The sequence below is a fragment of the Viridibacterium curvum genome, from assembly GCF_039544165.1.
GTDB lineage: Bacteria > Pseudomonadota > Gammaproteobacteria > Burkholderiales > Rhodocyclaceae > Viridibacterium > Viridibacterium curvum.
The window spans coordinates 901,691-1,015,283 of sequence record NZ_BAABLD010000008.1 but is presented as its reverse complement, the minus strand read 5'-3'; the positions used below and the strand labels follow the sequence as shown (position 1 = coordinate 1,015,283).

General features: G+C 63.6%; 107 protein-coding genes and 1 tRNA gene (2 of these 108 cut by a window edge). 57 read left to right on the top strand and 51 right to left on the bottom strand.

Annotation, left to right across the window (positions count from 1 at the left end):
• Positions 1-121: the start of a 5-formyltetrahydrofolate cyclo-ligase gene (locus tag ABEA02_RS12490; protein ID WP_345533308.1), read on the bottom strand. 458 nt of this gene lie to the left of the window's left edge; 121 of the gene's 579 nt are visible here — the first part of the coding sequence; it begins with the start codon at positions 119-121; its stop codon lies off the left edge, out of view.
• A gap of 98 nt (positions 122-219) precedes the next feature.
• Here ABEA02_RS12490 and ABEA02_RS12485 point away from each other — a divergent pair, with 98 nt between their 5' ends.
• The 3 genes from ABEA02_RS12485 (at position 220) to murB (ending at position 4,288) form a co-directional block, all read left to right on the top strand.
• Entirely contained in the window at positions 220-2,190 is a 1,971-nt protein-coding gene (locus ABEA02_RS12485; RefSeq protein ID WP_345533638.1) for a lytic transglycosylase domain-containing protein, read from the top strand.
• A 115-nt stretch (positions 2,191-2,305) separates the two neighbouring features.
• Positions 2,306-3,253: a complex I NDUFA9 subunit family protein gene (locus ABEA02_RS12480; protein WP_345533307.1), complete on the top strand. Its 948-nt coding sequence runs from the start codon at positions 2,306-2,308 to the stop codon at positions 3,251-3,253.
• 9 nt (positions 3,254-3,262) lie between these two features.
• Positions 3,263-4,288: a UDP-N-acetylmuramate dehydrogenase gene (gene murB / locus ABEA02_RS12475; protein WP_345533306.1), complete on the top strand. Its 1,026-nt coding sequence runs from the start codon at positions 3,263-3,265 to the stop codon at positions 4,286-4,288.
• Between the two features lie 66 nt (positions 4,289-4,354).
• Here murB and ABEA02_RS12470 read toward each other — a convergent pair whose 3' ends face one another.
• Complete coding sequence (locus ABEA02_RS12470) at positions 4,355-6,289, bottom strand: pectate lyase family protein (protein ID WP_345533305.1); 1,935 nt, start codon at positions 6,287-6,289, stop codon at positions 4,355-4,357.
• A gap of 556 nt (positions 6,290-6,845) precedes the next feature.
• On the opposite strand from ABEA02_RS12470, the gene ABEA02_RS12465 reads away from it, so the two are divergent.
• On the top strand, positions 6,846-9,614 hold the full coding sequence (locus ABEA02_RS12465; protein ID WP_345533304.1) for a DUF3857 domain-containing protein: 2,769 nt from the start codon (positions 6,846-6,848) through the stop codon (positions 9,612-9,614).
• Between the two features lie 182 nt (positions 9,615-9,796).
• Entirely contained in the window at positions 9,797-10,849 is a 1,053-nt protein-coding gene (locus ABEA02_RS12460) for a hypothetical protein (protein ID WP_345533302.1), read from the top strand.
• Positions 10,850-10,918: 69 nt separating this feature from the next.
• On the opposite strand, the gene ABEA02_RS12455 is transcribed toward ABEA02_RS12460, so the two are convergent.
• The 4 genes from ABEA02_RS12455 to ABEA02_RS12440 all read right to left on the bottom strand — a co-directional run bounded on the left by ABEA02_RS12455 (position 10,919) and on the right by ABEA02_RS12440 (position 17,426).
• Positions 10,919-13,312 carry a pectate lyase family protein gene (locus ABEA02_RS12455; RefSeq protein WP_345533301.1) on the bottom strand — a complete coding sequence of 798 codons (2,394 nt, stop codon included), beginning with the start codon at positions 13,310-13,312 and terminating at the stop codon, positions 10,919-10,921.
• 226 nt (positions 13,313-13,538) lie between these two features.
• On the bottom strand, positions 13,539-14,780 hold the full coding sequence (locus ABEA02_RS12450) for a hypothetical protein (RefSeq protein ID WP_345533300.1): 1,242 nt from the start codon (positions 14,778-14,780) through the stop codon (positions 13,539-13,541).
• Positions 14,777-15,340, bottom strand: coding sequence for a sigma-70 family RNA polymerase sigma factor (locus ABEA02_RS12445; RefSeq protein ID WP_345533299.1), 564 nt, complete (start codon positions 15,338-15,340; stop codon positions 14,777-14,779). Before ABEA02_RS12445 ends, ABEA02_RS12450 begins: the two co-directional genes overlap by 4 nt.
• Positions 15,341-15,623: 283 nt before the next feature.
• On the bottom strand, positions 15,624-17,426 hold the full coding sequence (locus ABEA02_RS12440) for a vWA domain-containing protein (protein WP_345533298.1): 1,803 nt from the start codon (positions 17,424-17,426) through the stop codon (positions 15,624-15,626).
• Between the two features lie 122 nt (positions 17,427-17,548).
• On the opposite strand from ABEA02_RS12440, the gene ABEA02_RS12435 reads away from it, so the two are divergent.
• Positions 17,549-18,724 (top strand): PAS domain-containing sensor histidine kinase, encoded by a 1,176-nt coding sequence (locus ABEA02_RS12435; protein ID WP_345533297.1) that lies wholly within the window; start codon positions 17,549-17,551, stop codon positions 18,722-18,724.
• Positions 18,725-18,881: 157 nt separating this feature from the next.
• Positions 18,882-19,523 carry a response regulator gene (locus ABEA02_RS12430; RefSeq protein WP_345533296.1) on the top strand — a complete coding sequence of 214 codons (642 nt, stop codon included), beginning with the start codon at positions 18,882-18,884 and terminating at the stop codon, positions 19,521-19,523.
• A 650-nt stretch (positions 19,524-20,173) separates the two neighbouring features.
• On the opposite strand, the gene ABEA02_RS12425 is transcribed toward ABEA02_RS12430, so the two are convergent.
• The 4 genes from ABEA02_RS12425 to ABEA02_RS12410 all read right to left on the bottom strand — a co-directional run bounded on the left by ABEA02_RS12425 (position 20,174) and on the right by ABEA02_RS12410 (position 23,969).
• On the bottom strand, positions 20,174-21,562 hold the full coding sequence (locus ABEA02_RS12425; protein ID WP_345533295.1) for an NADPH cytochrome P450 oxidoreductase family protein: 1,389 nt from the start codon (positions 21,560-21,562) through the stop codon (positions 20,174-20,176).
• Positions 21,555-22,583: an FAD:protein FMN transferase gene (locus ABEA02_RS12420; RefSeq protein WP_345533294.1), complete on the bottom strand. Its 1,029-nt coding sequence runs from the start codon at positions 22,581-22,583 to the stop codon at positions 21,555-21,557. Before ABEA02_RS12420 ends, ABEA02_RS12425 begins: the two co-directional genes overlap by 8 nt.
• A gap of 169 nt (positions 22,584-22,752) precedes the next feature.
• Positions 22,753-23,280, bottom strand: a complete 528-nt coding sequence (locus ABEA02_RS12415) for a DUF2271 domain-containing protein (protein ID WP_345533293.1) — start codon at positions 23,278-23,280, stop codon at positions 22,753-22,755.
• 23 nt (positions 23,281-23,303) lie between these two features.
• Entirely contained in the window at positions 23,304-23,969 is a 666-nt protein-coding gene (locus ABEA02_RS12410) for a PepSY-associated TM helix domain-containing protein (RefSeq protein ID WP_345533292.1), read from the bottom strand.
• Between the two features lie 244 nt (positions 23,970-24,213).
• On the opposite strand from ABEA02_RS12410, the gene ABEA02_RS12405 reads away from it, so the two are divergent.
• Positions 24,214-25,731: a sensor domain-containing diguanylate cyclase gene (locus ABEA02_RS12405; protein ID WP_345533291.1), complete on the top strand. Its 1,518-nt coding sequence runs from the start codon at positions 24,214-24,216 to the stop codon at positions 25,729-25,731.
• A gap of 52 nt (positions 25,732-25,783) precedes the next feature.
• Here the strand turns inward: ABEA02_RS12405 and ABEA02_RS12400 are convergent, their stop codons facing one another.
• Positions 25,784-27,772, bottom strand: coding sequence for an acid phosphatase (locus ABEA02_RS12400; RefSeq protein ID WP_345533290.1), 1,989 nt, complete (start codon positions 27,770-27,772; stop codon positions 25,784-25,786).
• Between the two features lie 283 nt (positions 27,773-28,055).
• Here ABEA02_RS12400 and ABEA02_RS12395 point away from each other — a divergent pair, with 283 nt between their 5' ends.
• From ABEA02_RS12395 to ABEA02_RS12355, 9 genes are all read left to right on the top strand, one after another.
• Entirely contained in the window at positions 28,056-29,564 is a 1,509-nt protein-coding gene (locus ABEA02_RS12395; RefSeq protein WP_345533289.1) for a sensor domain-containing diguanylate cyclase, read from the top strand.
• Positions 29,565-29,660: 96 nt separating this feature from the next.
• Entirely contained in the window at positions 29,661-30,125 is a 465-nt protein-coding gene (locus tag ABEA02_RS12390; protein WP_345533287.1) for a hypothetical protein, read from the top strand.
• A 32-nt stretch (positions 30,126-30,157) separates the two neighbouring features.
• Complete coding sequence (locus ABEA02_RS12385; RefSeq protein WP_345533286.1) at positions 30,158-30,805, top strand: hypothetical protein; 648 nt, start codon at positions 30,158-30,160, stop codon at positions 30,803-30,805.
• 112 nt (positions 30,806-30,917) lie between these two features.
• Positions 30,918-31,625, top strand: a complete 708-nt coding sequence (locus tag ABEA02_RS12380; RefSeq protein ID WP_345533285.1) for a DJ-1/PfpI family protein — start codon at positions 30,918-30,920, stop codon at positions 31,623-31,625.
• A 15-nt stretch (positions 31,626-31,640) separates the two neighbouring features.
• The gene (locus ABEA02_RS12375; protein WP_345533283.1) at positions 31,641-32,990 is read left to right on the top strand and encodes a CmpA/NrtA family ABC transporter substrate-binding protein; all 1,350 of its coding nucleotides are present in this window, start codon (positions 31,641-31,643) and stop codon (positions 32,988-32,990) included.
• 201 nt (positions 32,991-33,191) lie between these two features.
• A complete protein-coding gene (gene ntrB, locus ABEA02_RS12370; protein WP_345533282.1) occupies positions 33,192-34,034 on the top strand; it encodes a nitrate ABC transporter permease in 843 nt (280 codons plus the stop codon).
• A gap of 166 nt (positions 34,035-34,200) precedes the next feature.
• Positions 34,201-35,079, top strand: a complete 879-nt coding sequence (locus tag ABEA02_RS12365) for an ABC transporter ATP-binding protein (RefSeq protein WP_345533280.1) — start codon at positions 34,201-34,203, stop codon at positions 35,077-35,079.
• An 11-nt stretch (positions 35,080-35,090) separates the two neighbouring features.
• Positions 35,091-35,534, top strand: coding sequence for a cyanase (gene cynS, locus ABEA02_RS12360; protein ID WP_345533279.1), 444 nt, complete (start codon positions 35,091-35,093; stop codon positions 35,532-35,534).
• Positions 35,535-35,636: 102 nt separating this feature from the next.
• A complete protein-coding gene (locus ABEA02_RS12355; protein WP_345533278.1) occupies positions 35,637-36,113 on the top strand; it encodes a nuclear transport factor 2 family protein in 477 nt (158 codons plus the stop codon).
• 51 nt (positions 36,114-36,164) lie between these two features.
• On the opposite strand, the gene ABEA02_RS12350 is transcribed toward ABEA02_RS12355, so the two are convergent.
• Positions 36,165-36,467: a hypothetical protein gene (locus tag ABEA02_RS12350; RefSeq protein WP_345533277.1), complete on the bottom strand. Its 303-nt coding sequence runs from the start codon at positions 36,465-36,467 to the stop codon at positions 36,165-36,167.
• A 95-nt stretch (positions 36,468-36,562) separates the two neighbouring features.
• Positions 36,563-37,969, bottom strand: a complete 1,407-nt coding sequence (locus ABEA02_RS12345; RefSeq protein WP_345533276.1) for an esterase-like activity of phytase family protein — start codon at positions 37,967-37,969, stop codon at positions 36,563-36,565.
• Between the two features lie 503 nt (positions 37,970-38,472).
• On the opposite strand from ABEA02_RS12345, the gene ABEA02_RS12340 reads away from it, so the two are divergent.
• The 6 genes from ABEA02_RS12340 to pstS are packed head-to-tail and all read left to right on the top strand — an operon-like array spanning position 38,473 to position 44,581.
• Positions 38,473-40,608 (top strand): ATP-binding protein, encoded by a 2,136-nt coding sequence (locus ABEA02_RS12340; protein ID WP_345533275.1) that lies wholly within the window; start codon positions 38,473-38,475, stop codon positions 40,606-40,608.
• Complete coding sequence (locus ABEA02_RS12335) at positions 40,605-40,979, top strand: response regulator (RefSeq protein ID WP_345533274.1); 375 nt, start codon at positions 40,605-40,607, stop codon at positions 40,977-40,979. The genes ABEA02_RS12340 and ABEA02_RS12335 overlap by 4 nt, the downstream gene beginning before the upstream one ends.
• The gene (locus tag ABEA02_RS12330; RefSeq protein ID WP_345533273.1) at positions 40,979-41,425 is read left to right on the top strand and encodes a chemotaxis protein CheX; all 447 of its coding nucleotides are present in this window, start codon (positions 40,979-40,981) and stop codon (positions 41,423-41,425) included. Before ABEA02_RS12335 ends, ABEA02_RS12330 begins: the two co-directional genes overlap by 1 nt.
• An 11-nt stretch (positions 41,426-41,436) precedes the next feature.
• Positions 41,437-42,450: a sulfate ABC transporter substrate-binding protein gene (locus tag ABEA02_RS12325; protein ID WP_345533272.1), complete on the top strand. Its 1,014-nt coding sequence runs from the start codon at positions 41,437-41,439 to the stop codon at positions 42,448-42,450.
• A 47-nt stretch (positions 42,451-42,497) separates the two neighbouring features.
• Positions 42,498-43,535: a hypothetical protein gene (locus ABEA02_RS12320; protein WP_345533271.1), complete on the top strand. Its 1,038-nt coding sequence runs from the start codon at positions 42,498-42,500 to the stop codon at positions 43,533-43,535.
• 11 nt (positions 43,536-43,546) lie between these two features.
• Positions 43,547-44,581: a phosphate ABC transporter substrate-binding protein PstS gene (gene pstS / locus ABEA02_RS12315; protein WP_345533270.1), complete on the top strand. Its 1,035-nt coding sequence runs from the start codon at positions 43,547-43,549 to the stop codon at positions 44,579-44,581.
• A gap of 38 nt (positions 44,582-44,619) precedes the next feature.
• Here pstS and ABEA02_RS12310 read toward each other — a convergent pair whose 3' ends face one another.
• Positions 44,620-45,891: an O-acetylhomoserine aminocarboxypropyltransferase/cysteine synthase family protein gene (locus tag ABEA02_RS12310; RefSeq protein ID WP_345533269.1), complete on the bottom strand. Its 1,272-nt coding sequence runs from the start codon at positions 45,889-45,891 to the stop codon at positions 44,620-44,622.
• A 165-nt stretch (positions 45,892-46,056) separates the two neighbouring features.
• Between ABEA02_RS12310 and ABEA02_RS12305 the strand changes: the two genes are divergently transcribed.
• Positions 46,057-47,043 (top strand): LLM class flavin-dependent oxidoreductase, encoded by a 987-nt coding sequence (locus tag ABEA02_RS12305; protein ID WP_345533268.1) that lies wholly within the window; start codon positions 46,057-46,059, stop codon positions 47,041-47,043.
• Here the strand turns inward: ABEA02_RS12305 and ypfH are convergent, their stop codons facing one another.
• The 4 genes from ypfH to ABEA02_RS12285 are packed head-to-tail and all read right to left on the bottom strand — an operon-like array spanning position 47,044 to position 50,463.
• Entirely contained in the window at positions 47,044-47,664 is a 621-nt protein-coding gene (gene ypfH / locus ABEA02_RS12300) for an esterase (protein ID WP_345533267.1), read from the bottom strand.
• A complete protein-coding gene (locus ABEA02_RS12295; RefSeq protein ID WP_345533266.1) occupies positions 47,661-48,206 on the bottom strand; it encodes an NUDIX domain-containing protein in 546 nt (181 codons plus the stop codon). Before ABEA02_RS12295 ends, ypfH begins: the two co-directional genes overlap by 4 nt.
• Before the next feature lie 14 nt (positions 48,207-48,220).
• Entirely contained in the window at positions 48,221-48,940 is a 720-nt protein-coding gene (locus tag ABEA02_RS12290; protein WP_345533265.1) for a uracil-DNA glycosylase family protein, read from the bottom strand.
• Positions 48,940-50,463: an AmpG family muropeptide MFS transporter gene (locus ABEA02_RS12285; RefSeq protein ID WP_345533264.1), complete on the bottom strand. Its 1,524-nt coding sequence runs from the start codon at positions 50,461-50,463 to the stop codon at positions 48,940-48,942. The genes ABEA02_RS12290 and ABEA02_RS12285 overlap by 1 nt, the downstream gene beginning before the upstream one ends.
• Before the next feature lie 453 nt (positions 50,464-50,916).
• On the opposite strand from ABEA02_RS12285, the gene ABEA02_RS12280 reads away from it, so the two are divergent.
• Genes ABEA02_RS12280 through ABEA02_RS12260 form a run of 5 tightly spaced genes read left to right on the top strand, consistent with a single transcriptional unit; the run spans position 50,917 to position 56,625 of the window.
• Positions 50,917-51,477, top strand: a complete 561-nt coding sequence (locus ABEA02_RS12280; protein ID WP_345533263.1) for a hypothetical protein — start codon at positions 50,917-50,919, stop codon at positions 51,475-51,477.
• Complete coding sequence (locus ABEA02_RS12275) at positions 51,474-52,589, top strand: YHYH protein (RefSeq protein WP_345533262.1); 1,116 nt, start codon at positions 51,474-51,476, stop codon at positions 52,587-52,589. Before ABEA02_RS12280 ends, ABEA02_RS12275 begins: the two co-directional genes overlap by 4 nt.
• Before the next feature lie 11 nt (positions 52,590-52,600).
• Positions 52,601-53,635 (top strand): Lcl C-terminal domain-containing protein, encoded by a 1,035-nt coding sequence (locus tag ABEA02_RS12270; RefSeq protein ID WP_345533261.1) that lies wholly within the window; start codon positions 52,601-52,603, stop codon positions 53,633-53,635.
• Between the two features lie 3 nt (positions 53,636-53,638).
• A complete protein-coding gene (locus ABEA02_RS12265) occupies positions 53,639-55,141 on the top strand; it encodes a purple acid phosphatase family protein (RefSeq protein ID WP_345533260.1) in 1,503 nt (500 codons plus the stop codon).
• Complete coding sequence (locus tag ABEA02_RS12260; protein WP_345533259.1) at positions 55,138-56,625, top strand: metallophosphoesterase family protein; 1,488 nt, start codon at positions 55,138-55,140, stop codon at positions 56,623-56,625. Before ABEA02_RS12265 ends, ABEA02_RS12260 begins: the two co-directional genes overlap by 4 nt.
• Before the next feature lie 60 nt (positions 56,626-56,685).
• On the opposite strand, the gene ABEA02_RS12255 is transcribed toward ABEA02_RS12260, so the two are convergent.
• Genes ABEA02_RS12255 through metX form a run of 3 tightly spaced genes read right to left on the bottom strand, consistent with a single transcriptional unit; the run spans position 56,686 to position 59,237 of the window.
• Complete coding sequence (locus ABEA02_RS12255; protein WP_345533258.1) at positions 56,686-57,492, bottom strand: DUF3025 domain-containing protein; 807 nt, start codon at positions 57,490-57,492, stop codon at positions 56,686-56,688.
• 13 nt (positions 57,493-57,505) lie between these two features.
• The gene (metW, locus tag ABEA02_RS12250; RefSeq protein ID WP_345533257.1) at positions 57,506-58,105 is read right to left on the bottom strand and encodes a methionine biosynthesis protein MetW; all 600 of its coding nucleotides are present in this window, start codon (positions 58,103-58,105) and stop codon (positions 57,506-57,508) included.
• A gap of 1 nt (position 58,106) precedes the next feature.
• Positions 58,107-59,237, bottom strand: coding sequence for a homoserine O-succinyltransferase MetX (gene metX, locus ABEA02_RS12245; protein ID WP_345533256.1), 1,131 nt, complete (start codon positions 59,235-59,237; stop codon positions 58,107-58,109).
• A gap of 316 nt (positions 59,238-59,553) precedes the next feature.
• Between metX and ABEA02_RS12240 the strand changes: the two genes are divergently transcribed.
• The 5 genes from ABEA02_RS12240 to ABEA02_RS12220 all read left to right on the top strand — a co-directional run bounded on the left by ABEA02_RS12240 (position 59,554) and on the right by ABEA02_RS12220 (position 62,019).
• Positions 59,554-59,736 carry a hypothetical protein gene (locus tag ABEA02_RS12240; RefSeq protein WP_345533255.1) on the top strand — a complete coding sequence of 61 codons (183 nt, stop codon included), beginning with the start codon at positions 59,554-59,556 and terminating at the stop codon, positions 59,734-59,736.
• 55 nt (positions 59,737-59,791) lie between these two features.
• Positions 59,792-60,298 (top strand): GNAT family N-acetyltransferase, encoded by a 507-nt coding sequence (locus ABEA02_RS12235; RefSeq protein WP_345533254.1) that lies wholly within the window; start codon positions 59,792-59,794, stop codon positions 60,296-60,298.
• Positions 60,299-60,382: 84 nt separating this feature from the next.
• Complete coding sequence (locus tag ABEA02_RS12230; protein WP_345533253.1) at positions 60,383-60,781, top strand: MbcA/ParS/Xre antitoxin family protein; 399 nt, start codon at positions 60,383-60,385, stop codon at positions 60,779-60,781.
• A gap of 5 nt (positions 60,782-60,786) precedes the next feature.
• On the top strand, positions 60,787-61,497 hold the full coding sequence (locus tag ABEA02_RS12225) for an RES family NAD+ phosphorylase (RefSeq protein WP_345533252.1): 711 nt from the start codon (positions 60,787-60,789) through the stop codon (positions 61,495-61,497).
• A gap of 18 nt (positions 61,498-61,515) precedes the next feature.
• Complete coding sequence (locus ABEA02_RS12220) at positions 61,516-62,019, top strand: hypothetical protein (protein WP_345533251.1); 504 nt, start codon at positions 61,516-61,518, stop codon at positions 62,017-62,019.
• Here ABEA02_RS12220 and ABEA02_RS12215 read toward each other — a convergent pair.
• Positions 62,009-63,262 (bottom strand): TIGR03862 family flavoprotein, encoded by a 1,254-nt coding sequence (locus ABEA02_RS12215; protein ID WP_345533250.1) that lies wholly within the window; start codon positions 63,260-63,262, stop codon positions 62,009-62,011. The genes ABEA02_RS12220 and ABEA02_RS12215 overlap by 11 nt on opposite strands.
• 92 nt (positions 63,263-63,354) lie before the next feature.
• On the opposite strand from ABEA02_RS12215, the gene ABEA02_RS12210 reads away from it, so the two are divergent.
• Positions 63,355-64,035 (top strand): hypothetical protein, encoded by a 681-nt coding sequence (locus ABEA02_RS12210; RefSeq protein WP_345533249.1) that lies wholly within the window; start codon positions 63,355-63,357, stop codon positions 64,033-64,035.
• Between the two features lie 64 nt (positions 64,036-64,099).
• Here ABEA02_RS12210 and ABEA02_RS12205 read toward each other — a convergent pair whose 3' ends face one another.
• Together ABEA02_RS12205 and ABEA02_RS12200 are read right to left on the bottom strand one after the other, a co-directional pair.
• Positions 64,100-64,492 carry an HU family DNA-binding protein gene (locus ABEA02_RS12205; RefSeq protein WP_345533248.1) on the bottom strand — a complete coding sequence of 131 codons (393 nt, stop codon included), beginning with the start codon at positions 64,490-64,492 and terminating at the stop codon, positions 64,100-64,102.
• 150 nt (positions 64,493-64,642) lie between these two features.
• Entirely contained in the window at positions 64,643-65,353 is a 711-nt protein-coding gene (locus tag ABEA02_RS12200; protein WP_345533247.1) for a class I SAM-dependent methyltransferase, read from the bottom strand.
• 169 nt (positions 65,354-65,522) lie between these two features.
• Here ABEA02_RS12200 and ABEA02_RS12195 point away from each other — a divergent pair, with 169 nt between their 5' ends.
• A complete protein-coding gene (locus ABEA02_RS12195) occupies positions 65,523-67,400 on the top strand; it encodes a glycosyl hydrolase family 28 protein (RefSeq protein WP_345533246.1) in 1,878 nt (625 codons plus the stop codon).
• A gap of 3 nt (positions 67,401-67,403) precedes the next feature.
• Positions 67,404-67,874, top strand: coding sequence for a GNAT family N-acetyltransferase (locus ABEA02_RS12190; protein WP_345533245.1), 471 nt, complete (start codon positions 67,404-67,406; stop codon positions 67,872-67,874).
• Positions 67,875-67,878: 4 nt separating this feature from the next.
• Here the strand turns inward: ABEA02_RS12190 and ABEA02_RS12185 are convergent, their stop codons facing one another.
• From ABEA02_RS12185 to ABEA02_RS12150, 8 genes are all read right to left on the bottom strand, one after another.
• Positions 67,879-68,163 carry a DUF971 domain-containing protein gene (locus tag ABEA02_RS12185; RefSeq protein WP_345533244.1) on the bottom strand — a complete coding sequence of 95 codons (285 nt, stop codon included), beginning with the start codon at positions 68,161-68,163 and terminating at the stop codon, positions 67,879-67,881.
• A 23-nt stretch (positions 68,164-68,186) separates the two neighbouring features.
• Positions 68,187-69,068: an ABC transporter ATP-binding protein gene (locus tag ABEA02_RS12180; RefSeq protein ID WP_345533243.1), complete on the bottom strand. Its 882-nt coding sequence runs from the start codon at positions 69,066-69,068 to the stop codon at positions 68,187-68,189.
• 1 nt (position 69,069) lies between these two features.
• Positions 69,070-69,981 carry an ABC transporter permease gene (locus ABEA02_RS12175; protein ID WP_345533242.1) on the bottom strand — a complete coding sequence of 304 codons (912 nt, stop codon included), beginning with the start codon at positions 69,979-69,981 and terminating at the stop codon, positions 69,070-69,072.
• Between the two features lie 162 nt (positions 69,982-70,143).
• A complete protein-coding gene (locus ABEA02_RS12170) occupies positions 70,144-71,568 on the bottom strand; it encodes an ABC transporter substrate-binding protein (RefSeq protein ID WP_345533241.1) in 1,425 nt (474 codons plus the stop codon).
• A gap of 283 nt (positions 71,569-71,851) precedes the next feature.
• A complete protein-coding gene (locus ABEA02_RS12165; protein ID WP_345533240.1) occupies positions 71,852-72,811 on the bottom strand; it encodes a HEAT repeat domain-containing protein in 960 nt (319 codons plus the stop codon).
• 224 nt (positions 72,812-73,035) lie between these two features.
• A complete protein-coding gene (locus ABEA02_RS12160; protein ID WP_345533239.1) occupies positions 73,036-73,269 on the bottom strand; it encodes a 4Fe-4S dicluster domain-containing protein in 234 nt (77 codons plus the stop codon).
• Positions 73,270-73,392: 123 nt separating this feature from the next.
• Positions 73,393-75,123, bottom strand: coding sequence for a fumarate reductase/succinate dehydrogenase flavoprotein subunit (locus tag ABEA02_RS12155; protein ID WP_345533238.1), 1,731 nt, complete (start codon positions 75,121-75,123; stop codon positions 73,393-73,395).
• Positions 75,120-75,878 carry a GntR family transcriptional regulator gene (locus tag ABEA02_RS12150; protein ID WP_345533237.1) on the bottom strand — a complete coding sequence of 253 codons (759 nt, stop codon included), beginning with the start codon at positions 75,876-75,878 and terminating at the stop codon, positions 75,120-75,122. Before ABEA02_RS12150 ends, ABEA02_RS12155 begins: the two co-directional genes overlap by 4 nt.
• 399 nt (positions 75,879-76,277) lie before the next feature.
• On the opposite strand from ABEA02_RS12150, the gene ABEA02_RS12145 reads away from it, so the two are divergent.
• The 7 genes from ABEA02_RS12145 (at position 76,278) to ABEA02_RS12115 (ending at position 82,401) form a co-directional block, all read left to right on the top strand.
• Positions 76,278-77,078 (top strand): sulfite exporter TauE/SafE family protein, encoded by an 801-nt coding sequence (locus ABEA02_RS12145; protein ID WP_345533235.1) that lies wholly within the window; start codon positions 76,278-76,280, stop codon positions 77,076-77,078.
• A 37-nt stretch (positions 77,079-77,115) separates the two neighbouring features.
• Positions 77,116-78,291, top strand: a complete 1,176-nt coding sequence (locus tag ABEA02_RS12140; protein WP_345533234.1) for a DUF2252 family protein — start codon at positions 77,116-77,118, stop codon at positions 78,289-78,291.
• A gap of 44 nt (positions 78,292-78,335) precedes the next feature.
• The gene (locus ABEA02_RS12135) at positions 78,336-78,815 is read left to right on the top strand and encodes a hypothetical protein (protein WP_345533233.1); all 480 of its coding nucleotides are present in this window, start codon (positions 78,336-78,338) and stop codon (positions 78,813-78,815) included.
• A gap of 102 nt (positions 78,816-78,917) precedes the next feature.
• On the top strand, positions 78,918-79,448 hold the full coding sequence (locus ABEA02_RS12130) for a hypothetical protein (RefSeq protein WP_345533232.1): 531 nt from the start codon (positions 78,918-78,920) through the stop codon (positions 79,446-79,448).
• A 127-nt stretch (positions 79,449-79,575) separates the two neighbouring features.
• Positions 79,576-80,853, top strand: coding sequence for an Nramp family divalent metal transporter (locus ABEA02_RS12125; RefSeq protein WP_345533231.1), 1,278 nt, complete (start codon positions 79,576-79,578; stop codon positions 80,851-80,853).
• Positions 80,854-80,897: 44 nt separating this feature from the next.
• Complete coding sequence (locus ABEA02_RS12120; RefSeq protein ID WP_345533229.1) at positions 80,898-81,770, top strand: hypothetical protein; 873 nt, start codon at positions 80,898-80,900, stop codon at positions 81,768-81,770.
• 46 nt (positions 81,771-81,816) lie between these two features.
• Positions 81,817-82,401 carry a DUF3617 domain-containing protein gene (locus ABEA02_RS12115; protein ID WP_345533228.1) on the top strand — a complete coding sequence of 195 codons (585 nt, stop codon included), beginning with the start codon at positions 81,817-81,819 and terminating at the stop codon, positions 82,399-82,401.
• Positions 82,402-82,791: 390 nt separating this feature from the next.
• Here the strand turns inward: ABEA02_RS12115 and ABEA02_RS12110 are convergent, their stop codons facing one another.
• Both ABEA02_RS12110 and ABEA02_RS12105 read right to left on the bottom strand, forming a co-directional pair.
• On the bottom strand, positions 82,792-83,649 hold the full coding sequence (locus tag ABEA02_RS12110; protein ID WP_345533227.1) for an AraC family transcriptional regulator: 858 nt from the start codon (positions 83,647-83,649) through the stop codon (positions 82,792-82,794).
• A gap of 84 nt (positions 83,650-83,733) precedes the next feature.
• Positions 83,734-84,567 (bottom strand): aldo/keto reductase, encoded by an 834-nt coding sequence (locus ABEA02_RS12105; RefSeq protein ID WP_345533226.1) that lies wholly within the window; start codon positions 84,565-84,567, stop codon positions 83,734-83,736.
• Positions 84,568-84,705: 138 nt separating this feature from the next.
• Between ABEA02_RS12105 and ABEA02_RS12100 the strand changes: the two genes are divergently transcribed.
• On the top strand, positions 84,706-85,023 hold the full coding sequence (locus ABEA02_RS12100; protein WP_345533225.1) for a TfoX/Sxy family DNA transformation protein: 318 nt from the start codon (positions 84,706-84,708) through the stop codon (positions 85,021-85,023).
• Positions 85,020-85,475 (top strand): MEKHLA domain-containing protein, encoded by a 456-nt coding sequence (locus ABEA02_RS12095; protein ID WP_345533224.1) that lies wholly within the window; start codon positions 85,020-85,022, stop codon positions 85,473-85,475. Before ABEA02_RS12100 ends, ABEA02_RS12095 begins: the two co-directional genes overlap by 4 nt.
• 53 nt (positions 85,476-85,528) lie before the next feature.
• Here ABEA02_RS12095 and rtcA read toward each other — a convergent pair whose 3' ends face one another.
• The 8 genes from rtcA to ABEA02_RS12055 all read right to left on the bottom strand — a co-directional run bounded on the left by rtcA (position 85,529) and on the right by ABEA02_RS12055 (position 92,008).
• On the bottom strand, positions 85,529-86,554 hold the full coding sequence (gene rtcA, locus ABEA02_RS12090) for an RNA 3'-terminal phosphate cyclase (protein ID WP_345533223.1): 1,026 nt from the start codon (positions 86,552-86,554) through the stop codon (positions 85,529-85,531).
• 130 nt (positions 86,555-86,684) lie between these two features.
• Complete coding sequence (locus tag ABEA02_RS12085) at positions 86,685-87,008, bottom strand: low molecular weight protein tyrosine phosphatase family protein (protein ID WP_345533222.1); 324 nt, start codon at positions 87,006-87,008, stop codon at positions 86,685-86,687.
• Positions 87,008-87,823 carry a nucleotidyltransferase domain-containing protein gene (locus tag ABEA02_RS12080; protein WP_345533221.1) on the bottom strand — a complete coding sequence of 272 codons (816 nt, stop codon included), beginning with the start codon at positions 87,821-87,823 and terminating at the stop codon, positions 87,008-87,010. The genes ABEA02_RS12085 and ABEA02_RS12080 overlap by 1 nt, the downstream gene beginning before the upstream one ends.
• Before the next feature lie 81 nt (positions 87,824-87,904).
• A complete protein-coding gene (locus ABEA02_RS12075) occupies positions 87,905-88,630 on the bottom strand; it encodes a hypothetical protein (RefSeq protein WP_345533220.1) in 726 nt (241 codons plus the stop codon).
• Between the two features lie 52 nt (positions 88,631-88,682).
• Positions 88,683-89,903, bottom strand: coding sequence for an RtcB family protein (locus ABEA02_RS12070; RefSeq protein ID WP_345533219.1), 1,221 nt, complete (start codon positions 89,901-89,903; stop codon positions 88,683-88,685).
• A gap of 64 nt (positions 89,904-89,967) precedes the next feature.
• Positions 89,968-90,336 carry a zinc-ribbon domain containing protein gene (locus ABEA02_RS12065; protein ID WP_345533218.1) on the bottom strand — a complete coding sequence of 123 codons (369 nt, stop codon included), beginning with the start codon at positions 90,334-90,336 and terminating at the stop codon, positions 89,968-89,970.
• 203 nt (positions 90,337-90,539) lie between these two features.
• The gene (locus ABEA02_RS12060) at positions 90,540-91,679 is read right to left on the bottom strand and encodes a slipin family protein (protein WP_345533217.1); all 1,140 of its coding nucleotides are present in this window, start codon (positions 91,677-91,679) and stop codon (positions 90,540-90,542) included.
• 258 nt (positions 91,680-91,937) lie between these two features.
• A tRNA-Ile gene (locus ABEA02_RS12055) sits at positions 91,938-92,008 on the bottom strand.
• A gap of 326 nt (positions 92,009-92,334) precedes the next feature.
• Here ABEA02_RS12055 and rtcR point away from each other — a divergent pair.
• On the top strand, positions 92,335-93,936 hold the full coding sequence (rtcR, locus tag ABEA02_RS12050; protein WP_345533216.1) for an RNA repair transcriptional activator RtcR: 1,602 nt from the start codon (positions 92,335-92,337) through the stop codon (positions 93,934-93,936).
• 6 nt (positions 93,937-93,942) lie between these two features.
• Here rtcR and ABEA02_RS12045 read toward each other — a convergent pair whose 3' ends face one another.
• Entirely contained in the window at positions 93,943-95,214 is a 1,272-nt protein-coding gene (locus ABEA02_RS12045) for an amidohydrolase family protein (protein ID WP_345533215.1), read from the bottom strand.
• Between the two features lie 267 nt (positions 95,215-95,481).
• Here ABEA02_RS12045 and ABEA02_RS12040 point away from each other — a divergent pair, with 267 nt between their 5' ends.
• Positions 95,482-97,452, top strand: coding sequence for a PhoX family protein (locus ABEA02_RS12040; protein WP_345533214.1), 1,971 nt, complete (start codon positions 95,482-95,484; stop codon positions 97,450-97,452).
• 54 nt (positions 97,453-97,506) lie between these two features.
• Here the strand turns inward: ABEA02_RS12040 and ABEA02_RS12035 are convergent, their stop codons facing one another.
• The 4 genes from ABEA02_RS12035 to ABEA02_RS12020 all read right to left on the bottom strand — a co-directional run bounded on the left by ABEA02_RS12035 (position 97,507) and on the right by ABEA02_RS12020 (position 101,594).
• On the bottom strand, positions 97,507-98,346 hold the full coding sequence (locus ABEA02_RS12035; RefSeq protein WP_345533213.1) for a TetR/AcrR family transcriptional regulator: 840 nt from the start codon (positions 98,344-98,346) through the stop codon (positions 97,507-97,509).
• Between the two features lie 11 nt (positions 98,347-98,357).
• Entirely contained in the window at positions 98,358-99,002 is a 645-nt protein-coding gene (gene upp / locus ABEA02_RS12030; RefSeq protein ID WP_345533212.1) for a uracil phosphoribosyltransferase, read from the bottom strand.
• Positions 99,003-99,108: 106 nt separating this feature from the next.
• Entirely contained in the window at positions 99,109-100,356 is a 1,248-nt protein-coding gene (locus ABEA02_RS12025) for a URC4/urg3 family protein (protein WP_345533211.1), read from the bottom strand.
• Complete coding sequence (locus ABEA02_RS12020; protein WP_345533210.1) at positions 100,353-101,594, bottom strand: GTP cyclohydrolase II; 1,242 nt, start codon at positions 101,592-101,594, stop codon at positions 100,353-100,355. Before ABEA02_RS12020 ends, ABEA02_RS12025 begins: the two co-directional genes overlap by 4 nt.
• Positions 101,595-101,830: 236 nt before the next feature.
• Here ABEA02_RS12020 and ABEA02_RS12015 point away from each other — a divergent pair, with 236 nt between their 5' ends.
• Genes ABEA02_RS12015 through ABEA02_RS12005 form a run of 3 tightly spaced genes read left to right on the top strand, consistent with a single transcriptional unit; the run spans position 101,831 to position 103,534 of the window.
• Positions 101,831-102,250 (top strand): hypothetical protein, encoded by a 420-nt coding sequence (locus tag ABEA02_RS12015; protein WP_345533209.1) that lies wholly within the window; start codon positions 101,831-101,833, stop codon positions 102,248-102,250.
• Between the two features lie 28 nt (positions 102,251-102,278).
• On the top strand, positions 102,279-103,064 hold the full coding sequence (locus ABEA02_RS12010) for a DUF3592 domain-containing protein (RefSeq protein WP_345533208.1): 786 nt from the start codon (positions 102,279-102,281) through the stop codon (positions 103,062-103,064).
• Between the two features lie 47 nt (positions 103,065-103,111).
• Complete coding sequence (locus tag ABEA02_RS12005; RefSeq protein ID WP_345533207.1) at positions 103,112-103,534, top strand: PACE efflux transporter; 423 nt, start codon at positions 103,112-103,114, stop codon at positions 103,532-103,534.
• Positions 103,535-103,563: 29 nt separating this feature from the next.
• Here the strand turns inward: ABEA02_RS12005 and ABEA02_RS12000 are convergent, their stop codons facing one another.
• Complete coding sequence (locus ABEA02_RS12000; protein WP_345533206.1) at positions 103,564-104,157, bottom strand: NADPH-dependent FMN reductase; 594 nt, start codon at positions 104,155-104,157, stop codon at positions 103,564-103,566.
• Positions 104,158-104,389: 232 nt separating this feature from the next.
• On the opposite strand from ABEA02_RS12000, the gene ABEA02_RS11995 reads away from it, so the two are divergent.
• Complete coding sequence (locus ABEA02_RS11995; protein WP_345533205.1) at positions 104,390-105,871, top strand: sensor domain-containing diguanylate cyclase; 1,482 nt, start codon at positions 104,390-104,392, stop codon at positions 105,869-105,871.
• Between the two features lie 130 nt (positions 105,872-106,001).
• On the opposite strand, the gene ABEA02_RS11990 is transcribed toward ABEA02_RS11995, so the two are convergent.
• On the bottom strand, positions 106,002-107,315 hold the full coding sequence (locus ABEA02_RS11990) for a TldD/PmbA family protein (RefSeq protein WP_345533204.1): 1,314 nt from the start codon (positions 107,313-107,315) through the stop codon (positions 106,002-106,004).
• Entirely contained in the window at positions 107,315-108,745 is a 1,431-nt protein-coding gene (locus ABEA02_RS11985; protein WP_345533202.1) for a TldD/PmbA family protein, read from the bottom strand. Before ABEA02_RS11985 ends, ABEA02_RS11990 begins: the two co-directional genes overlap by 1 nt.
• A gap of 133 nt (positions 108,746-108,878) precedes the next feature.
• Between ABEA02_RS11985 and ABEA02_RS11980 the strand changes: the two genes are divergently transcribed.
• From ABEA02_RS11980 to ABEA02_RS11965, 4 genes are read left to right on the top strand one after another with little or no spacing between them, the layout of a single operon-like run.
• Positions 108,879-109,136, top strand: coding sequence for a type II toxin-antitoxin system Phd/YefM family antitoxin (locus ABEA02_RS11980; RefSeq protein ID WP_345533200.1), 258 nt, complete (start codon positions 108,879-108,881; stop codon positions 109,134-109,136).
• The gene (locus ABEA02_RS11975) at positions 109,133-109,549 is read left to right on the top strand and encodes a type II toxin-antitoxin system VapC family toxin (RefSeq protein WP_345533198.1); all 417 of its coding nucleotides are present in this window, start codon (positions 109,133-109,135) and stop codon (positions 109,547-109,549) included. The genes ABEA02_RS11980 and ABEA02_RS11975 overlap by 4 nt, the downstream gene beginning before the upstream one ends.
• A 21-nt stretch (positions 109,550-109,570) precedes the next feature.
• Positions 109,571-110,251, top strand: coding sequence for a MarC family protein (locus tag ABEA02_RS11970; protein ID WP_345533196.1), 681 nt, complete (start codon positions 109,571-109,573; stop codon positions 110,249-110,251).
• Positions 110,252-110,294: 43 nt separating this feature from the next.
• Positions 110,295-111,017 carry a lysozyme inhibitor LprI family protein gene (locus ABEA02_RS11965; protein WP_345533195.1) on the top strand — a complete coding sequence of 241 codons (723 nt, stop codon included), beginning with the start codon at positions 110,295-110,297 and terminating at the stop codon, positions 111,015-111,017.
• Here the strand turns inward: ABEA02_RS11965 and ABEA02_RS11960 are convergent.
• The gene (locus tag ABEA02_RS11960) at positions 111,014-111,571 is read right to left on the bottom strand and encodes an MOSC domain-containing protein (RefSeq protein ID WP_345533194.1); all 558 of its coding nucleotides are present in this window, start codon (positions 111,569-111,571) and stop codon (positions 111,014-111,016) included. The genes ABEA02_RS11965 and ABEA02_RS11960 overlap by 4 nt on opposite strands.
• Positions 111,572-113,244: 1,673 nt before the next feature.
• On the opposite strand from ABEA02_RS11960, the gene ABEA02_RS11955 reads away from it, so the two are divergent.
• Positions 113,245-113,593, top strand: partial view of a tetratricopeptide repeat protein gene (locus ABEA02_RS11955; protein ID WP_345533193.1) — the 5' end (the start) only. It continues 4,622 nt past the right edge of the window; the window shows 349 of its 4,971 coding nt (coding positions 1-349); its start codon is at positions 113,245-113,247; the stop codon falls past the right edge of the window.

The following is a 113,593-nucleotide window of genomic DNA, read 5'->3' as shown; positions in this document are numbered from 1 at the left end:
AGCGTGCGAGATGCGCGCAGAGACCTTCGTTGAGCCGCGCGAACTCCGCGTCGCTCAATGCTTCGCGCGTCGCCAGCAATTGCTTGCGCAAGGTATTACGATCCAGGTGCCCTGAAGGCAAGTGTTATCCTCCACTGCTCGCTCGGTTACACAATCGCTGCGGCGAGACCGCGAATATCAGCGCCGATGCGCTGGCATGTTGAAGGGAAATCGTACTTGATGGTCAGGCGCTTGTGGTGCGCGCTGCTGCTGGGCTTGGGACTCCACGCCAGTGTGTTTGCGCAGACAGTGACAGAAGGCGGTGAACGGCGCATCTACGTGGCGCGTGAGGCGGCGCAGCGTGGCGACACCGCGCGGCTCGAACAGATGCTGGCGGACCCCGGTCCCCATGCACTCGAACCCTATATCGGCTATTGGCTGTGGTCGGCACGCATTGCACGCAGCAGCGAGAGCTTTTCGACGACAGCGCTGCAAACCTTCCTCACCCGTTACGACGGTAGCTTTATTGCCGAACGCCTGCGGGCCGACTGGCTCAAGCGTCTCGGCCGCGAAGGCCAGTACCCCCTCTTCAACGAAGAATACGCGCGCCTGCAGCAGCCCGATCAGGAGCTGCAGTGCTTCGCCATTCGCGCGGGCAATCCCGCCAGCGAAGCCCTTTTGCTGGCACTGGAAGCGCAGTGGCTGACGCTCACCGACACACCCGAAAGCTGCTTCACGCCTTTGCAACTGCTGGTCGACAGCAGTCGTAAAAGCAACGACGACATCTGGTGGCGTGTGCGCCGGACGATCGAGGCCAATCGCCTCAGCGCAGCGCGGCATGCCGTATCGATGCTGGGCGAGGAGGGGCGCGACAGCGGCGCACTGGCGCAGGTTTTCGACAATCCCGAGCGTTATCTCAAGTCCGTCGCGGCACGCAATGCCAGCAGCCGCGCCGCGCGTGAATGGGTACTGGCCAGCGTTGCACGCCTGGCCCGGCGCAATCCGCGCAATGCCTTGGCGGGCTGGCGAGCCATCCACGATGCGTCCTACACCGCTGGCGAACGGGCCTACGTCATGGGCCAGCTGGCCTGGGGTGGTGCGCTGACGCACATGCCGGAATCACATCGCTGGTTCGAAGAAGCGCGCAAGCTGGATGCCACGCAGCCCATGAGCGACGAGCAGGCTGCCTGGCAAGTACGCATGGCCCTGCGCGCACTGGACTGGCCGAGGGTGCAGGCAGCCATCGAGCAGATGAGCCCGCTGCAACGCAACCAGCCAGAATGGATCTACTGGCTGGCGCGCTCGCACTCCATGCAGGGGCGTCCGGAACTGGCCCGCCCGCTGCACGAGAAGCGCGCGGGTGAGCCTGACTTCTACGGCATCCTCTCCGCCGAAGCACTCGGCCGCCCATTGCACTGGCCCGCCCCGCCTGCCCCACCCAGCACACAGGAGCTGCAGCAAGTTGCCGAACTGGACGGCGTACGGCGCGCCATCGCACTGCTGCGCATGGACATGCGCCTGGAAGGCTTGCGCGAATGGAACTGGACCATGCGCGGTCTTGATGATCGCCGCCTGATCGCCGCCGCCGAACACGCGCGCCGTCTCGGCATCTACGACCGCGCCATCTTTGCCGCCGAGCGCACGAAGACGCAGCACGACTACAGCCTGCGCTACCTCGCGCCGTTCTACGACGCTTTCTCGCGCGAGGCCCGCACCCAGCAGCTGTCGCTGGCCTGGATCTACGGCCTGACGCGGCAGGAGAGCCGCTTCATCACTTCGGCGCGCTCACCGGTCGGCGCGCAGGGCCTGATGCAGATCATGCCCGCCACGGGTCGCCTGGTTGCGCGCCAGATCGGCGTCGCAGGTTTCTCGGTCGGCGACCTCGGCGACACCGATACCAATGTGCGCCTGGGCGCGGCCTACCTGCGCAGCGTGCTCGACGGCCTCTCCAGCTCGCCGGTCATGGCCACGGCGGCCTACAACGCCGGCCCCGGTCGTGCCCGCCGGTGGCAGGCAGAGCAAGCGCTGGAGGGTGCGATCTATGCGGAATCGATTCCCTTCACCGAGACGCGCGATTACGTGAAGAAGGTGATGGCCAATGCCGTCGCCTACTCAGTGCTCTTCGACGGCAAGCCCATGTCGATGACCCGCTTCATGGGTCGCGTGCCGGCCTATGCAGGCGGCTCACGTGGCGACGAGGCGGAGCCCTGAGCCCGCACACGACGCACCTTGAATCGGCGACACATGGCGCCGGCTTGACCGGCCCGCATGCCCCGGGTTCTGATGCGGGCTGCCCGGGGCCCGACCCTGCACACAAGACACCAGGATGATCCGCACCGTACTCCTCATCGGCGGCACAGGTTTCATCGGCCAGGCACTCGCCGAGGCACTCACCACGGCAGGCCTGCGGCTGATTGTGCCGACGCGTACCCTGCGCCACGCCGGAGCCCTGCGCTTGCTGCCGGGCACCGAAATCGTCGAGATCGACGTGCACGACACCGGCCGCCTGAGTCAGCTGATGGCGTGCGCCGACGCGGTGGTCAACCTGGTCGGCGTGCTGCATTCCGAGTCCGATACCCCCTACGGCCCCGAGTTCGCCCGCGCCCACGTCGAACTGCCGCGCATCATTGCAGCCGCCGCACGACTCACCGGCGTGCGCCGCATCATTCACGTCAGCGCCCTCGGTGCCGACCCGCACGGTCCCTCCGAGTACCTGCGCTCCAAGGCCGACGGCGAAGCCGCCATCCGCGAGGCCGGTCCCGGTATCCGCTGGACCATCTTCCGCCCTTCCGTCGTGTTCGGCGCGCAGGACAGCTTCCTCAACCTGTTCGCCCGCTTGCTGCGCTGGACGCCGGTGCTACCACTCGGCGGGGCGCATGCGCGCTTCCAGCCCGTGCATGTCGGGGACGTGGTCGCCGCCATCCGCCACGCCCTGCTCACGGGCGAGGGCGCAGACAGCACTCTGGAACTGGCCGGGCCGCAGATCTACGAATTGGCCGACCTCGTGCGCCTCGTCGCGCGTCTCACCCATCGGCACGTCATCGTCATCCCCCTGCCGAACGCCCTCGCCATGCTGCAGGCCGCCGTCATGGAATGCTTGCCCGGCCCCCTCATGAGCCGCGACAATGTGCGTTCCATGCAGCGTGACAACATCGCCAGCGCCGAACCTTTGCCATTCGGCCTGACTCCCACCGCCATTGAATCCATCGCGCCACGCTGGTTGAGCCCCGCGCCACGCTCATTCGACCAGTATCGCCGACAGGCCCGACGCTAATCCGATCGCATGCTCCTGCCCATCTTCGAAGACATCCCGCTGGCCGACCTCAACACCCTGCGCCTGCCAGCCCGCGCGGAACGCTATGCCGAGATCCACTCGCCCGAACAGCTCATCAAACTGATCGAGCGTGGCGACCTCGCCACGCAGCGCGTCTTCATCCTTGGCGGTGGCAGCAACATCGTTCTCAAGGGCGACCTCAACGCCTTCGTCCTGCACATGCGCATCCCCGGCCACATGCTCGCCACCGAACTGGACGACGCCTGGATCGTGCGCGCCGGCGCGGGCGAGAACTGGCACGAGTTCGTGCGCTGGACGCTGGACCAGGGCTGGGGCGGCCTGGAAAACCTCTCGCTGATTCCGGGCACCGTCGGCGCAGCGCCCATCCAGAACATCGGCGCCTACGGTGTCGAGCTCGCCGACCGCTTCTTCGCCCTCGAAGCCGTGGATCTGCGCAGCGGTCGCATCATCAGCTTCGACAAGGACGCCTGCCAGTTCGCCTATCGCGACAGCCTGTTCAAGCAGCAGGGTGCAGCCGGCCGCTTCGTCATTACCGCAGTCAGCTTCCGCCTGCCCAAGGACTGGCAGCCCGTCACCAGCTACGCCGATGTGGCGAGCTACCTTGAGCAGAACGGCATCGACGCCCCGACACCCCGCGACATCTCGGACGCCGTCATTGCCATCCGCTCACGCAAACTGCCCGACCCCGCCAAGCTGCCCAACGCTGGGAGCTTCTTCAAAAACCCCGTCGTCACGCAGGCGCAATTCGATGCCCTCGTGCGCGACTGGCCACAGCTTGCCAACAACCCGCAGCCTGACGGTACGGTCAAGCTTTCGGCAGGCTGGCTCATCGAACGCGCTGGCTGGAAGGGACGCAACCTCGGCCCGGTCGGCATGTACGAAAAGCAGGCCCTGGTGCTGGTCAATCATGGTGACGGCAAGGGTGAGGACGTTTTGCGTCTCGCCGCCGAGGTCACCGCGGCCGTGGAAGGCATGTTCGGTGTGCGGCTGGAGCAGGAGCCGGTACTGGTCTGATACCTCGCGGGCAACGAAAAACGGCAGCCCGTGGGCTGCCGTTTTTCGTTCTGCCAGACCTCCGGGTCAAGGCAACCCGCCACCCACAATGGTGAGATTGTCGAATGTCGCTGTGACGGTCGCTGTATTGCTGTTCGACGAAACAGCGAATCCCACATAGAGCGTGGATTCCGTTGTCGTCATCGTTGCCGAGCCACGGTTAAAGAAGGTCGTGCCATCGGTCGAGGCCTCTACCGTGACATTCGAACCGACGCGCTTGATACGAACCCAGGCAGGCAAAGTAGTGTTGCCAACGCCACTGATCGCTGACCCATTGTTCCCGTTGATAGCGGCCCGGATTTCACCTGTACTTGAATAGCGGGCGGCCCACGCGAACTTGTGCGTACCCGTAAGCGTTTCGGCCGCCAGCAGCCCGGCGCGCGCGTTGGCGTGGTTGCCACCTTGGGCAGTGATACGCGCAGTGATCGTGAAGTCGCCCGTCAAAGGCATGTACTTGAAGTAGTGGTTGTAGCTGGTACCGCTACCCATGACACCCGCGCCATTGACTGTGTAAACCCCGGAGCTGAAAGAGTCCGAACCAGTAGCCGTCACAGCTGCGTTCATGTTCCCGGCGCCGACACCGGTGTCGCAGCTGAATGCAGCACTGCAGACGGGTGCAGCGGCACTGCTCGATGAGACGCTGCTGGATGAAACAGAGGAAGAACTTGAGCTGGACGAAACGGACGAGACCGAGCTGCTGCTCGAACTCACAGTGGAGGTACTGGAAGAGCTGCTTGAGGACGAGCCGTTCGGCATCTTGCCTGCCCCTGCCCCCGCCACGACGATGGCAGGAATGTCCGCCGCTGCGTCCAGCGTATAGACGTAAGGGATGGTGATGGAGGTCGTTGATACGGGGTCCGGGCCCGCAGGATGTTCCTTGTTGGCCACATTGGGCACCCAGGTCACATTCGCACCGAAGATGTTGCCACTGACGTCCCAATAGCCCATGTCATCGGTGTAAAAGGTACCGATCGGATTCTTGGCGTTGGTGAAGTAGTTGTTCTCGGCCTTGATCTTGCCCCCGATTCGCGGGTTCATGCCCGACTCGACGATGCCATCGAAGTAGTTGTTGAACGAGTGCGCCGTCGCGTGACGCAGCAGCGGTATGCGCGAGTTGAGATTGCTGTAATAGTTGTGGTGGTAGGTCACCGGGCCATTGGTGTTGTCACTGTCGCTGGAGCCCACCAGCCCGCCACGCTCGGAGTTCTTCAGGATGCTCCAGGACAATGTGATGTACGTGGTGCCGTCCTTAATGTCGAATAGCCCATCGTAGCCCTGCGCTTCGCCACCCGAGGCTTCCAGCGTGCAGTGATCCACCCACACATTTGAGACGCTGCTTTCCATGCCGATCGCGTCGCCGCCATTCGAAGTTGGCGAGCCGGATTTCTTCACATTGCGCACATGCAGGTTGCGAATGATGATGTTCTTCGCATCGCGAATATGAATGCCGATCTGGTCCAGGAGCGCATTGCTGCCCACGCCGATGATGGAAACGTTCTGCACCCCCTTGAGCTGGATGGCGTCGTCCAGGGTGTCGCACTGACCGGATTGCTTGGTCGTGTTGCCGTGATTGATGGTGCCGTTGACCATGATGATGATCGGCGTGGTCTTCGTGGCACGATTACACAGCGCAGCGTTGAGCTCCGTTCCGGTCGTGACGGTCACCGTCGCGCCGCCCGCACCGCCCGTGGTGCCGCCATTCAGGGTCGAATACCCGACCTGCTGATCGACGAAGGCGTAGCTGGCGGCTGAAGAACTACCCGCACTGCTGGTTACGCTGCTGGAACTGACCGAAACGCTGGCACTCGAGGACGATGCGCTGGACGTGGCCGTCGACGAACTCGACACTCCGGCTGACGACGACGTGCCGCCCGCGCTACCACTTCCACCTCCACCACCACAAGCCGCAAGGGCGAGGATCATCAAAGCCGCAGCACTGCTGCGAAAGGGCAGTTGCATCATGTCTGTCTCCAGCAATCGTTATGCGCCAATCTTCCTCAAAGTCTGGAGTCGGCGTCAGGTTTTGTCCTACAGAAGGAAATCTACGGGATCGGCATTTCTCTCGCCAGCCCAAAAGTGCCCTTTGCGGGATTTTGTTTGCGCTTACGCGTTTTTGATAACTCGGGGTATGGCGTGCTTCATGGCGCGCAATCGGCAAGAACCAATGCCGCCGTGCGCTGCAGCGCCACGAAGCAGGCGCAGGACAGCATTGACCATGTGGTGCTGGCGCAACAGTCCGATGGCGTAGAAGCCCCGGATCGGTCGCCGCAACGGTAAATCCTCGCCGAACACCAGCGGTTCTGACAGGCAGACCAGAAGGTGTCGAGCAGCCCGGGAGCAACTTACCTCAGCAACACGCCCAACCACAGCGAACCGTATTGCCAGATCAGCGCCGCAGCGCTGGTCATGCCTGCTGCATGGTCGATACAGAAAAGCGTCCTGATCTGACGGGCAAGATCAATTGGCGATCGAGTTGCTGCCCTAGAATCGATGCCTGGTCCGACATGCACAAACATCCATGAAGCCCTCGCTCGTCGTTGCATTCCGGTGCTGCTTCGTCAGCATCCTGTTCACGCTGTTGCCACTGGCATCCTCTGCCCAGCAAAACGAACCTCAAGTCCGTGAAATCCGTCTGCCGGACTCCGCATTGGTGCGCGACACCAGATTGCCGGACTGGGCTCCGACAGCGCTGCCATTGCCAGACAACAAGTCAGACGAGCCATTCTTTGTCCGGCTGTCCGACACCTACGTACGTCTTGGTGACCAGACCACATACCTCGTCAAACGCGTCAGCACTGCCAACACGGCTGCATCCCTGAGGGACCTGGGACAGCTTGACGTCGTCTTCCAGCCCGACTACCAGCAGGTCAAGCTGCATGCCATACGCATTCTGCGTGGGAGCGATCAGATCGACATGCTGGACCGCGCAAAAGTGCGTTTTGTACAACGCGAGAGAGACGTGGAGAACGCCATCTTCACCGGCTGGGTGACTGCCACCATCGTGGTCGAAGATCTGCGCGTGGGTGATGCGCTGGAGCTCCAATACTCCCTCATAGGTCAGAACCCGGTTTTCGGCAACCGGCTGTTTGACGGTGCTGGACTGGAGTTTTCAGTCGCATCGGGGGTGCGTCGCTACACCATCGACGCACCCGCCAGCCGCAAAGTTAACGTCAGGGTCATAGGGGGCAGCGCGCAGCGCGCAGACCTGAAGCCCGAGATCATCACTAGCAACGGGCGAACGCTGACGCGCTTCACATCGCGCAATTCCGGAAGTCAGGAGATAGATCAATACGCCCCCTCCGATTACAGCCCTCTACGCTGGGTTCAAGCCAGCGAGTTCGCCAGCTGGAAAGAAGTGGTGGGCTGGGCTCAGGGGCTGTTCCGGACCGAGCCACTGCCTGCGGAAGCCCAATCGCTGCTGCGGGAGCTCCGAGCGATCCGCGACCCTGAGAAACAGATCCTGCGCGCATTGAAGTTCGTGCAAGCCGACATCAGGTATGTGTCGATGTCGCTGGGCGAGAACTCGCACCGCCCCTTCTCGCCCTCCCAGGTTCTGTCGCGACGCTACGGTGACTGCAAGGACAAATCGCTGCTGCTTGTCTCGCTGCTGCGTGAGGTTGGCATACAAGCCTGGCCCGTGCTCGTCTCGACAGACTATCGACGCAACCTGGATACCTTGCTGCCCAGCCCCACGAACTTTGATCACGCCATCGTGAAAGTGGCCCTCAAGGATCGCCGCTGGTTTCTTGATGCCACGCTGCCCGAGCAGAGCGGCACGCTGGACACCATCGGTGACGCACACACAGACACCCTCCTGCTGGTCGTGCAGGACGGCAATGACCGACTGGAACGCACTCCAGCCGCGCGCGACGCGCTGATCACCATAGAGCGCGCCGAGCACTTCCGCCTGAAGAGCATGGATGAACCAGCCGAGCTGGATATCGAGATCCAGTTCGCCGGTCTCAACGCCGAAAGCGTGCGCCATGGTTTCCGCAATGCCGCGAAAGAACAGATCCGCAAGTTCTACAGCGGCTATCTCGATCGACGCTATAACCAGGCCGAATTGCTGCAGGACCCGGTTATTGAAGACGATCAGGAGCGCAACACCCTGCGCCTTCGCCTTCGGTACCGGGTGACCGGCTTTGCCGAGAAAGATCAGAACGACTGGAACATGCGTTACCTCGCCAGCAATTTGACCGAGCAGTTCTATGTTCCCACCAACGGGCGCCGTACGTCCCCCCTGGCGCTCCCTTCCTACCCCTTCGTCGGACGCTATGGCCTGCGTATCACCCTGCCTGAGAACTTCGACGCGAAGCGCACGCCGTATGACAAAGTCATCGAAGAACCAGGCTATCGCTTCGAACAGCATCTCACGCTCAACGGCCGCGAGGCACAGGCTCATGTTGAACTGCGTATCACCTCGGACCGTATCGATGCGTCGCGCGTCCCGACCTTCCTCAATAACCTGCGGCTGTCGAATGCGATGCTGTCAAGCAGCTTCTCCGTCGACACCCGGGACATCAGGGTCGAGCGCCCCAATATCCCGTTCAAGCAGACCGTCCGACAACACTACGAGGAAGTCGTTGCTTCCACTACGCAACGCTTGCCGCAAGCCAGCAAGCTGGGCGTCAGTCCGGTCGATCTCTTGTGCGAACGTGCCTTGGCTGAAGCCTACCTCGGCCAGCTTGAAGCGGCGCGCAAGGATGCCGAGAGCGCCCTGCATGACAATGCCGACTCCCGTGCAGCCGTTTATTGCCGCAGCGTCGTCCAGCTCATGGAACGCAACGTCATCGCCAGCCACGCCGGCTTCAGCCGGCTCGTGGCCTTGGGCGACAACAGTCATGACTTGTGGATGCGGCGTGCACTGAGTGCTTACCACCTTGGCCGATACGAAGATGCGCGAGGCGATTTCGCACGTGCCATGTCCGCCGGTAACACCGACTCCCAGCGTGAACGGGCGAACTACTGGCAGGCGCTATGCGAGCTCCGGCTGGGCCGGCCTGTCACCACTACGAGCACGACTGCCGCCTGGCCGGCGCCCGGACTGGCCTTGCTGAAGGGGGCCATAAGCCCGGAGAAGCTGCTTGCTGACATTCAGGCGTCGGCCAGCGGTGACGCTCTTGAAGTACAGCTGGCCGAGGGCTACCTCTTTATTGCCCAGTACCTGCAACAACGCGGCCAGGAGATCAAACGTCAAGCCTACCTGAGGCTGTCGCTCGAGAAAGGCATGATCTTCACCTTCGCTCACCAAGCAAGCCTGCTCGAAATCGCGGTACTTAAACCATGACCCCTTTCAAGAAACTGACTCACCTCTGCGTCCTCGCTACCCTGGTTGGCGCACTGCCTGCCGGCAGTCAGGCACAAACCGTCAATCCCGGCCCAGCCATCAACAAGTTTGCAACGCAGCCCAAACCTCCCGTCAATCAGGATGCCATCCAGATCATCGAGGCCACTCACCTGGTCGACGTCTTGCTCAGCGTCTGGAAGAGCCGCCTGCTCAAGCAGTACAGCGAAAATCAGCAGATTCTCGCCATGATACAAACGCGTATGCATGCGCCAGATCTCCGGGATCGCCTTGTCATGGCGCTGGCTGGCGCCTTGAGCACGGAAATTAGCCGAGAGGACGTGGCCTACACGATCCGTGCCTTGCGCAGCCCTGCAGGACAGGCATTCCAGGCTGCAAGCCGTCGCGCCGCCGCCAGAATTGATGTGGATGGCCCAGCCGCCATCAAGGAAGCGTTGAACGCCGAGGCAGCATTCGCGCGTTCGGGTGATGCCGTCAGGCTCAACAGGGTCCTGTCCACGCTCAATCTCGCAAGATCGGCAAAGTTGAAGGCCGCTCTTGATGACGTGCTTGACCGGGCCAGACTGACTCCACCCCGACTGGAGCAGGAAGTGCTCGCCAACATGCTTGATGCGAACGCCAACGGCCAGGGTGGTGCCGTCGTATCACGTACATCCGTGCATCCAACCACGGCGCTCATGTTTGGGCTGGCGGACCAGGTAATGTCTGTGCAGCAGGAATATGCCAACGATCTGAACGTGCTGATCGACGAGCTCATTCTGACCCCTTCGTTCATGGTCCGTCGCGACAACATACAGAAAGTCCTGTCGAACATCCCTGCGATGCTGGCTGCCGTTGATCGACGGCAGCAGCGGCTGGACAGCGTTTTTGAATCCTTGCTGTCAGACGCACGTGCGCTGAGTATCCCCACACGCGAACGAGACGAGTTTGTGCGGGGTCTGGAAACCCGCCTGCCCATACAGATGGCCTATCAAATGGAGTACACGGAGAACCAGCAGCGCGTTATCAAACTGTACGAGCGGATCTATCAGTTCATGCAGAGCAATCTTGCGGACATAGCGCTCGAAAACGAAAAGCTGCTTTTCCGGACAGATGCCCTTTTGCAGGAATACCTGGTCCTGGCTCGTCAGCTGGATCAGGAAGCTGCGCGCGAGCAAGCCTTGCTGCAATCTTCGCGCGATCGCGTAAAAGACACCGCTGCGAAACTCCGCAATTGACTCTGAGCAAAGCGCAACAAAAAAACGGCAGCCATGGGCTGCCGTTTTTCATTCTGCCGGCCCATCGGCTCAGGGCAAGCCGCCGCCTGTGACGGTAAAGTTATCGAAAGTAGCCGTCGTCGACACCGAGGTGCTGCCCGACGACACCGCGAAGCCCACATACAGAGTGGACGCCGAGACGGAGAGGTTGGTCTTGTCAGTCCAGGTCACCCCATCCGTTGATGCGGACGAATAGATGGCCGTGCCCACACGCTTGATACGCACCCAGACCGGCACCGTCGAAGTGCTGAACCCTGAAATCGAGGACTTGTTGTTGGCGTTGATGGCTGCGCGGATATCGCCGGTCGAGGCATAACGTGCCGTCCAGGCAAAGTTGCCACTGCCGGACAGGGAATCGGTGGCCAGCAAACCGGCTCGAGCCGCGTCGGAACTACCCCCTTGCGACAAGATGCGGGCGGTCATGACGAAATCCCCCGTCAGCGGCATGTACTTGAAGTAGTGCTGGTAGCTGGTTGAGGTCGTGACGTTGCCAGCACCATTGATCGTATAGACGCCTGCGCTATAGGAGTCAGAAACCGTTGCCGTGACACCGCTCGCCATCATCTGCGCGCCAACACCGGTGTCACAGACGAAGGCCGCCGTGCACACCGGCGCAGCAACGCTGCTGGACGACGACGACGAGGCGGCCGACGAGCTCGACGACGAGGCGGAAGACGACGAGCCACCCGCGCTGGAGCTCGACGACGAGCAAGTCGTGCTGGTCACAGCAAACTTGCCGATCTTGCCTGCACCCGCCTTGTTCGGAATGGTGCACTCGAGGTTCAGCGGATTGGCTTCCAGCGAGTAGCTGTAGGGCGGTGTCCATGCAGTCACATTCGGCAAGCCGCAAGCAGACATGGTGGTGCTCACATCAAGGCCGGACGGCAGGTACTTCACGCTCTTCAACCAGGTGTTGGCCTGGCGGAAGCTGATGCCGCTTCCATGATCGACGACGATCTTGTTACACGCTTCGGTTGCCTTGGTCGGTTCGATGAACCACAGCGTGTTCTCCATGAACACATCACCCTTGTAGCCGACGCCCACGCCACCTTCGAACTGGTGGCCGGTGGTCGAATCCCGATCACCCGACACGTAGCTGTTGATGACGTGCACCTGGCCCCAACGCACACGCGGAATGCGCTGGCCGGTGTCCTTGTAGTAGTTGCTGTCGAAGGTTACGTGGAAGCGGTTCTCATCACTCCACTGACGACCTGAGTCGCTGTTCGACACCAAGCTGGTCTTGCCGTGCTCGATGAAGGCGCTGTTCGACACGGTGACATAGTCCGAGCCGCGCACGATGTCGAGTGCACCGTCGTGACGCGTACCGGACAGGTCCTTGTCCTTGTACTGGCCATCGGTGATCGTCACGTGGTCGATCCACACGTTCTGCGCCATCGCCACGACAAGACCGTCGTAATAGGCATCGGCGCTACCCTCCGGCTGCACGTCGAAGTTGGTCTGGATCCACAGGTTGCGCACGATCACGTTACGCGTCCAGCCCGGGTAATCCTCCTGCGGCTTCTTGAGCGTCTTGATCCAGTACTCGTAGTCGGCGAGGCTGGAGTTCACCGTGCTGGCGAATTCCTTGCCGATTTCGACCTGGGCCGAGATCAGGCGCGCGGGCGAGCCATCGGAGGCATTAAGGCCGATCAGGGTGGTGTTCGACGGGATCAGGATCGACGAGCCCTTCTGGTCATCCCAACTCGTCCATTCGCGGAACACGCCATCGTCATCGACACGCATGTCGATGTTGCCGTAGATGCGGATGATCTTCGGCTCGTTCTTCGCTTCCTTGATCGCATCGAAGATGCACTTCTTGGTGCCGCAGGTGTAGACACGATTGGCCGCTGCTGACGAGCCGCCAGTCACCAGCACGGGCTGGTGGTTACCCACCGTACCGTCCTTGCGGTAGAAGCTGTGCCAACCAGTGGTCGGCGCGGTTTCACGCTCGATGGTGAACACGCCACCGGTGGGGTCGGACGAGATGACGGGATAGACCGTCGGCGTGCCCGGTGCCGGCGTGGCGGTCGCCACGTGGTTGGCGGTGTTGATGGGGTCGCTGGCGGCGAGGTAGGAACGCTTGCCGATGTTGGCGAAACCCGACCAGCCGTTGAACGGCGCCGCCGTGGTATCGGTCAGGGTCTTGGCATCGATGGCGCCGCTGGACACGCTGGTGCTGGAAGCGGAACCGGCCGAAGTGCTGCTGGTTGAACTGGTGGAGCTGGCGCTGCTGCTCGAATCGCTGCTGCTTGAGACACTGCTTGCAACACTGCTGGCAGACGAAGCGCCTGCGCTGCTGCCTGCCGAAGAGGAGGCCCCTGCCGTACCTGCCGCGCCCCCCCCGCCTCCGCCACCCCCGCCACACGCCGCGAGGGCAAAGAATGCGAACGCCACGACACCGCGGCGCAAATCGATTTGCGTCATGTCTGTCTCCTGCCAACTGCTGTTGTTATGTATGCGACCCACTTCCCGGAACGGTCGTCCAGATGTCGGTCTTTTTCTTACAGTGACGGAATTTAAACCGTACGGGTTTTCCAGGCCAGACAAAAATTGCCAGAAACGCGTTCTGTGGAAAATTTTTTGCGTTTTTTGCAAATAGGTGTCAGTCGGCTACATGGCAAAAATGCCGCAAACCCCCTGCTGACAAGGCTTAACGGGGAATTTGCTCGACCCGCAACGCATCCTCGGACAGAGATCCGTCAGGCAGAACAACCAGCCGGGCGGGACGCATTGCAGGGGGCAATGCCTGGCGGAAGGCCTCCGCCCAGATGCGAACGGCGGGTGCGCGCACATCGGCCACACGGAGTTGGGGAGCCTTGCTCTGCCCCATCAGCACCCAGCGCCGGGCGGCCAGCTGGGGCGAGCTGCCAAGGCTGGAATCAAAGGCCACACCACCTTTGCGCGCCGACAGGTGTTCGGGCTCAGCAGGTGCGGCCGGCGCGGGTGCCACGGCGCGGGCCGGAGCAGGAGCAGGAGCAGGAGCGGCAGCCACCACCGGCGCAGCATCGGCTTTGGCAAGACGCTTGTCGGCATAGCCGCTGACGGACTCCGCCATCGCGCCGGCGGCGGGTGCAGCGGGTTTGGGGGCGGCCGCCAGTACCTCCTGTCGCAGCGGCTCCTGCTGCTCACGCACGGGTTCGGCCCGCTCGGCACGCCTCGCCATGCGTGCGGACTCGTAGGCATTGAGTACGGCAGCCATGTCCTCATCGCTGGGCGTCGGTTGCTGTGCCGCACCGCTGCGCATCTTCTTATCGGGCACGACCGACACGACAGCGCGCGGCTCCAGCGTGATCACCTGCATGGGGGGCGGTGCCGAAGCGGCCGGCACCCCGGTCGGCGTCGCAGGCGCGCTGTCTGCCAGGAGGCCTCCTGTGGCCGATATTGTGGCCGTTGCGGCTGCGGGCGCCTCTGCCGCCACATCGCTGCCCGGCGACAACAGTTCCGGCGATTGCCAGTGACGCACGCCGATGCCCACTGCCACGATGGCCACGCCGGCCAGCGCAAAGCGCGGCGCCCACATCATCCAGCGGCTCTTCTCGCGCTTTGGCGATGCGCTCTGGCGCTGCGGCTGGGCTTCCACCCACATCGAGGTGATCTCGCTGACGTCGTGCCCCAGCACTTCACGCGCAGGCTTGCCTGCCTTCATCGCGCCAATCACCGCATCCGCCCTCGGCTGCTGGGCGACCTGGATGCGCGCCGCTTCGGCGAGGAAGCCCGCAGTGAGGCTGGCCGGGGGCTCGAAGCTCAGCGAAGCGCGCTGCGTCTGCGCAGCCGTCGCCAGCTGTGCAAACCAGGCCTCCATGCCAGCCGGGGGCTCGAACTGCGGCACAGCCGCCAGCAAGGCCGCCAGATGACCGCGCCCCTCGATGAATTCTTCCGCAGCGCGACTCATGACGGCGCCTCCAGCTCGTTGCGCAGTCGCGCAAAGGCGTAGCGCAAGCGGCTCTTCACGGTCTCGAAGCGCTCGCCCACCGTGTGGGCGATCTCTTCGAGACTCATCTCGCTGAAATAGCGCAGCGCCACTACTTCGCGCTGCGCTGGCGGCAAGCGCAACAGGGCAGCACGCACGCGGCCGATGTCCTGCTGCAGGGCCAGCACGGTGTCGACGCCCAGATCATCCACCGCCACATCGGGCAGCTCTTCAACCTCCTCACGCGTCTGCTCGGCCGCACTCTTCTTCAGATCCAGCCAGGAATTGCGGGCGATCTGGAACATGAAGGTGCGAAAGGCGGCCTGCGGGCTGTAGTCCGCACAGCGTGTCATGAGCTTCACCCAGGCTTTCTGCGTGATGTCCTCGGCCTCGGCCGCGTTGCCCTGGCACAGCCAGGCGACGAAGTTGTACAAGGCACGGTTGTGACGACGGAACAGCTCGGTCGCCGGCGCTTCGATGACGCCATTGGCGACCAGCAACATCAGTTCTTCGTCGGGGAGTTTCGCGAGCTCGGCGGACATGGGCCGAGTATAAAAGGGGCGAGGCGGAATGCGCGAAAGAACACGAGCATCGTAGGTGCGACTTCAGTCGCACAACGCCCATCCACGCTCCACCACCGGCTGTCCGCCTGAAGGCGGACCTACCACAGCCGCCTCGCCCCACTCCTCAGTCCCCTTTGCATGCCGTCGGGCGCGCCAACAAAGACGAACGTAGGTGCGACTTCAGTCGCACAACGCACCCCCGCGCCCCACCGTTGGCTGTCCGCCTGAAGGCGGACCCACCAAAGCCGCCTCGCCGCGCTCCTCAGTCCTCTTTGCGTGCCATCGGTCGCGTCGACAAGGACGACGCCAGATCCACCAGCCGCAGGAACTCCCCGCGATAACCGAAGCGATCCTTGCCCACGCTAGCGGCGGCCAGGGCACGGGCGTCAGCGAACTTCCAGTTGCCTGTGTACTTGCCACCACGCATCAGCTGGCCAAAACCCGCCACCGCTGTCGCGAACCGGAACTCGTTGCTGGCCTGCGCCATGTCGCGCTGCGCGTCCTGACTGACCACCCGGTCGATCAACGTGCTGCCGGACTCGCCCGGCAGCTTGTAACGCAACTTCACGTGGGCCAGTTCATTGCCGAGCTTCGCCGTCTCCAGCGAAGCGCCCGCAGTGACGCCGTAACGCAACGGATCGATGAGGCCCGGCGCGCCCTTGAGTGTGATCTCGTACAGCGCGGTCACCGTATGGCCCGCACCGATGTCGCCCGCATCCACCTTGTCGTTGTTGAAGTCTTCGCGCTTGAGGATGCGGTTCTCGTAACCAACGAGGCGATACTCCTGCACCGTCGCCGGGTTGAACTCGACCTGCACCTTCACGTCCTGCGCAATCGTCGCCAGCGTCGAAGTCATCTCGTTCACCAGCACCTTGTGGCCTTCCATGAGGTTGTCGATGTACGAGTAGGCACCGTCACCCACGTCGGCGATCTGCTCCATCATCGCTTCGTTGTAGTTGCCCGTGCCGAAGCCCAGGGTGGAAAGCGAGATGCCCGACTTGCGCTTCTCTTCGATCAGGCTCTTGAGCTGGCGCGTATCCGAGATGCCCACGTTGAAGTCGCCATCGGTGGCCAGCAGGATGCGGTTGATGCCGCCCTTGATGAAGCTCTGCTGCGCGGCGCTGTAGGCGAGCTGGATGCCCGAAGCCCCCGCCGTGCTGCCCCCCGCACGCAAGGCATCGATGGCCGCATTGATGGTCGCCTTGTCGGTGCCCGCAGTCGGCGGCAGCACGATGCCCGTGCCATCAGCATAGGTCACCAGCGAGATGCGATCCTGCGCGCGCATCTCATTCACCAGCAGCTTGAGCGAAGACTTCAGCAGCGGCAGCTTGTCAGGCGAATTCATCGAGCCCGACACATCGACGAGGAACACCAGGTTGGCCGCCGGCAGGCTCTGCTTGGCGACATCCTTGCCCTTGATGCCGATGGCGAGCAGCAGCTTCTGCGCATTCCACGGTGCAGGTGCGAGTTCGGTGTGCACAGCGAAGGGACGACCATCGGTGGGCTGCGCGTAGTCATAAGGGAAGTAGTTGATCAGCTCTTCAACGCGCAAGGCGTCAGCCGGCGGCAAGCGCCCCTGATTGAGGAAGCGGCGCATGTTGCTGTAGCTGCCCGTATCAACATCGATGCTGAACGTCGACACCGGTGACTCAGCGACGAGGTGCACCGGGTTGTCGTTGATCTGACCATAGCGCTCGCGCTCTTCGGCGACGGGCTGCTGCATCACCGTCGAGTAGGGCGATGGCATGCCGGCCGCCACGGGTGCTGCCGCGATGCGCTTGTCAGCCATCTGCTCGCGGCGGGCCTCTGCGGGCGAAGCAACAGGCTTGGGCTGCTCCTGTTTGGCGCGGTCATCGCGCGACGGCGCAGGACGGGTGGACACATCGGGTTGCGGAGCGGGCGGCGACACCACCACCGTGGGCTGCGCCTTCTGCGCGCCCTGCTGCGATGCGGGGGTCTCTGTCTGCATGTTGCCGCAGGCGACAAGCCCCAAGCCAAGGCCCACAGCCAGGCCCAATGCAGCCAGCAGCCGCGTCAACAATACCGGAATGACAAGACGTTTCATGTTCAGCTCCCTCAGGAATCGGCGCCGCCACACGGGCGCCACATTGCTTGAACGAGGCAGGTCAGGAAACGGGGTTAAACCGCGCAATGAATGTCCGGCACCGCCTTTGCTTGCAATAGGGCATGTTCGCCAACCTCCACGCCCTCTCCCACCACCACGCCTGGCGGCGCCAGCTGGAGCTTTTGCTCGAATCGACGGGCGAAGGCATCTATGGCATTGATTTGCATGGGCGCTGCATCTTCATCAACAAGGCCGGGGCCGACCTGCTGGGGTACAGCCCGGATGAAGTGCTGGGGCGCAACATGCATTACCTGATGCACCATTCGCATGCCGATGCGCAACTCATGCCGGTGCATGAGTGCCGCATCTTCAAGGCGTATCAGGAAGGGCGCGGCGTGCGCGTCGATGACGAAGTGCTGTGGCGCCGCGACGGTTCGTCATTTCCGGCGGAGTACGCGTCCTACCCCATTCGTGACAACAGCGGTGACAACGACAAGGTCGTTGGTGCGGTCGTGACCTTCAACGACATCACCGAGCGACGCGCGACGCAGGCTGCGCTGCAACGCGCCCACGATGAACTGGAACGCCGGGTGGCCGAGCGCACGGCCGAGCTGTCGGAGGCGACGGCGCGGCTGCAGGCATCACACGACGCGCTGCAGCGGCTGTCGGCACACATGAACGTGGTGCGCGAAGAAGAACGCCGCCACATCGCGCGCGACATCCACGACGAGCTGGGCGCGACGCTGACGGCGCTGCAACTGGAGATGAACTGGCTGCGCGGCCGCATCGACGACACGGCCCTGCGCGGCAAGATCGACGAGATGCTGGACATGAGCCGCGCGGGCATGGGGGCGGTGCGGCGCATTCTCAACGACCTGCGCCCCGGCGTGCTCGATCACCTGGGCCTGTGGGCGGCGCTGGAGTCGCTGCTCACCGACTTTCAGCAGCGCAGCAAGCTGCGCTGCCAGCTCGACTGCGAAGACTACGTGGAGCGCTGCCGGCTGGGCCGCGAGGCCGAAACGGCGGTCTACCGCATCGTGCAGGAGGTGCTGACCAACATCAGCCGCCATGCGCGCGCCGACCATGTTCGGCTTGCCGCCTTTGCGGTGGGGCGCGACCTGCAGCTTGAAGTGGCCGACGATGGCTGCGGCATGCGCGTGCCGGCACAGCCAACGAGCTTCGGCCTGCTGGGCATGCAGGAACGCGCGCGCGCCATCGGCGGCGAGCTGGCGATTCACAGCGAACCGGACGCCGGTACCACGGTGCGCTTGCTGATCAGGGGGGCGTTCTCGGCATGAATGATGCAGACCTTCACCGCACACGTGCGGAGGCTTTGGCAGGTGCGGTTTCAACCGCACAAACCCCCGTCGCAGCCCTGCCGGGCCCGCTGTTGCAAGTGGGGCGTCGGGTTGAAGCCCGCCCTGCAGACCCACGACGCGTCCCTTACCCGACACCATGACCCCACGCATCCTCAACGTCCTGCTGGTCGACGACCACATGATCATTCGTCGCGGGCTGCGGCAGATCCTCGCCGAGTCACCGCATATCGGCAGCATCCACGAAGCCGCCGATGGCCCGGCTGCGTTGCGCGTGCTGCGCGCGGAGACGGTTGACGTTGTGCTGCTCGACATCGCGCTGGGCGAGCGCGACGGGCTCGATGTGCTGGGCAGCCTGCGCAGCGAATTCCCTCGACTGGGTGTGATCATGCTGTCGGTCTATCCGGAGTCGCAGTTCGCCTTGCGCGCCATCCGCAGCGGCGCGAATGGCTACCTCAACAAGGGCTGCGCGCCCGAAGAGTTGCTGGCGGCGCTGCAGCGTGCCGCCGAGGGGGGCACGCACATCACGCCGACGGTAGCCGACCTGATGGCGCACGACATCCGCCGCGATACGACGCGCGCGCCGCACGAGTCGCTGTCGAACCGCGAGTTCCAGGTGCTGCAGTTGCTGGCACGCGGTCATGCGGTGGGCGAGATCGCACAGCAGCTCTCACTGTCTGCAAACACCATCAGCACCTATCGCGCGCGCATCCTGCAGAAGCTGCATGTTGCGAACAACATCGAGCTGGCGGCGTACGCGACGCGGCATCAGCTGGTGTAGGCAGCGCAGCGAGACGTCCTCGGCTCATAGCCGATGCCAGGTGAGCCGGGCTTTGTGCGACTGAAGTCGCACCTACGGAAGCTGCCTGGGTAGGTCCGGCTTCAGCCGGACAACAGGTCTCGCCTCAGAACACATCGCGGCGAATGCGTCCCGCTTCCACCAGCGCATCCATCAGCACCTATCGCGCGCGCATCCTGCAGAAGCTGCATGTTGCCAACAACATCGAGCTGGCGGCCTACGCAACGCGTCACCAGCTGGTGTAGGCAGCGCAGCGAGACGTCCGCGGCTCATAGCCGGTGCCAGGTGAGCCGGGCTTTGTGCGACTGAAGTCGCACCTGCGGAAGCTGCCTGGGTAGGTCCGGCTTCAGCCGGACAACAGGTCTCGCCTCAGAACACATCGCGGCGGAAGCGCCCCGCTTCCACCAGCGCATCCATCAGCACCTATCGCGCGCGCATCCCGCAGAAGCTGCATGTTGCGAACAACATCGAGCTGGCGGCGTACGCGACGCGGCATCAGCGGGTGTAGGCAGCGCAGCGACACGTCCTCGGCTCATAGCCGGTGCCAGGTGAGCCGGGCTTTGTGCGACTGAAGTCGCACCTACGGAAGCTGCCTGGGTAGGTCCGGCTTCAGCCGGACAACAGGTCTCGCCTCAGAACACATCGCGGCGGATGCGTCCCGCTTCCACCAGCGCATCCACGCGCTCACCGCCGAGAATGCTGCGCAGCGCCTCATCCACGCCCTGCGCCATCGTATTCGCCGCGCCGCAGATCAGCAGGCTGGCGCCGGCATCGACCCACAGGCGCAGCTCCAGCGGGTTCGCCATCAGCACGTCCTGCACATAGGGCTGCCGGGTCTGGTCGCGCGAGAAAGTGAAATCGGCGCGCGTCAGCACACGCTCGCGCTGCCAGCGCGCGAATTCGTCGGCGCAGGGCCGGTCATGCGCGGACGAACGCTCGCCGAAGATCAGCCAGGCGCAGCGCTCGGGTGGCGTCAACCCGGCTGCAGCGAGCGCCCGGGCCCGCGCCATCAGGTGCGCACGCAGGCCCGCCAGCCCGGCACCCGCGCCGATCAGGATCAGCGGCGTGTCGGTGCCCGCATCACAGCGGAAGCCGGCGTTGCGGCGCACGCGCAGCAGGATGGTGTCGCCCGCCTGCGCCGTCTCGTTGAGCAAGCCGGAAGCCAGACCGCGCTGCCCGTCCTCACGGATGCGCGTGCGCACGATCAGTTCGATGCGGCCTTCGCCCGGCAGGCTGGCCACCGAGTAGTTGCGCGGGTGAGCGGGATCTTCGGGCAGCTGCACATCGGCCAGATCGCCGGCCTGCCAGTCAGGCAGCCCACCCGCTGCGGGGCGCAGCACGACCTTGCACAGCGCCTGGCCTGCACTGCCGGGGTTGAGCAGCGTGCGCTCGACAAATTGCCAGGGCGAGAAGGCGACTTGGTCGCTCAGCGGCGACGTGGTCTGGGCGGCACCCAGCTTGCCCAGCGCCTGCGACCAGCTGGCCAGGCTGTCGGCATCGAGCTGGTTGGCTTCGATGCGCGGAAACAATGCAAGCGCCCCTGATCCGGCGAGCCACGCATCCAGCGCGCGGCCAAAGGCGCAGAACTGCGCGTAGTTGCGATCACCCAGCGCCAGCACGCCGTAGCGCAGGCCATGCAGCGCAGGCTGTGGCCCTGCCTGCAGGGTGTCGCGCACAAAGCGGGCGACATGATCCGGCGCACTGCCCTCGCCATGCGTGCTGACCACGAACAGGACGCAGCGCGAGGCGGCAGCCTGCGCCATCCAGGGCTCATCGAGACGTGCGATGCGCACCGGGCAACCCGCATCGCTCAGCGCCTGTGCGCTGTGGCGTGCAATCGCTTCGGCCTGCCCGGTCTGGCTGGCGTAGATCAGCCACACGGAACTTGCCGTTGAGTCCGCAACGCTGCCGCCAGCGGCGCGATGAAAGCGTCGGTACTGGAATACGCAGTACGCCACGTAGGCCAGCAGCAACACCAGTGCCGCCGCGATCCGCGCCTCGTTGCCCACCAGTTCAAGCATGTTCAGGCTCCGCCACCAGCGCATTGAAGGCCGCGCTGCTCGCCTCCTGCCAGCGGCCCGTTTCATCCGGCCACTGCAGCAGCGCGCGCAGGCCCTGCTGCTCGGCCAGTGCGAGGCCGTCGCGTGGCCCGAGCACCATGATCGCCGTCGCCCAGGCATCGGCCAGCATGCATTCCTCATGCACGACCGAGACGGCAGCGAGTGTGTGGCGCACCGGTGCGCCACTGCGCGGGTCGATGGTGTGCTGCAGCCGGCGACCGGCATGGTGATAGCTGCGGCGGTAGTCGCCCGAGGTGGCGACAGCCAGTCCATGCAAGGCAATGCGTGTCGCGGGCAGATCGCAATTGTCTGCGGGCGCTTCGAGCGCCACCCACCAGGGCTGCAGATCGGGCTTCATGCCGGTGCCCCGCAGCTCGCCACCGACTTCGACAAGGTGGTGTGCGTAGCCCTGTTGCGCGAGCCAGCGCGACACGGCGTCGACCGCAAAGCCCTTGGCAATCGCGGCGAGGTTGAGGGCCACGCCGCCGGGTTGCCGAAGGCGGTCTTGCGCATCGAGTTGCAGCCGGCGCCAACAGGCACTGGGGCTCGGGGCAACGGCGGGCGGCGCAAAGCCGGCGTCGACAAATCGCTGGCCGGCACCGAAGCCCCAGGCTTCGATCAGCGCCGCAGCAGCCGGGTCGAAGGCGCCGTCGCTGGCCTGCGCCACACTCAGCGCCGCGCGCATCACCTGCGCAAACTGCGGCGACAAGGGCATCCACTCACCCGCCGCCAGCTCGCCGAAGCGGCGCAGCGGCGAAGCGGGGCGGAAGTGGCTCATCTGCGCCTCGATCTCTTCCAGCACGGCAGCAATGCCGGCCTGCAGCGCACGCGCCTGCTCATGACCCTCGGCCACAACGCGCGCGCGCCAGGTCGTGCCCATGCAGGCACCCTCCAGCTGCAGCACCACGCCATCGGGCGCGTCGCCCTCCATGGCGATGCGGGGTGGCAGCAGGACGCGTGGAGAGGAAGGTTGACTCGCCATTGAGAGTTTCATGATTCAGACTGGCAATGCCTTCAAGATCGATGCAGAAAGCCTCGCACTCTCTCATCGTCGTTCCCGCGAAGGCGGGAATCCAGTGACTTCTCGAACGCCGCTGGATTCCCGCCTTCGCGGGAATGACGTAAGCGTGCGATGGTGTGTTCAGGAAAAATCAAGGCTTCGTCGACAGGCGCACGAGACCAATTTCTTCGTCGCCCTTGGCCTCTGCCTTCGTGGCGCTGCGCGGCGGCCACTGCATGGGCAGGCGCAGCAACTCGTGGCCGCCGTGTTCGCGCGCGACTTCAACGACCACTTCATAACTGCCGGGCACAAGCTTCTTCAAGGCTTCACTCGCGGCAAGGTTGATCTGGTGATCGCCCGCCGGGCGCGTAGCGCCCGACACGCCGTCGATGGGAAAGCTCGCCGTGCTGCCACTCACCTTCCACCAGCTGCGCATGTCGGGCAGCCACTTGGTCGCGCCCACATTGTTGGGTTTGCGCATGTCATACCAGACAGCGATGTTGCCGGCGAATTCCCGGCTGCCGGCCTTCTCCAGCCACACGGCGACATAGGGGCGCTTGACGCGCGCGCCCTGGATGTCGGGCAGGGTGATGTCAAGCTGGGCCTCGGCAGCCTGTGCGGGCAGGGCGCTGCCCAGACCCAGCACGGGGAGGATGGCGGACCAGAGATGCGTCTTCATGATGACTCCTGTAGAAAGCAGTTTCAGTGACCGAACAGCAGCATGAGCAACACCGGCAGCAACAGCCCCAGGCCGGTCACCGGCCAGATGGTCCAGCGTGTGCGTGCGTGCTGTTGCAGGATGAGCAGGCCGGTAATGCAAAAGACCAGGCAGGCCACGCCGAACACCGTGATGAACGCGTGCCACACACCGCTGGCATTGCGACCGCGGTGCAGTTCGTTGAGCCAGGCAACCCAGCCACGATCGACTTCTTCATAGCGGATCTGGCCGTTATGACGGTCTATGCTCAATGAGACGTCCACGCCGGGGCGCTTGAGGTCGATGAACACTTCGTCCTCGCTGCGCTCGACACCCTTGGGGTACACAGCGAGCTGCCAGTTCTGCGCCAGCCAGTCTTGCAGCACGCCCGGCAGGGCGTGTCCGGCCGTATCGTCCTGCGCATTGACAGCGGCCAGCACCGGGGCGGGCAGCACGGCTTCGCGGTGGGTGACTTCAGCGGTGCTGCGTTCGAACAGCTCGGCATGGTTGAGCGTGATGCCGGTGAGGGCAAAGAACAGCATGCCGGCCAGCGCCAGCGCGGAGCTGACCCAGTGCCAGGTGCCCAACTGGCTGCGCCAGCCTGCACGAGGGCGAGTTGCGGCAGCGTGCGACGCGTTGTCGGAGGGCGGAACGGTGACGGGGCGGGACATGACGCGGGCCTTGTTGGGGTTTCAGAGCCGGGAGGCCGATGGGGAGATTCCAGCAGAAATCTGTAAGTCAAATGTGCGCATGCACTATCGATTTGTTAGCCGATGTAACACTGGCTGCATTGCGACGCTGGTGACGGACCCCGGAATGCGGCACGATTTCACGTTCTGCTGCTTCCCGGACCTGCGCAATGCTCAAGTTCCAGGCCGGCTTGTCCGTAATGATCGAACAGCACGCAAAGGGGGCATGGTGCAGGAAGACTGGCGGCACGATCTGGCATTTTCCCTTATCGGGTTTGGCCTCGGGGCAGCGACATGGAGCCTGGGCGGCGGAGCCTGGCTGGCCTTGCTGGCCGCAGCCGGTAGCGCTGCGCTCGCGCGGCATACCCTGGGGCCATCGCGCGACAGACTGTCGACAACCGAGTCGCAGCAGCTCGCCGACCGCCTCAGCAATGAGCGCGAACGCCACGAAGCCACGCAGCAGTTCGTGCAGCGCATGCTCGACGTGGTACCCATGCCGATTTACGTCAAGGATGCTGCGGGTCGCATCATCATCGTCAATCGCGCCCAGGCCGAGCAGTGGGGACTCGCACGCGAAGAGGTCATTGGCAACACTTCGTTCAGCATGGCCCCCGACCCGGAGCGGGCCCGACTGACACACGAAGAGGACGCGCGCGTGCTGGCCGGCGAGAGCATCTACAAGGAAGAACACACGCTGGATGGCAATCATGGCGCGGAGCAGTTTCGCGTGATTGCCAAAGCGCGCTGCGAGGACCCCGAGGGGCAGCCGGTCATCGTCTGCGCAAGATTTGACACGACACAGTGGCGCCAGGCCGAGCGCACCGTACAGCAGGCACTGGCGCGCGAGCAGTTGCTGCGTCAGCGCAATCAGGACTTCGTGCAACGTGTGCTTGATGTGATTCCCGATCCCTTCTACATCAAGGACCGCAACGGTCGGCTGCTGATGGTGAACGAAGCCTTTGCGCGGCAACGGGGCCGCTCACGCGAATCAGTCATCGGCTTGCTGTCGACCGAGGTCGAGCTGACCCCCCAGCTGGCCGCCGACACGCGACGCGAAGACGAGACAGTGCTCGAGGGGATCAGCATCAGCAAGGAACAGCACTACCTTGACCCCCTGACGGGAGAGGATCGCTTCCGGCTGATCTCGAAACGCCCGCTCAGCGACATGGATGGTCAGCCCGCAATCGTTGTGGCCCACATCAACATCACGCGTTGGCGCATTGCCGAGCGCGAGCTGGAGCGACTGGCGCATGAAGATGCGCTGACCGGCCTGCCGAACCGGCGCCACTTCCTGACCGAAGCGGACCGACTGGCGAGCAGCGCAACGCGACATGGTCACCCGCTGTCGCTGATCATCTTCGACCTCGATCACTTCAAGCAGATCAATGATCGCCACGGGCATCTGGTTGGCGATGTGGTGTTGCGGCAGGTGGCCATGCGTCTGCGTGAGCAACTGCGCAGCGAGGATCTGCCGTGTCGCTGGGGCGGGGAAGAATTCGTCATCCTGCTGCCGATGACCGATGTCGAGATGGCCGCAACGGTGGCAGAGCGGCTGCGCAAGGCGATGGCCGGCGCGCCGCTGCATGTGCGGGACGGCGACGCCGATGCCCATGTCGACGTCACCATCAGTGGCGGCATCACCGCCCGGAAACTCGGTGAGACACTGGAGGAGTGCCTCGCACGGGCCGACCGGGCGCTGTATGCCGCCAAGGACGCAGGGCGCAACTGCATGCTGCAGGGATAAGAGCGCCCAAGCCGATGCAGCGCCCGCCCCGCGCCGCCGGGCGGATTGCGGATCAGACCCCGTCGAGGCGGATCTGCACGCCGGTTGCCGTGTAGGTGGTGGTGATCTTGCTGAAGCCGCTCACACTCACACTGCTGAAGCTGCCCGCCAGCTTGCCCGCCGTGATGACGTTCAGGGTGTCGCCAAGCTTGGGCGTGTAACCCGCGAAGCGCACCTGCAGGCTGCCACCGCCCAGCGTGGCCGTGCCGCTGACTTTCAGCACGCCCTTGGCGGCGTCGCTGAGCACCAGATCCAGGATGCCTGCAGTCTGCGTGTAGGCCCCACCGATGAGCAGTGCGCCGGGGGCGGCACATTCAAACTTGCCACCCTTCATGAAAACGTCGCCCTTGCCTAAGGCGCTGACCGAATCGGCCGCCAGGGTGCCTTCAACGATCAGCGTGCCGCCGCTGTAGCTGTTGCTGCCAGCGAGGCGCAGCATGCCGCTGCCCAGCTTGCTGAGTTTGCCGGCCCCGGCGATGTCGTTCTTCCAGCTGTCGCGTGCATGGAAGCCACCGAGACTCGCATCCATTGTCACTGCGACGTCGCCATTGAATGCCCCATAACCATCGGCTGCCGAGAACAGGTCGAGACGGCCCCAACCCTCTTCATCGTTGGCCAGCGGGTAGCCTGAATCGATCTCGGTAGTCTTCAGCACGACGCGCCGCTGCGCGGCCGTGAGGTACGGCAGGCGCGTCTCCAGCAGGATCTCGGCGCCCTTCGGCACCGTGGCCGCCTTGCCGGCGTTGGCCGTGATTTTCGGCAGGTTGTAGGTCAGGCGCTTGGCGAAGTAGCTCTTGTTGGTGGCGTAGTCGGCAAAGCGGTCGTAGTTGACGCTGCTGGTATCAGAGGTGACCGGTGTGCGGGCCTTGTCGAGCAGGGCATTGAAGTCGCTGGTGCCCGTTTGTGCCATCAGGTAGTCCTGCACCAGCTTGTAGGTGGCGGCCTTGTCCATGCTCGTCTTGTTGAGGCTGTAGGCCACCACGGCCGTAGCCTGCACACGGCCACCCATCACGTCCAGCGGCGAATGCATGCCAGCGAGGATGCGGTTCTCACCCATCTCCATGGCACGCGTCAGCAGCTCCTGGAAGCGCTGCGGGAAGAGATATGCCATCGGCAACACATCGCGCCATGCTTCAGCCGTGTGCCCCGAGGGGAAGCCGCCATCGGTTGCTGGCGTACTGCTCTTGGCGGATTCAAGCGAAGGCACGACGACCACGTCGCTGCTCCAGCGATACGGGCGCGCGTACTTGTAGAAGCGCTTGGCTGGCTCGGTGGAGCCGTCGACGATGTTGCTGCTGTCGATGAAGCTGACTGCCTGGGCCAATGCTGCCGATGTCTTGTCGCCGAGGTTGTTGCCAGCTTCCGACACCGCCGGACTCACTGCTGCATTGGGGTCAGCCGGCGCGACGATGGTGCTGGTCTGGCCGGTGCCGGCGCGCCACACACTGGTCAGCGGGCCCATGCCATCACTCACCGAGAAACCCTTGCCGCGACGATCGTCCATGTAGGCCGCCAGCGCCTGCGCAACGGTGCGGCCCTGTGTCACGCTCTTGACGTAATCGATGTTGGCGGCATGCAAGGTCGCCGAGGTCACCGTGCCGTCCGGTGTCGTACCCGGCACGCCAGACCACAAAGATGCGGTCACAGCGTCGCAGCCGTTCGCTGCAGCCAGCGTCACGCCCGCATCGACCTTGCGCGTCAGCGGCTCCCACATGTCGAGGAAACCCTTGAGCACGCGCACGCCGGCATTGGTCTCCAGCGTCACCTGGCAAGGGTTGTTGCGCTGGTTGGTCGCGCCTGTATCGACATAGGCCAGTACGCCTGTCGGGGCGTCGGCGGTCTCTGCTGCGCCCGTGCCTACCGGCTCTGCCGGAATCACCAGGGGGGCTGCGCTGCTGTTCTCGTTGCCGGCACTGCTGCCATTGCCACCGCAGGCGGCGAGGGCGAGGACAGACAGCACTGCGAGGGCAGTAGCATGAGGACGAAACTGAATTGCGTGCATTGCTGTATCACTCCATGAAACCACCGGTTCGGGCAGAACCGGCAAAGCGCGGCAGTGTCGCCTCGTCGTGTTACAGCAAACCTACGGAACCCGGCTTGCGCACTCACGTCACAGTCAGAGGTGACCACAGATCGGACGCGCCAATGCCGCCGGCCTGCGGCGGCAAGTGCGCACGGCCTGCGGGTTCGCGTTAGGCTGTGAGGGGTGCTTCGAAAACTTGCGCCCGACCCATGGACCAAGGTCCTGTAGGTCTATGCGCATCACAAACGGAAGAACGCCTGCCATGCTGGGCAAAGCTGCGCTGAAGGATCTGGTGTACCCCCTGCTCGGGCTGCTGCTCGGCGCGCTCGCATGGGAGCTCACGGGACTGATCTGGCTGGCCCTGCCGGTAACGGCCTTCGGCGCCGCGCTGTCTTTCGGTCGCAGGCACCAGCAGCAGGCGCGACAGCGGCGCGAGAGCGACCGCCTCGCTGCCAGTCTCGACGATGAGCGCGAGCGCCATGCCGCCACCCGCCAGTTCGCGCAACGCCTGCTCGACGTGGTGCCGATGCCCATCTACGTCAAGGACGCGCAGCGCCGCGTCATCATCGTCAACCGCGCACAGGCCGAGCAGTGGGGCCTGCCGCCAGAGACCATCATCGGCACCCCCTCGTTCGAACTGGTCAGCGAGGCCGACAGTAACCGCCTCTCCTTCCAGGAAGACCAATCCGTGCTGGAAGGCCAGCAGATCTACAAGGAAGAGCGCCTGCCGGTGGGCTATCTCGGCCAGACCGAAGAGCGCTTTCGTGTGATTGCCAAGGGCCGCTGTGAGGACACCGAGGTGAACCCGGTCATCGTCTGCTCACGCTTCGACACCACCGACTGGCGCCTCGCCGAGCGCAAGGTGCTACAGGCGCTGCAGCGCGAACAGCTGCTGCGCCAGCGCAACCAGGAATTCCTGCAGCGGGTGCTCGATGTCATTCCCGACCCGTTCTACATCAAGGACGCCGAAGGCCGCGTGGTACTAGCCAACGAAGCCTATGCGCGGGATCGCGGACACAGCACTGCGTCGATCATCGGGGTACTTGCTACCGCCATCGCCATCAATCCCGAGCTGGCGGTCGACAGCGGTGCCGAAGACGCCGCTGTGCTGCGAGGCGAAACAGTGGACAAGGAACAACGCTACGTCATGCCGCACAGCGGCGAGGTGCGCTACCGGCTCATCTCCAAACGCCCCGTGAATGATATGGATGGCAATCCGCTGATCGTGGTCGCGCACCTCGACATCACCCGCTGGAAAGTCGCCGAGGCAAAGCTGGCTCGCCTGGCGCTGCAAGACGAACTGACAGGCCTGCCGAACCGCCGCCATTTCCTGCAGGAAGCCGAACGCCTCATCAGCAGCGCCACGCGTCATAGCATCCCGTTGTCGCTGATCATCATCGATGTCGATCACTTCAAGCAGATCAACGATACGCATGGCCATGTCATCGGCGACCTGGTCCTGCGCAAGGTCGCCGAACGCCTGCTCACCCGGCTGCGCAACGAAGACCTGCCCTGTCGCTGGGGGGGCGAAGAGTTTGCGATCCTGCTGCCGCTCACCGACCTCGCCATGGCCAACACCGTCGGCGAGCGCCTGCGCACCGCCTTTGCCAACGAACCCATTGAGGCCGAGGGCCATAGTCTGCAGATCACTCTCAGCGGCGGCGTCACGCAGAAGAAGGACAACGAATCGCTGCTGGAATGCCTGTCACGCGCTGACAAGGCGCTGTATGCAGCCAAAAATTCGGGGCGGAATTGCTTTATCACCGCATGAGTTGCGTCCGCCACACAGCTCATACCCTGCCTTCATATCGTCACCACGCCGCCTGGGTTATGCTCCCCGCACCATCACAACAAACGGGGACGCCTCATGCTGCAAGACACCGCCACCACCCCTGAAGTCGCTACAACGCCGACCATCCAAGCCAAACCGGGCAAACTGCTGCAGGGGACCATTGCTGGCAGCATCGCTGCCCTCATCGGGGCCATGCTTTGGGCCGCCGTGACCGTCTTCACCGGTTACAAACTCGGTCTCATCGCCGTCGCCATTGGTTACTTTGTCGCCTTCGGCGTGCGTAGCGTCGGCCAGGGCAGCACCTCAGCATTTGCCATCACTGGCGCTACGCTCGCATTGCTGGGCTGCGTGCTGGGTCAGGCGCTCAGCCTCATAGGGTTCTTCGCGCAGGAGATGCAAACCGACTACTTTGCAGCGCTCGCAAGCTTCGACTTCAGCTTGCTACCGGGCTTGATGCAGGACACCGCCAGCGCAATGGACATCGTGTTCTATGGCATCGCCATCTACGAAGGCTGGCGCCTGTCGCGCGTGCAGGCCTGAGCGCGGAGATTTTCATTGAAGAGGGTTTCGTCATGCGCTTCCTGCATTTCGCACTGGCGCTTGCGCTGTGCGCTCTGACCAGCTGCGTCTCGACCAGCATCAGTGTCCCGTTCTCTGTCGAGCAACAGGCGGGTCAGGGCATGCTGGCACTCGAAGTCATGAACAACCCCCTGCAACTTGCGGGGACCGAGTTCAAGTGGAAGCTGCTTGAATTCAGGAACGAGCACACCCGGCAGAACTACAGCTTGCCCGCCCAGCAAAGTGTCGACGGAAAGTCCTTCATGTTCGTCGGCAATCTGCCGCCCGGTGAATACAGGCTGCTCTGGTTGATAAGCGAATCCATTGATCTTGTCGTCTTTGACCGCAAGGAGCCTGTCCCCTTCCCGACCTTCCGCATCCGGGCAGGTCAGCTGACCAAAGCAGACACTCTGGTGGTCTTCCGCTTTGAAGACCGGATGGATTATTTCCGTCGCGACTGGAAGGCCGTCGGCCTGACGCTCGACGAAGATCGCCTGCTACCCTTCCTTGACCAGCAACTTGCTGCAACCAGAAAGTCACGGCTCCCGCTCAATCCGGCCCCCTGGGTCGATAACAAGGCCTATCGCGACATGCTGGAGATCTGCAGGCTTTGCTGGCGTAGCGGGACAAGCTTTCCCGCTTGCATCGACAAGGCGAACTGATTGCGCTGGCGACCTGCGTGTAGTGATTCCCCTACACGACAATCACTGCTGTCGTGATACCAGCTGAGCCCTGACTCGCCCATGATGGCCCTGTCATCTACGGGGCAGATTCATGGCACGCAATGCAGGATTCCGGCTGGGCATCCATGTTTTCCGCGACGCGGAAGTGCTCGACTATGCGTCGGTCGCAGGCGTGCTGTCGATGGCGCGGCGGTTCGACCCCGAGATCGAGGTATTCCTGCTTGCCGAAACCCTGCGTCCGGTGCAGACGCAGGCCGGCATCACAGTACTGCCCAACTACGCCTTTGCTGATCTGCCGGCGATGGATGCGCTGCTGTTGCCCGGTGGCAGCGGCACGCGCAGCGAGATGCACAACCGGCGCTTGCATGACTTCATCCACGCACTGCCGGCTGATTGCCTGCTGGCCAGTGTCGGTGCGGGCTCGTGGATTTTCGGCCGCATGGGCCTGCTCGATGGCCTGCCGGCAACGAACCGCAAGGAGCCCGACCGGCTCGAAGCCACGCATATCGGCAAGACGCCCATCGACCGCCTCGCCGAACTTGCGCCGGCCTGCCGCGTGAGCCGCGCCCGCGTCGTCGATGCGGGGCGGGTAATCACGGCGAGTGGCATTGCATCGGGCCTCGAACTGGGCCTGCACCTGTTGCGGCGCGCAGGTTACGACGAGGCCTTCATCGCCGACGTGGCCCGCGTCATGGAGTACCAGCGCGGCTATGCGCTGTACCGCGACGACATCGAGTACTTCCAGCCCGCTGCCCAGCGCAACGTGGTGTCCCCTCTCACGCCTCCCCTCACGCATTGAAGCAAAGGAGCCTGTATGTCCATCTTCCGTATCCCCTTCGACCCGGACACCAAACTGCACAAGGGCTGCAGCTGCGGCCGGCACGCCACGCAAGCGGACCACGACATTGACCTGCGCCAGGCGCAGGACCGCGCGGTGGAAGGCGCCGTGATGCGCGCGCTGTTCCCCGACGATGCGACGCGCCGCAACTTCATCCGCTCGGTCGGTGCAGGCACGGCGCTGGCCGCGATCTCGACGCTGTTCCCGCTCGGCGCAGCGAAAGAAGCCTTCGCGCAAACGGGCGGCAAGCTGGAGAAGCAGAAGCTCAAGGTCGGCTTCATCCCCATCACCTGTGCGACGCCCATCATCATGGCGCACCCCATGGGCTTCTATGCCAAGTACGGTCTCGACGTAGAGGTCGTGAAGACGGCGGGCTGGGCGGTGATTCGCGACAAGGCGATGAACAAGGAATACGACGCTGCGCACATGCTCTCGCCCATGCCCATCGCGATCTCGATGGGTGTGGGTTCCAACCCCGTGCCCTGGACCGTGCCGGCCATCGAGAACATCAACGGTCAGGCGATCACGCTGGCAATCAAGCATAAAGACAAGCGCGATCCCAAGCAGTGGAAGGGCATGAAGTTCGCCGTGCCCTTCGACTACTCGATGCACAACTACCTGCTGCGCTACTACCTCGCCGAAGCGGGTCTCGACCCTGACACCGACGTACAGATCCGCGCCGTGCCGCCGCCCGAGATGGTGGCCAACCTGCGCGCCGAGAACATCGATGGCTTTCTCGGCCCGGACCCGATGAACCAGCGCGCGGTGTACGACGGTGTGGGCTTCATCCACATCCTCTCGCGTGACATCTGGGACGGCCACCCCTGCTGCGCCTTCGGTGCGAGCAAGGAGTTCGTGACCAGCATGCCGAATACGTATCAGGCGCTGCTGAAGGCGATCATCGACGCGACCAAGTTCGCCAGCAACCCGGCGAACCGCAAGGACATCGCCACTGCCATCGCACCGGCCAACTACCTCAATCAGCCCGAGACCGTGATCGAGCAGATCCTCACTGGCACCTTCGCGGATGGACTGGGTGGTGTGAAGAAGGTGCCGGACCGTCTTGAGTTCGACCCCTTCCCGTACGAGAGCTTCGCGGTATGGATCCTCACGCAGATGAAGCGCTGGGGGCAGATCAAGGGCGATGTGGATTATCACAAGATCGCCACCGAGGTCTTCCTCGCCACGGATGCAGGTCGCCTCATGAAGTCCAACGGCTTCCCGCCGCCCGAGAGCACGACCAAGAAGGTGACGATCATGGGCAAGGTCTTCGACCCGGCCAAGCCCGAGGACTACCTCAAGAGTTTTGCGATCAAGCGGAGCTGATTCTCGGCACTCACTCTTGCTTTTGCCCGTCATTCCCGCCGGCTTCACGACCGGTGAAGCCACTCGACGCTCCCCTCGCCCGCTTGCGGGAGAGGGGTTGGGGGAGAGGGATCTGGCGGGAATCCAGTGTCGTTGGTTTTGAAAGTCGCTGGATCCCCGCCTTCGCGGGGATGACGACGCGTTGAGAACTATCGAAATACCATGAACAAACAAAAACCCTGGCTCGCGCCTCTGCTCTCGGTTCTGATCCTGCTCGTCGCACTGGCTGCCTGGCACCTCGCCACGCGGCCCAAGGAGGCGGCGGTAGTGGTTGACCCCGAGTACGCCGCACTGGTGGGCGGTGCGGCCGCTACCGGCGCCAAAAGCGCCTTCCCCGGCCCGGCGGATGTCGGTGCCAAGATCTGGTCGCACATCAAGGATCCGTTCTACGACCGTGGCACCAACGACAAAGGTCTGGGTATCCAGATCGGCTACTCGCTGGCGCGCGTGCTCGGTGGCTACCTGCTCGCCGCACTGGTGGCGATTCCGCTCGGCTTTGCCATCGGCATGTCGCCGCTGATCTACCGCGCGCTCGATCCCTTCATCCAGATCATGAAGCCGATCTCGCCGCTCGCGTGGATGCCGCTGGCGCTCTACACGATCAAGGATTCGGGCATCTCGGCGATCTTCGTGATCTTCATCTGCTCGATCTGGCCGATGCTGATCAACACCGCCTTCGGTGTGGCGAGTGTGCGGCGTGACTGGCTCAACGTGGCGCGCACGCTGGAGGTGTCGCCCCTGCGCACCGCCTTCCTGGTGATCCTGCCTGCGGCAGCGCCGACCATCATGACCGGCATGCGCATCTCGATCGGCATCGCCTGGCTCGTCATCGTCGCAGCCGAGATGCTGGTCGGGGGCACGGGCATCGGCTACTTCGTTTGGAACGAGTGGAACAACCTCTCGATCACCAACATCTTCACCGCGATTCTTCTGATCGGTCTGGTCGGCATGCTGCTCGACAACGCGCTGGCGCGACTGACGAAGCTCGTGAGCTATAGGGAGTGAGTTGCGTATGTGTCAGCGCATTTCAAACTCGTCGTTCCCGCGAAGGCGGGAACCCAGTGACTTTCAACGACGCTGGATTCCCGCGAGTTTTACAAACCTCGCGGGAATGACGGCCAAGGGGCAGCACGTTTCATCGTGAGCCCAAACCCTGCAAACGGAATGCAACATGTCCTTCCTCAAGATTGAAGCCCTCGCCAAGCGCTACGGAAACGACGGCCCGCCGGTCTTCGAGAACATCCACTTCGGCATAGAGCGCGGCGAGTTCGTCTGCATCCTCGGCCACTCGGGCTGCGGCAAGACGACTATCCTCAACGTGCTCGCGGGGCTCGATGAAGCCAGCGCGGGTCATGTGTTCATGGATGGGCGCGAGGTGAAGGGCCCTTCGCTGGATCGCGGCGTGGTGTTCCAGAGCCACGCGCTGATGCCCTGGATGACGACACTGGCCAATGTGGAATTCGGCGTGCGCTCGCGCTGGCCTGAATGGAAAAGAGAACGGGTCGCCGCGCATGCCACGAAGTATCTGGAGATGGTCGGCCTCGCCCATGCCCTGCACAAGAAACCGGCCGAACTCTCGGGTGGCATGAAGCAGCGTGTCGGCATCGCGCGTGCGTTCGCCATTGAACCCAAGATGCTGCTGCTCGACGAGCCCTTCGGTGCGCTCGATGCGCTGACGCGCGGCACCATCCAGGACGAGCTGCTCTTCATCGTGCAGGCCACGCACCAGACGGTGTTCATGATCACGCACGACGTGGATGAAGCCATCCTGCTTGCCGACAAGATCCTGCTCATGAGCAACGGCCCGCAGGCGAAGATTGCCGAGATCGTCGAAGTCACCATGCCGCGCAGCCGCACACGCGCCAGCATCCACCACGACCCGCAGTACTACCGCATCCGCAACCACCTCGTGGACTTCCTCGTCGAGCGCTCGAAGCTGTACGCGGGCGACGCCGTGCAAGGCCATGACCCGAAGAATCCACCTGTGGTGCGCCCCGGTCTTGTGACTGATGACGCGCCCGCCCCAAACCCCGAACCCATCACTGCCTGAAGGAGCCAGCCATGAACCGTTACGACGTTACCGAAATGATTGTTGCGAAGAAGATCCAGAAGAAGATGAAGTGGAGCCAGGTGGCTGAAGTGGTCGGTCTGTCGAAGGAATGGACCACCGCCGCGCTGCTCGGCCAGATGACCCTCACCGAAGAGCAGGCCACCAAGGTCGGCGCGCTGTTCGAGCTGCCCGAAGAAGCCATCAACCTGCTGCAGGTCGTGCCCTACAAGGGTTCGCTGCCCACATCGGTGCCGACCGATCCGCTGATCTATCGCTTCTACGAACTCGTGAATGTGTATGGCACGACATTCAAGGAGCTGATCCACGAGGAGTTTGGTGACGGCATCATGAGCGCGATTGATTTCAAGATGGATCTGAAGCGTGAGCCGAACCCGGCTGGGGATCGAGTGAGCATCACGATGAGCGGCAAGTTCCTACCCTACAAAACTTATTAAGTACGTGACGAGGGGGCTGCGCGGGCCGCCTTGCCAGCGGCGCGCTCGCTCCCCTCGTTCCGCACTTAATCCCCATTTTGCGAACTGGTTGAAATCAAAATCATGAACGCCGCCATCGCCCGCCCCCCGCTGCCACCCTTCACATTCGAAACCGCCGTGCAGAAGGCGCGCATGGCGGAAGACGCGTGGAACTCGCGCGATCCGGTGAAGGTGTCACTCGCTTACACACCGGACAGCGTGTGGCGTAACCGTGCGGAGTTTCTGCAGGGGCGCGAGGCGATTGTCGCGTTCCTCACGCGCAAGTGGGCGCGCGAGATCGAGTACCGCCTGATCAAGGAGGTGTGGGCCTGGCAGGACAATCGCATCGCCGCGCGCTTTGCCTATGAGTGGCGCGACGACTCGGGGCACTGGTTCCGCTCCTACGGCAACGAGAACTGGGAGTTCGATGCGAACGGACTCATGCAGCGCCGGCTGGCCAGCATCAACGATCTGCCGATCACTGAGGCGGAACGCAAGTTCCACTGGCCGCAGGGGCGCCGGCCAGACGATCATCCGGGGCTCAGCGCGCTGGGGCTCTGAATTGCAGAGGCTTGCCGTGATGTGTCGAGAGCGTTCGTCAGCGGTTAAAGCTCAGCGCGGCGGCGGCGGTCGATCACCCGGTGCCGGCATGTTGGCGGGCACGACGGCCAGCTTGCCATCGATGCTGCGGCAAGTGCCTTCGACCGTCTCGCCATTGCGGCCCTTGAAGCTGGCCTTCGCACCTTCAGTCTTGCCCTGACAGGCAGAGACAGCCTCGGGCGGTGGGCCGGGCGGGCGCCCACCTTCGGGTGGGCGCGGCATGCTGGAGGCACTGCTTGACGAAGCAGCCTGTGCTGCCAGCGATGCCAAAAGCATGAATGCGGCTGCGGCGCAGCGAATGAGGGGGGTGGGCATACCGGATTCTCCAGCAGGGTTGGTGCGCAGAGTATTGCCTGCCGCCCCGCACGGAGGCGGCAGTTTCACCGGCTTTTACACACCCTGACCCGCGATTACTTTGCGTCAATAAGGGTGCGGATGTTCAGCAAAGTGATTTCGTCATCATCGGGTTTGCCGATCTGGCGCGCTGACGAGTAGGGGAAGTTGTTGTCGTTGACGACCACGATGTGCTCGGCATCGACAATCGTCAGGCCTTCCGGTCCGAGGTGCGGCAGCGCGAAGACTTCCTCGTTCGGGCCGAGCCTGGCGAGACGTTTGGGATTGGCAATCTTCGTGAGATCGATGAACGCCACCTTGCGCACGAAGCCCTCAGCGTCGGCCGCAGCCAGGTCGATCTTGTAGATGCGCTTGAACTTCGCGGGACGCGTGAAGCAGTCGGTGCGCAGGGGTTCGGCGGGGCAAGCCGGTGCCACACCTTCGGAAACGTCATCGCGTTCGATCACGAGGCCCGTGGTCGCATCAAGCAGCTGGAAGTCAGCCGCGATGTTGCCGGCCTCTTCGAAGCGATATTTCCAGGTCTTGCCGGTATAGGCCTTGCTCGCCACATCGAGTTCGAGGATGCGCGTGAAGGGCTTGCCGTTGTTCGACTCGAAGGCTTTCGTGCCGGCGTCATAGAGCGGCCATTCGAACATGGGGTAGAGCTTCGCGCCATCAGGCGACTTGGCCATGGGTTCGAAGCCGCCGGAGCGACGCGCGTCCCAGCCGGGAATGTTGTCGCTGGGCAGGTTGCCGAGGCGACCGTTCAGGTAATGGTCGGGCGAGCGATAGGTCTTGTCACCCACCTTGGTCTCGATAACGCCCAGCACGCGGCCTTGCGGCGTCACGCGCAGCACGTAGGGGCCGAACTCGTCACCGATCCACCACTCCTTGCCAACGATCTGGATCGATTCCGGATCGAAGTCCACGCCGGTGAGGTAACGCTTTTCCGTCGCCTCGTTCTGGATGGCGAAGGGCACCTTGCGATCCGGGTCGTGCAGGAAGGTGGTCTTCTCGCGCGTGGCCTTGCCGCTCTGCCAGTCCACTTTCACGTTGTGGACCATCAGCAGCGCGTCCTGCGAGTTGATCTTGTTGCCGAAGCCGTTGTCGGTCAGCACGAGGTAGTGGTTGCGATCGAGCGCGACGATGCCCGAGAAGCCCTGCACCGACTGGCCCTTGATCGGCAGCGTACCGCCCGAGGCACGTGGTGCCTTGGGGTCACCAACGAAGGTGTTGGCCTTCTCGCTGCCCAGCACTTCGTTACGCGTGCGGTTGCCGTTGGCAAACTTGCCGGCGGTGGCGAAGAAGGCACCAGCATCCTTCGGCGCAGCCACCGCAGTGCTGAACGGCAGGAAGGCGTGGCCGGCGAGCTCGGCCGTGACTTCGACCGGCGTGCTCGCGGCCTGGGCGCTGGCCTGAGTTGCGTGGAAGGCCACAGCCAGCGATACGGCCAGCGTGGCGAGCAGTGGAAGGGCGGTGCGCATGAGAACTCCTGGGTGGGTGATGCGGAAGCCGCGCACTCTAGGAGCCCGGAGTTACAGCGCCGTGAAGCCACCCACGCTGATCGACGGGCCGGGACTGCGCAAAACATCACGTCGACTCTGTTGATGTTGTTGTTTTTGTTGATTTTTGATTTGCAAACCATCCGCCAGTCGTCCTGCCCAACAGACCGGTCGTCTTCGTGACACGCGGCTTCAATGTGATTTTCGTCACGTAAAACGGCCTGTCGCTGCCACGCAGGCGTTCTGCCTGATGGCCCGCCAAGTCCTTGTTCTGTCTGGCTCCTTTACCAGCCCACGCCCCCTTTCCTGCGCGCCATTTTCGTCTGCCGGGGACGATGTTCCGCCCGGCTGGTCGGAGTCCGTCTGACATTCAGCGCGCGCCCTGCGGAGCCGATCTTGGCAAGGATGATCGACACGAATCACTGAGCGATCCACTGGGCACAAGTCGACGCGTAGCAGGCAGCCGGCAAAGGGAGCATCGGAACATGTTGAAGCTGGGACTCGGTAAGTACCGCAAGATCGTTGTGCTGATTGCACTGTTCCTCGTCTTCGACGTGGGCGTGCTGGGCATGACCTTCCTCATCTCGAACCAGATCGCGGCCGACGCCGTGTCATTGAACCTCGCCGGCGAGCAACGCACGCTGGTGCAACAGATGACCAAGTCGGCCCTGCTGCTGCAGGACGACGCCACGCAGGGCACCATCGACAGTACGGGCAAATCGAGCTTCTCCGAACTCGATGAGCTGCTGCTCACGGCCGACCGCTTCAACGCCACGCTGGAAGCCTTCCACGAAGGCGGCAAGGTGCTGGAGAACGGCGCCAAGGTGGCGCTGACACCGCAGGACGACGTGCAGGCCGGCGCCTTCTTCGCGCAGCTGGAAGCCTTGTGGCTGCCGGTGAATGCAGAGCTTCAGAAACTCAAGGCCCAGAAATCGAAGAACCCCGACCTCGGCCCGGTACTGCAGATCCTGGTCGCCGACAACCTGAACCTCCTGTCCATCTCGAACATGCTGACGAACCGGATGGAAGTCATCTCCGCTTCGCGCGCGCAGAACCTGCGGATCATCCAGATTGCCGGCATCACGCTGGCCCTGGTCAACTTCGCCTTCATTCTCTATTCCTTCCTCGGCCAGCTGCGCAAGAGCGACGCGGCGGTGGAAGTGGCACAGCGCGAAACCGAGAACATCCTGCGCACCACGCAGGACGGTCTGTTCCTGCTCGACACCAGCTTCACCATCGGCACACAGACCTCGCAGGCCCTCGGTCGCATCCTGGGTGTGCCGGACGTGGCGGGCAAGAACTTCCTTGACCTCATCCGCCCGATGGTGACACCCAAGACCTTCGACACCACGCAGGAATACATCGAACTGCTGATGCGTCACGACGTGAAGGAAAAACTCGTCGCCAGCCTCAACCCGCTCGACTGTCTCGAGATCAACACACCGCGCCCCAACGGCGCCATCGATACGCGCTACCTGAACTTCAGCTTCAACCGCGTGACCCACCAGGGCAAGGTGACCCACCTGCTGGTGACTGCCAACGACATCACACGCCGCGTGCGCCTCGAACGCGAACTGAAGGAGAGCGAACGCAAGGTACAGGACCAGATGGGCATGATGGTGCACCTGCTGCAGGCCGATCCGCGCCTGCTGCAGGACTTCCTGCGCAGTGCCGTGCAGGGCCTCGACGAGATCAACGTTGCGCTAAAGAACGCTTCCGGCGAAGGCTTCACACGCGCCATCGAACAGATCTTCCGCATCGCCCACCGCATGAAAGGCGACGCCAACGCGCTGAAGCTCGAAGCCTTGGGTGATGCACTACATGCTTTTGAAACCGTGCTCAGCGATCTGCAGCAACGCAAGTCAGGCAGCAACGAAGACCTGCTGCCGGTGACCGTGCGCGTCAAATCGCTGTACGTGCAGCTGCATGCCATCCAGGACACCCTCGCCCGCATCGTGCAGGTGCGCGGCGTGGTGCAGGTCGAGCCCCCCAAACCGGCGCACGATCCCGAAATTGCCAACCTGCCCTTCGTGCGGCAGTGGAAGGGCTTCGTGCAGCAAGTCGCCGAACGCAACGGCAAGCATGCCGAGCTCAGCTACCAGGGCATGGACCTCGACAAGCTGGACGCACCATTGCGCGAAGCACTCAACAGCATCGTTAACCAGTTCATCCGCAATGCCGTCACGCACGGCGTCGAGAAGCCCGCCGAGCGCCGCCTGCGTGGCAAGCCAGAAGCCGGGCGCCTGTCGGTGTATGTATCCGACCAGGGTGACGGCATGGTCGAGCTGTCGTTCCGTGACGATGGTGCCGGCATCAATCACGAGAGCCTGCGCGCCGTCGCTGTGCGCAGCGGCCGCATGACGGCCGAAGCCGCTGCAGCCGCTGAGCCGCGCGCACTGGTCTCACTGATCTTCGAACCCGGCGTGTCGACGCGCGAGACGGCGGATGAGGATGCAGGTCGTGGCGTGGGCCTCGACAGCGTGAAGGCGATGATCGCCAGGATGGGGGGACGCGTGAGGATTGGCACCACGGCAGGCGAGTACTGCCATTTCCGTGTGCAGCTGCCGCTGCACACCATGCAGCAGTCAGTGCAGACCGAAGAAGTCCGGGAGGCAGCATGAGCCGGCTGAAGATGATGGTCGTCGATGATTCCAACATCATCCGCAACAAGATCGCGCGCTCACTGTCGACGCACAACATCGACATTGTCGCGACGGCCTGCAACGGCGAAGAAGCGGTCAAGCAGTTTGCCGAGAACGATCCCGACATCGTGACCATGGACCTGACCATGCCGCGCATGGATGGTCTCGAATGCATCCGCGAACTGAAGAAGCGCAAACCCTCAACCAGGATCCTCGTCGTCTCGGCACTGGCGGACAAATCGACCGCCATCCAGGCCCTCAAGGAAGGCGCACTGGGCTTCGTATGCAAGCCTTTCACCGAGGACGACCTCAGTGATGCGATGAATGAACTGCTGGCGGGAGACGCGTAATGGATGAACAGGAACTGCGCATTTTCGTGGATCTCGTGCGCTACTACTTCGAACGCCAGACTGGCCGTCTTCCCGAGCTGGGCAGTCCACACCTCGGTGATGCGTCGGCGCTGCCCATCCACGACTACACGGGCGTCATCGGCATCTCGGGCGAACGCCAGGGTTGCGTCTATGTGACGGCCAGCCGCGAACTCTTGCGCGCCCTGCTGCTGCAGGTGGGGGAGACCGATGTGTCGGAAGCCAACCTGTGCGACCTCGCTGGCGAGATCGCCAACACCATCTCGGGCAATGCCCGCCTGCACTTCGGCCCGGACTTCATGATCTCGGTGCCAGTCATCGTGCAGGGCACGGCCACCGCCATCCAGGTGCCGCGCAACGTCAAGGCCTATGTGATTCCGCTGCGCTGGCACAAGCACGATGCCGCGCTGGTGGTAAGCCTGCAGTAAAGGAGCTCATCGTGAAGACACGCCAACTCACCGCCCTCAGCGTCGCGCTCAGCCTGGTCTTTACCAGCACGGCCGCGCTTGCCGAGACGACCCTGACAAACTACTCCTACACCGCAACGAAGCAGATGTACGCCGAGTACAACCCGGCCTTCATCAAGTACTGGAAGGGCAAGAGCGGCGAGACGCTGAACATCAAGATCACGCACGCCAACTCCAGTACACAGGCCAGCAAGATCAAGAACGGCGAGGAGGCAGACATCATCAGCGCCTCGGTCGCGCACGACATCGACGGCATCGCCGATGCCGACCTGCTGCCGCGCAACTGGCAGAAGCGCATCGAGCACAATTCGGCGCCCTACTACTCGACCATCGTGTTCCTCGTACGTCAGGGCAATCCCAAGAAGATCACGGACTGGAACGATCTTGTGCGCTGGGGCGTGAACATCGTCATGTCCAACCCCAAGAGCTCAGGGGGCGCACGCTGGAGCCACCTCGCCGCTTATGGCTATGCGCTCAAGCAGCCCGGCGGTAACGAGGCTAGCGCGCGCCAGTTCCTCAAGCGCCTGTATGCCAACAACCGGGTGCTGGAGTACACGGCCCGTGGTGCGACCAACACCTTCGTGAAGAACAAGCTGGGCGACGTGATGGTGTCGTGGGAGAACGAAGCCTTCCAGGCCATGGCCGAAAACCCCGGCCAGTTCGAGATGGTGGTGCCGTCCATCTCGGTGCTGGCCGAACCGCCAGTTGCCGTCATCGACAAGGTGGTCGACAAGCATGGCACGCGCAAGGCCGCCGAAGCCTACGTGCAGTACCTGTACTCGCCTGAAGGCCAGGAGATCGCCGCACGCAACTACTACCGTCCGGTCGACCCCAACGTGGCGGCGAAATACGCCAAGCAATTTGCACCGGTCAAACTGTTCCGCGTCGACGAGTTGTTCGGCGACTGGAAAACGATACAGAAAGCACACTTCCAGGATGGCGGCGTCATGGACCTTGTCTATGACCAGTACCGCAACGCGTCCTGATCTCACTCGCCCTTGTTGAAGCCATCGTCGTATTCGGAGATTGCATCATGTCGTTGAAGCCGCTGATTGTTAGCCTCGCAGTCCTCTTTCTCCCGCTGGCGAGCCAGGCCCAGACCGAAGCGCGGCCGGCTCCCGATCCACAGATCGAAGCTGCAGTGAAAGCACTTGCCCAACAGCTCGCCAACGACTGCCCCTATGCCGACGCCGGTGATCAGGCCGCCTTCGACCGCTGCCGCCAACGCATGTTCGGTGACTCGGCGCTGCGCCGCACCCTGTCGAGCTTTACGCTGTGGGGCCGCGTCAAGGATCCGGACGCCACGCTGAAGAGCACCAGCCTCACGCAGTTTGCGCCCGATGTGCTGACGGGCATGTATTTGCCGCTGTTCATGTTCGACGGAAAGTACACGCTGACCTGGAACGAGCGCGAAAAGCTGTGGCTCGCACGTCTCAACACCAACTTCCGCAACCGCCTGCAGCCCGGTCAATTTCCGTATCCGTTCTGGCACGTCGATGACAAGTGGGGCACGTACGAGAACGCCCGCTCGGTGCTGTTCTGGATCAACCCGCAAACGCAACGCATCACGGTCGCGCAGTTTTCGCGCCTCGGTGACGGCCCGGTCCGCTCGGCAGCGGACAAGGCCCAGCTGCCGGCCTTCGACGGCAAGTGGATGTGGACCGATGCGCACGGCCGTGCGCAGCCCGCCACCAGCCTGTTCGACGGCCTGTTCCGCAACGACAATCCCTACAAGGCCCAGCTTGCCGAGAGCTATCGTGACTTCGCCCTGAGCCTGCGCGACGGCCAATGTCTGGCCTGCCACTCGCCTGACAACAGCAGTGGCATGAAGCGCCTTGTGCTGCTGCAAACGCCTGCCCATGCTGCTGCGGAGATCAAGCGCGTGCTGCGTGACGTCGAACGCGACGCGATGCCGCGCGACGACTTCGACGTAGAGAAGCCGCTGGACCCGGCGATGAAGAAAGTCTTCCTCGAAAAAGGCACGGCCTTCTCGCGTGTTGTCGATCAGGCCCGCGAGTGGGAGCGCAACTACCAGGCACGTACTGCCGGCACTTCCAGCAACCCGCAATGACGGAGCTAACGATGAGCACAAGCCAAGCCATACTGCCCTGCCTGCTGGTCACAGCCCTTTCGCTCACCAGCGCCAACGCCGCGGAACTCACGGGCGCAGGCGCGTCGCTGCCGGCGCCGGTGTACCAGAAGTGGTCCGAGGCCTATCGCAACGCCACCAACAACACGATCAATTACCAGTCCATTGGCTCAGGGGGTGGCATCAAGGAAGCCAGCGGCAAGTCCATCGACTTCGGTGCGACAGACATCCCGCTCAGCAGCGCCGACCTGCAGAAGCACAAGCTGGTGCAGTTTCCTGCCCTTATCGGCGGTGCCGTGCCCATCGTCAATCTGCCTGGCATCAAGAGTGGTGAAGTGCGGCTCAACGCGCAGGTGCTTGGCGACATCTACCTCGGCAAGATCACGCGCTGGAATGACCCGGCGATCCGTGCGCTCAACAGCACGCGTCTGCCCGACCTGTCGATTGCCGTCGTACACCGGGGCGACGGCGCCGGGACGACCTGGGTGTTCACCGATTACCTCAGCAAGGCGCATCCACAGTGGCAAGCCAAGGTAGGCAGCGGCACCACCGTGACGTGGCCGCTGGGCCTGCACGCCAAAGGCGACGAGGGCATGACCGGATTCGTCAAGAAGCTGCCCGGCGCCATCGGTTACGTCGATTTCGCCTGGGCACGCAAGAACCAGCTCGACGTCGTGCAGATGCAGAACAAGGCCGGCAACTTCGTCGCCCCCGAAGACGCCAACCTCAAGGCCGCAGCGGCCGAGGCTGGCTGGGAGGCTGCCGAGTTCGGCGCGATGCTCACCGACCTGCCGGCCAGGAACGCCTGGCCCATCACCGGCGCCACCTTCATCGTCATGCAGCGCCAGACCGACAAACCCGCCGTGGCCAAAGACGCCCTGCAGTTCTTCAAGTGGGCGTTGAAGAATGGCTATGCACAAGTGGAGTCAAACGGTTACGTGCCTCTGCCGGAGCGTACGGTGGAAGCGGTCATGACCAGCTGGCAGCGCATTACCGACACCAATGGCAAGCCGGTACTGAGCAACTGAGCGGCAAGGCGCTGCCATAACGGATCCAGCCTCGGTGCTTAGACGGCAGCGAGCGCCTGCTCCAGGTCGGCCAGCAGATCGTCGATATGCTCGATGCCTATCGACAGGCGCACCGTGTCTTCGGTGACGCCGGCCTTGGCGAGTTCGTCGGGGCCGAGCTGGCGGTGCGTGGTCGAGGCCGGGTGCGTGGCCAGTGACTTGCTGTCGCCGATGTTCACCAGGCGCGTGAAGAGCTTCAGCGCATCCTGGAAGCGCGCGCCGCCTTCACGCCCGCCCTGCACACCGAATGTGAGGATGCCCGAGGGACGCCCACCGAGGTACTTCTTTGCCAGCGCATGGTCGGGGTGATCTTCGAGACCGGCGTAGTTCACCCAGCCCACCTTGCTGTGGGTCTTGAGGTAACGCGCGATCTTTATGGTGTTCTCGGTGATGCGGTCGAGGCGCAGGCCGACCGTCTCGATGCCCTGCAGGATCTGGAAGGCGTTGAAAGGACTGATCGCCGCACCGGTGTTGCGCAGGGGCACGACGCGCGCGCGACCGATGTAGGCCGCCGGCCCGAGCGCTTCGGTGTAGACCACGCCGTGATACGACACATCCGGCTCATTGAGGCGGCGGAAGCGCGCCTTGTGCTCGGCCCAGGGGAACTTGCCCGAATCGATGATGGCGCCGCCCAGGCTGGTGCCATGGCCGCCGAGGTACTTGGTGAGTGATTGCACGACGATGTCGGCACCGAACTCGATGGGGCGCAGCAGGTAAGGCGTGGCGACCGTGTTGTCGACAATCAGCGGTATGCCATGGCGATGCGCGATCTCGGCCAGCACTTCAATGTCGGTGATGTTGCCCAGCGGGTTGCCGATGGTTTCGGCAAAGATGGCCTTGGTCTTGTCGTCGATGAGCTTTTCGAAGGACGACGGGTCGCGGTAATCGGCAAAGCGCACATTGATGCCGTACTGCGGCAGGGTGTGCGCAAACAGGTTGTAGGTGCCGCCGTAGAGCGTGGCCGAAGAGACGATGTTGTCGCCCGCTTCCGCAATCGTCAGGATCGAGTAGGTGATCGCGGCCTGCCCCGAGGCCAGTGCCAGCGCGGCGATGCCGCCTTCGAGCGCGGCAATGCGCTGCTCCAGCACATCCTGTGTGGGGTTCATGATGCGCGTGTAGATATTGCCCTGCACCTTGAGGTCGAACAGGTCGGCGCCGTGCTGCGTATCGTCGAAGGAATAGGCGACGGTCTGGTAGATCGGCACGGCAACGGCGTGCGTCGTGGGATCGGGCTTGTAGCCGGCATGCACAGCGAGGGTTTCGAACTTCATGGTGTCTCCTGAGTCAGCAAGGTGAGGCGCAAAGTATAGGAGGCGCGGCCGACCGGCTTTTCAATCAATCCCCATATGCTTAGCGACAATGCGTCTCTGGCCACTCACGCAGACTTGCGATGCATCAAGGCTTGATGTTTCCGCTACTGCCCTCATGTGCTCACCATGACTTTGTTCTCTGTCCTTGACCTCTCGCCCATCACCGCCGGCAGCAATGCCGCGCAGTCGCTGCGCAACACCCTGGACCTCGCGCAGCATGCCGAGCGCTGGGGCTACACACGTTACTGGCTGGCCGAGCACCACAGCATGCCGGGCATCGCCAGCGCGGCCACCGCCGTGGTGATTGGCCACGTCGCGGCAGGCACCTCGACAATTCGCGTCGGCGCGGGCGGCATCATGCTGCCCAACCATTCACCGCTGGTGATTGCGGAACAGTTCGGCACGCTCGCTTCGCTGTTCCCCGGCCGGATTGATCTGGGTTTGGGACGCGCGCCGGGCTCCGACCAGGCCGCTGCGCGCGCCATGCGCCGCAGCCCCAACAGCGGCGACGCGTTTCCGCAGGACGTGGTCGAGCTGCTGCAGTTCTTCGAGCCCGCCGCGCCCGATCAGGCCGTGCGCGCCGTGCCCGGTGAAGGTCTTGATGTGCCGGTGTGGATACTCGGCTCCAGCCTGTTCGGCGCCCAGCTCGCGGCTGCGCTGGGCTTGCCCTACGCCTTCGCCTCGCACTTCGCGCCAGCGCAGATGATGGATGCCATCACGCTGTACCGCCGCGAGTTCCGCCCTTCGGCGCGACTGGCAAAGCCTTATGTGATGCTGGGCTACAGCGTGTTCGCCGCCGACACCGAAGACGAGGCGCAACTGCTCGCTACCTCGATGCAACAGGCGTTCGTAGGTCTGCGCAGTGGCCGCCCCGCGCCCCTGCCGCCCCCGGTGAGGGACTATATGTGCCAGCTGCCACCGCACTACCGCACGATGCTGGAGTCTTCACGCCAGTGCTCGGTAACCGGCACCCAGGACGCGGTACGCAAGGCCCTGGCCGACTTCATCGCGAAGACCGAAGTGGATGAAGTGATGATCACCTGCGCCATGTTCGACCACGCTGCGCGCTTGCGCTCCTACGAGATCGCGACCGAGGCCTGGCAGGGCTTGTAATCAGGCCGCGCTGAGGCGTGCCAGCAAGGTATCGCGCACACGTTGGTCAATGCCGTGCGCGAGCGCGGGGATGAGGTCCAGCGTCGGGGTGGCGTCGAGCGCGCGCAATTGTTCGACGGCATTGACGGCGAACTGCGGCGGTATCACCCCATCCTGCTCGCCATGGATGAAGTGCAGCTGCGCCGCAGGCGCTCGACGCGGCGGCACGGCAAAGCGACCTGACAGTGACACGATGCGCGACGCCAGCGGTTCCCCCAGCTGACTCGCTTCGAGCGACATGATCGCGCCTTGCGAGAAGCCGACGAGCGTCGTGTTCTCTGAACTCGCGCCGCTGCGCTTCTGCCAGTGCTGCACGGTGTCGACAAACAGCGGCATCGCTTGCGCAATGCGTTGTGGCCGGTGCTCCTCGCTGATGCCCGCGACCGAGAACCACTGGTAGCCCCGACCGAGATCCGACGCATGCGCAGCACGCACGGCCACCACAAATGCCTGCGGGTGGGCCGCCGCAAGGGCTTCGCCCAGCGGCACCATACCCTCCGGGCTCGCACCCACTCCATGGAACAGCAGGATCAGCTGCTGCGCGTGTGCAGCAGCTTGCTGGACGATCAGGCTGCCATTCATCGGTAGCTGATCCCAGCCAGCTTTTCGACGTGCGCGAGAAAATCGGCGATGCGCTCGTGATGATTGAACGCGAAGGTCAGCGTCTCCACGTCGCTCAGCGGCAGCCAGCGGATATCGGTTGTTTCGTCCGGCTCGTTATTGGCATTGCTCACCGGGGGCAGCTGCGCAACGCGCGCGAACAGACCATGATGAATCGTCACGTTCTGCCGCGCACCGCGGGGCGTCGAATTGACGTCCCAGGGCGCGCTGAAGAACTCGCAGGTGGCCTGCGCCAGCAGTTCGAGAGTATTCACGCCGCACTCTTCCCACACTTCGCGCATGGCGGCTTCGGCGGTAGTCTCATCGTAATCGAGGTAGCCGCAGGGCAGGTTCCAGTAGCCCGCGAAGTCGGGCATGCCCGGCCCGCGCTGGTTGACGAGGATGTAGGGGCGGCCCTCGCATTCCAGCAGAATGCACACCGCCGTCGCGACGCTGCGCGAGAGCCACACCTCGCGACCATCGGTGGTGGTCACACATTCGTTCGGCCGGTTCTTGAACTGCATCGCCTTGCTCCCTGTCAGGCTGGCCACACGCCTTGCGCCAGCATCTGTTTGGTCGCCGCCTCGGCCCAGCCGCGATTGGCCGCCGGGCTCGCCGGGCTGGGGTGCAGCACGCGGCCGAACTTCACGGGCAGACCGGCGCAGGCGAGCTTTGCGCGTTCCTCAGCCCAGGCGCCGACACCGATCACCCACTCGGCCTGCAGCACGTCGACCATGGTGCGCAGATGCGCATCGCATACGGCCAGCAGCGGCGCCTGCTCGGCAGCCGGCAGCTTGTCGGGCGTGGCATTGCGGCCTTCTTCAAAGAAAGCCAGCGGGCAGTAGTTGGCGACGAAGTGCTCGGCGAAGAACGCGTCGGCCGTGCCGAAGCGCTGCGCGAACAGGCCCCACAAACGGCGGCCGCTCACTTCGCTGCGTTCGCATTCGAAGCCCTCGATGGGGCGCTTGGGGTTCTGCGCGGCAGGCTTCTTCACCGCCGCAACGATGCCCATCCAGTCACGCACGGCAGCGACCTCGCCGAAGGGCACACCGACCTGCACCATGCCGAAGGGGCCGGGGTTCATGCCGACGAAGATCACACGCTTCTTCGTGTTGCCGAAGCGGCGCAGGTACTGCTCGTGTGGCGCCCAGGCGTAATCGAGCGGGTTGTAGGTGTGGCTGATTGGCGCGGCGAAGCGCATGGCGTCCACTTCGTCAGAGAGTTTGCGCGCGGCGGCAATGAGTTTGTCTGCAATCATCAGTCGGGGTCCGCTGGCGCTGGCGCTGGCTGGATCAGCGCGCGGATGCTGTTACGCATCCACCACACCATCAGCACGCCGGGGGCAGCCAGCACAATGGAGAGAAGGAAGAAGCCGGGCCAGCCCAGGCTCTCTGAGAGCACGCCAGCCAGCGGGCTGACGTAGATGCGGCCGACGGCGGCGAAGGCCGACAGCAGCGCGTAATGCGTCGCCGAGAAGCGGCTGTTGCACAGCGCCATCAGCAGGGCGACGAAGGCCACCGTGCCCATGCCGCCGGAGATGTTCTCGCCGGCAATGACGGTGAGCAGCAGCCAGTCCAGCGAAGCGGCCTCCTTGAGGGCGACGAAGTGCCAGTCGAAGGGCTGCACCATCACCGCACCCCAGGCGCCCTTGCCCAGATCGGCCAGCGCATAGAAACCCAGATTGGATATCAGCTGCAGCACGCCGAACACGAGCAGCCCGCGATAGAGCTTCAGCCGCAGCATCAGCGCACCACCGACGAAGGCGCCGAGTATGGTCAGCCAGATGCCGATGATCTTGTTGGCAATGCCCACCTCGGCCTGCGTGAAGCCCATGCCTTTGATGAGGAAAGGCGTCGTCAGGCTGCCCGCGAAGGCGTCACCGAGCTTGTAGAGCACGATCAGCAGCAGGAAGGCGCCCGCCCCCGGCAGGCTGAAGTAACTCGACAACGAGCGGTTGAAGGTTTCGAAGCGCGCCACGCGCGATGCCCACGCCGCCAGCGGCAAGGCCACACCGATCTCGCACAGCACGAACAGCAGCTCGACCCACTTGTTCTTGTCTGCCGGGTCAAAGCCGATCAGTTGCAAAGCGCCGCGCGCCAGCCAGTAACCGACAAAGACCGCCAGCAACATCGCGGCAAAGCCACGCAGGTCCTGCGCAGCATTGGTGGCTTCGGGCTTAAGATAACTGGCGATGCGCGGCGCGCCCAGGGCGCTGAACACCGCCGCGACCAGCATGATCGCCGCCATCACGCGATACACCGTCGGCCAGTTCCATTGGTCCGCCCAGATCAGCGCGATGCCGCCCGAAACGATCATCGCGATGCGATAGCCGAACACATGCACCGACGCACCGAGCCCGTGCTCGCTGCGATCACTCAACACATCGGTGCGATAGGCGTCGACCACCACGTCCTGCGAAGCCGACAGAAAGGCAACAGCCACCGCCGTCAGCGCAAACAGCCCCGGCGTAGCGCTGGGCGTCAGCCGCGACATGGCCAGCAACAGCGCTGCCAGTGAGAGCTGGGTGATCAGCAACCAGCCCCGTCGCCGCCCCAGCCAGGGTGGCTCGAAGCGGTCCATCAGCGGCGCCCACAGGAACTTGAAGGTATAGGGCAGGCCGACCAGACCCAGAAAGCCGATGGTGACGATGTCGACGCCATCGACCGTCAGCCAGGCCTGCATGGCCTGCCCGGTCAGCGCCAGCGGCAGCCCCGAGGCAAAGCCCAGCAGCAGGATGGCGGCGAGGCGGTGATAGCGTGCAAGACGTTGCGCGAGGTTCATGGGCCGGATTATCGCAGCAAGCTGCGGTGGCTGCCGGTGGCGCGCGTTGGGGTCGGAAAACACTGGTGTCGGCGGAGAAATGCGCGTCCAGGCCATCAGCCGGCAACAGTCCGCATCGAGATGTGCGGTGAGTCGGCTTTCGCCGGCGCCCGCCGCGTCCTCAGCCCGGGCTCGGGGCTACCTCGAAGCACTGCGGAAGGCTGTCAGGCGCCCCTCTTTACCCTCTTACATCTGCTTACAAGGCCTTGCAGTATGTTGCAGCAAGGTTTGTGAAGATGATCCGGGGACCGATTCCATCCAGTCGTGCCGGGGGAGAACAAAATCAAAAAGCAAATCGTAAGCCTTGCTCTGGGCTGCCTTGTTTTCGCTGCGCAGGCCCAGCAAGCGCCTGATGGCGCCGACGCGCAAGCTCGGATTGTCAAACCGCTCCTGCGCGACACGCTGCGCCTGAACGTGTACGCCGACAACTGGTTTGTGCTGTACATCAACGGCAAGCTGGTCGCGGTGGATCCCATCGACTTTCTGCCGCACAACGTCGTGAGCGTCGACATCCTGCCGGAGTACCCCATGACGATTGCCGTGATGGCGAAGGACAATGCGGATCCGGCGACTGGCTTGGAGTACGGCGACCACATCGGCGACGGTGGCTTCATCCTGAAGTTCTCTGACGGTACTGTTACCGACGCACGCTGGCGTGCGCGCGCATTCTTCAAGGGGCCTTTGCAACGTGACACACGGCATCCCAAGGTGCTGCACGAAGCCATTCCTGCCAACTGGTTTGCCGTCGACTTCGACGACAGCACCTGGCCGTTTGCGCAGGAATTCGACACGCGGCGCGTAGGCCCGAAAGAGGCTTTCTATACCGCAGACTTCTCCGGGGCCCGCTTCATCTGGAGCGCAGACCTGGATCTCGACAACACGGTGATCTTCCGGACGCGCATCGACAAACCGGGCTGGCGCGCGCGCTGGAACACACGCCCTGATCTCGACATTTCAGGAGCGCCCCTGCGATGAGACGCTTGCTGACCTGCCTGCTCGCAAGCCTTGGCTTGATGCCGTTCGCACGAGCCCATGTCATTGATGGCACTTCGCATCCGTCTCATGCCGCGCACTACGATCAAACGGTCAGGCCACCGCAAGTTCGCACGGCGATCGCGCCCCCCCTTCTCGCCCAAGGCAGCCGACCCACACCCACGGCAACTGGCCAGCTTGATAACGCTGGCATCAAGTTGCCCGAGGCCATTTTTCTGCCCTTCGCGCCGGGTGTCGGCGTCTGGCGCGATGCGGATTTCTTCTACGTGGCCTCCAACGGCATGCCCGATCACCGCATGATGGTCGGCATCACAGCCTGGCAACAGCAGGTGCCACTCCCCCAGCCTTACAGCGGCGCCAACGCCTGGCGAATTCCCCTGCGACCGGTCGTGGCGGCGCAGCCGCTGTCCGCGCGCCAGCACTTTTTCCGCGGCGCAATCGCGATCGCGGCCAATGGCGTACCCATCTTCAACCCGATCAAGAACGACGGGCGCACCGATACCTATCTTGCCGGTGAGCTGGACGAGTTCGGCGGCCATGCCGGGCGGGCTGATGATTACCACTACCACATTGCACCTACTCATCTTCAAGCGCAGGTGGGCCATGACAAACCCGTCGCCTATGCGCTGGATGGCTATCCCATCTATGGCTACACCGAACCCGACGGCAGCGTGCCGGGCGCGCTCGATGCGTTCAACGGGCACGAAACTGCGGCATTGGGTTACCACTACCACGCTTCGCGCACTTACCCCTATCTGAATGGCGGCTTTCACGGCGAGGTGGTCGAGCGCGACGGTCAGGTCGACCCACAGCCACGTGCGCTGGGTGTGCGTCCGGCATTGCCGCCCTGGCGGGGCGCGCGTGTCGTCGACTTCAAGGCACTGGATGCCAGTCACTACAACCTGATTGTTGAGGTCGCAGGCCAGAGGCATCAGGTGAACTACACCCTGAATGCCGATGGCAGCGTGCGCTTCGATTTCATCGGGTCCGATGGCCCGATGCGCAGCGAAACCTACTCGGTACGTCAGAGCGGCGCCAATGGTTCTCCACGCGAAGGCGGGGCAGACCGCCCACGTCGGTCGCGCAGCCAGTGAGTGCGGGCCGCATGAATAGACTCCCAGCGGACGAACCTGCCCGTCGCCGGTTCTTGCGAGCGAGCGTGTGGTGCAGCGCTGCGGCGACCCTGCCAGCCTGGGCGACGCGCCATGCCTTGCCGGATACCGGTGCGCAGCGCGCCAGCACCCGGACATTCGGGGAGGACGCTGATTATCAGGGGCCTGGCCCGGCGCTGCGTGACGAGGGTGACGGGACGGTTACCGACAGGGTCAGTGGCTTGATCTGGCAGCAGGTGGATGGCGGCGAGATGAGTTGGCCGCAAGCGCAAGCCTATGCCAAGACCTTGAACCTGGCGGGCCACACGGACTGGCGACTGCCTAACAGCCTGGAGCTGTTCAGCATCCAGGATCATGGCCGTCAGCGGCCGTCGCTGGACACCCGCTTCTTCCCTGACAGCGGCGCGGAGTACTGGTGGAGCGGCGCTACGCTTGCCGGAGATGCGAGTCGTGTCTGGGTCACGAACGCTGGCGGCGGGCTTGGCGCGCACCCGCTACGCGAAAGCCTGAGCGCCGGCGGCAACAAGCGCTTCCACGTGCGCTGCGTGCGCGGGCCATCTCCCTTCAGCAGCGGGCCGCGCCTGCGTTTGCTGGAGACAGGGGATCTGATCGATGACAACACCGGCCTGATCTGGCAGCAGGCGGCATCGGCAGCGGCGATGAACTGGGAGGCTGCGCTGGCCTGGTGTGAAAACCTGACGCTGGCGGGGTCTGACGACTGGCGACTGCCCAACATCAAGGAACTGCGCTCGTTGGTGGATGAGGGGCGGCTGCGCCCGGCCGTGGATACCCGCTTGTTACCGCAGATGGCTGCGCTGCCTTACTGGTCTTCAACGCCCTTGGGCAATCGGCCTGAGCGGGCCTGGCAGGTCGACTTTGCCAGTGGGCTGGTGACGTATTCCGACAAGACAGAACCGCTGCGCGTGCTGGCCGTGCGCGATGAAGGGGGCAGCGTGGCTGGCATTCGCGACAAGCCCGTACCGCCGGCGCAGGAGCAACGCAGAAATGACCGAGGAGAGAGGAGCTGACTGATGAGGCACTTCCAAATGGGCGCTGCACTGGCCTTGTGTGCCCTGGTGCTGGCTGCGGGCGTCAGTCTGGCGCAGGAAGGCAGGGGCCGGGGCCCGCGCCAGAACTCCGATGCACTGCAGGGAGACAGGAGCCCAGCGGGGGCAGAGCGGATCGGCGGGCCGGGCCGGCGCAGTGGGGCGAGCGGCTTTCATACCGATGTGCCGGCGCGCCCGCTCGACATCGTGCTGGGCCGACCCACCGCGCGCAGCATCACGGTCAGCCTGCAGTGCTATGCCGATAGCGAAGTAGAGATCATCTATGGCACGCGCCCAGGAGCACTCGATCAACGTACAGCACGATCTGTATTGCGATCGGGCCAGCCTCAGCACCTTGAACTGGGCGGATTGCTGCCCGACACGCGGTATTACTACCAGGTGCGCACGCGCCCGGCCGCCGGGGGTGAGCCGACCGTTACACCCGAGTACAGCTTTACAACAGCGCGTCCTGCAGGGGCACCATTCACCTTCACGATCCAGGCAGACAGCCACCTCGATACGCCAACCTCGCCAGAGAACTATGTGCGCAGTCTTGCCAACGCACTGTCTTCGAGGCCGGACTTTCATGTCGACCTTGGCGACACCTTCATGACGGACAAGTATCTCGACTACACGGATGCAGCGCCTCAGTATCTTGCCCAGCGCTACTACTTCGGCCTGATCGGCCATAGCGTTCCGGTGTACCTCGTGTTGGGGAACCATGATGGCGAGACGCGCACGCGCGGCAGTGATGGCATGGCGCTCTGGTCAAACGGCATGCGCAAGCGTTACTTCGCCAACCCTGAACCGAATGACTTCTACACCGGTAACACCACGCCCTACCGTGATGCCGGCCTTCTCCAGAACTACTACGCATGGCAATGGGGCGACGCTCTCTTCGTGGTGCTCGACCCGTTCTGGTACACCACCAGCCCCACGCGCGATGGCGACAACTGGCCTCGCACACTCGGCCGTGCGCAGTACGACTGGCTCTCCCGCACACTGGCCAGCAGTCCGGCACGCTACAAGTTCATCTTCATCCATCACTTGGCTGGGGGGGAGAGCCGCGAAGGGCGCGGTGGCGCCGAAGCCTCGGCCTTCTTCGAGTGGGGTGGGCGCAATCTGGACGGTAGTGATGTCTTCGAGACCAAGCGACCGGGCTGGCCGATGCCGGTGCACGATCTGTTGCGCAAGTACAAGGTGAGCGCCGTCTTTCATGGCCACGACCATCTGTATGTCAAGCAGGAGCGGGACGGCATCATCTACCAGGAGGTGCCACAGCCCGGCCATGCGCATGGCACGACACGCTCGGCCGAAGAGTACGGTTATCGCAGCGGCGTGATCCTGCCCAGCCCGGGGATTCTGCGTGTCCAGGTCGATACCGCGCGTGCGCAGGTTGAGTATGTGCGCGCGGATGCGAGCGCCAGCGTGGCGGATCGATATGTCATTCTTCCCGCCGAAAGAACGGAAGGCAGGGCAGCCCAATGAGGCGCGACTACCTGCTTGCGTTGAGTCTTGTGCTGGCGCTCAGTGTCATGCCCGCCAGTGAGGCGCAACAGCGCAACGCGCGGCGCACATCGATGCCAACAGGTGCACAGGCGACGCTGGCTGCACCGCTCAACGTCGTGCTGGGGCGACCCGATGCGCAAGGCGTCGTGGCGAACGTGCTGTCGGTGGATGCCACAGAGCTCTACATCACGTACGGCTCCGATGCGGCGGCGCTGGATCGGCGCAGCGATACGTTCCGGGTCAAGGCGGGCGAAACCGTCGAGCTGACCTTGAGCGGATTGCCAGCAGACCGACGGGCCTATTACCGTGTGTGGCACAGGTCGCCCGATGGTTCAGCTTCCGATAATGCCTTTGTGGCCATGCCGGTGGCGAGCTTCCACACCCAGCGCGCAAAGGGAAGCCCCTTCGTGTTCGAAGTGCAGGGCGACTCCCACCCTGAGCGCCGTCACCAGTTCGACCCTGCCCTGTATCGGCAGACCCTGGCCGCCGTGGCGGCGGATCGGCCCGATTTCTACATCCTGATGGGCGATGATTTCAGTGTCGATACGCTGCGCGAAGTCTCGGCCGAGCGCGTCGCCGATCTCTATGTGGCACAGCGAGCGTTTCTGTCTCCCTTGGCGCAGGGCAGCCCGCTTTTCCTCGTCAACGGGAACCACGAGCAAGCTGCGGCTGCGAATCTGGACGGCACGCCGGACAACGTGGCTGTCTGGGCGCAGCGCGCCCGCAATCGCTATTTTCCGCAGCCTGCGCCGGATGGTTTCTACAGCGGCAATGCAGAAGCAGTCACGCACATCGGACTGCTACGCAACTACTTTGCATGGACCTGGGGCGACGCCCTTTTCGTCATCATCGACCCTTACTGGCATTCCAGCGGGCCGGTCGACAATCCCTTCCAGTCACGCGCCAAGGGCAGTGGCGGGGGCTGGGGAATCACACTCGGTGACGCACAGTACCGATGGTTGGCGCAAACGCTCACGAACAGCCGCGCGCGCTACAAGTTTGTTTTCAGCCATCACGTGCTGGGAACCGGTCGTGGCGGTATCGAGCAAGCACACCTCTACGAGTGGGGGGGACGAGGGAAGAACAGCGCGGATGAATTCACGCGCTATCGACCCGACTGGGCATTACCCATTCACCCACTGATGGTGAAGACCGGCGTCACGGCCTTCTTCCAGGGGCACGACCACGTCTTTGCCCGCCAGGAACTGGACGGAATCACCTACCAGACCGTCCCGCAACCCGCCGACCCGAACTACACACTGAACTACAGCAACGCCTATCGTTCCGGCGACATCGTGCCCAATAGTGGCCGTCTGCGGGTGAGTGTCGGGCCCGAACGGGCGCGCGTAGAGTACGTGCGCAGCTGGTTACCAGGTGCCGCCGTGGCGCCGCATGAGGATGGCGAGATTGCATTTGCCTACGACCTGCGCCCAGCACAACCGCACTCTCCACCCAGTCAATAGTCAAGCATTGCGGATGAAGTGGGCTCAAGACGCGTCCAAGAGAGTAATTCGCGATCTATCTCATCTTGTCCGCGCGGCTCGTCGCGGCCGGAAAATCTGTGTATCCGCATAGAACTCGGCGTCCTGCCCCTGCCACCAGCCGGGTATGCCCAGCACGGGCAGGGGCGTAAAGCAGGCCGGGGTGAGGCTGGCAGCGTCGCGGGATTGCAGCGTCCCGGCAATCACCTCATCGAGCCAGGCGCGACGAGATGCCTGCGGCAACGTAAAGAAGGCGTCGGGCACACTCAGCACCCAGGTGTGGGCGGTGATGCTCTTGTAGGGGTTCACGAGCTTTTCCATCAGCGCGTGACCGAAGATCCATGCCTCGGCATGTGTGCCGAAGTGGCTGCGCAAGTCGAGGAAGACGCGTTGCCACTGATGCGCGCGCAGCGCCTCGACCAGCGCCTGCCCTTCGGAGCCCTGACGCACGGCGAGGATGGCAGCGTTCTCGTCGAACAGGGTGACGGTGTCGCGCGTGCGCCCACGCGAGGGGCCGATTCCTTCTTGCGCAATCTGCGCGGCCTGCAATGCGTTGAGCTGGGCCTTGATGCGGGGGAAGCTTAGCCAGACGAGGGCGTTGAAGAAGTCGTGCAGATTGTTGCGGGTCGGCACGCAACCGGTGTCGCTGATGAATGCCTCGTAAGACGTATCAGCGGGCAGGGCCGACTGGGCGACAAAGCGCAGCGGCTTGCCGCGATGATTGGTCAGTGATGGCGTATGGTGCGTGACATTGAGGGCGGCAAGCCAGTCGGCGTGCGCGAGTACGGCGCTGGCAGTGTCGACAATCGAACCGAACCAGGGCGCGGACCAGTCCAGCGAAACTTGCATTGCGCAATCAACGTCAGGCTGCACGCCCCAGCCGGTAGATCGCGACGCTGGCATAGTTGTTCGGATCAGTCTCGATGAGACGGTCCTCATCGAAGGCCACGCGGTCGAGAATCTTGATGCCGCGTTTCTGGCACAGCAGCTCGAAATCGGCCATCGTGAAGAAGCGGACATTGGGCGTGTCGTACCACTCGTAGGGCAACGCATCCGAGACCGGCATGTGGCCCTCGGCAATCGACACGCGGTTACGCCAGTAGCCGAAGTTGGGAAAGCTGACGACAGCCTCGTGGCCGACGCGCAGCATCTCGCCGAGAATGCCATCCACGTTGTGCACGGCCTGCAGCGAGAGACTCATGATGACGTGGTCGAACTGCGCATCCTCGAAACCGGCCAGGCCTTTCTCAAGGTCGATCTGCAGCACATTGAGGTGGTTGGCGATGCAGTTGACGACGTGCGTGACGTCGCGCTCGATGCCATAGCCCTTCACGCCACGTTCGGTAATGAGGTGTTGCAGCAGATCGCCATCGCCGCATCCAAGATCGAGCACGCGCTCGCCGGGCTGGATCCAGCGCGTGATGAGGCCGAAGTCAAAGCGACTATTCTGAGTCAATACCATGTCAAACCTCGATGTTCTGGAAGTAGGCGCGCATGGCGGCGTGGTAGTGCACATCGTCGAGCAGGAAGGAGTCATGCCCGGCAGCGCTGTCGAGCTCGGCATAGCTGACGTTAAGGCCATTGTGCAGCAGGCCGAACATCAGTTCGCGTGAACGCTCGGGCGAGAAACGCCAGTCGGTTGTGAACGAGGCGACGAAGAAGTCTGCCTTGGCACGCGCCAACGCAGCTTGCAGATCTCCGTTGTAGTCAAAGGCCGGATCGAAATAGTCGAGTGCCTTGGTCGTCAGCAGGTAGGTGTTGGCGTCGAAGAAGCCTGCAAACTTGTCACCCTGGTAGTGGAGATAGGACTCGATCTCGTAATCGACGCCAAAGCCGAACTTGTGCCCCCCATCGCGCAGGCGGCGGCCGAATTTCTCGGCCATCGCGTCGTCCGACAGGTAGGTGATGTGACCCAGCATGCGCGCCAGGCGCAGGCCATTGACCGGTACTACACCGTGTTCGTAATAGTCACCGCCGTGGAACTGCGGATCGCTGAGGATGGCCTGACGCGCGACTTCGTTGAAGGCGATGTTCTCGGCCGACAGCTTGGGCGCAGCAGCGATGACCATGCCATGACGCACGCGGTCCGGGTAGCGCAGGGTCCAGTCCAGCGCCTGCATGCCACCCAGGCTGCCGCCCAGCACGGCGGCGAACTGCCTGATGCCGAGGTAGTCAGCGAGGCGGGTCTGGACGTTGACCCAGTCTTCAACTGTCACGAAAGGGAAGGCCGAACCCCAGGGCTTGCCGGTGGCGGGGTTGATCGACATGGGGCCGGTGCTGCCGTAACAGCCGCCAAGGTTGTTCACGCCGATGACGAAGAACTTGTTGGTGTCGAGTGGCTTGCCGGGGCCGACGAGGTTGTCCCACCAGCCCAGGCTCTTGGGCTTGTCGGCGTAGTAGCCGGCGACGTGATGCGAGCCCGACAGTGCGTGACAGACAAGCACGGCGTTGCTGGCTTCGGCGTTGAGTGTGCCGTATGTCTCGTAGACCAGCTCGTAGGCCGGCAGGGAGCCCCCGCCCTTTAATGCGATCTGCGTGTCGAAATGCGCAGTCTGTGGCACGACGATGCCCACGGACGAATTCGGTTCAGTCATATTCCAGAAAAGCAAAAGCCCAGTCGTTGCAGGGGCGGCTGCGCGACTGGGCTGGCGTTGGTACTGCGGTCACTCCCACTCGCTTTAGCCTCATTTATTACGCGCCAGCAAGCTGAGTCAAATCGGCGCAGAGGCAAGTTAAACCCGGATGTCCCGAAAGTCAAACCGGCAGCACCCGCCGGAACGACCAGAAGAAGTTCGGCCGAAGCGTGAAATACATCACTGTCCACCGGGGCACATGCCCTTTCGCACAGATTCGGCTGAAACATGAAATCGCTAAGGTGCACTGCAATATAACCATTCAGAGGGATCGATCATGTTTGATAACGCCATCATCCGCTACGTAGCCATTGCCGGCACCAGCGTGTTTCTCGCTTGCCAGTTCGTTGCCCCCGTCACGGTCAAACCCTACGCCGACCACATCCCGTCGGCCAGCGCTGGCATCCATAGCAGCATGGTTTCGCTGGACGCCACAAAAGTCGTCGCCAAGGCCAACTAAGACTCTTCACCTCTTCATTGGGCTGTCGGTGCCCGCGCCCCGGTAGAATTCCGGCGTGCCGAACTCAGACCGACAAACTCCCCGGACTTCTCCGGTCGATCTCGACAACGCAGCCCATGTGGCTGCGTTGCTGTTTCTGCTCGACCATTACGCTGCCGGCCCCATGGGCGGCAGCCAGCCGCTGACACCAGAAACCCGTGCCCGTCTGGTGCCGGGCCTGCGGCAGCGCAAGGATTACTGCGGCTTTCTGGCATGGCAGGGGGATGAGGCCATCGGCCTGATCAACTGCTTTGAAGGCTTCTCGACCTTCGCAGCCGCACCATTGCTGAATGTGCACGACCTCGTGGTGCTGGAGAGCCGGCGCGGGCAGGGCGTCGGGCAACTGCTGCTGGATGCGGTGGAGGCTGCCGCGCGCCAGCGTCGCTGCTGCAAGCTGACGCTGGAGGTGCTGACAGCCAACCGCTCGGCGATGGCGCTTTACCAGCGTGCAGGTTTTGCTCCCTATGTGCTGGACCCGGCCGCCGGCCAGGCCTTGCTGATGCAGAAGTGGCTGGGGGACTGAGAAGCCGTCCGCCCGGACAGACAGGCCTGTTCTTGAGAAATATATCGTGCTATATATTTCTCAAAGAATTTTGGGTGGCCATCCATGAATGCCCGGCAAGTCTCAGAGAAAGTCGCGGACTACCCGATCGCCAGCGCCGAGGCCGCCACCGTGCTGGCCAAGGCGGTGGCACGCGCAAGTGCGGAACTGGGGCTCACGCAGAGCCGGCTGGCACGTGTGCTGGGGCTCAGCGCGGCCACAACCTCGCGTCTGATGGCTGGTACCTACCTGATCGCTGCCGACAGCAAAAGCTGGGATCTGGCCATCCTGTTCCTGCGCCTGTTCCGTTCGCTCGACTCCATCGTCGGCACGCAGGAGGCCGCCCGCACCTGGCTGCAACACGACAACCTCGCGCTGGCCGGCAAACCGGTGGAGCTGATCGAGCACGTGGAAGGTCTGGTGCGCGTCGTGCAGTACCTCGACGCCTCACGAGCCCGTATCTGAACGCCATGAGCATCACGACCGACAGCCTGCGCGCTGCCGCTGTGCCGCTGCAGGCCAACCTGTGGCGACTGGTCGAGTCACAGCACGTGGCCAGCACGATGAAACTTGTCGACAACGCGGCAGAACAGGACCTGCTGGAAATCCTGCTGGAGCAGGGCAAGCCGCCGCAAGCGGTCAGCACGCGCGATTTCGACTACCTGCTGGCCAGCCCTTTCCGCTATCCGCCCTATCCCGGCGGCTCGCGCTTCCGGGCTGCAACAGACCCCGGCGTTTTCTACGGCGCTGAAACCGTACGCACGGCATGCGCCGAGCTGGGCTACTGGCGCTGGCGCTTCCTGCTCGATAGCCCGGCCCTCACGCAGCTGGGGCCCGTGGCGCATACGGCATTCAAGGCCAAGGTATCGACCGCGCTTGCCATCGACCTGCGCAAACCGCCGCTGGATGCATACACCGCGCAGTGGACCGCAACGCGCGACTACAGCGCGACGCAATCTCTCGCCCGTCAGTCACGTGATGCCGGCCTCCAGGCCATCATCTACCGCTCGGTGCGCGACCCGCAGCCTGCCTGGTGCGTAGCGCTGCTGACGCCGCTGGCCTTCGCGGCACGCAAGCCCGAGGGCGCCACACAGTCCTGGTGGCTGCGTACCACGCGCAGCGAGATTCTCTGGCGACGCGACGCACAATCGTTCCGGTTCGACCCCGCGGAATGGCAATAGCCGTATCATCTGCCCACCATGCAGCACATTCGCCTCTTCCTTCAGCGTCTCACGCCCGCCTTGTTTGCGACAGCCGCGCTCTGCGGCCCGGCGCACGCCGCCGACGCGATATGCAGTGCCGCCGGCATGACGGACGCCAATTGCCGCCAACCCGTGATGGGCGAATGGGCAATGTGGCGCTACGTGGTCAATGACAAGACCGGTCCGCTGCGTCCCAGCGAAGAACAGGCCATCGAAGACGCCGTGCGCCTGTTGCGGGAAGCCTATCCCTGCGGCATCACCCATGCCCTCACGCCAGCGCCTTACACGGCAACGGCCAATCTTTGGTCATGGCCCATTCGTGAAGATGCCATGCGCATCCAGTTCGTCGGCTTCGCCGCCGGCGACACGCGCAGCTGCAGTGGCAGCTTTGGCGAGCAACGCGGCTTCGTGCTGATCCGCCGCGAACGCAAGGTCAGCTGTCCCAAGGATTTCAACTGGCTGGTTCGCGACGACAAGCCCGGCATTTGCATCAAGGATTGAGCCAGCCCAGCACACCCAGTGCCGCTGCGCGCCCCGTCGCAAAGCAAGCAGTCAGCAGATACCCTCCTGTCGGCGCCTCCCAGTCCAGCATCTCGCCTGCGCAGAAAACACCGGGGCGTGCGCGCAGCATCAGCCCCGCATCCAGCGCACCAAAGCACACACCGCCCGCGCTGCTGATGGCTTCATCGAGCGGCCGCGTTGCCAGCAGGCGCAAGGGCAGTGCCTTGATGCCCGCAGCCAGCTGTTGCGGATTGGCGAAAGCCTCCTTGCTCAGGCACTCGCGCAGCAGACCGGCTCTTACGCCGGTGATGCCAAGACGGCTTTGCAAGTGACTGGACAAGGAGCGCGAGCCACGCGGATGGGCGACCTCTTGGGTCACACGAGCCAGATCGCGTCCGGGTGCGAGATCCAGTTCCAGCAAAGCACTGCCTTCGCGTGCGATCTGCTCGCGCAACGGCGCAGACAAGGCATAGATGAGCCCGCCCTCGATGCCTTGTGCCGTCACCATGCATTCGCCGTGCCGTGCATGGCGAATGCCCTTGGCGTCGACGCAACTGGCACTCACCGACTTGAGTGGCTCACCAGCGAAACGCTCCCTGAAGTGCTCGCTCCATGCACATTCGAAACCACAGTTGCTGGGTTGCAGAGGTGCGACCTCGACGCCCTGCGCCTGCAACCAGGGCACCCATGCACCGTCAGACCCCAGACGCCCCCAGCTGCCACCACCCAGCGCCAGCACGACAGCGTCGCAGCGCAGCGACACCTCACCATCCGGAGTCGTGAAGGCGGTTTGGAAAGATCCGTCAGTGCCGCGTTCGCACGCCCCTGTCCATCGATGTCGCACATGGACCTGGACACCGTCGTTACGCAACCGATGCAGCCACGCCCGGAGCAAGGGCGCCGCCTTCATGTCGGCAGGGAAGACGCGACCAGAGCTCCCCACGAAGGTATCGACACCCAGTCCGTGAATCCACTCACGCAGTTGCTCCGCACCGAAAGCCTGCAACATGGGTTGCAACTGCGTCTGGCGATCTCCGTAACGCGTCACGAATGTATCCGTCGCCTCGGAATGCGTGATGTTCATGCCGCCCTTGCCGGCCATCAGAAACTTGCGCCCCACGGAAGGCATGGCGTCGAACACCTCGACAGACACGCCAGCCTGCGACAGCACTTCTGCCGCCATGAGGCCAGCCGGGCCGGCTCCAATGACGGCAACGCTGCAGATCGATCTGGATTCAGGCATGCGAAAGAGGGACAGACTGGGTAAAACGGGCACGACTATAGCCCGGACAACGGCACGCAGGTAGCATGCAGCCACCTCGGGGGAGTAATGAAATGAATATGCAAAGACGCAAGGCTTTGGGTTTGGGCGTGTTGGGCTGGGGCATCCTAGGTGCACCGGGTATGGTGCCGCTGACGGGCTGCTTCACTTCGGAATTTCTCTCGAAGGATCAACGTCCGACCTACGCCGAGAAAATCAGCAGCGTGCTCGTCACACCGGACCGCCGTCAGCTGATGGTACTTGGCGAAAAGTATCACTACATCTTTGACATGCCACCCCTGCTGTCGAACGTGCTGGGCAGCGAGTGGCAATCGTCTGTGCGGGCGATGTTCTACCACTTCAACGTAGACACCGGTGGCCACATTTCGGGCGAGGTGCATTTATCACTGGATGACAAGGCCGCCGATTCCGTCGTGCAGGCCGCGCTGGCTGCAGGACTCAGCGACACAGGTACCCGCAAAGGCGCGCCGCCTCCTGCAACAGCCATCCGGGGTACGGTCACGCTCAAGGGGCAACGCTTCCGCGCCAATGGCGTGCAGGCCGGTGCCCGTCAGGCGCTCAACAAGGAATACTCGATCATCGTCAGCGAACCGGAGAATGCCGCCAGCATCGCCGTGAAAGTCGTGGGCACGCCCATCACTCTCGCTGCAGACGGGCTGTTGATCGTGCTGGTGGCCGGCGTTGCTGTAGTGCTGCTCCCGGTGTTCATTGCGTCGCAACTAGGGAATCGCTAGCCGACCATGTAAACAAGAAAAGGCGCCCAAGGGCGCCTTTTCTTTGCACGAAGTGCAGAGCCGATCAGAGAGCGGCGTCCTTCAGCTTCTTCAGAGCGCGAGCCTTGATACGCACGGTAGCAGGCTTGGCGTCGAACCAACGCTCTTCACCCGTGAACGGATCCTTGCCGAAGCGCTTCTTCTTGGCTGCGATCTGTTGCACGCCGATCTTCAGCAGACCGGGCAGCGTGAATTCGCCAGCGCCCTTCTTGTTCACGGCGCCCAGCACGGTGGCTTCGAGAGCGGCCAGAACAGCCTTGACGGCCTTCGGCTCAACACCGGATTGAGCGGCCAGGTAGGTCGCCAGACCGGCCTTGGTGAAGGTTTCCTTCACGGCCTTCGGTGCGGCGGCGGGTGCCTTGGCGGCAGCCTTCGCTGCGGGCTTGGCAGCAGCCTTCTTGGCTGCGGGGGCTTTCACTGCTTTCTTTGCGGTTGCCATAGGTTTCCTGTCGTAAAGGACTAAGGGATGTCACCCTGCAGGGTGACCGTGCTGCATGTATTTCAGCAGCGCGATTCTAGCGCTCAAATTTCTTTGTGGTGTGCGAAAAACGCGAGAAATTAGGGGTTTTCACAGGGGTTTGAGTGCCACAGCGTTAACGAGTGTCTCTTCACGCTGCCCGGGCGGAGGCGGCGTGACCAGACGAACGGTCTCGAAAAAGCCCAGATCCTCGCGGCTCCACCACAGGTACGGCAGGTTGATGCGCGCGTCAGGCAAGTCGAATCCCGCCGCGCGAATCATCGCCACATATTCCTCCGAAGTCTTCTGCACTTCCATCGGGTGGCGGAAGAAAGTACGGATCATCCAGGAGTGGATGTAGCGCTTGGTCGACTCGGCGAACAGCAGCACACCTCCCGGTTTGAGCACGCGGAAAAACTCGGCCATCGCGGCTTCCTGCTCGACGATGTGATGGAAAGTCTGATGGCACAGCAGCATGTCGAAGCTCGCATCGGGCAGGTCGATCTGGGCGGCGTTGGCCGCGTGCAGGGTGACCTTGCTGGCGCATTTCGCTGCCGCAGCACCGGCTCGCGCGCTCATTGCAGGATCGGCGTCGAGCGCAACGATCTCGTCCGGCGCGAAGCGTGCAGAGAGTTCGGCAAAGGAATGACCGAAGCCACAACCCACGTCGAGGATGCGCGCGAAACGCTGCGACGGATCGGGCAACAAAGGTTGCAACAGGTCCAGGGCGCGGCGGATGACGTGGACTTTCCAGATGCCTGTATTGAGGAACCAGTTACCGAAACGCGATTCCTCGACAAAGGGATGAATGGCTGTACTCATGTGCATGGAGGATATCCAGAGGTTGGCAAGGATACGCCAGCATGGCGCGGGCATGGTGTCATGCAGCAAATGTGGTGCGACGAGCTGCGGTAGAGTGCCGCTTGCCCATCCGGCCGGATCGAGCGATCCGTGCCTTCATTGCGTTTCAGCAACATCCTGCGGAGCCCTCATGAACCCCAGCTCTATGCTGCACCTGTCACTGATCAGCCTGGCCTTTGCGAGTTCCGTCGCCATCGCGGCGCCACCTGTTGCGGCACCTGCTGACCTCGAAGTGCCCTCGCTATCAGCCGATGACACCAGCCTCGTGCTGGTGTGGCGCAAGCCCGAGACCTACGGTGACATCCGTGACTACCAGGTGTTCATGAACGGCAAGCTGCTTGGCAGCGCGCGCGACAACGCGCAGCGCCATTCACCGGCACAACCGTGGATCGACAAGTTTTACGAGAGCGACAAGCAGAACGTGCACGTGCGGGTGCAGCCCTTGAGTTTCACGGTCACCGGCCTCAAGCCGAAGACACGCTATCGCTTCAGCGTGCGTGCCGTGCTCGCCAACGGCAAGTTCTCGCCCGCATCGAAGGCGATCACTGCACGGACAGAGGCCAGCGCGCCGGTTTGCGACATCTTGCAGAAAGGCGCTGTCGGCGACGGGCAGACACTCAACACACGTGCCATCCAGGACACCATCGCCGCGTGTCCCGCAGGCGGCAAGGTACGCATCCCTGCCGGCAGCTTCCGTAGCGGCGCGTTGTTCCTCAAGAGCAACATGACCCTGGAGCTCGCCGAAGGTGCCAACTTGCTCGGCTCCGAGGACGCAGCCGACTACCCCGTCGCACAGGGCTACAAGCTTTACACCTACACCACCACGCAACGCCCGCCCTCGCTCATCAATGCGCTGGACCCGGATAAGCGCGAAGCCGGCACCTTCCACAATATCCGCATCGTCGGCAAAGGCATCATTGACGGCAGCGGCATGCGCCGCGCCACGCCCGACAGCGTGACCAGCGAGATCGGCAGCAGCCTGCCCCAGTACGTCTTCACCACCAACCGCAACTACAAGGAAGGCGGCCTGCTAGCCGCCAGCCAGGTCGACGCAGCGGTGAAAGAAGGCATGCCGCTACAGGTCGCCTACGGTCAGCGCCGCTCCAGCCTGATGACGCTGCGCGGCGTCGCAGGTCTCTACATTGCGGGCGTGACGGTTCGCAACCCGGCCTTCCACGGCATCATGGTGCTGGAGAGCGAAGACGTCACCATCAACGGCGTGACGCATACCAGCTACGACGTGAACAACGCCGATGGCCTGGAGTTCGGCAACAGTGCCGGCATCAAGGTGTTCAACAACTTCATCGACACAGGCGACGACTGCATCAACTTCGCGGCGGGCACTGGCGAAGAGGCCGAGAAACAGCAACCCACGCGCAGCGCCTGGCTGTTCAACAACTACCTGCGCAACGGCCACGGCGCCATCGTGCTGGGCAGCCATACGGGAGCGTGGATCGAGGACGTGCTGGCCGAAGACAACGTGATCAACCTCACCTGGCATGGCCTGCGCGCCAAGACCAACAACCTCAATGGCGGCGGCGCACGACGCATCGTCTACCGCGACAACGCGCACCGCGACCTGTCACGCGAAGCCCTGATCCTCACCACCGACTACTCGGACCCCAACGCACTGATCGACTACAAGCCCGCGAAAACCACTGGCCAGTTCCGCGACTTCCTGATCCAGCGCAACACCGTCGAGTTCACCGGCGACTGGAAGCCCACTCCCATCCCGCAAGGGCCGGATCGCAAGCTGACCGTGGTGGACTTCCCCGCCCTGCTGCTGCAAGGCGACATCAAGAACCAGGCCTATCACGACAACATCGTGGTTGATGACCTCGTGCTCATCAACAGCTTCCCGATCAAGCTCGATGGCGTACGCAATGGATTCCTGCGCAACATCACTTACAGGAACTGGAAGGGCAAAGGCAATCCGTGGGTGGTCAGCAACGCACCGGGATTGAAGATGCAGGATGTAAAGCTGCAGCCGGGCGAGAACTCGCGCTGAGCCATGCCGCGCGAGCTGCGATCTGCCGACGCTGCGGACGCCTTTGCCATCTGTACGCTGTTGCGCCGCTCCATCACGGAATGCTGTGTCGCGGATCATGCCAACGATGCAGAGCGGCTAGCCGCCTGGCTGAGGAACAAGACGCCGGAAAACGTATCGCGCTGGCTGCTCAGCGCGGGCAACGCCTCGTTCGTGACGGTGCAGGATGCCGCGATTACCGGCTTCGCCCTGCTGAATAACGCCGGCGAAGTAGCGCTTTGCTACGTGCTGCCCGAAGCGCGTTTTACCGGCACGGGCAAAGTACTGCTAACAGCCATGGAAGATTGCGCACGTCAGCGTGGTTTGACGGCGCTGCGCCTTCACAGCACTCGCAGTGCGCTGGACTTCTACTTGCGCAACGGGTTCCAGGTCACGGACGAGGCAGTCGTCGTGTTCGGCATTACTGCTACACCCTTACGCAAAACCCTGACCTGACTACTCACTGCGCCGTCGTCAGCTCGATGAGATAACTCAGCGGGTAGATGCCACGCTCATGCCCGTCAGAGAAAGCCAGGTTGAGCGCGTTGGTGCCAATCGGCTTGAGCGTCTGCAACGCAACGCCATCTGTAGGAATGTGACCGCCCTGCAGCTTGAGTGCCATGCACTCGGCGCAACGGCAGGCTGCGCGCAGCCGCGTGTAGGGAAGCGGGCGACGCGAGCCGTCGTCCAGTTCGAGAAACATCGTCGCGATACGGTCATCCGTCTGCAAGCTCAGTATCTGCATTTTTCCTCCCGCGCACGGTCAACTCAGGCGTTCACTATTCCGGCCACCCCGCCCGGTCCCACATCGGTTGCAAAGCCAGCCAGCGCACCGTCATGCAGCTCGCTGCCCATCGCGGCGAGGCTCTCCTCCCGGATCAACTGGCGCAGCTGCTGCACATAGGTAATGAATTCGGGGCTGGAGGTCATGGCGGCGGTACGCGGGCGCGGCAGGTCAATCCTGATCTCGGCCTTGATGCGCCCGGGCCTTGCGGTCATGACGTAGATGCGGTCAGACAGGAACACGGCTTCGTCGATGTCGTGCGTGATGAACAGCACCGAGAGGCGGAACTTCTGCCACATGTTGGTGAGGATCTCCTGCATCACCACTCGGGTCTGCGCATCGAGCGCACCGAAGGGCTCGTCCATCAGCAGCACCTGCGGCGAGGTGGCCAGTGCGCGCACGATGCCGACGCGCTGCTTCATGCCGCCCGAGAGTTGATCGGGGTAGTGGTTCTCGAACGCCAGCAGGCCGGCGAGGCCCAGCAGGGTGCGTGCCGAGGCTTCGCGCGTCGAGCGGCCGACGCCCTTCATCTTCATGCCGAACTCGACGTTCTGGCGCACCGTCAGCCAGGGGAACAGCGAATACTGCTGGAACACCACGCCGCGCTGCACGCTGGGTCCGTTGATGGCCTCGCCATCGACGGTCACGCTGCCACTGCTCGCCTTGAGGAAGCCCGCGACCACGTTGAGCAGGGTGGATTTGCCGCAGCCCGAGGGGCCGATGAGGGTGACGAACTCACCGGGTTTGACGTCGATGGATGCGCGGTCGATGGCCACCACCTCTTCAGTGCGCGTCGTGAAGCGCACGCTGAGATCCTCGACGCGTATCCAGCCGGTCTGCGTGGCTTCTGCCGTTGCTGCGTTCATGTCAGTCACTCTCCATTTGCGCGCGGTGCGCCCAGGGCATGACCCAGGAGCCGATGAGCCGGATCAGGCCCGAGCAGAGCAGCCCCAGCACGCCAATGACGATCATGCCCAGCACGATTTCGGAATAGCGCACCAGCGAATAGGCCTCCCAGGTGAAGTAGCCGATGCCGAACTGGCCCGAGATCATCTCCGCCGCGATCAGCGAAACCCATGCAACACCCATGCCAATCGTCAGCCCGGTGAACACATGCGGTAGCGAACCAGGCAGCACCACATGCCAGAAGAGTGCGAGCTGGTTGGCGCCCAGGCAGCGCGCGGCACGCACCAGCACCTTGTCGAGCGCCTGTACGCCATGAATGGTGTTGAGCAGGATGGGGAAGAAGGAGCCGAGGAAGGTGATGAAGATGATGCTCACCTCATTGCTGGGCCACAGCATGATGGACATGGGCACCCAGGCAATCGCCGGAATGGGGCGCAACACTTCGAGCGCGGGGAAGATCAGCTCGCGCGCAATGCGGTTGCGGCCCATCAGCAGACCCAGCGGAATCGCGATCAGCGCAGCAATACTGAAACCCGTGAGAATGCGCTGCAGGCTCAGCAGGATGTGGCGCTGGAAGCGTGTGTTACGGATCAGCGCGATGGCGTCTTCGAGCACCGCCTGTGGTGCGGGGATGTTGTTGAAGCGGATGTAGAAATCGACGCGGTACTTGACGGCGAAGTGCCACAGGGTGAGCAGCATGCACAGCGATAGCGCACCGAACAGCCAGGTGAGCAGCGTGCGTGGTGCGATGAGGGGCGGCTTGCGCGGCATCATGGCAACAGGTGCCGCAGGCGCTGTGTGCAGCGCTGGCGTCGCGCTGGCGGGCGCTTCCTCGACCTCGCTGCCAGCCAATCCCTCGATTCTGTGTGCCATCAACATTGCTTGCTCCCGGATTTACATTTGGAATGCGGGCATTCCACTTGACGCTCCCCTCTCCCGCCTTGCGGGAGAGGGGCTGGGGGAGAGGGCAGATCGCGCGACACCCTCTCCCGGCCTTCGGCCACCCTCTCCCGCAAGCGGGAGAGGGCACACCATTCACTTCACCGCCGCCAACACCTGCTCGTACTCCAGCACCTTGCCGCCCACCTTGGCCGCGTAAGCCTCGGCATCCTTCTTGAGCAGGAAGGGTTCGATCACGAGGTTCTTCGCATCCTTGTCGCTGAAGGCGAAGAAGGCGTGGTCGGCGAACAGCTTGATGTTGAGGTTCTGGTCGAACAGGAAGGCCACGCCGATCGACTTGCCGGCAGCCTGCGCTGCCTTGATCGCCCCCAGGGTGCAGGCGGCAGAGCTGTAGGCCGTCAGTTCGCCGCTCTTGAGCCAGATCTCGCCCGCTTCAATGCTCTTGGCAATCGGCTTCTTGCAGAAGGGGTCCGTACCCTTGACCTCGGTACCGGCGAAGCTGGCTTTCTGCTTGTCGTAGTCGAGGTTCTTTTCCTTGAAGGCCTGACGCACGTAGGTTTCATCCACCCAGGCGTCGGCATCAAATGTCTTCACGCGGCCCATGCGTTGCAGCACGCCCGTGTTGTACTTGATGGTCTCGATCCACTTGGGTTTGATCGTCGGGTCCAGCGTGTGGATACCGGCCGGGCCGAGGAACATGTAGACCACTTCCTTGTCGATCTTGGTCCATTCGGCAATTTTCTCGGCGGCTTCCTTGGGGTTCTTGTTCACCCACTCGTTGGCCTCGATGACCGACTTCAGATAGGCGACGACAAACTCCGGGTACTGTTTGGCGAAGTCTTCACGCACCACCACACCGTGGAAAGTCGGCAGCTTGGTTTCAACACCGTCGAAGATCTTGCGCGCGAAGCCCTTGAAGGGCAGCAGCTCGGCAAAGGGCACGAAGTCACCATGCGCATCGATCTTCTTCTCCTGCAGGTTGGTGGTGCCGACCTCGGGAGATTGCGAGGAGAGATCCCAGAAGTCTTCCTTCCAGCCACGGTCTTCCATGGCCTTGAGCATCATGCCGTGTGCGGCTGATCCGAAGGGCACGGAGACCTTCTTGCCCTTGAGATCGGAGAGCTGGTAGTAGGGCGAATCCTTGTGCACCACCACGCCATTGCCTGCACCGAACTGGTTGTAGGCGAGGATGGCGATGAGCCGGCTCTTCGTTTCGTTGCCGGCCTGAAAGGTGGCGCCATTCACCAGCAGCGGGTAGTCCCCCATCATGCCGATGTGCAGCTTGTTGGCGACCATGCCGTTGGTGACGGGCGGACCCGAGGTGAAGTTCTGCCAGTCGATCTTGAACTTGATGTTCGCGTACTTGCCGGTCTTCGGCAGGTTCTTCTCAAGCAGCCCAAGCTTTTCCAGCACGATGCCGCCGGTGACGGTATTGGTGGTCGTGCTCTGCGTGCCGATGCCCACCACCACTTCCTGCTGTGCCCAGACACTCGCTGACAGGCCTGCCATCAGCACCAGCGCGAGTCCGCTTCCCGCGCGCTTGATCCACTTGCTCACCATGACCGCTCTCCCTTCGCCAACACGCTACCGACCTTGATAGCCACACATCCGCACCGCCATTGGTGCGGATTTGAATTCCTGCGCCCCATCGACGCCACACCGCAGGGGTCGATGCCATTCCTCCGTGCGCCCTGACTGACCCCTCACCCAACCCTCCACTAACCCTCACCCAACCCTCTCCCGCAGGGAGAGGGCTTTTCGCTCCCTTCTCCCTCCGGGAGAAGGGTTGGGGATGAGGGCCATGCTTCGCACGCCCCTGTGCTCCCGAACCCAGCCTGCCCCCTCACGCACCCTGCGCGGCGGCAATGCTCGCCACCGCCAGACGCGACAGCTTGCGCACGTCTGGATCCGGGTCATTCGATGCGGCTTCCAGCGCGGGCAGCGCACGCGCGTCACCCAGGCTGCCCAAGGCAATCGCCGCTTCCTTGCGCAGATTGCTCATCTCGTGGCCCAGGGCCTGCAGCAACACGGCCAGAGCTTCCACCGCCTTCATCTTGCCCAGCGCGCGCGCACTGGCAACGCGCACCTGCCAGTACTCGTCCTGCATCGCCGCGATGAGCTTTGCCACAGCGCTGAGTGCCTTGAGCTTGCCCAGGGTGTGCGCCGCTTCTTCGCGCACCAGCCAGACGCTGTCGGTGAGCGCGGCTTCCAGCGCGCTGCTGACGTCGCTGCTGCCAGCAAAGCCCATGGCTCCCACAGCGGCCTTGCGGACTTCGGGCTCGCTGTCGCCGGTGGCCAGCTGCATGAGGCGGCTCAGCGCTTCGGGGTTCTTGAGGTAGGCCAGCACGCCGACCGCTTCGCGTCGCACGCCGGCATCGGCTGAACTGCTGGCCGCCAGCGCGGGGGCGAAGGCTTCGGGCACGCGCAGCGCACGCAGGGCGCGCAGCGCAGAGGCCTGCACGCCGGGTTCGGCGTCGCCCGCCATGCCCAGCAGCAGGCTGCCCCAACGCGATTCCTTGAGTTCGGCCAGGGTGTCGGCTACAGCCTGGCGCACGGCGGCGTCGGGGTCCTTGAGCATGGGCACGAGGGCGCTGACCACGGTTTCTTCCTCGACGCCTTCGAGTGCATGCGCGGCCTCGGCGCGCACGCTGGCGGCTTCATCGGCGAGTGCAGCAGTCAGCAACTCGATGTAGTCGTCTTCGTCGCTGTAGGGCAGATCGAGTACGGCGATGCGGCGCACTTCAGCATCAGGATCGGCGAGGCGGGCGCGCAGGCTGTTGGGTTCTGTGAAAGGGTTACTCATGGGTGTTCTTTCTTTTTCGTCATTTCAAAGCACGCCGGTTCATCACTGCGTCCGCGTTGCCGCACCCTCCCCCTGAGGGGGAGGGTGGCCGGAGGCCGGGAGAGGGGGAAATGCTGCACTCATGGACAAGCCACCATTCCCCCTCTCCCGCCTCTGACGAGGCACCCTCTCCCTCAAGGGAGAGGGAACGGCAACGCATCGTTGACCAGACGACCACATCACATTCATCTCAGCAGGTAAGGGATGCTGACCTTCACCGCATCGGTGGGGCAGTCGGTCTCGCAGGGCATGCAGTACCAGCACTCGTCGAACTTCATGAAGGCCTTGCCTTTGGAAAGGTCGATGGCGAGCACGTCGAGCGGGCAGACGTCGACGCAGACGGTGCAGCCCTTGTGGGCAATGCACTTCTCTTCGTCGATGACGACGGGGACGCTGGTGAGGGTGGCGGCCAGGGGCATGACACTTTTCCTTTCTTGGCAACTCGTTCTTACCGTCATCCCCGCGAAGGCGGGGATCCAGCGACTTGCAAATCTCTGAGAAGTCACTGGATTCCCGCCTTCGCGGGAATGACGAAGCATTTGCTACGCTGCGATCGGCTGGCGCGGAATGCGCAGCTTGTCGTAGGCACTCTTCTCGCTCTCTTCGAGCGGCACGACGTAGGGCTCGATGGCGCGTTTGAGGTGCTCCATCTCGCCATTCGCGCCCTTCTTCAGATGGCAATGCACGAACCACTCGGCATCGTTCTTCTGCGGGTAGTCGACGCGGAAGTGATAGAGGCCCCAGCGGCTCTCCTTGCGGTAGAGCGAAGCCTTCGCTGCCATCTCGGCACAGTCGGCGATGTGATAGACCTCCATCGCGCGCAGCAGCTCGTGCGGATTGCTGGCCGACATCTGTTCGAGGTCATTGCGGATCTGCGCGATGCGATCGAGGCCCAGCTCCATCTTGCGAGTCACCTTGGGCGGCTGCAGGTAGTCATTGACCACGCGGCGCAGCTTGTACTCGACCTGATTCGGTGGCAGGCCATCGCTGCGCAACAGCGGCGCCTCGATGCGTGCGCGCTCGGCAGCTATCTGCGCGGGATCGACGACCTGCTCACCGAGTTCGCCGACATAGTCCGCCGCGTTTTCGCCGCAGAACCAGCCGTAGGTGAATGCACCCAGCATGTAGTTGTGCGGCACGGCGGCCATGTCACCGGCGGCGTAGAGGCCCTTGACGGTGGTCTCGCCCTTCTCGTTCACCCATACGCCGGAGGCACTGTGGCCCGAGCAGAAGCCGATCTCGGAAATGTGCATCTCGACCATCTTCTCGCGGTAGTCCGTGCCACGCCCTTCATGGAAGCGGCCACGACTCGGGCGCTCGTTGCTGTGCAGGATGGTCTCGATGGTCTGGATGGTTTCCTCGGCGAGGTGGTTCATCTTGAGGAAGACGGGACCATTGCCGCTGGAGAGCTCGTTGTAGAACTCCATCATCATCTGGCCCGACCAGTAGTCGCACTCCATGAAGCGCTCGCCCTTGTTGTTGGCGGTGTAGCCGCCGAAGGGACCCGTGACGTAGGCGCAGGAGGGGCCGTTGTAGTCCTTGATCAGTGGATTGATCTGGAAGCATTCGAGGTTCGCCAGCTCGGCACCGGCGTGGTAGGCCATGGCGTAACCGTCTCCCGCGTTGGTCGGGTTCTCGTAGGTACCGAAGAGGTAACCCGAGGTCGGCAGACCGAGTCGACCCGCAGCGCCGCAGCACAGGATCACGGCCTTGGAACGGATCAGCACGAAGTCGCCCGTGCGGCAGTCGAAGCCCATCACACCTGCTGCTGCGCCGTTCTCGTCAAGCAGCACGCGCGTGGCGATGACGCGGTTGGTGACTTCCACGCGCTTCTGTTTGAGCTGGCGGTAGAGCACCTTCTTCATGTGGTGACCTTCCGGCATCGGCAGCACGTAGGTGCCGATGTGGTGCACCTTGCGCACGGCATAGTCGCCGGTCTCGTCCTTCTCGAACTTCACGCCCCACTTGTCCAGCTCCTGGATCACGCGATAGCTGTTCTTCGCGTAGGCATACACCGTCTCCTGGTTCACCACGCCGTCGTTGGCGATGGTGATTTCCTTGGTGTATTGCTCGGGCGTCGCGTGGCCGGGGATGACGGCGTTGTTGAGCCCGTCCATGCCCATCGAGATCGCCCCGCTGCGCTTGACGTTGGCCTTCTCCAGCACCATCACACGCAGCGAAGGGTTGCGCTCCTTGGCCTTCACGGCGGCCATCGGCCCCGCCGTGCCGCCACCCACTACCAGTACGTCGACCTCGTATTCCACGGTGTTCATTCGGCTTCTCCTGCGCGCTTGATGGAGGGAGCCTGCCCGGCATGCCTTTCAATATGCATGCGGTACTGGAAGGCATCGCCCCGGTAGTAAAGGTGTTCGTAATCGAGTGGCTTGCCGGCCGCGCTGTAGGTGAGACGTTCCATGCGCAGGATGGGCGAACCCTCTTCGACCAGCAGCAGGCCGGCAAGCGTCTCGTCGGCGAGCATGGCTTCGATCTGCAGCTCCGCACGCCCCAGCGGAATGCCGCATTCGTTCTCGATGAGGGAAAAGATGTCGCGGTGTGCGAGGTCCGCGCGGCGGAGCCGGTCGCCGAGCTCGCGCTCGAACCAGCTGACGTCGAGCGAGATCGGCTCGCGGTTGAGAAAGCGTACGCGGCGGATTTCGGTGACGCTGGTGTTGAGAGGAACCTGAAGATGGTCGGCCACATCGCGTGCGGCCTTCACCGTGCGCTGGGCAACGACACGGTTGAAGGTCTCGAAGCCGCGCTTGCTCATGGCCTCGGCAAAGCCTTCGAGCTGCCCCAGTTCCTGGAAGGTCTTGGGCTTGGACACATAAGTGCCCTTGCCGTGGATCTTGAACAGCAGGCCTTCACGCTGCAGATCACCCAGCGCCTGGCGCACGGTGATGCGGCTCACGCCGAACAGGGCGATCAGTTCGCTCTCGGAGGGCAGGCGCTCGTGCGGCGTGTATCGCCCGTCGAGAATGCGTGCGCGCAGCTCCTCCTTGATCTGCGCGTACATGGGCTGGGGCGACAAGCGAGAAATCTTACGGCCCCCGGCGTGTTCCTCCGGAGCCACGCCGCCCCCCAAGGGGGCCGGTTCAATCTTGGGGCGGCCCGGCGATTGAACCGCCGCGCCTGCGCCCAGCCTGGTAGCTGTACGTCTGGCTTGTTTCATCTCTGTCGGTTCCGCTCGCGGTACGCAATTTGCGTCCGCGATAACTTGTTATGACAAGTCAGGACGAGCAAACGCCATGCCACACACCGGCAGCTTCCCCGAAACTCCCCTCAAGCCGCACCAGCGTTGGATTTGCGGCAGTCCGACGGATATCGGCCCCGGCATGCCGCGTGCTGCATTTGCAGCAGCACTGTTGATTTTCGTGCAGCATGATCACCAATTCCGTGCAGTGCGGAAGATCGCAGGAAGGGTTTGCGCATGCTGACGGCCATTGTGGGTGCCGTACTGATTGGTCTCATCATGGGTAGCTGCGGCGCGGGCGGCGGCATCCTCACCGTGCCCCTGCTGATTGCGACGCTGGGCCTGCGCATGCAGGAGGCTGCGCCAATCGCGCTGGTCGCCATCTGCAGCAGCACTGCGATCGGTGCCATCGACGGCTTGCGTGCCGGTCTCGCGCGCTACCGCGCCGCAGGCGTCATCGCGGCTTGCAGCCTGCCTTTCACTTCGTTGGGTCTGCACCTCGCCGCAATCCTGTCCCAGCACTGGCTGGTGCTGGGCTTCGCGGGCATCTGCCTGATCTCGGCGCTGCGCATGCTGTTCGCGCCAATGCGCGATGAAGGTACGCCTACCTTCCGCAACGTGGGCATCATCAACGCCGCCACCGGGAGGTTTCTCTGGTCGCCTGCGACGGCGGCGGTGATGTCCAGCGTGGGTGCCGCCAGTGGCATGATGACCGGCCTGTTCGGTGTCGGCGGTGGCTTCGTCATCGTGCCCATGCTGCGACGGTTCACGCATCTCTCGCAACGCGGGTCGGTCGCCACTTCCTTGCTGGTCATGGCACTCGTCAGCTCGGGTGGCGTGTGCCTCGCGCTGCTGCATGGCGTATCGCCGCCACCCGCTCTGACACTCAGCTTCGCCATGGCCACGGTGGCCGGCCTCGTCACTGGCCGCCTGCTCAACCGCCGCCTGCCGTCGGCAAGCCTGCAGCGCCTGTTCGCCATCGCGCTGGTACTGGTCGGCGTCGCCATGCTGCTCAAGGCCATCTACCAGTGGCACTGATTGACCTGCCCGGACATCTGGTGGCGCAATGCGGGTCATGAGCTCTGCTGCCGATACCCTGCTGGAACGCATCCGCCAGAACGACGCCGATCGCGACCCCGAGCGGCTGGCGCTCAAGTACGCCGCCTGGCGTGCCGATCCCTTCGCCTTCCTGCGCGGCACAGCCTGGTTGTTCAACAGCCGCCTGCCTGCCATTGCCGCGCTGCGCGACGCACCGCTGGCCTGGGCCTGTGGTGACCTGCATCTTGAGAACTTCGGCAGTTACCGTGGCGACAACGGCCTGGTCTACTTCGACATCAACGATTTCGACGAAGCTCGCCTCGCACCCGCGACGCTGGATCTGCTGCGTCTGCTGAGCAGCGTCCATGTCGCCGCCCCCGGGCTGGCCATCGCGCCAGACGACGTCGAGGCACTGTGCGCAGAAGCACTGGAGGTGTGGGTCGGCACACTCGCCAGCGGCAAGCCTCGCTGGGTGGAACGCGACACGGCGCGCGGCATCGTCGGCGACCTGCTGTCCAGCCTGCGCAAACGCAGCCAGCGCGCGTTCCTCGACAGCCGCACGCGGCGCCACGGCAAACAGCGGCGCATCCGCCTCGACAACGGCAAGGCGCTGCCGCTGCACGAGGACGAACACGATGCCCTGCTGCAGCGGATGCAAGACTTCGCGCTGCTTCAGGACGATCCGCATTTCTTCAAGCCGCTGGACGCAGCGCGCCGTATCAGTGGCAACGCCAGTCTCGGTCTGCCGCGCTACATCGTGCTCGTGCGGGGGCAGGGTTCGCCGGATGGCAACGCACTGCTCGACCTCAAGTTCGCTACGCCCGGCACGGACCACAGCATGGTGCGGCACGACCCGGCACAGCGACTCATCGCCATCCAGACACGCATGCAGGCGATTCCCAATGCCTTCCTGCAGCCGCTCGAATGGCGCCTCCAGCATTTCGTACTGCGCGACCTGCAACCCGCGCAGGACCGCGTCGACCTCGCCCTTTGCCGGCGCAAACCAAAGCGACTCGCCAGCCTGCTGCAGACACAGGCCGAGGTGCTGGCCTGGGCGCAACTACGCAGCGCCGGGCAGCACGGCAGCGACAGTATCGAAGCCCTGCAGAACTTCGCTGCGCGAAAGAGCTGGCGGACTCCTCTGCTGCGCAGCGCGCAACAGGTTGCAACACAAATCCGCCGTGATTGGCAAAGCTTCTGCGCAGCATCCTGATGCACAATGCCGCGCATGCCATATGAATCCATGAGGAACGCCAAGTGAGCAACCCCTTCACCCCGCCCAATGCACCGGTTGAAGATCCGAAGGAATCGCCGCAGGGGCCGCGCAAGGGCGCGCGCGTCAAGGCCTTGTTATGGGGACTGGCGGTGGACATCGGCGGCACCCTGGTGCTGTCCGTCGCGCTGGGCATTGCCTACAGCATCAGCCTGGCCGCGTCGGGGATGTCGGCAGAGCAGATTGCCGCCAACGCCAGTGACCTGCCCATGGACTCATGGATCATGATCGTCGGCTACGTCGGCGGCTGCATGTTCTCGGCCCTGGGTGGCTACGTCTGTGCGCGCAAAGCGGGTGAGAACGAGTTTGCGCTCGGCGCCGTCATGGCCGTAATGAGCGTCGTGCTGGGCGTGCTGCTGGGAAGCCGGCAATCTTTCGCCATGCACCTGGTGGGCGCCGTGCTGACCTTCTTCGCCGTCATGATCGGCGTGCGCTTCGGCGCCGTGAAAAACCGCCAGCGCTGAACACCCTCACTCCTTTGAGGCTGGCCGCCCCAGGCGGTCACTTGTGCCTGTGCGGGCAGGTCGTGACAATGCGTAAACACTCTTCCCAGGTCAGGATCTGCCATGCCCATGAAACTTCACATCGGGGAGAACCACTGTTCCATTCCCCGCGTTCTCAGCAAGGTCTACAAGTACGCACGCTTCGACGCGGTCTATAGCCTGCGCCTCGATGGCAGCGACATCATCACCATCACCCCCGAGAAGCAGCTCACCGACGCCTGGAAACACATTGCCGACAACTGCGCGAAAAGCGACAAATGCAATGGCTACTTCAAGACGCTGCACAAAGCCCGCAGCCTTGCGGACATCATGGAAAAAGACGAGCTGGTGTTCCATCTGCTGACCCCGATCGGCAAGCACACCGAAAACGATCTGCCGATGGGCAACGGCGCCGGCAAGGACATCGGTATCAGCCTGTTCGCCCTGATCGATGGCCGCGGCGACGTCAAGAGGATGGCGGCGACAGTACTGCACGAAATCGCCCACTACGCTGGCGCCTCGACCGACCCGGACGGCGCCCAGGCCCTGCAAGCCGAAAACTCCCTCGTGCCCTGCGGGCTGAAGCCCTACTTCAACAAGGATGCGAAGGGCTGAGTTGCCGGCTTTTTGATAGGCACTGGCAATCGCCGTGACGCATTCAATCAATTGGATCTATTGATGTCGCTCGCCCAGAATGCCATCAAGCCCGTTTGCACGGGCATTGATCGCAACGGGGAAACATATGAGCGCACTCATTCTTGCCGTATCTGGCGCACCTTCACGCGAAGCGGGCGGGCTTCCCTTGCGCCGTCTCGTCGGACCCGGTCTGCTCGTCGCAGTCGGCTACGTCGATCCCGGCAACTGGGCAACCGATATCGCCGGCGGTTCGGCCTTCGGTTACCAGCTACTCGGTGTCGTAATTCTCGCCAGCCTCATCGCCATGGTGTTCCAGACCCTTGTTGCACGCGTAGTGCTGGCCACGGGTGAAGATCTCGCCACCCTCAGCGCGCGCCACATGCCGCGCCCGGTAGCCAAGGCAGCCTGGCTTGCCGGCGAGGCAGCCATCCTCGCCACGGCATTTGCGGAACTCGTGGGTGGCGCAATTGCACTGCAGCTGCTCTTCGGCCTCGCGCTTCCTGTCGGCATCGTCGTGACCGGTGTGGCCACCGCAGCCTTTCTCGCGCTCTCCGGCCTGCGCAAAGGCGCGCACGAGCAGGTGGTCAACATCCTCATCGGTGTCGTCGCACTTGCCTTCATCGTCTTGCTCGTACAGATCGGGCCGGACTGGGGCGCTGCCGCGCAGGGTGTGGCCGACACCGGCAAGGCACTCAGCGAACGCGCCGGCCTCGTGCTCGCGCTCGGGATCCTCGGCGCCACGCTCATGCCACACAACCTCTACCTGCATTCCGGCATGCTCGCAGAACGCATGCGCGACATCCGCAATGCCGACAAGGCCATCGCCTACCGCATTGCGCGCAACGACACCGTGGTGTCGCTCGGCCTCGCCATGTTCGTCAACGCCGCCATCATGATCGTCGCAGCCGCTTCGCTCTCGGCCAGCGGTGTTCAGGTCAGCAGCGTCGAAGGCGCGCACGACGCCATGCGCGATGTGCTCGGCGTCGGTGCAGCAATCCTCTTCGCGATTGCCCTCTACGCGGCCGGCCAGAGCTCGGCGATCACCGGCGTGATGGCGGGTCGTGTCATCAGCCGGGGCTTCGCGCAAGGCGGTGCTGCCCGCTCACGCTTCGAACGCTGGCGCGGCGTGGTGACACGCATCGTGGTCGCGCTTGCAGCGCTGGGCATCATGGCAATCAGCGGCAAGACCGATGCCGACAGCCTGCTCGTCGGCAGCCAGGTCGTTCTGGGTATCGCCTTGCCCTTCGCCCTTGTGCCACTGGTCATCATTGCGTCACGTCGCAGCATCATGGGTGACCGCGTCATTAGCATGCGGGCACGCATCGCCATGGGCGGCATCACTGCGGCCATCATCGCCCTGAATGTCGGCAGCATCCTCGCCTGACACATGGGTAGAATCCCGCAGCTCAACAGGACTCCGGGATTCTCGTGGCTGCAAAACTGTTCGTCGCTGGCCTTGTCGCGCTGTCGCTATCCGCCTCAAACACGTTTGCCGCCTCCAGCATGCCGATCACCTGGTCTGAAGCCTTGGCTGGCGATCTCTTGCCCAAAGTGCTGGACCCGGCAGTTAACGTCATCGTCGATCCAGCGAGCATTCCACAATGGGTGGAACGCGCCCGGCCCGATGAGCACAAGCGCAGCAGTGCGCTCAGTTTCGGCAGCAGCGAAAAAGACCGCTGCATTGAGGCGCTCGCCAGCGCCGTAGGCGCAATCGTTCAGATCGCACGTGCACGCGAGTACGACGCGGTCTTCATCCAGGACGCCATGGGCCCGGGCAGCCAGCCCGTGGGTACCTTCCACTGTCGCATGGGCTTTGCGAAGAATGACATCAAGCTGCTGGCCGAGCTCATCGTGACGCCAGATCATGCAAGGAAGCTGGCGGAGCGTGGAGCGCCACCGCTCGCACCCAGAAAAATCCGCTCCAGCGTCATCAGCATCCCGATCAGCGAAGGCCTCGCCACGTCGAGCGTGCAGCGGCTGCTGCGTGCCCACAGCTACAAGTTGCACTGGGGCTTTCAGGATCTACCCGCCTACACACAGCGTTTCGGCCCGGACGCTTTCGAAGGCAGCGCCCGGGTTGATAAGTATGCGGATGCCCGCACCGCCTGCCTCGCTGCATTCCAGGACACGCTGGTGCGCGTCCTCGACGGCCTGGACGATCAGAAATTCGATGCAGCCATCCGCCTGCACAGCTGGCTCGGTGACCAGCGCGCGTCGTCCGACGATCAGTTCGACTGCACGGTGGGGGGACGCTCGGTCGATGTGCGCCTTCGGGGCATGCTGGTGACGCTGAAACCCTGAAGGCGTAGCATCCGCAGGTTGCTTGCCGATCCACAGGAGACGTCGCATGAAATCCTTGTTCTGTCTGCCCCTGCTTGCCCTCAGCCTCGCCGCCACCGCGCAGGACATGCCCAAGCGCAAACCCGGTCTGTGGGAGATGAAAATGGAGAGCGCCCAGATGCCCATCCCCGGCGGCATGACCATGCTCCAGTGCAGCGACCCCGCTACCGACGCCGAGCTGCAGAGCAAGAGCATGCAGCAGGGCCAGCAGCCCAACATGAAGTGCGAGCCCGCGGTGGTCAAGAAGCTGCCCAATGGCTACGACGCCACCGTGGTTTGCAGGAACGAGCGCGGTACGACCACCATGCACTCCATCGCCGTTGGCGATTTCAACTCCAGCTACCAGGTCGACATGACCATGCGCATGGACCCGCCACCCAAGAACGGCACGGGCGAGATGAAGAGCCAGGTGAAGGTGCGCTACCTCGGCGCCTGTACCGGCGGGCTCAAGCCCGGCGACATCAGTGTGAACGGCATGGTCATCAACAGCCTCGGCAAGGGCGGCACACAGCCCCCCGGCGGCAACGGCAAGATGTCGCAGGAAGACATCCAGAAGATGATGGAGCAGATGAAGAAACAGATGGGCAAGTAGTCTGTGCCCCCGGTGACGGCACACTGCGGTAGCCGTCACCACCCCCCAAGGGGGTTGCGGTTTTTCCTTGAGGCGGCTCTGCGGAAAAACCGGGCGCCCTCTGCGAAGGCTGGCGCCCCCGGTGACGGCACACTGCGGTAGCCGTCACCACCCCCCGAGGGGGTTGCGGTTTTTCCTTGAGGCGGCTCTGCGGAAACCTTGTACCCCCGGTGACGGCACACTGCGGTAGCCGTCACCACCCCCCAAGGGGGTTGCGGTTTTTCCTTGAGGCGGCTCTGCGGAAAAACCACCTGCCTCGTCTGAAGCGCAGGCCGCCATAGGTCTGCCCCTCACTTCAGTCGGGCCCAGAAACGGGCGCCTCGCGCTGAGCTTGGCGCCCTTCTGTTTTGCTCAGCGCGGCTTCAGCGGAATGCAGATCGCCGTGCGCAGCGCCTCCTGTGGCGTGTCGCGCGGATCGTTCAGATACTCCTCGAAGGCCGGCGCGTCGCCCGGCTCCTCACCACTGCCCGGCAACCACTCGCGGAACAGCCAGGTGTAGGCCTTGTGCAGCTCGACGTATGGGCCGACGAACTCCAGCACTGCGCAGCGCCCACCGGGCGTGTGCAGGGCACGATAGTCACCCATGCCCTCAAACGTGTCGGGCACGGTAAGGCAGGCCTCCGAACGCAGCTGGGCGAGCGGCATCGCGTCGGGGTCGTCGTAGTAAATGCCAAAGCTGCGCGTTTGCGGCCCCAGCAAGCCCTGGCCACCGGCCCAGGCAGTGAGGCGGTCAAAGCTGTTGCCGATCAGTTGGTAATCCCCCTGGTGCGCCAGCGCGGCGACCTTGAGGGCGGGACGGTTTTCGATAGTGACGGTTTGCATGGCGATCTCCTGTTTGCCGGGAAGTGGAAGAACAGGAAACGCAACGAAGCGACGCGCGCGAAACGCTGCCGGCGGCAAGCTGTAGGCCGCACGAAAAGCCCGGCTGAATGCCGGCACGCTGCCAAACCCTGCCTCACGCGCAATCCGCGCCACCGGGTGTGAACTCTCCTGCAAACCCTGCGCAGCCCGATGCAGGCGCATGCGTCGCACCGTTTCCTGCACCGTCTCACCCATGTGGGCGTGATAGACACGGTGAAAGTGATACGGCGACAGCGCAGCCTCCTCAGCCAGCCGATGCAGATCAATGTCGGCATCCAGATGCGTGTTCAGAAAGCGCACAACGCGCTCGATGCGTTCAGCGTAGCGTTCGCGGGTGGTGGTTTTCACGGGGCACTCCGATGCGTGTTCCTGTCACGACATGCTCGGCGACAGCACTTGATCATCCTTGCGGATTTTCGCAGCCGCAGTCCGCTACAGCATCTCCAGCGGCACCCGCCCCTTGGGCGCCGGGAACAGCGCATCCAGCTCGATCAGCTGCGCCTCGTCCAGCGCCTTCTCTATGGTCTGCAGGTTCTCGCGCAGGCGTGCGCGGTTGCCGGTTTTCGGAATCACCAGCACATCCTCGTTCGCCAGCAGCCAGCCCAACGCCGCCTGCGCGGGCGTCATGTCGTGCTGCTTCGCAAAACCGGCCAGCTTCGCGTTGCCCGCCAGTCGCCCCTGCTCGATGGGCGAGTAAGCCATCAGCGGAATCTCCATCTCGCGCATCCAGGGCAGCAGGTCGCGCTCCACGCCACGCCGTGTCAGGTTGTAGAGCACCTGGTTGGTCGCCAGCGAGGCGCCCTCATCCAGCTCGCACCACTCGGCCAGATCATCGGTGTCGAAGTTGCTCACGCCGAAGTAGCGGATCTTGCCCGCGCCCTGCAGCGAGAGGAAGGCTTCCAGCGTCTCCTCCAGCGGCACATTGCCACGCCAGTGCAGCAGATAGAGGTCAATGCAGTCGGTGCCCAGTCGCTCCAGGCTGCGCTCGCAAGCCTGCACCGCGCCGCGCCGCGAGGCGTTGTGCGGATAGACCTTGCTCACCAGAAAGCAGTTTTCCCGCCGCCCAGCAATCGCCTCGCCCACCAGCGACTCCGCGCGCCCCTCGCCATACATCTCGGCGGTGTCGATCACACGCATGCCACTGTCGATGGCCAGCTGGATCGTTGCAATCTCTTCGGCACGCGCGCCCGGCTCATCACCCATGCACCAGGTACCGAGACCCAATGCAGGCACAGACTCGCCCGAAGGCAATTGAACAGATTTCATGATTCACTCCGAAGCTCGCGAAGACCCAGCATAGCCCAGCGTCGACAACAAACCCATGACACGCGACAGTGATCGGCCAGACGGACCGCGCTCCGTGCAAATCGCCGACAATATCGTCCTCTCCCGCAACGAGCCGCCATGCCCCGCGCCGCCGCCACACCGCCCACGCCAGACGCCCTGCCCGGCCTCGGCCCCAAGAGCCGCGACATGCTCGCCCGCATCGGCATCCACACCGCTGCACAACTGCAGGCTGCCGACCCCTACCTCGTCTACGCCCGCCTGCATGCCAGCGAACCCGGCATCAGCCTCAACCTGCTCTATGGCCTCATCGGCGCCATCGAGAACCGCCCCTGGCAAGACGTCGCCCGCGAGCAGCGCACCGAGATCCTGCTGCGCCTCGATGCCTTGGGCATCGCCCCCGGCAAGCGCCGCTCCCCGAAGAAGGACCGCGCATGACACGCAATGAAACTGACTGGGCTGCCCTGATCCTCGATTCGCACCTGCGCCTGCTCGGCCGGCCGCTCGCCGACCTGGCGCTTGAAGGGCAGGCTCTTCTCGACTGGTTGCGCGACGACGCTCCCTTCTGCGTGCTTGCCCACGACGCCAGCGAAGACCCGTGCTTCGTCTACGCCAATGCCGCCACCCTGCGTTGTTTCGGCTTCGCCCGCGACGAATTCCTCGGCATGCCCTCGCGCCTGTCTGCCGAAGCCCCGCGCCGCGAAGAACGCGAAGCCCTGCTCGCCGATGTGCGACGCCAGGGCTTCTCCACCGGCTACCGCGGCCTGCGCATCGGCAAGCAGGGGCAGCGTTTCTGGATCGAGGATGTGACCGTGTGGAACCTCATCGAGAACGGCGAGCGCGTGGGGCAGGCAGCGACCTACAGGCGCATCACTCCGGCGCAGCTGTAGGAGCGGGCCACACACGCGACCAACTCACCCGCAGTCGGGGGCATGGCCTCCTCCTACAACACCGCCACGCGCCAGGCGCCGTCGCGCTCCTGCCCGCAGTCATGCACATGGATCTCCACCGCCAGGAACTTCGCGATCACCTCGGCATTCGTCTTCAGGTGCGACGACAGCGCCGTTGTCGTGAAGCTACCCGCGCCGGCGAGTGCCATCGGCAGCAGCAACTGGTCGGCCAGGTGCTCGGCCACCGCGCCTGAAGCGTCGCGATACGCCGTCACCTCACGCGCCAGACCCTCTGCAACGCGCACGGCTGGCAGGCCTTTCTCGCCAAGCGCCATGAACACCTCGCTCACTGCCGCATAGTGCAGCGCCACCAGCAGCGCATTGCCCGGCCCCTGGTTGCCCGGCAGGCCACGCACCTGCAGATCGGCCAGGCCCAGCTCCTGCTGCAACACATCCAGCTCGCGTTTGGCCACCTCGCCGGGCACGCCTGCGATGATGGCCGTCGCCTGCGCCGATACGAACTCGCCACGCGCATCCAGCGTCAGAGGCAGCAATGCCGCCACCGGCTGCACACGCGCGCGCACCTCGCCACCACCCGCCGGGTAGAAGCCGTGGCGCAGCAAGTCAAGGTCCATCTGCACTCCCATGCGCCGCAGCAGCGGCAGCCAGGCCGTGATCAGGAAGTCAGCCGGAGGAGCCGCCGGGTTGTGCGTACCGCCGCTCACATGCACGGTGCTCGGCGCATCGGCAAACCACAGTGCCGGCAGCACCGTCTGCAGCACCAGCGTGCAGCTACCCGCCGTGCCGATGGCATAGCGGTAGTCACCGCTGCGAATCGCTCCCGGCGTGAAGCTCAGCGTCAGCGAGCCCGCCTCGGCACCTTCCACCTGCGCGCCACAGATCTCCGCCGCCGCCTTCACCGCCGTCAGATGCTGCCGCAACAGCCCCGGCTTGCTGCGCTTTGCGCGGATACGTTCGATGCGGAACGGCGTGCCGGTAATCATCGACAGCGTCAGCGCCGTGCGCAGAATCTGCCCGCCGCCTTCGCCTTGCGAGCCATCGAGTTCAATCATGTTCATTTGTTCTGCTTCTTCAACTTTGACCGTCATTCCCGCGAAGGCGGGAATCCAGTGACTTTTGAACCTTTCCTAACGACGCTGGATTCCCGCCTTCGCGGGAATGACGAGGGTGGGGCCACACTCCGAGGCATCACGCCGGCAGATGCGGCATCACCTTCTTCTCCAGCAGCGCAACCAATGCCGGCTCCATGAAGCGGTAGTTGTCCGGGATGTTCAGGCACACCACGCGCTTGTCGTGCAGATGCTCGCCAAAGCGCGCCTGCAGCTTGCTGCGTTGCGCCTTCTCCATCACGAAGATCAGCTCGGCCCAGTCCAGCAGCTCCGGTGTCAGCGGGTTCTCGGCGTCGTGGTTCAACCCGGCGGATGAACAGGCGATGCCCGGATACTCCGCGAACACCTGCTCGGCCGTCGGGCTGCGCAGCTTGTTCTGGCTGCAGAGGAACAGCACGTTCATCACGCAGACTCCTGTGCCATCACCACATCCATCAGGAAACGATCCAGCTCGCTCGCATCGCCCTGCGGCCGCTTGTAGTCCGGGTTGCGCTCAGCGCCTTCCAGCTTCGCCTCGATGAAGGCGTGAATCGCCGGCCAGCGCGGGCTGTACTCGGCTTCACCGGCACTCATCTTGATCGCCAACAGACGGTTGATCTCGTCAATCAGCGCGTGATCGTCAAGCACGCCAGCGGCGAGGTCGGCGAAGCGCATCGGCGGCATGCCCTTGCCTGCGTCGATCCAGCGCACGGCGATCAGCGGGCGCAGCACGTAGAGGTACTTCTTCAGCCGCACCGACTCGCCCTGCAGATAGCCACGGAAGTTTTTCTTCGCCATCGCGAGGTAGTGATAGCGCCCGCGCAGCGACGAGAAGAACTTCGGCGCCAGCGCACGCATGCGCGCCGCCTGCGCCGCGTCTTCGCGATAGACCACCGGCGAATCCAGCCACTCCAGCAAGGTCGGGTTGGACTTGCGCAACAGCTGCAAGGCCTTGCGCAAATCCCAGCCGCTAACGTCCAGCTCATCACTGATCGGCAGCTCGATCACATCGCGCTGCGGCTCCACCGTCAGGTACCAGGGCAGGCGATGCACGTAGACGAAGCGCACGTCATAGTCGCTGTCCGGCGAGGCAAAGCCCCAGCCACGGCTGCCGGATTCACAGGCGAACAGCACCTTCACGTGGTGCTCGGCTTCGATCTGGTCGAGGGCTTGCAGCACGCGTGTGCGGATGTTGTCGGCGATGGGGTGGGCGCTCAGCAGCGCGGGTTTCGTGTTCATTTCAATAGCTCATTGTTCTGGCGCTTGCGAACCGCCGCTGTAGCCCGGATGCAGGCCAAAGGCCGGAATCCGGGGTTGTTGTCATTGAACGTCCACCGGTCCCGGATTCCGCTGCGCTTCATCCGGGCTACTCACTGCCCAAATTGGTTGAACCGGCGAATTCGGCAACATCCTGCACTCTTGCAGAACCTCCAGAGCCTGTCGCACGAGACTTGCTGAGATCGCGTAGTAGGCCGAGATTGTATGAGGTAGAACAAGCTCCTTACCGCCCCTCATGCCATCGAAAACAAGTCGGTCGTTTCCTCCCAAGATGTAGCTCTTCAAAAGAGCGCGATATGTTCTATGAGTAAACTTCGAAAGGGCATAGTAATAATCCGATCGATCCTTCTTCCACGACTCGCCATATCCGCCCGCAAGTATGGCTCGGCACTTACCGTGACTCAGCGTGTCATTGGCGTACCACGAGCGCAGAACCTCTGCTGCTTGGTCTGTCTTCTGATTCAAGACTTTTAGTAAGTCGATAGTTTCAATGGCATCGCGAAACATGCGGCTTGCTGCTCGATGACGCTTCTCATCAACAAGTTGGACCAACTCGAGGAGGCCATCTACAAGGTCAAGGCTGAGCATCCAAGCGGCCTTCTCGAAGGTTGTCTCATCACGCCCAAAGCTCATGTTTTGTTTGCCTAACTCCGCTAATAGCGCGCGCAGGAAACCACGGCACTCCTCGGAGAACTGTCTCTGTGTGTCGTACTCATAGGGCTTCTGAAAGGCCTCTTCGGGAGACCAGTCCCACAAAACGCTAACCATTCCAATCTCCTTTTCGCCGCGTAGCCAGTTCGATTCCGCTGAACTAGTTCTATTACCCCTTCACACAAACCACCTGCCGCAGCGTATGCACCACCTCCACCAGCTCACGCTGCGCTTCCATCACCGCATCAATGTCCTTGTACGCCATCGGGATCTCATCAATCACTTCGGCGTCCTTGCGGCACTCGACGTGCGCCGTCGCAGCGACCTGGTCGGCGACGGTGTAACGGCGCTTGGCTTCGTTGCGGCTCATCTTGCGCCCGGCGCCGTGGCTGCATGAGCAGAAGGCTTCTTCGTTACCGAGGCCGCGCACGATGAAGCTCTTCGCGCCCATCGAACCGGGGATGATGCCGAGCTGACCTTTCTGTGCCGACACGGCGCCCTTGCGGGTGACGAGGACTTCGGCGCCGAAGTGGGTCTCTTTCTGCACGTAGTTGTGGTGGCAGTTCACGGCTTCCACATCGGCGTCGAAGGGCTTGGCGATCACCGTACGCGCGGCGGCGATGACGTTCTGCATCATCACGGCGCGGTTGCGGCGTGCGAAGTCCTGCGCCCAGCCGACGGCTTCGACGTAGTCGTCGAAGTGCTGGCTGCCTTCTTCGAAGTAGGCCAGGTCCTTGTCGGGCAGGTTGGCGATGTGCTGTTGCATGTCTTTCTGCGCGAGCTCGATGAAGTGGGTGCCGATGGCGTTCCCCACACCACGCGAGCCGGAGTGCAGCATGAACCACACGCGGTCGGCCTCGTCCAGACAGACTTCGATGAAGTGGTTACCGGTTCCGAGCGTTCCGAGGTGCTTGTGGTTGTTGGTGTTCTTCAGGCGCGGGTGCTTGTCGGCAATGCGTTTGAAGCCCGTGACCAGTTCACCCCACATGGCGTCGACGGTGGCGGGCGGCGTGTCCCATGAACCCTTATCGCGATGCGATCCGCGTGAAACGGTACGGCCATGCGGTACGGCGCGTTCGATGGCGCTGCGCAGGCCGACAAGGTTGTCGGGCAGGTCGCTGGCGACGAGCGTGGTGCGCGCGGCCATCATGCCGCAGCCGATATCCACACCCACGGCGGCCGGGATGATGGCACCCAGGGTGGGAATCACGCTGCCGATGGTCGAACCCTTACCGAGGTGCACGTCGGGCATCACAGCCATGTGCTTGTAGATGAAGGGCATCTTCGCGGTGTTCATGAGCTGCTGACGCGCTTCGTCTTCGACAGGCACGCCTTGCGTCCACATCTTGATGGGCTTGCCGTTTTCGACTTCGAGAAGCTGGTATTCCATGTTCATTCCTTTCGTTGGGGCTTTCCGGGCCCCGCCTCGCTGCCCGAATGGTAGCGAGGCTGATTCATTGTTGTTGCATAGCCTGACGGGATCGGGCACTGATTTCGCGCTTTGCCGCACGGCAGGCTGCACAGCGGATGGCTATGGAATACACGGAGCCTTGCGCCACTTCGTACCACCACTTTTGTCGTTCAGCCTTCCAGACACACGACGCGCCGCAGTCCCAGCAACGGAAGTACTGATCTTCGTAGTAGCCACGCTGCACGAAAGCCGGCTGGCCGTAGCTGTTGTAGTGCGCCAGCTGGCTGGGGTTGCAGGCGATCACATTGGCAGGCAGGCGCCAGGGCTGGCCGATTGCACCAGCCTTTGAGCGCGCTGCGCGACGCAGCCGTGCTGACTTGATCTCTGCCTTGCGTTGCTTTCCGCTTTTCACGATGAGCCCTCCTGGCCCAGGCCCCGCTACCCGATTGGTAGCGGGGCTCAAACCTGTTGCTGTAACGCCCTCTCCCGGCGCTGCGCGCCACCCGCGCTCGGCGCCCCCACCGTCGGCATTGCACTGCCGACCGGCTGCGCTGGCGGAAAGCATGCTTTCCGAAACCCCAGCTCGCCCCGCCAACGCGGGAGAGGGTGGGTGGCTCATGCACCCTTGATAGTTACCAGTCCGTTCAGGACCTGATCCAGCCCACCGAACACGGAGATGCGGTCGATCCTTTCGGCCACACGCTCAAGGGTTTCGAGCTCCTTGAGACGCAGGGCGGTGGGGTTGTCTTCCATCACCTTGGCCGTGTTGAGCAGCGACCGGGTCGCAGCGGTTTCTTCGCGACGACGGATCACGTTCGACTCGGCGGCTTTTTCAGCCTCGACCACCTTGGCGAGGATGGTCTTCATCTCACCGGGCAGGACGATGTCCTTCACGCCGATGCTTCCGACCTCGATGCCAAAACCGTCGAGCTTCCGAACCACGTAGTTGCCGACAAACTCGTCGATGACCTGCTTGTTCTCCAGCAGTTCGTCGAGCGTTCGCGTTCCCACCGCTTCGCGCAAACCGAACTGCAGTTCGCGATAGAGATGATCGGCGGGCTTGGCGAGCTTTTCGAAAGCCAGCAGTACGTCGGTGTAACGCCAGGTTGCGGCAAGGTTGAGGCGCAGGCTCACTTTGTCGCGCGTCAGGATTTCCTGACCACTGACCTCCATGCTCTGCAGCCGCGTATCGACCAGCTCGACCTGCACATCGCGGTTGAAGCGCCAGAAGGCTTCGGCACCCGGTTTGAGCAGGCGCTCGATCTTGCCGTCGACCCGCAGCACACCGAGGTGATAGGCGGGCACCTGAACAAGCAGCACGCCAACCAGACCCGCGACAGGACGGCCGCGCAAGCTGGGCTGCAGGATGCGAGCCGTCAGTTCGGCAGGCAACACGTAGCCGTCGTTCAGCGCGACGCGTTCGAGGCGCTGGCGCGTCAAGCCTTTCCAGAACACACGACGGAAGCCCGGCGCCATCACTTCAACCAGCACGTCATTCTCATATCGCAGCCCGGCTTCGTCTTCACTCAGCTCCATGGATTCGAAGCACTCGGCTGCGGTATCGGGGTCGGTCTGCACGAGGTAGTCGACGAGGGCCACATCGGTCATGGGCGCGTCGAGCTTCCAGGTTTGCACCGCGAGGCTGCCGAGCGGGTCGAAGAAGTAGTGACGGCCGGCGTTCAGGATGCGTTGGTAATCGCCATCCCTGAGCAACACACCACGTTCGTTCTTCTTGATCACAAAGCGCTTCAACATCTTCATTCCCCTTTTGATTTCCGTTTGTGCCGGTCCTCACCGGCCCGGAGGGCCTGCCCTTCGACACGGGCGGGGAGGCGAGCGGTGGGGGCTTCAGTCCGGGTTCAGTAAGGGCCAGAGGGCCCGCACCACGCCAGACGTCTTCCTCTCACCGGACGCCCTGCCACCTGTGCGGGCGGGAGGCCGATCCGGGCCGGTGGCGGGTGCTCACGCATTCCGCGACCGACGGGTACTGCATTGCTTTGCCTTGTTAAGGCAGTGGAGCGGGAGTCGAACCCGCGACACATCGGTTATGAGCCGATTGCTCTACCCAATTGAGCTATCCAATTTGGGGGTGACCCGGGAATCGAACCCGGCCAGCTCCCAACGAGATCACCCGTTCATCACAGTCGTCTGCGGCGGCATACCGGCGAACGACAGATCGGAATCCGGCTCTCCGGCACCAGCGGGGTTTTGATCCCCTGCTCGTGGGCTGTTGCTTCAGGCTGCAATGCACTCCTTATTGCGAGTTGCGTGCCAGCGCGGCATACACAGCCGAGAAATGTTCCAAGTGATTGTTTTTACTTTTATTCCTGTTATTTGCCTGAATTCCAGGAAGACGCCAGGCGCCAGTATCGATAGACTTATAGCTAGTAACTTATCCATACAGATAGTCATGCGGAAAAACGTCGTCATCGGTTTCCTCGGCACCCAGCTCGACTACGGTGGCAAGGGCAGCCAGCGCTGGGAGAAGTGGCGGCCCACGGTCGGGCTGTGCCAGCAGGAAGACCTGGTGGTGCACCGCCTGGAGCTGCTGCACGATGCGCGCAGCCAGAGCCTGTTCGACCGCGTGAAGGGCGACATCGCCGCCGTGTCGCCCGAAACCGAGGTGGTGAGCGTGCTGCAGGCGCTGCGCGACCCCTGGGACTTCGAAGAGGTCTACACGGCGCTGCATGACTTCGCGCGGGGCTATTCCTTCGACGTGGAGGCCGAGGATTACCTGATCCACATCACCACGGGGACGCACGTGGCGCAGATCTGCTGGTTCCTGCTCGCAGAGGCGCGCTACCTGCCGGCGCGCCTAGTGCAGACCTCGCCGCCGCGCAAGAAGGATGTGGCTAACACGATTGGCAGCTACGCGCTGATCGATCTCGACCTATCGCGTTACAACAAGATCGCGCAGCGCTTTGCGCGCGAGCATGACGACACGGTGAGCTTCCTGAAGTCGGGCATCGCGACGCGCAATGCGGCGTTCAACCAGATGATCGAGCAGATCGAGAAGGTGGCCGGACGCTCGAAGGCGCCGATGTTGATGGTGGGGCCCACTGGAGCGGGCAAGTCATTCCTCGCGCGGCGGGTGTATGAACTCAAGCGTCAGAAGCAGCGCCTGGCCGGGCGCTTTGTCGAGGTGAACTGCGCGACGCTGCGCGGCGATTCGGCGATGTCGACGCTGTTCGGTCACGTGAAGGGCGCCTTCACGGGTGCGCAGAGCGAACGGCCGGGATTGCTGCGCGCGGCCGATGGCGGGCTGCTGTTCCTCGACGAGATCGGCGAGCTGGGGCTGGACGAGCAGGCCATGCTGCTGAAGGCCATCGAAGAGAAGCGCTTCTTCCCCTTCGGTGGTGATAAGGAAGTGGAGAGTGACTTCCAGCTCATCGCCGGTACCCACCGCGACCTGCGCCAGTGGGTCAGCGAGGGGCGCTTCCGTGAAGACCTGTTCGCGCGCATCAACCTGTGGACCTTCGATCTGCCGGGGCTCGCGCAGCGCCCGGAGGATATCGCGCCCAACCTGGAGTTCGAACTGGAGCGCTTTGCGCAGGAACACAACCAGCAGGTGCGCTTCAATGTGGAAGCACGTCAGCGCTATCTCGACTTCGCGGCCTCGTCGCAGGCGTTGTGGCGCGGCAACTTCCGCGAGCTGTCGGCCTCGCTGACGCGCATGGCGACGCTGGCCGAATCGGGCCGCATCACCGAGGCGCTGGTCGTCGAGGAAATCGCCCGGCTGCGAAGTGGCTGGTCTGGCGGAGTCGCACGCGATCTGGTGCAGGAAGTGCTGGGCGACGCGGCCGATGCCCTGGACCTGTTCGACCGCTGCCAGCTGGACGCGGTGCTGAATGTCTGCCGTCAGGCCGACAGTCTCTCCGACGCGGGCCGTAAGCTGTTCGCCATGTCGCGGCAGGAGAAGAAGGTTGCAAACGATGCCGACCGCTTGCGCAAGTACCTCGCGCGATTCGGGCTGGAGTGGGCTAACGTGCGCCGCGCGGGCAGCGGCGCATGAGCCTTGTCAGGACTGCCAACTGACCTGCGCGGGGCGCCCCGGCAGGTGCAGCGCGGCGGTGCTGGCAGGGCTCTCTGCAATCAATTTGCCACCACGCCAGACCTTGAGGCGAGTGGCGCGCAGGCGGATCGCTTCGACTGCGTCGCGCGCCTGCAGCAGCACAAGGTCGGCCTTGCAGCCCGGACTGACGCCATAGCCGTCGAGCCCGAGGATCTTCGCCGGCGTCTCGGTCACCGCCGCGAAACACTGACGCATGGCGTCCTGCCCGGTCATCTGGCCGACATGCAGGCCCATGTGCGCGACTTCGAGCATGTCGCCACTGCCCATGGGGTACCAGGGGTCCATCACGCAGTCATGCCCGAATGCCACCGGCACGCCGGCGGCCAGCAGCTCCGGCACGCGCGTCATGCCGCGTCGCTTGGGATAGGTGTCGTGCCGGCCCTGCAGCGTGATGTTGATGAGCGGATTGGCGATGGCTGCGACGCCGGCTTCGCGGATCAGTGGGATGAGCTTGGAGACGTAGTAGTTGTCCATCGAGTGCATGGACGTAAGGTGCGAACCCGCGACACGGCCGTGCAGGCCGAGGCGCTGCGTGTGGAAGGCGAGTGACTCTATGTGGCGACTCAAGGGGTCGTCGCTTTCGTCGCAGTGCATGTCGACGCGCAGGCCGCGCTCGGCGGCGATCTCGCAGAGGATGCGCACCGACTCGGCGCCATCCGCCATCGTGCGTTCGAAGTGGGGAATGCCGCCGACCACGTCGACGCCCATGTCGAGCGCGCACTGCAGGTTCTCCAGCGCACCGGGGCTGCGCAGCACGCCGTCCTGCGGGAAAGCGACGAGTTGCAGGTCGAGGTAAGGCTTCACTTTCTCACGCACATGGAGCAGGGCTTCGACGGCGAGCAGGCGCGGGTCGCAGATGTCGACATGTGAGCGAATGGCGAGCAGGCCTTTGGCGACGGCCCAGTCGCAGTAGGCGAGTGCGCGCTCGACGATGGCGTCCTGCGTGAGCGTAGGTTTGAGCTCGCCCCACAGGGCGATGCCTTCAAGCAGGGTGCCGGACTGGTTTACACGCGGCAAGCCGTAGCTCAACGCGGAGTCCATATGGAAGTGCGCGTCGACGAAAGGCGGCGTGACGAGCTGGCCTGCGACGTCGATCTCTTCCGCAGCCTGTGAGGCAAGCGCTGACTGCACGGCGACGATGCGGCCGCTTTCGATGCCGATGTCCTGCCCCGTGCGACCGTCGGGCAGGCTGGCGTTGCGGATGACGAGATCAAGCATGGTGGCTCCCGGGAGTCAGCGGGCAGATGCCCTGGCAGGCGTGTTGAAGTGATCATCGCACGGCCTGCGACGCGCGTGCAGTGACGCATTTTCGCTATTCGTGCAGAGGTATGAAGGCGAAGATCGCTGTGGCCCCATGGCCGACTGCGGCGTGCACGCTGCGCACCGGGAAAGCGGCGGGGAGCGATAACAAATCTGTCATTTTCCCTCGCCATACTCGCGCCCCACCCGGACGACACAGCAGCCGGGCAGAACCGAGAGAGAATCATGAAACAGGAACTTGATCTTGCCCGTCGTCGGGCGCTCCGCACGTTTGCGGGCATGCCCCTTCTTCCCCTTGCCGGCGGCTTTGCCAGCACAGCGATGCTCGCTGCCTGTGGCGGCGGCAGCAGCAGCGCTTCGGGCACGGCGTCCTCCAGCAGCAGCTCCGCCGCGACACTGACTTCGGTCAGCTTCGAGGGCATGGCTGCGCCGACGCTGGCGGTACCCGCCGAAATGGCCACGACGACGGTCAAATCGACGCTGGTCGCCAATTACAGCAACGGCACGTCGCAGAGCTATGCCCTGAGCTATCAGCCCTTCTTCATCACCGGTGACATGGTGTCGGACGGCAAGGGCGGCAAGATCCTCGCCGGTGGCTACTACGACATCAACAATGCAGCCATCATGGACAAATCGGTCGCGGGCAGCGAACGCCAGTTCTATTCCGACAGCCCCGATGGCTCATCCCTGCTGGCCATCCCCGGCGCCAGCGTCAGCGGCGTCAAGGGCAACACCGTGTTCGCCGTCGTGCAATTCGAATACACCACGCGCGACCTGGCCGGCACCTCGGCCTATGGCACCCTGCCTTCACCCATCGCCGTGCTGACCCTCGACCAGGACCCGGCCACCGGCAGCCTCAGCCTCGTGAAGTACCACAACGTCGATACCTCGGGCGTGCATGGCCTGTGGATCACCTGTGGCGCCAGCCTGTCGCCGTGGAACACGCACCTCTCCAGCGAAGAGTACGAGCCCGACGCCCAGTTCATCTCCAGCAACACGATGTTCCAGGCCTACAGCAAGAATCTCTTTGGCGACGCCACAAAGGCCAACCCCTATCACTACGGTCACCTGCCGGAAGTGACGGTGAATGCCGACGGCACGGGCTCGATCAAGAAGCACTACTGCCTGGGCCGCATCTCGCACGAGCTGATCCAGGTGATGCCGGACAACCGCACCGTGCTGATGGGCGACGACTACACCAACGGCGGCCTGTTCATGTTCGTTGCCGACAAGGAGAAAGACCTGTCGGCCGGCACGCTCTACGTCGCCAAGGTCGGCAGCGGCTTCGTCGCCGACGTCACGGCAGCCGGTGCTGCGCTGAGCTGGATCAACCTCGGTCACGCCACCAGCGCCGAAATCGAAGCACTAGCAGGCAGCCTCGCGCCGAGCGACATCCTGACCGCAGTGAAGACCGATCCGGTCGACACCAGCTACACCAAGATGTACCTCGACGGCAGCGCGCAGTGGGTCAAGCTCAAGCCGGGCATGGAGAAGGCTGCTGCCTTCCTCGAAACGCACCGCTATGCCAACCTCATGGGCGCCACCATGTCTTTCACCAAGATGGAAGGCACGACGGTCAACATCAAGGACAAGATCGCCTACTCGGCCCTGCAGAACATCCAGTCAGCCATGGTCAAGGGCAATGCCGCCAACAATGCCGCCAGTGGCGTGTCGCTCGACAAGGCGATCAGCGCTGGCGGCGTGCTGGCACACAAGCTCACCGGCAGCCAGAAGGACACGGCCGGCACAGCCATTGACAGCGAATGGGTGCCGGCGCAGACCAGCTTCCTGCTGCTGGGCGAAGACATCACGGCCGACGCGCTGGGCAACACCGCCAACCCCGAGAAGATCGGCAACCCGGACAACCTCAAGTTCTCCGAGAAGCTGCGCACCCTCTTCATCGGCGAGGACAGCAGCCAGCACGTCAACAACTTCCTGTGGGCCTACAACGTCGACACCAAGAAGCTCTCGCGTCTGATGTCAGTGCCCTCCGGCGGCGAGTCGACCGGTCTGCATGCGGTCGACAGCATCAATGGCTGGACCTACATCATGAGCAACTTCCAGCACCCCGGTGACTGGGGCTCGATCCACAACACGGTGAAGGCCACGCTGGACCCGCTGGTGCGCGCCAACTACAAGGATCGCTACGGCGCTGCCGTCGGCTATCTGACCGGCATGCCCATCATCAAGCTCTGAGCAATTGGATGCAGTCACTGAACGGGGCCTGCGGGCCCCGTTTTGTCGCCCGCGTCAGGCTTTCAGCCCGCAGGCGCGCAGCACAAAGCTCTCAACATGCGCCGTAGCGCGCGACTGGTGGCGTGACGACAGTGGCGTGGCCGTGTCGAGCACGGCAGCGACCTGCGGCTCGAAGTCGGCGTAGGTCTGCGTCATCGCCCACAGGGTGAAGAACAGGTGTGGCGGATCAACAGGGGCGAGCTTGCCGGCAGCGATCCACTCGCGGATCACGCGTGATTTGGCGGCGACGAGGCGACGCAATTCTCCAGCGAGCAGATCGCGGATGTGCGGCGCACCGGCCAGCATCTCGCTGGCGAACACGCGCGAAGCATCGGGGCGGCCTGCGGTCATGCGCATCTTGTAACGGATGTAGGTGCGCAGCGCTTCGGCAGGATCGGCATCGGCGCGCAAGGCCTCAGCGCCAACCAGCCAGTCCTCCAGGATGCTCGCCAGCACGGCGCGGTAGAGCGTCTCCTTGGTGCCGAAGTAATAATGCAGCGTCGACTTCGGCAGGCCGGCGGCGAGCGCCAGTTCGTTCATGCTGGTGCCGGCAAAGCCGGTGCGTGCAAAAAGCTTCTCGGCAGCCTGCAGGATGGTCTGCTCCTGCGCCTGCCGGATGCGCCCCGGTTTTACAACCGGCGCAACCGCTGTCTGCTCCCCTCTCCCCAGCCGGGGAGAGGGGTTGGGGGAGAGGGCAACTTGCGACCGCGGCCTCCTCTCCCCTGCCGGGGAGAGGGGTTGGGGGAGAGGGTTCGCGCGAGCGGGCCGGGGAGCGCGCGAAACCTGCGACTGCGCGTCCCTCTCACGGCGCTTCGCGCCACCCTCTCCCGCTGCAGGCGGGAGAGGGGAGACCATGGTGCGCGCCATCACTTCGTCCCGAAGATCCGGTCACCCGCATCGCCCAGGCCCGGCACGATGTAGCCGTGGTCGTTGAGGTGCGAGTCGAGCGCGGCAAGCCACAGCGGTACGTCAGGGTGGGCGGCACGCAGGTTGGTGACGCCTTCTGGTGCGGCAATCAGGCAGGCGAGCTTGAGGCTGGTGACGCCGACTTCCTTGAGGCGGTCGATGGCCGCAATCGCCGAATGCCCGGTGGCGAGCATGGGATCGAGCACGATCACCGTGCGGTCCTGGATGTCTTCGGGCACCTTGAAGTAGTACTCAACCGCTTCCAGCGTCTCGGGGTCGCGATAGAGGCCGATGTGCGCCACGCGTGCGCCCGGCAGCAGGTCGATCATGCCGTCGAGCATGCCGGTGCCGGCGCGCAGTATGGAGGCCAGACACAGCTTCTTGCCGCTGATCACGGGCGAGTCGAAGGTCGTCAGCGGTGTCGTCACCGGCACCTTTTCGGTGGGCAGGTCACGCGTGATCTCGTAGGCCATCATCTGCGCGATCTCGCGCACCAAGCGGCGGAAATTGTCAGTCGTGGTGTCGGCGCTGCGCACGAAGGAGAGCTTGTGTTGCAGCAGCGGGTGGTCGATGACGAAGACGTTGTCGAAATCGGTGGCGGGCATGGGGTTCTCCTTCACTCAGGGAAACAGCAATGGCTGGTGCGCATTGCGCACCCTACAGGGTTGGGCCGCAGGAGTAGGGTGCGCACCGCGCACCTTGCTGACTGCATCAGAACACCGTCCCGTCACTCACCAGCGTCAGTGGCGGGCCGCCACCGGGGCGGCGCTCGGCGGCGATGCGGCGACCTGCTGCCCAGGTGCCGCCTTCGAGCACGCAGGCGAGCGGAAACTGTTCGGCACTGAGCCCCAACTCGCTGCGCACACCCGCAGCGAGGCGGTCGAGCAGGCTGACGGTGAGGGCGCGCCATTCGACGATGGCTTCGTCATCCACCGCCCAGCGGCGCGTGGCGAACGCGGGGTCCAGCGGCACCAGCAGGCCCGTGTCGATGAGCAGCCCACCGTTGCGGTATTCCGGCAAGCCGGTCAGTGCATCAAGGCCGGTGATCGTGAGCCCGCCCCAGGCCAGCGGTTCGAGCAGCGAATAGGTGAGCCACTGCGTGAGCTTGTGGAACGGCACCCAGCCATCGGCCAGCGCCGGGTGCTGCCAGCAATCGCCGAGCGGCACGCCCTGCAGGCGCGCCCGGCCGGGCCACACCGGGCCGAGAGCGCGCAGCAGGGTGTCGAGGATGACGGAGGCTTCGAGACGGTCGCCATCGGCCTGGGCGCGCAGGTAATCGAACAGGTTGCCGAGGCGGCTCTCGTGGCTACCGCTGCGGCTGAACACCGCTGGCGTGGCCGCCATCACCATGCCCAGGTTGCGCAGCAAGGCAGTGCGCCCTTGCAGGCCGACCAGTGGATTCTCGGCATCGACCTGGAAAGCACTCGCGAGGCGATCAGCCGTCAGGCCCTGCAGCGCCACGGCATCGCTGCGCAAGGGGTGGCGAACATCGGCCGACAAGGCGCCGGAAATGAACAGGCGCAAGCTCGCCACGCCCAGCCCTTCGCTGCGCGTGAGGGTCTGGCCGGTCAGTGCATCGACGTAACGCCACGCCGCACCAGCACCGGCGTCGAGCAACACTGAAGGGATGACCAGGTCGATGGCGACGCGTGCGCATTCGGCAGGGTCGGCGTCGAGGCCGCGTTCTTCCACCAACTTCGCCCAGCGGTCGACCCCGCCCGCATCAAAGTGCCGCTTGCGACTGTGATAGGGCACCTGCAGATCGGGATAGCGCTGGCGGATGGTGTCGCAGACATAGCGCGCAGTGGGCGTGAGCTGCGAATCGTCGAAACGGAAGTGCGCCGATTGCCCCGACTCGACCCAGCGCAGCACCTCGCCGCAGCGCGCACGCACGGCATCGGCCGACAGCAGGCTGGCCGCCGGGTGATCGTCCGGCACAGGGGTATGCCAGCCACTCATTCGTGCAACCCCCGGCCCTTGGCCACCACCAGTTCGGCCGCATCAGGCACTTTCTCGGTGAAGTACCCGGCCGCTTTCTTGGCGTCCATCTCGACGCGCGCATCGGCCGGGATCAACGCATCGGGAATCGCTACGCGCTCGACAACCTCGATGCCTTGCGCCGCCAGCGCACCATGCTTCATGTTGCTCATCGAGGCCCAGCGATCGATGCGCGTGATGCCCAGCCAGTGGAACACGTCGGGCATCAGCTCCTGGAAGCGCATGTCCTGCACGCCGGCCACGCACTCGGTGCGCTCGAAATAGGTCTCGGCACGGTCGCCGCCCACCTGGCGCTTGCGCGCGTTGTAGACGAGGAACTTGGTGACTTCGCCCAGCGCACGACCCTCCTTGCGGTTGTAGACCACCAGCCCGACGCCGCCTTGCTGGGCCATCTCGATGCACACCTCGATGCCATGCGCGAGGTAGGGTCGGCAGGTGCAGATGTCGGAGCCGAACACGTCCGAGCCGTTGCACTCGTCGTGCAGGCGGCAGGCGACTTTCGTTTCGGGCTTGCCGAGCTTTTCGACATCGCCGAAGAAGTAAAGCGTCATGCCACCGATGGGGGGCAGAAAGACCTTGAGGTCGGGGCGCGTGACGAGCTCGGGGAACATGCCGCCAGTCTGTTCGAACAGCGCACGGCGCAGCGCCGACTCCTTGATACCGAAGCGCTCGGCCACGCCCGGCAGGTACCACACGGGTTCGATGGCGGCCTTGGTCACGCGCACGTCGCCGTTGGCTTCGAGGATGTCGCCATCCGGCTTGAGCCGACCCGCCGCAATGGCGGCCACCAGCTCGGGCATGTTGATGTGGGCCTTGGTGATGGCAATGGTCGGCCGCACGTCGAGGCCGGCGGCGATCTGCTCGGCAAAGTATTCGGCGACGCGGTGACCCCAGGGGTCAAGCGAGATGATCTTGTGCGGATCGGCCCACTGCGGGTGCGGGCCGAGGGTGACGACCGGCGCAGTGTCAGTCAGGTCGGGCTTGTGATCGCGTTGCAGATGACCTGCTGCCACGGCCAGCGCGCGATACACGGAGTAGGAGCCGGAATGCGTGCCGATGGCATTGCGCAGCGCCGGCTGGCTGAGGCTGGCCGCCACCAGCGGCCCGCGCTCGGCAGCGGTCGCCGCGCCCCAGCTGACCGGCGAGCTGGGGCCTGCCTTGCCACGCGGGTGGGATGTCAGGACGATGTGATCAGACATGGGCGACCTCCGGCTGACGGTAAATTCCTGACCGGATGGTCAGCTTCCGCAAACTCTACAAGCCAGATCCGTGCCCGACAAAAAGCTGATCAATCGGTCAGTTTTCCATCGCCTGCGCACCGCAAGCTGGCGCCCGCTGCACCCACCTGCGCCAGTCTGGTGCCCCATGCAACTCTCAGCGCCGCAAGGGGAGCGCTGTGCGATCATCCCGACCTTCTGTCCCTGCGGAGTCTTCCATGCGCAAGTTCGTTCACGCCATCGTCTTCCTGCTGGCCACGGCGCTCCCCGCCATCAGCCTGGCCGCCACGCCTGATTTCAGCGGCGTCTACGACTGCAAGGGCGTGGATGCCTCGGAAGGCGCCTACAACGGCAAAGTGACGCTCAAGCGCGTCGCAGCCCACAGCACGGCGGGCTACAACGCCTATCAGTTCACGCTGGAGGTGCCGGGCTATGGCACTTACCGTGGCCACGCCACCGGCAAGGGCAACGATCTCGCCATCTACTTCGGCCACGAAGACCCGGCGACAAAAGACTACGGCACTGGCCTTGCGCGCTTCAGCAAGAGCAAGAGCGGCAAGTGGCAGTTCCACAAGTACTACTACGAGCCCGAGTACAAGGGCGGCAACCATGGCAGCGAAGATTGCGTTCGACAGTAAGGAACAAGCTCCGCCCTGACGAAGCGCCATGAAACTTGAGTTGGAAGACGGCACCGTCATCCGAAAGCCCGATCAGGAAGCGCTGCGACAGGCGCTTGCAGGCTTGGGCCGCCCCGGCAATCGCTTTGCGATTCTCAGCAAAAGTGGTCAGCACTACCTGCAGGCTGCCACAAGCCCCGAGGGCGGATACCTGATCGAGTATCGGGAGGGCGCGGGCAAAACGCATTTCAGTTCGCTGGAAGCAGATATCCCGCACGAACGCATGCTGCTCATGTTCGAAGCCTACCGGAGCGGATTGCCGTGGCAGACCATGGCCTTGTGGGAGCCGCAGTATCCAGTCAGGCCACCCAGGAAGCCGAAGCGAAAGAGCGCCTTCGACAGGATCGTACTTGGCGTCCTCATGTTTCTGGGACTGTGCGTACTTGCCTCGGCGTTGTTCATGGCCTGGCAAACCCACACGTTCATCGCTCGCGCAATCGAGCTGCCGGGCAGGGTCGTCGACATGCATGAAGATGGTGACGTGCTTTTTCCTCTTATCGAGTACTCCGACAATGCGGGAGGCAAACACGTATTCAAGTCAGGAACCGGCAGCGAGCAACCGTCACTCGGCATGGGTACACAGGTCACTGTCTTGCATGATCCGGAACTTCGGGAGGAGTCGCGGATCAACAGTTTCGCTGAGCTTTGGCTGTCTCCGCTGATCGCATCCATCATAGGTATCAGTCTCATCTACGGCAGCCTGCACTCGACGGTGGCTGGCCACCTCAACTACCGAAAAAGCCTCTCCAGATTCAAGGGCCGCAGACAGCTCTAGCTCCACTGTTTACTCAAGCGACGTCATGCGTTGCGCATAAAATTCCCATGCAAGGCCTTCGCCGCAAGATTACCCACGCCATCCTGTTCGAGTTCTTCGCCATCGTCTGCGTGACAATCACCGTGATGTTCACGACCGATCACGGCGCCGCCAGCTCGGGCGGTCTCGCCGTCGTGACCTCGGCCATCGCGGTGCTGTGGAACATGGCCTACAACTGGGCCTTCGAGCGCTGGGAAGCACGCCAGACCAAGCGCGGCCGCAGCCTGCGCCGCCGCGCGGTGCACGCCATCGGTTTCGAGCTGGGGCTGGTCGTACTGCTGCTGCCCGTGATGACCTGGTGGCTGAACATCGGCGTGCTCGCCGCGCTGGGCCTGGAATTCGGCCTGCTGCTGTTCTTCGTGGTCTATGGCTTCGTTTTCAACTGGTGCTTCGACCACATTTTCGGGCTGCCGGCGGCGGCACGTCACTAATGCCCTGGTGATGTGGATAAGCGCACCGTTCAGTTGCGGGGTCGCAATGCCTCTGCCAGCCTGGCCAGCGCAGCGACAACACCACTCACCGATTTCACCGCACGCGCATCGATCAGCGCCCCGTCGGCATCGAAGGCCTCGTGCGCCTTGCCCAGCGCGAACTGCTGCGGCACGACGATCATCGCGAAGGCCATCTGCAGGTACTGGCGTACGAAGTTCATCGAGCGCAAGGCGCCGCCCGCACCCGGCGAAGCCGACAGCAATGCCGCCGGCTTGTTGGCCGTGATGGCGAGGCCGGCGGGGTGAGCGTCGCTGGCTTCTATGCGCGACAACCAGTCAAAGGCGTTGATCAGCAGCGGCGTCGGGAAACCGTTGTACTCGGGCGTCACGACGAGGATGCCGTCCGCCTCGCGCACGGCCTGCAGCAGGGTCAGGGCGCCAGCCGGTACGCCCTCTGCGGCTTCGAGGTCACCATCGTAGATGGGCAGGGCCAGACTGCGCAGGTCCATCTCGATGGCGTCGATGCCGGCATCGCGAGCGAGCCGGATGGCGTTGCGCGCAAGGCGCAGGTTGAGCGAGCCCTGACGGACGCTGGCGGGAATGACGAGAATGCGAATGGTCATGCTGTACCCCTGCAAAGAACGGCGCTAGCCATGCTCGTACTGTAGCGGCTTGTGCGCAACATCGCACGCAGCCTCCCGGACATCGTAGACTGCGACCCTCACGACATGGCCGTACGGCAAAAAGTCCGGGGCGTCGCGCGCAGCGGCGCCATATTCTTCACATATTGCTTCACAATGCTCACATCATGACGGGCTGCTGACCGGCCCGTTCGTTCAGGAGACAGGATTTCCCATGCGTCAGATCCTGCGCGATGGTGCGCTGGTCAGCTTCTCTGCCGTTGCAGCCGGCAGCCTTGGACTGCTCGCCGGCATGCCTGCGGCTTTCGCCGTCATCGCTTCGGCCATTGCCGCGGGTGTCGTCGCCAGCATCCGGCTGGGTGCTGACACGCAGCGCCTCAGCGATTCACTGCAGACCGAGCTCGACAAACACCGCGCCACACGTGACTACATCCAGCGCGTACTCGACGCCGTGCCAATGCCGATCTACGTCAAGGACGCAGAGAGCCGCTACCTCATCGTCAACAAGGCGCAGTGCGAACAGTGGGGCAAGCCCGTTGAGTCCCTGCTCGGCGTGTGCTCGCCCGACCTCGCGCCGAACGCCACAGTCGCCAACACCATCCGCACTGAAGACGCAGCCGTGCTGAGTGGCGAGATCGTTTACAAGGAAGAAGAGAAGCGCCACGCAGCAACCGGCGAAGAACAGTTCCGCATCGTCACCAAGGCGCGCTGTCTCGACACTGAGGGCAAGTACGTCATCGTCTGTTCGCTCTACGACACCACGCACTGGCGCCAGACCGAGCGCGCGCTTCAGCAGGCGCTCGAGCGCGAGACGCAGCAGCGTCAGCGCACCCAGAGCTTCATCCAGCGCCTCATCGACGTCATCCCCGATCCGCTCTACATCAAGAACAAGGATGGTGCTTTCCTCGTTGTCAACGAAGCCTTCGCGCGTGAGCGCGGCACCCCGCGCCACGAGCTGATCGGCAAGGTCGCGCACGTCATCGCCTTCAGCAAGGAACTGGCGCGCGGCACACCTGAGGAAGATCTCGCTGTACTGGCCGGTACCGACATCGACAAGGAACAGCACTTCGTGCACCCGCTGAGCGGCGAAGAGCGCTACCGCCACGTCATCAAGCGCCGCAGTACCGACCTCGACGGCTCTCCCGTCATCGTCGGCGCCCACCTCAACATCACGCGCTGGAAAATCGCCGAGCGCGAGCTCGCACGCCTTGCCAGCGAGGACGAGCTGACCGACCTGCCAAACCGCCGCCGCTTCCTCGACGATGCCGCACGCCTGATGAGCCAGGCCGAACGTCATGACGAGCCGCTATCACTGCTGTTGTTCGACATCGACCACTTCAAGCGCATCAACGACGAGCACGGACACAACATCGGTGACAAGGTGCTGCGCCAGCTTGCCGCGCGCCTGCGTCAGCAACTGCGCGCCGAAGATCTGCCCTGCCGCTGGGGCGGCGAAGAGTTCGCCGTACTGCTGCCCATGAGCGACGACAGCCAGGCCATGCAGGTTGCCGAACGCCTGCGCACCAGCATCGAGCGCGAACCCTTCGACGACAACTCCGAGCTGGTGGTCACCATCAGCTGCGGCGTAACGCGCTGGCGGGTCGGCGAGACGCTGGAGAGCCTTGTCGCGCGCGCTGACACGGCCCTCTACGCCGCCAAGAATGCGGGGCGTAATACCTGCCAGCTGGCGAGCTGACGCTGACGCAAACCCCTCCCCACCCCTCCCCTTATCAGGGGAGGGAGTACATGCACGCCATATCGAGCGCCTCCCCTGATAAGGGGAGGTTGGGAGGGGTTAACCGTGCGCAGCCTCCATCCGCGAAGCGCTAAAGCACGAAGCGGAAATCCTCAACGAGCGCACCCGGCAGCAAAGCGCTATCGGTACCGCGCTGCCCGTAACTCATGCCGTCGATGAGCAACTCGCGCTCTCGCGTCAGCGCCATCAGGTTATCGCCGAGCATGCGGTACAACGACTCATCGAAACGCATGACGTTGAGTGGCGCAACGATCTCGCCATTCTCGACGCGAAAGCTCGCAAAGCGCGTCATGCCCGTCATGCGGCAACTCGCACGGTCCGAGTAGTTGAGGTACCAGAGGTTGCTGATCCACACGCCCGTGTCGAGTGCGCTCAGCGCCTCGGCCTGAGGCAGAGTGCCCGCCGCCACCTCGATGCTTGCCAGTGATTCGTCGCCATTGGTGACCAGGCCGTACTCGCGCGCCGTGCGTGGCGAAATCAGCGAGCCGACAAGCTGGCCGCGTTCGATGAGGTTCACGCGTGGCGGCTTGATGAAGCCCTCGGCCTGAAAGCTCGGCGCAAGGCCATCGGCAGTGTTCTCGAACAGCGACACCCCGTTGTTGAGTGTGAGGCCTTCATCGCGCATGCGGCGCAGCGAGCTCTGTTTGGTACGCAGCGATTTCTCCGACACGCCGCCCCAATTCAGCATGCCGATGATCTCGGCCAACGCGGTGGGCGTGAGGAAGACGCGGCTGGGCCCCGGCGCAATGCTCACGGCGGGGCGCTGCAGCAGCACCAGCTGGCGCGCGGCTTCGGCAAACTTGTCGCGGAAGGCGGCGCCGTCCCAGCGGAAGCCCGCATAACCGCTCTTCACCGCCTTGTCGGCCGCGTGGTAGAGACTCCAGTCGAGGTTGAAGCTCGCCACCTCGTGCCAGTTGCGCTGGCCCAGTGAATTGGCGAAGCCGCGATACACCGGCCCGCTGGCGAGGATGCCGACGAAGTCGTGCCCCGCCGCGACGCTCAGCACTTCGTCCACGATGTCCTGCGTGGGGGGCAGGGCAGATGCCACGATGCGCTCGCTCGATTGCACCTCGGTGGAGACCAGCAGGTAGGGATCGTCGGGCAGATCGGGCAGCTGCGTGCGCAAGGTGTCGATGAGCCGCGCAACGAGCGCCGTGTCCTCATCACGCGCACCGCTCAGCGTCAGCTCGCCCTGCGCCTGGCGCTGGCCACTGATGAGCTTGAGCGTGAGGTAGCGCTGCTGCACATGGCCGCTCTGGCGGATCAGGCCACGATTGAAGCGCACGAAGTCGGAGGCCTCGGCGCTGAGCCAGCAGGTGAATTGCTCATCGCCCCTGAGACGCGCAGTGATCTCGTCGGCAAGTGTGTAGAACCAGTGTTGCATCACGCCTCCGCCCCGAACACTTCGACATCGCTGAACAGGCAGGCCGGCGAAGCGTGGCCGACGCGGATGATCTGTGAAGGCTCGGCCTTGCCGCAGAAGGGCGTGCCCATCACCGCCACACTGTCGGCATTGCCCACCGCGCGCAGCGAGCGCCAGAAGGTCGCCGAGATGCCACGGTAATTCGGGTTGCGCACCACGCTCGTGAGTTCGCCGTTCTCGATCAGGCGGCCGTACTCGCAGCCGAACTGGAACTTGTTGCGTGAGTCGTCGATGGACCACGAGATGTTGGCGTCCATCAGCACCCCGCGCTCGACGCCGGCAATCATCTCGTCCAGCGTGCTGTCGCCGGGTTCGATGTTGAGGTTGGACATGCGATCCAGCGGCGGCCGGTTCCAGCTGCTCGCGCGTGAGCTTGCCGCACCATCAATGCCCGCCCGCGCCTGCGAGATGGCGCCGCCCAGCGGGCGCTGCAGAATGCCATCGCGGATCACGAACACCTTCTCCGCCGGGCTGCCGTCGTCGTCCCAGCCATAGCTTGCAAATTGCTCGGGCCGCGTCGGGTCGAACGTCACGTTGAGCAGCCGCGAGCCGTACTGGTAGTGGCCGAACATGTCGAGCGTGACGAAGCTCGTGCCCGCGAAGTTGCGCTCGTCACCGAGGATGCGATCCAGCTCCAGCGGGTGACCGATGGACTCGTGTATCTGCAACATCATCTGCGCCGGCATCAGCAGAAGATCCATGCGCCCCGTCGGGCAGTTCGGCGCTTCCAGCAGGGCCAGCGCCTCGCGCGCAATGCCCGGCGCGCAACCGATGAAGCCGCTGTCACGCAGCAGCGCCAGATCCCCCTGCTGACACAAGCCGCCACCCGCAAAGCTGCGCGTCTGCGTCTCGCTGCCCGCATTGGCACTCACCGAAAGATCGGGCATCACATAGCGGAACTGCTGCGCGATCTCGGCGCCGTCGGCCGTGAGGTAGAGCTGGTCGCAGGCAATCGTCCACAGCGATGCCGACCAATCCACGATGCGCGGATCCAGCGGACACGCCACCGACTCCGCCATCAGGATGTCGATGATCTCGCGCCGCGAAGGCTGCGCCGCGCCACTCTGCGGGCTCGCATAGACACCCTGCGGGCGCGGCAGTTCGATGGCGCTGTAATCCACCACCGAGCGCCCCGCACTCGCCGCCGCCCAGTCCTGCGCCTTCGCGATGGCCGCCTTCAGCCCCGCTGCGCTGAGGTCACTCGTCGCCGCGTAACCATATCCACCGCGATGTATCACCGTGATCATCGCGCCACGGTCGAGGCTGGTGTTCAGCGGCTGCAGCACGTTCTGCCGCACCGAGGTCCGTTCGCTTCGCTCGTCAAGCAGGCGCAGCGAACAGAAATCGACGGCAGGGGCGAGTTGTCTGAAGAGGGAGCGGATGTTGTCCACGGTGGGCGGCGGGCGAACTGATCAGGGGTGCATGGTAAGCCGGTTGCTGCCATCGACACGCCCGAGTCTTTGCTTGTGCTTTGCATAGGCGCCCTCTAATATATGACCATATTGGTCAATTTATGGAAGCATCATGCAAATCTGGCAAATGGCTGACGCCAAGGCACAGCTTGGCGAGCTGGTGCGCTGTGCAAACGAGTCGGGTCCGCAGGAGATCACCATCCACAATCGCCCGGCCGCTGTGGTGATGTCCTTCGCTGACTACCAACGTCATTTTGGCGCCGCGACCGGGCAAGTATCGCTGCTCGACTTCCTGCGTGCCTCGCCCCTGTGTGGCACCGGGCTTGAACTGGAGCGCGACCGCTCGCTGCCGCGCGAGATCGCACTTTGAACTACCTGCTTGATACGAATGTATTGAGCGAAATCACCCGCTCGCAACCCGACGCACGCGTACTCGCCTGGATGGCTGATCAGCCCCTGCACCGTCAGTGGCTGAGCACGCTGACGCTGGGCGAAATCCGCTACGGTGTCGAGAAACTGCAGCCGGGTCAGCGCCAGGCCGCGCTGCGCCAATGGCTGGAAGAAGCCGTGCCCGCACAATTTGCTGGCCGCGTACTGGCCGTCGATGCAGCGGTGACACATTGCTGGGGCCGCTTGCGCGTCGATGCCGGTCGACCACTGCCGACAGTCGATGCCTTGCTTGCCGCCACGGCAATCACGCATGGACTGGTACTGGTGAGTCGCAATACCGCCGATTTTGCTGGTATCCCGACACTGCAGTTTTTCAACCCCTGGCTGGATTGAAAGACGCAGAGCGGTAGATACATGGAACTCAACGACCTGCTGCTGGGCCCGTTCTTCAAGTCATTGCTGCTGGTGCCGCTGACCCTGCTGCCCATCATCAACCCGCTCAGTGGCGCGCCGGTGTTCATGGCGACGGCGGGCAGCAATCCGCAGGTAGTGCGCAAGATGGCGCGGCAGATTGCCATCAACTGCTGGTGCATCCTGGTGGTGTCGATGCTGGTCGGCACCTATGTGCTGGACATCTTCGGCATATCCCTTCCCATCGTTCGCCTCGGCGGCGGCCTGCTGGTGGCCTCGGCAGCCTGGCGCATGCTGAACGCCAAGGCCGACGACGACATGCACGCGGCTGTTGCGCAGCAGACGGCTGACCTGCCGGACGCCGAGATCGTGCGTCGCAGCTTCTTTCCGATCACCTTTCCGCTTACTGCCGGCCCCGGTTCGATTGCCGCATCAATTGCGCTGGGCGCCAATATCCCGCGCTCGCCGGTGCAGTATCTGCTGGGGGCGACGGTGGCCATCATCGGCGCCGCGCTGACCGTGCTGGTGGTGTACCTTGTCTATCGTCATGCCGTGACGCTGCTGTCGCGGCTGGGCGAAGTCGGCACGCTGGTGATGATGCGTCTGCTGGCCTTCATCCTGCTGTGCATCGGGGTGGAGATCATGTGGACGGGCTGGGCGGAGCTGAACCATATTCCGCTCTGAGGCATCGACGCATCACACATCCGGGACCAGGCGAGGGGCTTCGATGAAATCTGTTTTCTCTGCTTTCAGGCACCGCCTTGGATACGGTCTCGCCAAGCACATGGTCGGCGCGCTGCTCGGTGCCCTGTTGATGCCAGCCGCCCTGGCCGCTTCATTCCCCTGCGAGAAGGCGCGCACGCCCATCGAGAAGACGATCTGCAACGATGCCGAACTGTCGGGCCTGGACGAGTACCTCGGTCGCTACTACTCAGCCGCGCGCACAGCAGTCGGGCGCGGTGACGCCTGCCTTGCTGCCGACCAGACGGCCTGGCTACGCAGCGTGCGCGGCGCCTGCAAGGACGCCACTTGCCTGATCCGCGTCTACCTGTCGCGACTCGCCACCTTGCACGCGTTGCAGCCGGGGGCCTCGGTGCTGCAGCGCGACCTGCCGCCCGAGATGCCGCTGGTGGCCGTGATACCGCCGGCACTCGACGAGGTGGCCGCACCGCGCAACACAGCGGCACAGCCCCTGGTCGCGCAGGGCAGGCTGGTCGATGAAGTGGGAACGGGCGATGGTCATGTGCTGAAGACGACGGCCGGCGCACGCCACATCGTCATGTCGACGATGTTGCTGGAATCGCCTGCCAGCGAAACCCTGGCAGCGCTGGCGCGCACGCCCAACACCAGCTACGAAGTGCGCGGGTTCGCTGAAACCTCTGGCGACGGCAGCCGCAACTTCGCGCCGGGCCGCTGCAGCCTTGTGTATCGACTGCTGCCGGCGCGCTAGCGCAGCGCGTGCGTCTTGCGCCCGCCCTGCACCTGCTCGGCAATCGTGATGCCGCCCTCAGCGCGCGACAGCATCTCGATCGCATCGCCCGCCACCACATCGCCCTCCTGTTCCACTGTGGCATAGAAGCCGGTGAGCACTTCGGCGAGCATGTACTTCGCGACACGTGGCTCGTTGAACTTCGCCACCAGCGTGGCACAGGGCATGCGCGGCTCGGTGACGCGCAGAATCGCTCCGCCCACGCGCAGGCGGTCGCCGGTTGCCACCTCGGCTTCAAGCAGGCCTTCGATCAGCAGGTTCTCGCCCAGCACACCGGGACCGAAGGCAATGCCGAACTCACGCGCCCAGGCCGCACCATGTTCGTTCGGGTACAGGTACACCGCCTTGTCGGGCGCGCCATGCACCTTGCGGTTGACCTGCACATCGCCCGCGAGACCTTCAACCGTAATGCGCACCGGCTCAGTTGTCGGGACCTTGAAGATGCCGGTGCGCTGAGCCTTGCCACGAATGGTGACGGTGCCGGGCACCGAGAGAGAGACGGCAAGAACGCGCATGATGGACACCCGGTAACGCAGACGGTTTCACTATCGCATGCCAGCAGCGAGGCGCACATGGCAAGGCCCGTATAGTGCGGATCAGGCTCAGGGTGGAATAGCGGAGCGACTGCCACCGTCCGGCGTTCATCGCCGACGGGGAAGAGTAGAGAGCATTTTCCGATATCGGAGATCCCCCTGGGCTATCCAGATCACGTCGCCATACACTTGGCCTGCAACCCCGGGGCTTCGGTTTGGCGAGGTGTCCGCAGCACCGGTCGCAACCGAACAGGCCTTCAGCACCCGCAGCGTGGTCTGCCAGTTGGCATTCGACGACAGTGCTGGCAGCGACAACACCTGCACGGTCTGCGCCAGCAGCCAACCACTGCCAAACCGACCCGGGTAGCACGCATCGAGACCCTTCCTCCGGGAGGCCACACCGTCGTCGCGCCCGACCTACCCACGGTAGTCACGGGTTCGTCGCGCTTCATCGGGACATGCCCGGATGGCGCGCTGAGCAGCTGGCGACTCGGGGTATCAAGCAAGGCGGGGTCAGCCCTACGTCCCTTTGAGCCGGATATCGGGCGCTCCAGGCACGCCATAATATTTTTTCGACCTGGATACGGTTGACTTACTGACAGTAGCCACCCTCGCTACCGCATTCGCGCGAACCAATGTAGTTGGCGTTCCTGTCAAAGATAACGATCCGATCTGGCAGCCTCACTGAATACTGCTCTGGGGCCAGAACCCCCCTAATAACGGGCCATCTTCTGATTTGAGGAGAGAACCCTGGATGATCGGCAGCAAGACTCATGGCATTGTCGTACCGACCTCCGTAAGCGATACGAACAGCCTCGCGCACCAAAAATTCTGCATTTATGCTGTTGTGTGAATCGGATGAGCACACTGCCCCTACGCAATGCAGCGGTCTTAAATTGATACATATTCCGAGTATCAACGTCCTTTCTACAGTGATCTCCGAACGGGGCTTTAGCGTCCCCAACTCACTTGCCTCAACAGAGCAAGAGTCCTCATCGCCACCGCTCAGAGGAAGGTTATAAATTATCTGATCGCCTTGTCCGGCGACACGGTGGACTATTGTGTCCATCTCTTCTTTCAGGAGAAAAGCGTCAACAGCCAGTACGCACAGAAAACTGACAACCAATACAACCAATATTTCGGCGATGAGCTTGAAACTGCGTGGCATAGTTATCTGGCGCGCTCCAATGTAACGCCTGCGTTTAAAGAAACAGTTGCTGCCCGATATCAGCGCACGCCCCTGACATGACGCGGTCTTGTAGCAAGGAGTGGCTCGCAGCGCGGAGCGTTAGCGATTTCTGCAATCTCTTACGCGCTAAAAAACCTCATTTACAGACGAGCCCTTTAACGCCTGAAAAGCTCTTGATCTAACATGCGAGCGCATCCGTCATCTGCATGGCAGCTTACGATCCTCGACGATTCATGTCTATCGGGTAGCGGCGAGTGAGAGTGGGATGCAATTCAGTGCGGCAAGCAGCCAACCACTGCCAAACCGACTCGGGCAGCACGCATCGAGACCCTTGCTCCGGGAGGCCACATCGTCGTCGCGCCCGACCTGGGTTCGTCCCGTTTCATCGGGACATGCCCGAATGATCACGTCACTTGGCGGATATAGATCACGAACGAGATATTGATCTGTCGTTAGAATGGTTTTCATGAGCACACATGACGAACAGACGCACGGTGTTGTCGGACCTTGCAGCGACGCACTGTTGAGCGAAATCGAGCAACAGCTCGACCGGGGGAACTACCTGCAGGTGAATCCGCACATCGAGGCGCTGGTCGCCGATGGCAGCCCGCGCGCCATCGCGATGGCCGTGCGGGCGCTGCGCTTCCTCGGGGCGGACCGCCGTGGCGACGCACTGGCACTGCAGGTGTGGCGCCGCCATCGCCACAACGGCACGGCGCTCGTCAGCAAGTTGCGCACGCGGCTGTACCGGCGCGGCCCCTTCGTGGCCTGGCGCGAGTTCGAGCGCTACCCCCTGCCCGACGATGCTACTGACG

Coding starts and splice junctions, on each gene's coding strand:
- ABEA02_RS12485 (WP_345533638.1), top strand. CDS start 220: ATGGTCAGGCGCTTGTGGTGCGCGCTGCTGCTGGGCTTGGGACTCCAC.
- ABEA02_RS12480 (WP_345533307.1), top strand. CDS start 2,306: ATGATCCGCACCGTACTCCTCATCGGCGGCACAGGTTTCATCGGCCAG.
- murB (WP_345533306.1), top strand. CDS start 3,263: ATGCTCCTGCCCATCTTCGAAGACATCCCGCTGGCCGACCTCAACACC.
- ABEA02_RS12470 (WP_345533305.1), bottom strand. CDS start 6,289: ATGATGCAACTGCCCTTTCGCAGCAGTGCTGCGGCTTTGATGATCCTC.
- ABEA02_RS12465 (WP_345533304.1), top strand. CDS start 6,846: ATGAAGCCCTCGCTCGTCGTTGCATTCCGGTGCTGCTTCGTCAGCATC.
- ABEA02_RS12455 (WP_345533301.1), bottom strand. CDS start 13,312: ATGACGCAAATCGATTTGCGCCGCGGTGTCGTGGCGTTCGCATTCTTT.
- ABEA02_RS12450 (WP_345533300.1), bottom strand. CDS start 14,780: ATGAGTCGCGCTGCGGAAGAATTCATCGAGGGGCGCGGTCATCTGGCG.
- ABEA02_RS12445 (WP_345533299.1), bottom strand. CDS start 15,340: ATGTCCGCCGAGCTCGCGAAACTCCCCGACGAAGAACTGATGTTGCTG.
- ABEA02_RS12440 (WP_345533298.1), bottom strand. CDS start 17,426: ATGAAACGTCTTGTCATTCCGGTATTGTTGACGCGGCTGCTGGCTGCA.
- ABEA02_RS12435 (WP_345533297.1), top strand. CDS start 17,549: ATGTTCGCCAACCTCCACGCCCTCTCCCACCACCACGCCTGGCGGCGC.
- ABEA02_RS12430 (WP_345533296.1), top strand. CDS start 18,882: ATGACCCCACGCATCCTCAACGTCCTGCTGGTCGACGACCACATGATC.
- ABEA02_RS12425 (WP_345533295.1), bottom strand. CDS start 21,562: ATGCTTGAACTGGTGGGCAACGAGGCGCGGATCGCGGCGGCACTGGTG.
- ABEA02_RS12420 (WP_345533294.1), bottom strand. CDS start 22,583: ATGGCGAGTCAACCTTCCTCTCCACGCGTCCTGCTGCCACCCCGCATC.
- ABEA02_RS12415 (WP_345533293.1), bottom strand. CDS start 23,280: ATGAAGACGCATCTCTGGTCCGCCATCCTCCCCGTGCTGGGTCTGGGC.
- ABEA02_RS12410 (WP_345533292.1), bottom strand. CDS start 23,969: ATGTCCCGCCCCGTCACCGTTCCGCCCTCCGACAACGCGTCGCACGCT.
- ABEA02_RS12405 (WP_345533291.1), top strand. CDS start 24,214: ATGGTGCAGGAAGACTGGCGGCACGATCTGGCATTTTCCCTTATCGGG.
- ABEA02_RS12400 (WP_345533290.1), bottom strand. CDS start 27,772: ATGCACGCAATTCAGTTTCGTCCTCATGCTACTGCCCTCGCAGTGCTG.
- ABEA02_RS12395 (WP_345533289.1), top strand. CDS start 28,056: ATGCTGGGCAAAGCTGCGCTGAAGGATCTGGTGTACCCCCTGCTCGGG.
- ABEA02_RS12390 (WP_345533287.1), top strand. CDS start 29,661: ATGCTGCAAGACACCGCCACCACCCCTGAAGTCGCTACAACGCCGACC.
- ABEA02_RS12385 (WP_345533286.1), top strand. CDS start 30,158: ATGCGCTTCCTGCATTTCGCACTGGCGCTTGCGCTGTGCGCTCTGACC.
- ABEA02_RS12380 (WP_345533285.1), top strand. CDS start 30,918: ATGGCACGCAATGCAGGATTCCGGCTGGGCATCCATGTTTTCCGCGAC.
- ABEA02_RS12375 (WP_345533283.1), top strand. CDS start 31,641: ATGTCCATCTTCCGTATCCCCTTCGACCCGGACACCAAACTGCACAAG.
- ntrB (WP_345533282.1), top strand. CDS start 33,192: ATGAACAAACAAAAACCCTGGCTCGCGCCTCTGCTCTCGGTTCTGATC.
- ABEA02_RS12365 (WP_345533280.1), top strand. CDS start 34,201: ATGTCCTTCCTCAAGATTGAAGCCCTCGCCAAGCGCTACGGAAACGAC.
- cynS (WP_345533279.1), top strand. CDS start 35,091: ATGAACCGTTACGACGTTACCGAAATGATTGTTGCGAAGAAGATCCAG.
- ABEA02_RS12355 (WP_345533278.1), top strand. CDS start 35,637: ATGAACGCCGCCATCGCCCGCCCCCCGCTGCCACCCTTCACATTCGAA.
- ABEA02_RS12350 (WP_345533277.1), bottom strand. CDS start 36,467: ATGCCCACCCCCCTCATTCGCTGCGCCGCAGCCGCATTCATGCTTTTG.
- ABEA02_RS12345 (WP_345533276.1), bottom strand. CDS start 37,969: ATGCGCACCGCCCTTCCACTGCTCGCCACGCTGGCCGTATCGCTGGCT.
- ABEA02_RS12340 (WP_345533275.1), top strand. CDS start 38,473: ATGTTGAAGCTGGGACTCGGTAAGTACCGCAAGATCGTTGTGCTGATT.
- ABEA02_RS12335 (WP_345533274.1), top strand. CDS start 40,605: ATGAGCCGGCTGAAGATGATGGTCGTCGATGATTCCAACATCATCCGC.
- ABEA02_RS12330 (WP_345533273.1), top strand. CDS start 40,979: ATGGATGAACAGGAACTGCGCATTTTCGTGGATCTCGTGCGCTACTAC.
- ABEA02_RS12320 (WP_345533271.1), top strand. CDS start 42,498: ATGTCGTTGAAGCCGCTGATTGTTAGCCTCGCAGTCCTCTTTCTCCCG.
- pstS (WP_345533270.1), top strand. CDS start 43,547: ATGAGCACAAGCCAAGCCATACTGCCCTGCCTGCTGGTCACAGCCCTT.
- ABEA02_RS12310 (WP_345533269.1), bottom strand. CDS start 45,891: ATGAAGTTCGAAACCCTCGCTGTGCATGCCGGCTACAAGCCCGATCCC.
- ABEA02_RS12305 (WP_345533268.1), top strand. CDS start 46,057: ATGACTTTGTTCTCTGTCCTTGACCTCTCGCCCATCACCGCCGGCAGC.
- ypfH (WP_345533267.1), bottom strand. CDS start 47,664: ATGAATGGCAGCCTGATCGTCCAGCAAGCTGCTGCACACGCGCAGCAG.
- ABEA02_RS12295 (WP_345533266.1), bottom strand. CDS start 48,206: ATGCAGTTCAAGAACCGGCCGAACGAATGTGTGACCACCACCGATGGT.
- ABEA02_RS12290 (WP_345533265.1), bottom strand. CDS start 48,940: ATGATTGCAGACAAACTCATTGCCGCCGCGCGCAAACTCTCTGACGAA.
- ABEA02_RS12285 (WP_345533264.1), bottom strand. CDS start 50,463: ATGAACCTCGCGCAACGTCTTGCACGCTATCACCGCCTCGCCGCCATC.
- ABEA02_RS12275 (WP_345533262.1), top strand. CDS start 51,474: ATGAGACGCTTGCTGACCTGCCTGCTCGCAAGCCTTGGCTTGATGCCG.
- ABEA02_RS12270 (WP_345533261.1), top strand. CDS start 52,601: ATGAATAGACTCCCAGCGGACGAACCTGCCCGTCGCCGGTTCTTGCGA.
- ABEA02_RS12265 (WP_345533260.1), top strand. CDS start 53,639: ATGAGGCACTTCCAAATGGGCGCTGCACTGGCCTTGTGTGCCCTGGTG.
- ABEA02_RS12260 (WP_345533259.1), top strand. CDS start 55,138: ATGAGGCGCGACTACCTGCTTGCGTTGAGTCTTGTGCTGGCGCTCAGT.
- ABEA02_RS12255 (WP_345533258.1), bottom strand. CDS start 57,492: ATGCAAGTTTCGCTGGACTGGTCCGCGCCCTGGTTCGGTTCGATTGTC.
- metW (WP_345533257.1), bottom strand. CDS start 58,105: ATGGTATTGACTCAGAATAGTCGCTTTGACTTCGGCCTCATCACGCGC.
- metX (WP_345533256.1), bottom strand. CDS start 59,237: ATGACTGAACCGAATTCGTCCGTGGGCATCGTCGTGCCACAGACTGCG.
- ABEA02_RS12240 (WP_345533255.1), top strand. CDS start 59,554: ATGTTTGATAACGCCATCATCCGCTACGTAGCCATTGCCGGCACCAGC.
- ABEA02_RS12230 (WP_345533253.1), top strand. CDS start 60,383: ATGAATGCCCGGCAAGTCTCAGAGAAAGTCGCGGACTACCCGATCGCC.
- ABEA02_RS12225 (WP_345533252.1), top strand. CDS start 60,787: ATGAGCATCACGACCGACAGCCTGCGCGCTGCCGCTGTGCCGCTGCAG.
- ABEA02_RS12220 (WP_345533251.1), top strand. CDS start 61,516: ATGCAGCACATTCGCCTCTTCCTTCAGCGTCTCACGCCCGCCTTGTTT.
- ABEA02_RS12215 (WP_345533250.1), bottom strand. CDS start 63,262: ATGCCTGAATCCAGATCGATCTGCAGCGTTGCCGTCATTGGAGCCGGC.
- ABEA02_RS12210 (WP_345533249.1), top strand. CDS start 63,355: ATGAATATGCAAAGACGCAAGGCTTTGGGTTTGGGCGTGTTGGGCTGG.
- ABEA02_RS12200 (WP_345533247.1), bottom strand. CDS start 65,353: ATGAGTACAGCCATTCATCCCTTTGTCGAGGAATCGCGTTTCGGTAAC.
- ABEA02_RS12195 (WP_345533246.1), top strand. CDS start 65,523: ATGAACCCCAGCTCTATGCTGCACCTGTCACTGATCAGCCTGGCCTTT.
- ABEA02_RS12190 (WP_345533245.1), top strand. CDS start 67,404: ATGCCGCGCGAGCTGCGATCTGCCGACGCTGCGGACGCCTTTGCCATC.
- ABEA02_RS12185 (WP_345533244.1), bottom strand. CDS start 68,163: ATGCAGATACTGAGCTTGCAGACGGATGACCGTATCGCGACGATGTTT.
- ABEA02_RS12180 (WP_345533243.1), bottom strand. CDS start 69,068: ATGAACGCAGCAACGGCAGAAGCCACGCAGACCGGCTGGATACGCGTC.
- ABEA02_RS12175 (WP_345533242.1), bottom strand. CDS start 69,981: ATGGCACACAGAATCGAGGGATTGGCTGGCAGCGAGGTCGAGGAAGCG.
- ABEA02_RS12170 (WP_345533241.1), bottom strand. CDS start 71,568: ATGGTGAGCAAGTGGATCAAGCGCGCGGGAAGCGGACTCGCGCTGGTG.
- ABEA02_RS12165 (WP_345533240.1), bottom strand. CDS start 72,811: ATGAGTAACCCTTTCACAGAACCCAACAGCCTGCGCGCCCGCCTCGCC.
- ABEA02_RS12160 (WP_345533239.1), bottom strand. CDS start 73,269: ATGCCCCTGGCCGCCACCCTCACCAGCGTCCCCGTCGTCATCGACGAA.
- ABEA02_RS12155 (WP_345533238.1), bottom strand. CDS start 75,123: ATGAACACCGTGGAATACGAGGTCGACGTACTGGTAGTGGGTGGCGGC.
- ABEA02_RS12145 (WP_345533235.1), top strand. CDS start 76,278: ATGCTGACGGCCATTGTGGGTGCCGTACTGATTGGTCTCATCATGGGT.
- ABEA02_RS12140 (WP_345533234.1), top strand. CDS start 77,116: ATGAGCTCTGCTGCCGATACCCTGCTGGAACGCATCCGCCAGAACGAC.
- ABEA02_RS12130 (WP_345533232.1), top strand. CDS start 78,918: ATGCCCATGAAACTTCACATCGGGGAGAACCACTGTTCCATTCCCCGC.
- ABEA02_RS12125 (WP_345533231.1), top strand. CDS start 79,576: ATGAGCGCACTCATTCTTGCCGTATCTGGCGCACCTTCACGCGAAGCG.
- ABEA02_RS12115 (WP_345533228.1), top strand. CDS start 81,817: ATGAAATCCTTGTTCTGTCTGCCCCTGCTTGCCCTCAGCCTCGCCGCC.
- ABEA02_RS12105 (WP_345533226.1), bottom strand. CDS start 84,567: ATGAAATCTGTTCAATTGCCTTCGGGCGAGTCTGTGCCTGCATTGGGT.
- ABEA02_RS12100 (WP_345533225.1), top strand. CDS start 84,706: ATGCCCCGCGCCGCCGCCACACCGCCCACGCCAGACGCCCTGCCCGGC.
- ABEA02_RS12095 (WP_345533224.1), top strand. CDS start 85,020: ATGACACGCAATGAAACTGACTGGGCTGCCCTGATCCTCGATTCGCAC.
- rtcA (WP_345533223.1), bottom strand. CDS start 86,554: ATGAACATGATTGAACTCGATGGCTCGCAAGGCGAAGGCGGCGGGCAG.
- ABEA02_RS12085 (WP_345533222.1), bottom strand. CDS start 87,008: ATGAACGTGCTGTTCCTCTGCAGCCAGAACAAGCTGCGCAGCCCGACG.
- ABEA02_RS12080 (WP_345533221.1), bottom strand. CDS start 87,823: ATGAACACGAAACCCGCGCTGCTGAGCGCCCACCCCATCGCCGACAAC.
- ABEA02_RS12075 (WP_345533220.1), bottom strand. CDS start 88,630: ATGGTTAGCGTTTTGTGGGACTGGTCTCCCGAAGAGGCCTTTCAGAAG.
- ABEA02_RS12070 (WP_345533219.1), bottom strand. CDS start 89,903: ATGGAATACCAGCTTCTCGAAGTCGAAAACGGCAAGCCCATCAAGATG.
- ABEA02_RS12060 (WP_345533217.1), bottom strand. CDS start 91,679: ATGTTGAAGCGCTTTGTGATCAAGAAGAACGAACGTGGTGTGTTGCTC.
- rtcR (WP_345533216.1), top strand. CDS start 92,335: ATGCGGAAAAACGTCGTCATCGGTTTCCTCGGCACCCAGCTCGACTAC.
- ABEA02_RS12045 (WP_345533215.1), bottom strand. CDS start 95,214: ATGCTTGATCTCGTCATCCGCAACGCCAGCCTGCCCGACGGTCGCACG.
- ABEA02_RS12040 (WP_345533214.1), top strand. CDS start 95,482: ATGAAACAGGAACTTGATCTTGCCCGTCGTCGGGCGCTCCGCACGTTT.
- ABEA02_RS12035 (WP_345533213.1), bottom strand. CDS start 98,346: ATGGTCTCCCCTCTCCCGCCTGCAGCGGGAGAGGGTGGCGCGAAGCGC.
- upp (WP_345533212.1), bottom strand. CDS start 99,002: ATGCCCGCCACCGATTTCGACAACGTCTTCGTCATCGACCACCCGCTG.
- ABEA02_RS12025 (WP_345533211.1), bottom strand. CDS start 100,356: ATGAGTGGCTGGCATACCCCTGTGCCGGACGATCACCCGGCGGCCAGC.
- ABEA02_RS12020 (WP_345533210.1), bottom strand. CDS start 101,594: ATGTCTGATCACATCGTCCTGACATCCCACCCGCGTGGCAAGGCAGGC.
- ABEA02_RS12015 (WP_345533209.1), top strand. CDS start 101,831: ATGCGCAAGTTCGTTCACGCCATCGTCTTCCTGCTGGCCACGGCGCTC.
- ABEA02_RS12010 (WP_345533208.1), top strand. CDS start 102,279: ATGAAACTTGAGTTGGAAGACGGCACCGTCATCCGAAAGCCCGATCAG.
- ABEA02_RS12005 (WP_345533207.1), top strand. CDS start 103,112: ATGCAAGGCCTTCGCCGCAAGATTACCCACGCCATCCTGTTCGAGTTC.
- ABEA02_RS12000 (WP_345533206.1), bottom strand. CDS start 104,157: ATGACCATTCGCATTCTCGTCATTCCCGCCAGCGTCCGTCAGGGCTCG.
- ABEA02_RS11995 (WP_345533205.1), top strand. CDS start 104,390: ATGCGTCAGATCCTGCGCGATGGTGCGCTGGTCAGCTTCTCTGCCGTT.
- ABEA02_RS11990 (WP_345533204.1), bottom strand. CDS start 107,315: ATGCAACACTGGTTCTACACACTTGCCGACGAGATCACTGCGCGTCTC.
- ABEA02_RS11980 (WP_345533200.1), top strand. CDS start 108,879: ATGCAAATCTGGCAAATGGCTGACGCCAAGGCACAGCTTGGCGAGCTG.
- ABEA02_RS11970 (WP_345533196.1), top strand. CDS start 109,571: ATGGAACTCAACGACCTGCTGCTGGGCCCGTTCTTCAAGTCATTGCTG.
- ABEA02_RS11965 (WP_345533195.1), top strand. CDS start 110,295: ATGAAATCTGTTTTCTCTGCTTTCAGGCACCGCCTTGGATACGGTCTC.
- ABEA02_RS11960 (WP_345533194.1), bottom strand. CDS start 111,571: ATGCGCGTTCTTGCCGTCTCTCTCTCGGTGCCCGGCACCGTCACCATT.